The organism is Candidatus Effluviviaceae Genus I sp. (assembly GCA_016867725.1).
In the GTDB taxonomy this organism is placed as follows: domain Bacteria; phylum Joyebacterota; class Joyebacteria; order Joyebacterales; family Joyebacteraceae; genus VGIX01.
Genome location: VGIX01000002.1, coordinates 1 through 113,958, shown reverse-complemented (window position 1 = coordinate 113,958; position 113,958 = coordinate 1). Strand labels below are relative to the sequence as shown.

General features: G+C 70.0%; 110 protein-coding genes, 7 tRNA genes and 1 other RNA gene (1 of these 118 only partly in view). 7 read left to right on the top strand and 111 right to left on the bottom strand.

The window, feature by feature from the left end; translation table 11 throughout:
- Positions 1 to 338: the 5' end (the start) of an L-seryl-tRNA(Sec) selenium transferase gene (locus FJY74_01310; GenBank protein MBM3306950.1), read on the bottom strand. It extends 1,069 nt beyond the left edge of the window; the window shows 338 of its 1,407 coding nt (coding positions 1–338); the start codon lies at positions 336 to 338; its stop codon lies off the left edge, out of view.
- A 429-nt stretch (positions 339 to 767) separates the two neighbouring features.
- On the opposite strand from FJY74_01310, the gene FJY74_01305 reads away from it, so the two are divergent.
- A complete protein-coding gene (locus tag FJY74_01305) occupies positions 768 to 1,994 on the top strand; it encodes a hypothetical protein (GenBank protein ID MBM3306949.1) in 1,227 nt (408 codons plus the stop codon).
- A gap of 143 nt (positions 1,995 to 2,137) precedes the next feature.
- Here the strand turns inward: FJY74_01305 and FJY74_01300 are convergent, their stop codons facing one another.
- The 49 genes from FJY74_01300 to FJY74_01060 form a co-directional block, all read right to left on the bottom strand.
- The gene (locus FJY74_01300; GenBank protein MBM3306948.1) at positions 2,138 to 3,307 is read right to left on the bottom strand and encodes a peptidyl-prolyl cis-trans isomerase; all 1,170 of its coding nucleotides are present in this window, start codon (positions 3,305 to 3,307) and stop codon (positions 2,138 to 2,140) included.
- A gap of 64 nt (positions 3,308 to 3,371) precedes the next feature.
- Positions 3,372 to 3,815, bottom strand: coding sequence for a 50S ribosomal protein L9 (locus tag FJY74_01295; GenBank protein ID MBM3306947.1), 444 nt, complete (start codon positions 3,813 to 3,815; stop codon positions 3,372 to 3,374).
- 27 nt (positions 3,816 to 3,842) lie between these two features.
- Positions 3,843 to 4,100 (bottom strand): 30S ribosomal protein S18, encoded by a 258-nt coding sequence (locus FJY74_01290; GenBank protein MBM3306946.1) that lies wholly within the window; start codon positions 4,098 to 4,100, stop codon positions 3,843 to 3,845.
- 22 nt (positions 4,101 to 4,122) lie between these two features.
- Positions 4,123 to 4,413 carry a 30S ribosomal protein S6 gene (gene rpsF, locus FJY74_01285; GenBank protein MBM3306945.1) on the bottom strand — a complete coding sequence of 97 codons (291 nt, stop codon included), beginning with the start codon at positions 4,411 to 4,413 and terminating at the stop codon, positions 4,123 to 4,125.
- Between the two features lie 106 nt (positions 4,414 to 4,519).
- Positions 4,520 to 5,611, bottom strand: a complete 1,092-nt coding sequence (gene ychF, locus FJY74_01280; protein MBM3306944.1) for a redox-regulated ATPase YchF — start codon at positions 5,609 to 5,611, stop codon at positions 4,520 to 4,522.
- A 34-nt stretch (positions 5,612 to 5,645) separates the two neighbouring features.
- Positions 5,646 to 7,679, bottom strand: a complete 2,034-nt coding sequence (locus FJY74_01275) for a sodium-translocating pyrophosphatase (protein ID MBM3306943.1) — start codon at positions 7,677 to 7,679, stop codon at positions 5,646 to 5,648.
- Positions 7,676 to 8,278, bottom strand: coding sequence for an aminoacyl-tRNA hydrolase (locus FJY74_01270; GenBank protein MBM3306942.1), 603 nt, complete (start codon positions 8,276 to 8,278; stop codon positions 7,676 to 7,678). Before FJY74_01270 ends, FJY74_01275 begins: the two co-directional genes overlap by 4 nt.
- Positions 8,275 to 8,982 carry a 50S ribosomal protein L25 gene (locus FJY74_01265; GenBank protein ID MBM3306941.1) on the bottom strand — a complete coding sequence of 236 codons (708 nt, stop codon included), beginning with the start codon at positions 8,980 to 8,982 and terminating at the stop codon, positions 8,275 to 8,277. The genes FJY74_01270 and FJY74_01265 overlap by 4 nt, the downstream gene beginning before the upstream one ends.
- A 40-nt stretch (positions 8,983 to 9,022) precedes the next feature.
- A complete protein-coding gene (locus tag FJY74_01260) occupies positions 9,023 to 9,955 on the bottom strand; it encodes a ribose-phosphate pyrophosphokinase (GenBank protein ID MBM3306940.1) in 933 nt (310 codons plus the stop codon).
- A gap of 66 nt (positions 9,956 to 10,021) precedes the next feature.
- Positions 10,022 to 10,096, bottom strand: a tRNA-Gln gene (locus tag FJY74_01255).
- A gap of 9 nt (positions 10,097 to 10,105) precedes the next feature.
- The gene (gene spoVG / locus FJY74_01250) at positions 10,106 to 10,435 is read right to left on the bottom strand and encodes a septation regulator SpoVG (GenBank protein MBM3306939.1); all 330 of its coding nucleotides are present in this window, start codon (positions 10,433 to 10,435) and stop codon (positions 10,106 to 10,108) included.
- A 79-nt stretch (positions 10,436 to 10,514) separates the two neighbouring features.
- Positions 10,515 to 11,396, bottom strand: a complete 882-nt coding sequence (ispE, locus tag FJY74_01245) for a 4-(cytidine 5'-diphospho)-2-C-methyl-D-erythritol kinase (protein ID MBM3306938.1) — start codon at positions 11,394 to 11,396, stop codon at positions 10,515 to 10,517.
- A 63-nt stretch (positions 11,397 to 11,459) separates the two neighbouring features.
- Positions 11,460 to 12,347 (bottom strand): decaprenyl-phosphate phosphoribosyltransferase, encoded by an 888-nt coding sequence (locus tag FJY74_01240; GenBank protein ID MBM3306937.1) that lies wholly within the window; start codon positions 12,345 to 12,347, stop codon positions 11,460 to 11,462.
- Positions 12,348 to 12,352: 5 nt separating this feature from the next.
- A complete protein-coding gene (udk, locus tag FJY74_01235) occupies positions 12,353 to 13,000 on the bottom strand; it encodes a uridine kinase (GenBank protein ID MBM3306936.1) in 648 nt (215 codons plus the stop codon).
- A gap of 18 nt (positions 13,001 to 13,018) precedes the next feature.
- Positions 13,019 to 13,612 carry a D-sedoheptulose 7-phosphate isomerase gene (gene gmhA / locus FJY74_01230; protein MBM3306935.1) on the bottom strand — a complete coding sequence of 198 codons (594 nt, stop codon included), beginning with the start codon at positions 13,610 to 13,612 and terminating at the stop codon, positions 13,019 to 13,021.
- Positions 13,599 to 14,426: a dTDP-4-dehydrorhamnose reductase gene (rfbD, locus tag FJY74_01225; GenBank protein ID MBM3306934.1), complete on the bottom strand. Its 828-nt coding sequence runs from the start codon at positions 14,424 to 14,426 to the stop codon at positions 13,599 to 13,601. Before rfbD ends, gmhA begins: the two co-directional genes overlap by 14 nt.
- A 58-nt stretch (positions 14,427 to 14,484) precedes the next feature.
- Complete coding sequence (locus FJY74_01220; GenBank protein MBM3306933.1) at positions 14,485 to 15,549, bottom strand: glucose-1-phosphate thymidylyltransferase; 1,065 nt, start codon at positions 15,547 to 15,549, stop codon at positions 14,485 to 14,487.
- A 4-nt stretch (positions 15,550 to 15,553) separates the two neighbouring features.
- A complete protein-coding gene (locus FJY74_01215) occupies positions 15,554 to 16,315 on the bottom strand; it encodes a geranylgeranylglyceryl/heptaprenylglyceryl phosphate synthase (protein MBM3306932.1) in 762 nt (253 codons plus the stop codon).
- 61 nt (positions 16,316 to 16,376) lie between these two features.
- Positions 16,377 to 19,058 carry an alanine--tRNA ligase gene (gene alaS, locus FJY74_01210; protein ID MBM3306931.1) on the bottom strand — a complete coding sequence of 894 codons (2,682 nt, stop codon included), beginning with the start codon at positions 19,056 to 19,058 and terminating at the stop codon, positions 16,377 to 16,379.
- A complete protein-coding gene (locus FJY74_01205) occupies positions 19,051 to 19,608 on the bottom strand; it encodes a regulatory protein RecX (GenBank protein ID MBM3306930.1) in 558 nt (185 codons plus the stop codon). Before FJY74_01205 ends, alaS begins: the two co-directional genes overlap by 8 nt.
- A gap of 103 nt (positions 19,609 to 19,711) precedes the next feature.
- Positions 19,712 to 20,794, bottom strand: a complete 1,083-nt coding sequence (recA, locus tag FJY74_01200) for a recombinase RecA (GenBank protein ID MBM3306929.1) — start codon at positions 20,792 to 20,794, stop codon at positions 19,712 to 19,714.
- Between the two features lie 24 nt (positions 20,795 to 20,818).
- A complete protein-coding gene (gene thpR / locus FJY74_01195; protein ID MBM3306928.1) occupies positions 20,819 to 21,412 on the bottom strand; it encodes an RNA 2',3'-cyclic phosphodiesterase in 594 nt (197 codons plus the stop codon).
- Positions 21,413 to 21,414: 2 nt separating this feature from the next.
- Positions 21,415 to 22,659 carry a competence/damage-inducible protein A gene (locus FJY74_01190; protein ID MBM3306927.1) on the bottom strand — a complete coding sequence of 415 codons (1,245 nt, stop codon included), beginning with the start codon at positions 22,657 to 22,659 and terminating at the stop codon, positions 21,415 to 21,417.
- 49 nt (positions 22,660 to 22,708) lie between these two features.
- Positions 22,709 to 23,206, bottom strand: a complete 498-nt coding sequence (locus tag FJY74_01185; protein ID MBM3306926.1) for a phosphatidylglycerophosphatase A — start codon at positions 23,204 to 23,206, stop codon at positions 22,709 to 22,711.
- A gap of 132 nt (positions 23,207 to 23,338) precedes the next feature.
- A complete protein-coding gene (locus tag FJY74_01180; GenBank protein MBM3306925.1) occupies positions 23,339 to 24,268 on the bottom strand; it encodes a pyruvate ferredoxin oxidoreductase in 930 nt (309 codons plus the stop codon).
- A gap of 10 nt (positions 24,269 to 24,278) precedes the next feature.
- Positions 24,279 to 25,460 carry a pyruvate ferredoxin oxidoreductase gene (gene porA, locus FJY74_01175; GenBank protein MBM3306924.1) on the bottom strand — a complete coding sequence of 394 codons (1,182 nt, stop codon included), beginning with the start codon at positions 25,458 to 25,460 and terminating at the stop codon, positions 24,279 to 24,281.
- Positions 25,461 to 25,503: 43 nt separating this feature from the next.
- A complete protein-coding gene (locus tag FJY74_01170; GenBank protein ID MBM3306923.1) occupies positions 25,504 to 25,803 on the bottom strand; it encodes a 4Fe-4S binding protein in 300 nt (99 codons plus the stop codon).
- Entirely contained in the window at positions 25,800 to 26,372 is a 573-nt protein-coding gene (locus FJY74_01165; protein MBM3306922.1) for a 2-oxoacid:acceptor oxidoreductase family protein, read from the bottom strand. Before FJY74_01165 ends, FJY74_01170 begins: the two co-directional genes overlap by 4 nt.
- A 125-nt stretch (positions 26,373 to 26,497) precedes the next feature.
- On the bottom strand, positions 26,498 to 27,097 hold the full coding sequence (gene recR / locus FJY74_01160) for a recombination protein RecR (GenBank protein MBM3306921.1): 600 nt from the start codon (positions 27,095 to 27,097) through the stop codon (positions 26,498 to 26,500).
- 33 nt (positions 27,098 to 27,130) lie between these two features.
- Positions 27,131 to 27,439: a YbaB/EbfC family nucleoid-associated protein gene (locus FJY74_01155; protein MBM3306920.1), complete on the bottom strand. Its 309-nt coding sequence runs from the start codon at positions 27,437 to 27,439 to the stop codon at positions 27,131 to 27,133.
- 6 nt (positions 27,440 to 27,445) lie between these two features.
- Positions 27,446 to 29,068 carry a DNA polymerase III subunit gamma/tau gene (gene dnaX, locus FJY74_01150; GenBank protein MBM3306919.1) on the bottom strand — a complete coding sequence of 541 codons (1,623 nt, stop codon included), beginning with the start codon at positions 29,066 to 29,068 and terminating at the stop codon, positions 27,446 to 27,448.
- Between the two features lie 40 nt (positions 29,069 to 29,108).
- Positions 29,109 to 29,374, bottom strand: an RNA gene (ffs, locus tag FJY74_01145) — signal recognition particle sRNA large type.
- Between the two features lie 61 nt (positions 29,375 to 29,435).
- Positions 29,436 to 29,511, bottom strand: a tRNA-Ala gene (locus FJY74_01140).
- A gap of 31 nt (positions 29,512 to 29,542) precedes the next feature.
- Positions 29,543 to 29,633, bottom strand: a tRNA-Ser gene (locus FJY74_01135).
- Positions 29,634 to 29,643: 10 nt separating this feature from the next.
- Positions 29,644 to 29,733: transfer RNA gene (locus FJY74_01130), tRNA-Ser, on the bottom strand.
- 15 nt (positions 29,734 to 29,748) lie between these two features.
- Positions 29,749 to 30,192 (bottom strand): nucleoside deaminase, encoded by a 444-nt coding sequence (locus FJY74_01125; GenBank protein ID MBM3306918.1) that lies wholly within the window; start codon positions 30,190 to 30,192, stop codon positions 29,749 to 29,751.
- A gap of 205 nt (positions 30,193 to 30,397) precedes the next feature.
- A complete protein-coding gene (locus FJY74_01120) occupies positions 30,398 to 31,345 on the bottom strand; it encodes a diguanylate cyclase (GenBank protein ID MBM3306917.1) in 948 nt (315 codons plus the stop codon).
- 52 nt (positions 31,346 to 31,397) lie between these two features.
- A complete protein-coding gene (locus FJY74_01115; GenBank protein MBM3306916.1) occupies positions 31,398 to 33,518 on the bottom strand; it encodes a GAF domain-containing protein in 2,121 nt (706 codons plus the stop codon).
- Positions 33,519 to 33,744: 226 nt separating this feature from the next.
- Positions 33,745 to 35,859 carry an AAA family ATPase gene (locus tag FJY74_01110; GenBank protein ID MBM3306915.1) on the bottom strand — a complete coding sequence of 705 codons (2,115 nt, stop codon included), beginning with the start codon at positions 35,857 to 35,859 and terminating at the stop codon, positions 33,745 to 33,747.
- Positions 35,856 to 36,998 carry a DNA repair exonuclease gene (locus tag FJY74_01105; GenBank protein MBM3306914.1) on the bottom strand — a complete coding sequence of 381 codons (1,143 nt, stop codon included), beginning with the start codon at positions 36,996 to 36,998 and terminating at the stop codon, positions 35,856 to 35,858. The genes FJY74_01110 and FJY74_01105 overlap by 4 nt, the downstream gene beginning before the upstream one ends.
- A gap of 160 nt (positions 36,999 to 37,158) precedes the next feature.
- Positions 37,159 to 38,352 (bottom strand): hypothetical protein, encoded by a 1,194-nt coding sequence (locus FJY74_01100; protein MBM3306913.1) that lies wholly within the window; start codon positions 38,350 to 38,352, stop codon positions 37,159 to 37,161.
- A 271-nt stretch (positions 38,353 to 38,623) separates the two neighbouring features.
- Positions 38,624 to 38,700, bottom strand: a tRNA-Arg gene (locus tag FJY74_01095).
- A gap of 8 nt (positions 38,701 to 38,708) precedes the next feature.
- Positions 38,709 to 38,798 (bottom strand) — tRNA-Ser (locus tag FJY74_01090).
- 33 nt (positions 38,799 to 38,831) lie between these two features.
- Positions 38,832 to 38,920: transfer RNA gene (locus tag FJY74_01085), tRNA-Ser, on the bottom strand.
- Positions 38,921 to 38,982: 62 nt separating this feature from the next.
- A complete protein-coding gene (locus FJY74_01080) occupies positions 38,983 to 39,942 on the bottom strand; it encodes a hypothetical protein (GenBank protein ID MBM3306912.1) in 960 nt (319 codons plus the stop codon).
- Positions 39,943 to 39,993: 51 nt separating this feature from the next.
- On the bottom strand, positions 39,994 to 41,160 hold the full coding sequence (nifS, locus tag FJY74_01075) for a cysteine desulfurase NifS (GenBank protein ID MBM3306911.1): 1,167 nt from the start codon (positions 41,158 to 41,160) through the stop codon (positions 39,994 to 39,996).
- Positions 41,161 to 41,274: 114 nt separating this feature from the next.
- Positions 41,275 to 42,459: a tetratricopeptide repeat protein gene (locus FJY74_01070; protein ID MBM3306910.1), complete on the bottom strand. Its 1,185-nt coding sequence runs from the start codon at positions 42,457 to 42,459 to the stop codon at positions 41,275 to 41,277.
- 74 nt (positions 42,460 to 42,533) lie between these two features.
- Positions 42,534 to 43,175: a tetratricopeptide repeat protein gene (locus tag FJY74_01065; GenBank protein ID MBM3306909.1), complete on the bottom strand. Its 642-nt coding sequence runs from the start codon at positions 43,173 to 43,175 to the stop codon at positions 42,534 to 42,536.
- Positions 43,176 to 43,202: 27 nt separating this feature from the next.
- Entirely contained in the window at positions 43,203 to 43,808 is a 606-nt protein-coding gene (locus FJY74_01060; GenBank protein ID MBM3306908.1) for a peptidylprolyl isomerase, read from the bottom strand.
- Between the two features lie 1,358 nt (positions 43,809 to 45,166).
- Here FJY74_01060 and FJY74_01055 point away from each other — a divergent pair.
- The 3 genes from FJY74_01055 to glnA are packed head-to-tail and all read left to right on the top strand — an operon-like array spanning position 45,167 to position 48,008.
- Positions 45,167 to 46,084, top strand: a complete 918-nt coding sequence (locus FJY74_01055; protein ID MBM3306907.1) for a glycosyltransferase family 2 protein — start codon at positions 45,167 to 45,169, stop codon at positions 46,082 to 46,084.
- Positions 46,085 to 46,115: 31 nt separating this feature from the next.
- Positions 46,116 to 46,490, top strand: a complete 375-nt coding sequence (locus FJY74_01050) for an EamA family transporter (protein MBM3306906.1) — start codon at positions 46,116 to 46,118, stop codon at positions 46,488 to 46,490.
- Positions 46,491 to 46,541: 51 nt separating this feature from the next.
- The gene (gene glnA / locus FJY74_01045) at positions 46,542 to 48,008 is read left to right on the top strand and encodes a type I glutamate--ammonia ligase (GenBank protein ID MBM3306905.1); all 1,467 of its coding nucleotides are present in this window, start codon (positions 46,542 to 46,544) and stop codon (positions 48,006 to 48,008) included.
- Between the two features lie 12 nt (positions 48,009 to 48,020).
- On the opposite strand, the gene asnS is transcribed toward glnA, so the two are convergent.
- The 16 genes from asnS to sprA all read right to left on the bottom strand — a co-directional run bounded on the left by asnS (position 48,021) and on the right by sprA (position 70,543).
- Entirely contained in the window at positions 48,021 to 49,316 is a 1,296-nt protein-coding gene (gene asnS / locus FJY74_01040) for an asparagine--tRNA ligase (GenBank protein MBM3306904.1), read from the bottom strand.
- Between the two features lie 70 nt (positions 49,317 to 49,386).
- On the bottom strand, positions 49,387 to 50,058 hold the full coding sequence (locus FJY74_01035) for a TrkA family potassium uptake protein (protein ID MBM3306903.1): 672 nt from the start codon (positions 50,056 to 50,058) through the stop codon (positions 49,387 to 49,389).
- Positions 50,059 to 50,096: 38 nt separating this feature from the next.
- A complete protein-coding gene (locus FJY74_01030) occupies positions 50,097 to 51,845 on the bottom strand; it encodes a Trk family potassium uptake protein (protein MBM3306902.1) in 1,749 nt (582 codons plus the stop codon).
- 76 nt (positions 51,846 to 51,921) lie between these two features.
- Positions 51,922 to 52,929: a UbiA family prenyltransferase gene (locus FJY74_01025; protein ID MBM3306901.1), complete on the bottom strand. Its 1,008-nt coding sequence runs from the start codon at positions 52,927 to 52,929 to the stop codon at positions 51,922 to 51,924.
- The gene (dut, locus tag FJY74_01020) at positions 52,910 to 53,467 is read right to left on the bottom strand and encodes a dUTP diphosphatase (GenBank protein ID MBM3306900.1); all 558 of its coding nucleotides are present in this window, start codon (positions 53,465 to 53,467) and stop codon (positions 52,910 to 52,912) included. The genes FJY74_01025 and dut overlap by 20 nt, the downstream gene beginning before the upstream one ends.
- Positions 53,468 to 53,470: 3 nt before the next feature.
- Positions 53,471 to 55,693, bottom strand: a complete 2,223-nt coding sequence (locus FJY74_01015) for a polyribonucleotide nucleotidyltransferase (GenBank protein ID MBM3306899.1) — start codon at positions 55,691 to 55,693, stop codon at positions 53,471 to 53,473.
- 93 nt (positions 55,694 to 55,786) lie between these two features.
- Positions 55,787 to 56,056 carry a 30S ribosomal protein S15 gene (gene rpsO, locus FJY74_01010; protein MBM3306898.1) on the bottom strand — a complete coding sequence of 90 codons (270 nt, stop codon included), beginning with the start codon at positions 56,054 to 56,056 and terminating at the stop codon, positions 55,787 to 55,789.
- Between the two features lie 103 nt (positions 56,057 to 56,159).
- A complete protein-coding gene (ribF, locus tag FJY74_01005) occupies positions 56,160 to 57,095 on the bottom strand; it encodes a riboflavin biosynthesis protein RibF (protein MBM3306897.1) in 936 nt (311 codons plus the stop codon).
- A gap of 13 nt (positions 57,096 to 57,108) precedes the next feature.
- Positions 57,109 to 58,017 carry a tRNA pseudouridine(55) synthase TruB gene (gene truB / locus FJY74_01000; protein ID MBM3306896.1) on the bottom strand — a complete coding sequence of 303 codons (909 nt, stop codon included), beginning with the start codon at positions 58,015 to 58,017 and terminating at the stop codon, positions 57,109 to 57,111.
- A 94-nt stretch (positions 58,018 to 58,111) separates the two neighbouring features.
- Entirely contained in the window at positions 58,112 to 58,513 is a 402-nt protein-coding gene (gene rbfA, locus FJY74_00995) for a 30S ribosome-binding factor RbfA (protein MBM3306895.1), read from the bottom strand.
- Between the two features lie 31 nt (positions 58,514 to 58,544).
- The gene (locus tag FJY74_00990; GenBank protein MBM3306894.1) at positions 58,545 to 58,826 is read right to left on the bottom strand and encodes a DUF503 domain-containing protein; all 282 of its coding nucleotides are present in this window, start codon (positions 58,824 to 58,826) and stop codon (positions 58,545 to 58,547) included.
- Between the two features lie 17 nt (positions 58,827 to 58,843).
- A complete protein-coding gene (gene infB / locus FJY74_00985) occupies positions 58,844 to 61,354 on the bottom strand; it encodes a translation initiation factor IF-2 (GenBank protein MBM3306893.1) in 2,511 nt (836 codons plus the stop codon).
- A gap of 43 nt (positions 61,355 to 61,397) precedes the next feature.
- Positions 61,398 to 62,900 carry a transcription termination/antitermination protein NusA gene (nusA, locus tag FJY74_00980; GenBank protein MBM3306892.1) on the bottom strand — a complete coding sequence of 501 codons (1,503 nt, stop codon included), beginning with the start codon at positions 62,898 to 62,900 and terminating at the stop codon, positions 61,398 to 61,400.
- Positions 62,897 to 63,409: a ribosome maturation factor RimP gene (locus tag FJY74_00975; protein MBM3306891.1), complete on the bottom strand. Its 513-nt coding sequence runs from the start codon at positions 63,407 to 63,409 to the stop codon at positions 62,897 to 62,899. Before FJY74_00975 ends, nusA begins: the two co-directional genes overlap by 4 nt.
- Before the next feature lie 136 nt (positions 63,410 to 63,545).
- Positions 63,546 to 64,475 (bottom strand): M28 family peptidase, encoded by a 930-nt coding sequence (locus FJY74_00970; GenBank protein MBM3306890.1) that lies wholly within the window; start codon positions 64,473 to 64,475, stop codon positions 63,546 to 63,548.
- 5 nt (positions 64,476 to 64,480) lie between these two features.
- The gene (gene sprA / locus FJY74_00965) at positions 64,481 to 70,543 is read right to left on the bottom strand and encodes a cell surface protein SprA (GenBank protein ID MBM3306889.1); all 6,063 of its coding nucleotides are present in this window, start codon (positions 70,541 to 70,543) and stop codon (positions 64,481 to 64,483) included.
- Between the two features lie 375 nt (positions 70,544 to 70,918).
- On the opposite strand from sprA, the gene FJY74_00960 reads away from it, so the two are divergent.
- Both FJY74_00960 and lptG read left to right on the top strand, forming a co-directional pair.
- On the top strand, positions 70,919 to 72,277 hold the full coding sequence (locus FJY74_00960) for an LptF/LptG family permease (protein ID MBM3306888.1): 1,359 nt from the start codon (positions 70,919 to 70,921) through the stop codon (positions 72,275 to 72,277).
- Complete coding sequence (gene lptG, locus FJY74_00955) at positions 72,274 to 73,347, top strand: LPS export ABC transporter permease LptG (GenBank protein ID MBM3306887.1); 1,074 nt, start codon at positions 72,274 to 72,276, stop codon at positions 73,345 to 73,347. The genes FJY74_00960 and lptG overlap by 4 nt, the downstream gene beginning before the upstream one ends.
- A gap of 22 nt (positions 73,348 to 73,369) precedes the next feature.
- Here lptG and FJY74_00950 read toward each other — a convergent pair whose 3' ends face one another.
- From FJY74_00950 to rplU, 25 genes are all read right to left on the bottom strand, one after another.
- Positions 73,370 to 74,623, bottom strand: a complete 1,254-nt coding sequence (locus FJY74_00950) for an adenosylhomocysteinase (protein ID MBM3306886.1) — start codon at positions 74,621 to 74,623, stop codon at positions 73,370 to 73,372.
- An 8-nt stretch (positions 74,624 to 74,631) separates the two neighbouring features.
- Positions 74,632 to 75,846, bottom strand: a complete 1,215-nt coding sequence (locus FJY74_00945) for a methionine adenosyltransferase (GenBank protein MBM3306885.1) — start codon at positions 75,844 to 75,846, stop codon at positions 74,632 to 74,634.
- Positions 75,843 to 76,826 (bottom strand): NTP transferase domain-containing protein, encoded by a 984-nt coding sequence (locus FJY74_00940; GenBank protein MBM3306884.1) that lies wholly within the window; start codon positions 76,824 to 76,826, stop codon positions 75,843 to 75,845. The genes FJY74_00945 and FJY74_00940 overlap by 4 nt, the downstream gene beginning before the upstream one ends.
- Entirely contained in the window at positions 76,823 to 77,917 is a 1,095-nt protein-coding gene (locus FJY74_00935) for a bifunctional phosphoglucose/phosphomannose isomerase (GenBank protein MBM3306883.1), read from the bottom strand. Before FJY74_00935 ends, FJY74_00940 begins: the two co-directional genes overlap by 4 nt.
- A complete protein-coding gene (ptsP, locus tag FJY74_00930) occupies positions 77,914 to 79,698 on the bottom strand; it encodes a phosphoenolpyruvate--protein phosphotransferase (GenBank protein ID MBM3306882.1) in 1,785 nt (594 codons plus the stop codon). The genes FJY74_00935 and ptsP overlap by 4 nt, the downstream gene beginning before the upstream one ends.
- A 4-nt stretch (positions 79,699 to 79,702) precedes the next feature.
- On the bottom strand, positions 79,703 to 79,969 hold the full coding sequence (locus tag FJY74_00925; GenBank protein MBM3306881.1) for an HPr family phosphocarrier protein: 267 nt from the start codon (positions 79,967 to 79,969) through the stop codon (positions 79,703 to 79,705).
- A gap of 1 nt (position 79,970) precedes the next feature.
- The gene (locus FJY74_00920; protein ID MBM3306880.1) at positions 79,971 to 80,738 is read right to left on the bottom strand and encodes a PTS mannose/fructose/sorbose transporter family subunit IID; all 768 of its coding nucleotides are present in this window, start codon (positions 80,736 to 80,738) and stop codon (positions 79,971 to 79,973) included.
- 10 nt (positions 80,739 to 80,748) lie between these two features.
- On the bottom strand, positions 80,749 to 81,429 hold the full coding sequence (locus FJY74_00915; GenBank protein ID MBM3306879.1) for a PTS sugar transporter subunit IIC: 681 nt from the start codon (positions 81,427 to 81,429) through the stop codon (positions 80,749 to 80,751).
- Between the two features lie 4 nt (positions 81,430 to 81,433).
- Positions 81,434 to 83,614: a DUF1926 domain-containing protein gene (locus FJY74_00910; protein MBM3306878.1), complete on the bottom strand. Its 2,181-nt coding sequence runs from the start codon at positions 83,612 to 83,614 to the stop codon at positions 81,434 to 81,436.
- Positions 83,607 to 84,131 carry a PTS sugar transporter subunit IIB gene (locus FJY74_00905; GenBank protein ID MBM3306877.1) on the bottom strand — a complete coding sequence of 175 codons (525 nt, stop codon included), beginning with the start codon at positions 84,129 to 84,131 and terminating at the stop codon, positions 83,607 to 83,609. The genes FJY74_00910 and FJY74_00905 overlap by 8 nt, the downstream gene beginning before the upstream one ends.
- A gap of 1 nt (position 84,132) precedes the next feature.
- The gene (locus FJY74_00900) at positions 84,133 to 84,495 is read right to left on the bottom strand and encodes a hypothetical protein (protein MBM3306876.1); all 363 of its coding nucleotides are present in this window, start codon (positions 84,493 to 84,495) and stop codon (positions 84,133 to 84,135) included.
- A gap of 32 nt (positions 84,496 to 84,527) precedes the next feature.
- Entirely contained in the window at positions 84,528 to 85,496 is a 969-nt protein-coding gene (hprK, locus tag FJY74_00895) for an HPr(Ser) kinase/phosphatase (GenBank protein ID MBM3306875.1), read from the bottom strand.
- Positions 85,497 to 85,528: 32 nt separating this feature from the next.
- Positions 85,529 to 86,062 (bottom strand): ribosome-associated translation inhibitor RaiA, encoded by a 534-nt coding sequence (gene raiA, locus FJY74_00890; GenBank protein ID MBM3306874.1) that lies wholly within the window; start codon positions 86,060 to 86,062, stop codon positions 85,529 to 85,531.
- Between the two features lie 22 nt (positions 86,063 to 86,084).
- Positions 86,085 to 86,963: a lipoyl synthase gene (lipA, locus tag FJY74_00885; protein MBM3306873.1), complete on the bottom strand. Its 879-nt coding sequence runs from the start codon at positions 86,961 to 86,963 to the stop codon at positions 86,085 to 86,087.
- Positions 86,964 to 86,982: 19 nt separating this feature from the next.
- A complete protein-coding gene (rpoN, locus tag FJY74_00880) occupies positions 86,983 to 88,458 on the bottom strand; it encodes an RNA polymerase factor sigma-54 (GenBank protein MBM3306872.1) in 1,476 nt (491 codons plus the stop codon).
- A gap of 58 nt (positions 88,459 to 88,516) precedes the next feature.
- The gene (lptB, locus tag FJY74_00875; GenBank protein MBM3306871.1) at positions 88,517 to 89,275 is read right to left on the bottom strand and encodes an LPS export ABC transporter ATP-binding protein; all 759 of its coding nucleotides are present in this window, start codon (positions 89,273 to 89,275) and stop codon (positions 88,517 to 88,519) included.
- A complete protein-coding gene (gene lptC, locus FJY74_00870) occupies positions 89,262 to 89,816 on the bottom strand; it encodes an LPS export ABC transporter periplasmic protein LptC (GenBank protein ID MBM3306870.1) in 555 nt (184 codons plus the stop codon). Before lptC ends, lptB begins: the two co-directional genes overlap by 14 nt.
- A 267-nt stretch (positions 89,817 to 90,083) precedes the next feature.
- Entirely contained in the window at positions 90,084 to 91,046 is a 963-nt protein-coding gene (locus FJY74_00865; GenBank protein MBM3306869.1) for a KpsF/GutQ family sugar-phosphate isomerase, read from the bottom strand.
- A 65-nt stretch (positions 91,047 to 91,111) separates the two neighbouring features.
- The gene (locus tag FJY74_00860; GenBank protein ID MBM3306868.1) at positions 91,112 to 91,651 is read right to left on the bottom strand and encodes an HAD hydrolase family protein; all 540 of its coding nucleotides are present in this window, start codon (positions 91,649 to 91,651) and stop codon (positions 91,112 to 91,114) included.
- Entirely contained in the window at positions 91,648 to 92,490 is an 843-nt protein-coding gene (gene kdsA / locus FJY74_00855) for a 3-deoxy-8-phosphooctulonate synthase (protein ID MBM3306867.1), read from the bottom strand. Before kdsA ends, FJY74_00860 begins: the two co-directional genes overlap by 4 nt.
- A 4-nt stretch (positions 92,491 to 92,494) precedes the next feature.
- On the bottom strand, positions 92,495 to 94,213 hold the full coding sequence (locus FJY74_00850) for a CTP synthase (protein ID MBM3306866.1): 1,719 nt from the start codon (positions 94,211 to 94,213) through the stop codon (positions 92,495 to 92,497).
- The gene (kdsB, locus tag FJY74_00845; GenBank protein MBM3306865.1) at positions 94,114 to 94,887 is read right to left on the bottom strand and encodes a 3-deoxy-manno-octulosonate cytidylyltransferase; all 774 of its coding nucleotides are present in this window, start codon (positions 94,885 to 94,887) and stop codon (positions 94,114 to 94,116) included. Before kdsB ends, FJY74_00850 begins: the two co-directional genes overlap by 100 nt.
- 49 nt (positions 94,888 to 94,936) lie before the next feature.
- On the bottom strand, positions 94,937 to 95,590 hold the full coding sequence (locus FJY74_00840) for an MBL fold metallo-hydrolase (GenBank protein ID MBM3306864.1): 654 nt from the start codon (positions 95,588 to 95,590) through the stop codon (positions 94,937 to 94,939).
- Positions 95,591 to 95,696: 106 nt separating this feature from the next.
- Positions 95,697 to 95,945, bottom strand: a complete 249-nt coding sequence (gene rpmA, locus FJY74_00835; protein ID MBM3306863.1) for a 50S ribosomal protein L27 — start codon at positions 95,943 to 95,945, stop codon at positions 95,697 to 95,699.
- 30 nt (positions 95,946 to 95,975) lie between these two features.
- Entirely contained in the window at positions 95,976 to 96,308 is a 333-nt protein-coding gene (gene rplU / locus FJY74_00830) for a 50S ribosomal protein L21 (GenBank protein MBM3306862.1), read from the bottom strand.
- Positions 96,309 to 96,493: 185 nt separating this feature from the next.
- Here rplU and FJY74_00825 point away from each other — a divergent pair, with 185 nt between their 5' ends.
- Positions 96,494 to 97,381: a DMT family transporter gene (locus FJY74_00825; protein MBM3306861.1), complete on the top strand. Its 888-nt coding sequence runs from the start codon at positions 96,494 to 96,496 to the stop codon at positions 97,379 to 97,381.
- A gap of 68 nt (positions 97,382 to 97,449) precedes the next feature.
- Here FJY74_00825 and FJY74_00820 read toward each other — a convergent pair whose 3' ends face one another.
- From FJY74_00820 to FJY74_00725, 20 genes are all read right to left on the bottom strand, one after another.
- Positions 97,450 to 97,743, bottom strand: a complete 294-nt coding sequence (locus FJY74_00820) for an RNA-binding protein (GenBank protein ID MBM3306860.1) — start codon at positions 97,741 to 97,743, stop codon at positions 97,450 to 97,452.
- 421 nt (positions 97,744 to 98,164) lie between these two features.
- A complete protein-coding gene (locus tag FJY74_00815; GenBank protein MBM3306859.1) occupies positions 98,165 to 101,287 on the bottom strand; it encodes a PAS domain S-box protein in 3,123 nt (1,040 codons plus the stop codon).
- 251 nt (positions 101,288 to 101,538) lie between these two features.
- Positions 101,539 to 102,465, bottom strand: coding sequence for a DUF1028 domain-containing protein (locus FJY74_00810; protein MBM3306858.1), 927 nt, complete (start codon positions 102,463 to 102,465; stop codon positions 101,539 to 101,541).
- A gap of 97 nt (positions 102,466 to 102,562) precedes the next feature.
- Positions 102,563 to 102,886, bottom strand: a complete 324-nt coding sequence (locus FJY74_00805; protein ID MBM3306857.1) for a cupin domain-containing protein — start codon at positions 102,884 to 102,886, stop codon at positions 102,563 to 102,565.
- Positions 102,887 to 102,901: 15 nt separating this feature from the next.
- Complete coding sequence (locus FJY74_00800; GenBank protein ID MBM3306856.1) at positions 102,902 to 104,164, bottom strand: aminoacetone oxidase family FAD-binding enzyme; 1,263 nt, start codon at positions 104,162 to 104,164, stop codon at positions 102,902 to 102,904.
- 17 nt (positions 104,165 to 104,181) lie between these two features.
- Complete coding sequence (locus FJY74_00795; protein MBM3306855.1) at positions 104,182 to 104,691, bottom strand: ferredoxin:glutaredoxin reductase; 510 nt, start codon at positions 104,689 to 104,691, stop codon at positions 104,182 to 104,184.
- Positions 104,688 to 104,978: a glutaredoxin family protein gene (locus FJY74_00790; GenBank protein ID MBM3306854.1), complete on the bottom strand. Its 291-nt coding sequence runs from the start codon at positions 104,976 to 104,978 to the stop codon at positions 104,688 to 104,690. Before FJY74_00790 ends, FJY74_00795 begins: the two co-directional genes overlap by 4 nt.
- Before the next feature lie 40 nt (positions 104,979 to 105,018).
- A complete protein-coding gene (locus FJY74_00785) occupies positions 105,019 to 105,471 on the bottom strand; it encodes a redoxin domain-containing protein (GenBank protein ID MBM3306853.1) in 453 nt (150 codons plus the stop codon).
- Positions 105,472 to 105,535: 64 nt separating this feature from the next.
- Positions 105,536 to 106,312, bottom strand: coding sequence for a class I SAM-dependent methyltransferase (locus tag FJY74_00780; protein MBM3306852.1), 777 nt, complete (start codon positions 106,310 to 106,312; stop codon positions 105,536 to 105,538).
- A 36-nt stretch (positions 106,313 to 106,348) separates the two neighbouring features.
- Entirely contained in the window at positions 106,349 to 106,819 is a 471-nt protein-coding gene (locus FJY74_00775) for a DUF2721 domain-containing protein (protein MBM3306851.1), read from the bottom strand.
- A 95-nt stretch (positions 106,820 to 106,914) separates the two neighbouring features.
- Positions 106,915 to 107,838, bottom strand: a complete 924-nt coding sequence (locus FJY74_00770) for a DMT family transporter (GenBank protein MBM3306850.1) — start codon at positions 107,836 to 107,838, stop codon at positions 106,915 to 106,917.
- A 22-nt stretch (positions 107,839 to 107,860) separates the two neighbouring features.
- Positions 107,861 to 108,754, bottom strand: a complete 894-nt coding sequence (locus tag FJY74_00765; GenBank protein MBM3306849.1) for a class I SAM-dependent methyltransferase — start codon at positions 108,752 to 108,754, stop codon at positions 107,861 to 107,863.
- A 7-nt stretch (positions 108,755 to 108,761) separates the two neighbouring features.
- Positions 108,762 to 109,994, bottom strand: coding sequence for a peptidase T (pepT, locus tag FJY74_00760; GenBank protein ID MBM3306848.1), 1,233 nt, complete (start codon positions 109,992 to 109,994; stop codon positions 108,762 to 108,764).
- Between the two features lie 96 nt (positions 109,995 to 110,090).
- Positions 110,091 to 110,795 (bottom strand): FKBP-type peptidyl-prolyl cis-trans isomerase, encoded by a 705-nt coding sequence (locus FJY74_00755; protein MBM3306847.1) that lies wholly within the window; start codon positions 110,793 to 110,795, stop codon positions 110,091 to 110,093.
- Between the two features lie 152 nt (positions 110,796 to 110,947).
- Positions 110,948 to 111,652 carry an SIMPL domain-containing protein gene (locus tag FJY74_00750; protein MBM3306846.1) on the bottom strand — a complete coding sequence of 235 codons (705 nt, stop codon included), beginning with the start codon at positions 111,650 to 111,652 and terminating at the stop codon, positions 110,948 to 110,950.
- 51 nt (positions 111,653 to 111,703) lie between these two features.
- On the bottom strand, positions 111,704 to 112,639 hold the full coding sequence (locus FJY74_00745; GenBank protein MBM3306845.1) for a cation transporter: 936 nt from the start codon (positions 112,637 to 112,639) through the stop codon (positions 111,704 to 111,706).
- Positions 112,609 to 112,917: an MGMT family protein gene (locus FJY74_00740; GenBank protein ID MBM3306844.1), complete on the bottom strand. Its 309-nt coding sequence runs from the start codon at positions 112,915 to 112,917 to the stop codon at positions 112,609 to 112,611. Before FJY74_00740 ends, FJY74_00745 begins: the two co-directional genes overlap by 31 nt.
- A gap of 13 nt (positions 112,918 to 112,930) precedes the next feature.
- On the bottom strand, positions 112,931 to 113,212 hold the full coding sequence (locus tag FJY74_00735; GenBank protein MBM3306843.1) for a TMEM165/GDT1 family protein: 282 nt from the start codon (positions 113,210 to 113,212) through the stop codon (positions 112,931 to 112,933).
- A 73-nt stretch (positions 113,213 to 113,285) separates the two neighbouring features.
- Complete coding sequence (locus FJY74_00730; protein ID MBM3306842.1) at positions 113,286 to 113,753, bottom strand: hypothetical protein; 468 nt, start codon at positions 113,751 to 113,753, stop codon at positions 113,286 to 113,288.
- 69 nt (positions 113,754 to 113,822) lie between these two features.
- A partial coding sequence (locus tag FJY74_00725) for an arsenic transporter (GenBank protein MBM3306841.1) occupies positions 113,823 to 113,958 on the bottom strand: 136 nt, incomplete at its 5' end.

Below are 113,958 nucleotides of genomic sequence, written 5' to 3'. Positions count from 1 at the left end.
GTTCGGGAGATCGCCTCCAGCGCCGCCCGCGGGAGCGGAGCCCTCCCGAGGTTCGTGTGGATGATCACGCCCGTGGCGTTGATGACGGACACCATCTCCGCGCTGCCGGCCCGCGCTGCCGCGGTCTCAACGGCCGCGATGGCGGCGTTCCGGACCGCTCCGGGGGGCTCCGCGTCCAGGGCGCCGGACATCACGTCTACGCGCAGGCGCTCGATGGCCGCGCGGACCGCCCGGACGAGCATCCGGCGAGGACACCCGGAGGCGGCCCCGCGTTGCTCCAGGTGCTTCACCGCGGCGTCCACCGAGGGAAGGGCACGGAGCAGGTCCTCTCGGTTCATGGGAAGCGTCCCTCGGCCGTCCGTCGGCTGCCGCGCGTACGAGAACCGCCCGGCGGCCTTCGGCACCCGTTGCTTGACAACACTGCAACCCTTGATAATCGGCCGCCGGAGCTTAGCCCGTGCTTCTCGCCTTGGTCAAGGGCTATTGCGGCACTTCTGACCCCCGGCAACGACGTTACACAGTCCACTCAGCACAGGCAGAAGGTCTCCGCAGCCCGCCCGATTGTCCTATTGCCTTGGCACGTCGTTTGCATTACATGACGCGTGAGGGACGGGCTGGGGTTCGCGTCCACGCGCTTCCCCGCGAAGGAGGTGAGCTTCGGGAGACTGCGCCTTCTTGGGTGGCCAGGACCCATCAAACGGTGTTGCCGCACGCCCGCCCGATGGCGCGCTCGTGCGGCCGGCTGAGTGAGGAAGGGGGATCAGACCATGCGCAATCGTTCGCTCATGCTCGCAGTGCTCGTGCTGCTGGTGCTTCCGGGCGTCGTGCTCGGAGCGGCCCGGCGCGAGATCGCTCCCTGGACCGAACGAGTCCGTCCACACGACGGGCGGAGCCCGATCATCATCTTCTACGACGACATGGAGAGCGGCCAGAACGGCTGGACCCATGTCGATAACACGGTTGGCGCCGTGCCGAAGTTCCACCTCGACACGTACTATGCCTACGAGGGCACGTACTCGTGGTGGTGCGGAGAGCTCAACGCCGCGTTCAGCGGCGGCGACGGGTACGGCAACGCCTGGGATCAGATCCTGCGGATCCCCGAGACCGACGTGACCGGGGCCACCTACCCGGTCCTGACCTTCGCCCACCGGCACGACTCCGAGCCGGGGTACGACTACACGTACATCCAGGCCGAGAGCCTGGGCGTGTTCGTGGATCTGGGTCCCGGGCTCGACGGGTCGTCCGGCGGCTGGCAGGACCTCGGCGACTACGGGTATCTGCTTGGCGACTACGACAACCCGGTCAACGCGCGCATCCGCTTCATCTCGGACGGCGCGTGGTCGGACGCCGACGGGCTGTACGACTCCGACGGCGGCGCCTTCATGGTGGACAACGTCCGGATCTTCGACTTCTATTCGAGCACGGACTACTTCTTCGACGACGGCGAGTCGGGCGGCCTGTGCGTGCCGGCGGTTCCCGGCAGCGCGGGCGACTACTGGCACATCATCTCGAGGCGCTGCCCTGCCTGGTCGGACCCGCACTCCTGGTGGTGCGGCGACGATGCCGACACGAGCCTGATCCCGCCGAACCTCAACAACTCGCTCATCAGCCCGCCCGTCTCACTGGCCGGAGTGGCCGTGTGCACGCTCCGCTTCCTGCTTCACGCGGAGGTTCCGACCGTGGACAACGACTGGTGGAAGGAGGAGATCACCACCGACGGCGGCGGCGAGTGGTACACGATAGGGAACTGGTGGGGTGACTTCGGTCAGTGCAGTGGCTGGGCGCTTGCCGGCATCAACGGCCATGACCTCTCGCCCTATCTGCCGGGCACGTTCTTCAAGTTCAGGATCACCTTCTTCACGACGAGCAACGGCTGCGGGCCCGGCGCGGCCGGCGGGGCCGGGATCATGCTCGACGACACCTGGCTTGAGGACTGGACGGACACGCCGGTGCAGAGCATGACCTGGGGTCGTCTGAAGGCGATGTACCGCTAGCGGCGAGGTGCCGTCCGCGCGTCCCGACGCGCGGCGAGACGGACCATGGCGAGCCGTAGCACGCGAGGGGGGGCGGCGCCCGGCGCCGCCCCCCTCTCCTTTGGTGCGCGTCCCTGCGAGACCGTCCCTCCCGTCGGAGCCCGCTACCGCCCCTTGGCGGACTTCCCCGGCTCCTCGAAGGGCGGCGCCTCCTTGCCCATGTTCTCCAGCATCCATCTCGCTGACTCGCCCAGCTCCGAGTTCGGGTAGTTCTGCAGAAGGCGGCGGAACGCGTTCGTCGCCGCTTCGTAGTCGCGGAGCTCCTCGGACTGGATGAACCCGATCATGAACTGGGCGTCGTCGGCGTACTGGCCGTCCGGATACTCCATCACGATCTGCAGATAGGCGTCGAGCCTCTGGGCGACGTCGGTCGTCTGCTGGGCGCGCGTGAAGAGGGCCTCCTCGCTCGGCACAGCGCCCTTGAAGACCTCCTCGTTCACCTTCACCCGGTACTTGGCCTTCAGCTGCTCGAGGATGCTCTCATAGCGCTCACGCGTCTTCGCCGGCTTCAGGTTCTTGGCGATGAGATCCCGAACCTCGTCCAGCGGCTTCCTGCCCGCTTCCTGCTTCTCCTCGATGCGGATGACGTGCCATCCCTTCTCGGAGCGAAGCGGGTCCGTCGTCTCGCCGATCTTCCAGCCGAAGAGCTTCTCGATGAACGCCGCATCCATGCCGATGTCGGGCAGCGCGTCGCCGAGATGCACCGAGCTCATGAGCCCGCCGGCGGCCTTCGTGCGCGCGTCCGTGGACACGGCGCGCGCGACGTCGTCGAAGGTCTCGCCGGCCAGGACACGGCGTCGCGCATCCGCCGCGGCGTCGCGCGTGGCCGCCATGATGTGGCGGAACTTGATCCGCGCGCGCTGGTGGAAGAGCTCGACGTGCTCGTCGTAGTACGCGGCGATGTCCTCCTCGCCTACCTCCGTCTTGCCCTCGATCTCGTTGCGATAGTAGGCCTGGATCATCGAGCGCCGCTTCATGGCCTCCAGCAGCTTGACGGTCTCGGGGTCCTTCTCGTACCCCGCCTGCCGCGCGGCCTGGTACAGCACCTCTTCGTCGACCATGTTGTTCAGAAGTTCGAGGCTTCCCATCGGGCCGGCGAACTGGCGCTGGGCGAAGTCAGGCAGCTCAGAGAGCCGCTCGGCGAGGTCGCTCTGTGTGATGCTGACGCCTCCGACCCTGGCCACCACGGTGTCTTCCGCCTTCTTGCCGCATCCGCCGAGCAGACACGCGACGGCGGTCGCCGCGGCGACAAGGGCATGCCACTTCCGCTGCATAACAACACCTCCCGCGCTTCGGTTCCCGCGCGACGGCGCGGTCCGTCCGTGCCGGCTCTCCGCTTCAGTCCCTGATGACCCACACCCTGATCTCGGCCGCGACATCGGCGAACAGCCGAAGCCGGACCGGATAGACGCCGAGCATCTTGATGGGCTCGTCGAGGGCGACGGTGTGCGGCGCCACCGAAACCCCCTGGTCCTCGAGAGCGGCCGCGATGTCGCGTTCGTGCACGGCCCCGTAGAGCTTGTCGGACTCGTCCGCGTGCGCCCGGATGGTGCACGACATGCCGTTCAGCTTCGCCGCCAGCTCCTCGGCCGCCCTGCGGTCCTTCATCGCGCGGGTCTCTTCGACCCTGATCCTCACTTTGAGCTGCGAGAGGTTCCCGGGCGTCGCCGGCAGCGCCTTGCCCGCTGGGATCAGGAAGTTGCGCCCGAACCCCGGCTTGACGTTGACGACGTCCCCCTGGCGACCGACCCGCGGCACGTCCTGTGTGAGAATGACCTTCATGGCGTTCCCCCTCCCCGGCGCGTCACGCTAGCCGTGCATGTGGTGCTTCCCGACGTACGGGAGGAGCGCTATCTGCCGCGCGCGCTTCACGGCGGCGGCGAGCTGCCTCTGGTGCCTCGCGCACGTGCCTGTCACCCTCCGGGGGATGATCTTCCCCTGCTCCGTCACGAAGCGAAGCAGCCTCTTCTCGTCCTTGTAGTCGATGCGGGCGACCTTGTCCTGGCAGAAGCGGCAGAACTTGCCGTGCCGGTCCTTCCGCTGGAATCCCTCTTCCTGCATTCGCATGGTGCCGACTCCTGTAGGGCGCTCAGTCGCCCAGGCTCACGCACATGAAGCGCACGATGTTCTCGTCCAGTCGGTAGATCTGGGTCAGTCTGGCGATCGACGCGGGCTCCGCATCGAAGGTCAGGAACGCGTAGATGCCGTCCGTGTGGCCAGCGATCTCGTAGGCCAGGCGCCGCCGGCCCCACTTGTCCCACTGCTTGACCGTGCCGCCCTCGCGGGCGACGACCTCCTCGATCCGCGCCTGCTCCTGAGCAAGCCCGGCCTCGTCGAGGCTCGCGTTCAGGATGAACGTCCCCTCGTACGTCCGTGCCATCGTCTCCTCCTCTCGGTCCCTTCTGCGACCCCGTCACGCGGACGGGGTGAGGAGGTCCCGCCGCCCTCACCCGGGCCGGTCGGGACACATCTCCCCACAACCTGCGCTACGCGTGGAAGTGGACAAGCACCACGTCCCCCTCGCGGACGGGGTAGTCCCGTCCCTCGGTGCGCACGTGACCCTTGTCCCGGGCTCCGTGCATCGACCCGCCGTCCAGGAGGTCGGCGAACGACACCACGTCGCCTCTGATGAAACCGTGCTCCATGTCCGAGTGGATCTTCCCGGCCGCCTTCGAGAGACCTGTCCCCTCCGGGATGGTCCACGCCCGGACCTCCGGGCCCTTGATCGTGAAGAACGTCACGAGATGCAGGAGCCGCCGGGCCGCCTTCACGAGGCGGTCGAGCCCGCTCTCGATGAGCCCCAGGCCGGCCGCCATCTCGTCCCGCTCGTTCCGCGGGAGCCGCACGAGCTCCGACTCGGTCTCGGCCGCGATGGCCACGACCTTCCAGTCCGGCTCGCGCGCCGCATCGGAGACCCTCTTCACCCAGGCGCCCTCTCCCGCCCCGATGTCCCCCTCCCCGATGTTCGCGACGTAGAGAACGTCCTTCGCCGTGATGAAGCGGTAGCCCTCGAGGTGCTCGCGATCGTCGTGCCGCAGCTCCGCCTTCCGCAGCTCCGTGCCCGCGCCGAGGGCATCCACGGCCTTCGACAGTGCATCGACGAACGGCTGCGCGGCCTTGTCGCCCCTCGCGGCGTCCTTCCGCCGCTTCTCCACGTTGCGTTCGGCCGTCTCGAGGTCCGCCAGGATGAGCTCCGAACGGACGATGTCGAGATCCCGCTCGGGATCGAGGCCTTCCTCGACGTGGCTCACCGCGGGCGCCTCGAAGCAGCGCACGACGTGCGCCACGGCGCTCACGTCCCGGATGCTCGCCAGGAACTTGTTGCCCAGCCCCTCGCCGCGGCTCGCTCCGCGAACGAGGCCGGCGATGTCCACGAAACGGATCGTCGCCGGCGTCACCTTCTCCGGATGCAGCAGATCGCCGAGCCTCGCCAGCCGGTCGTCTGGCACGGGCACGACGCCCACGTTCGCCTCGACGGTGCAGAACGGGTAATTGCTGCACGGGACCGACGTGCCTGCCAGGGCGTTGAACAGCGTGGACTTCCCGACGTTCGGCAGCCCTATGATCCCAATGTCCAGACTCAATCCGTCCCCCGGGGCTGCGCCGCAGGCCCTAGCGGGCGAAGAGCGGCGCCAGCACGAGCGACACCACAGCCATGAGCTTGATCAGGATGTTGATCGAGGGGCCCACGGTGTCCTTGAGCGGATCGCCCACCGTGTCTCCCACGACGGCCGCCCTGTGCGTTTCGGATCCCTTGCCGCCGAAGTTGCCCTCCTCGATGTACTTCTTCGCGTTGTCCATCGCGCCGCCGGAGTTGGCCATCTGAACGCCCACGAGCACGCCGGTCACGACGGCGCCCGTCAGGAGCCCGGCGAGCGCCTTCTCGCTCAGAAGCCCGACGATCACGGGGATCGCGATGGCCATGATCCCGGGGACCAGCATGCCCTGGATGGCGCCGCGCGTGCTGATGTCGACGCAGAGCGCCGAGTCCGGCATGACCTCTCCCTTGAGAAGCCCGGGGATCTCGCGGAACTGGCGTCTCACCTCGTCGATCATGCGGAAGGCGACCCGCGAGACCGCCGCGAAGAGAAGCGACGAGTAGAGATACGGCAGCATGCCGCCCACCATGAGCCCGGCCACCACCCTGGGGTCGGTCAGATCGACCGACGCGATGCCCGCCGACACCATATAGGCCGACAGGAGCCCGATGGCGGCGAAGGCTGCCGAACCGATCGCGAAGCCCTTCCCGATGGCGGCCGTCGTGTTGCCAACGGCGTCGAGGTTGTCGGTGATCTTCCTCACGGCCGGATCGAGGTTCGCCATCTGCGCGATGCCGCCCGCGTTGTCGGCCACCGGGCCGTACGAGTCCACGGCCACGACGATGCCGGTCGTCGCTAGCATGCCGACGGCGGCCATGGCGATGCCGTATACTCCGGCGAACCCGTGTGAGACGATGACGGCGAGCCCGAGGACCAGCACCGGGATGGCCGTGCTCTGCATTCCGATCGCGGTGCCGCCCGTCACCGTGATGGCGGGCCCCCTCTGCGACGACTCCGCGAGCCTCCTTACGGGCCCGTACCTGGAGGACGTGTAGTACTCGCTCACGAAGCCGACGATCGTGCCGCTCAGGATCCCGGCAAGGATGGCGTAGAACGGGCCCATCTGTCCGTACGTGGTCTCACCGACCGTGAACGGAGTGCCGAGGCCCCGCACGATGAAGTACCCGGCCAGGGCGGTGAGGCCCGCCGCGACATACGTCCCTCCCATGAGCGCCGCTTGCGGGTTCCGCCTGCCGACGGCCTTCACGAAGAGGATACCGATCATGGAGCAGACGATGCCGGCGGAGGCGATGTAGAGCGGGAGCGACACGAGGCTGTCGGACACGGTCGAGGCCACGTTGAGCGTCACCGCGAGCGCCATGCTCGCGATGATGGACTCGACGTACGACTCGAGCAGATCGGCGCCGAGACCCGCCACGTCGCCGACGTTGTCCCCGACGTTGTCCGCGATGACGGCGGGGTTCCGGGGGTCGTCCTCGGGGATGCCGGCCTCCACCTTGCCGACGAGATCGGCCGCCATGTCGGCGCCCTTCGTGAAGAGCCCGCCGCCGGAGCGCGCGAAGAGTGCGACGAAGCTCGCCCCCATCGCGTAGCCGTTCACGATCGTCGGCGCCCTGAAGACCCAGTACACGACGGCGAGGCCCACGAGCGAGAGGCTCGCGACGGTCATGCCCATCACGGACCCCGCTGACATGGCCACGCCCAGTGCGCCGCGCACGCCGTCGTCCGCGGCGGCCTGCGTCGTCCGGGAGTTGGCGCGCGTGGCGATGCTCATCCCGACGTACCCGGCGAGCGCGGAGACGACGGCTCCGAGCACGAAGGCGACCGACGTGGCCCAGCCGAGCCCGAGCGCGTCCCGTCCGGAGAGCACCGGGGCGAGCGCGATGATCAAGGCGACGACGGCCACAAGCGCCGAGACGTAGGTGTACTCGCGCCTGAGGAACGCCCGCGCGCCGTCCTGCACCGCGCGCGAGATGCGCACCATGAGCTCGTTCCCGGGGTTCTTTCTCAGGATCTCGAGCGCAAGCACGCCGACGAACACGAGCCCCACCACGCCTGAGAGAAGAGGGACCAGAACGACGCTCATCGGGCCTCCTCCGCTTCATCGTCTTGCACCGCAGCCTCCCGGCGGTTGTAGATGGACATCGCGACGCTCAATCCCCGGGTCAGCGCAACCGCCATGCACTCGACGGCCCGTGACACCATGTCCAGCACCGTGGTCCACTCGGAGTCGTCGAACGCGCCGAGCACGTGGTTCTCGGCCCCTTCGCCCCCGGAGGGGGCGCCCACGCCCAGGCGAAGACGAGGGAACTCCGTCGTGCCGAGAGCCTGCGCGATCGACCGGAGTCCGCGGTGACCTCCGTCGCGTCCCGCCAGCCGGAGCCTCAGCTGCCCCAGCGGCAGGTCGATGTCGTCGGAGACCACCAGGAGGTCGGACGCAACGGCTCCCGTGGCATCGAGGATGCGGGCGACGGGCCCGCCGCTGTCGTTCATGTAGGACTGCGGGAGCGCGAGTATCACGCGCTCGCCCGCCACCCGCCCGGTCCCGCTCACGAGGTCCCCGGAGGCGACCGCAAGCCCGATCCGATGCGCGCGCGCCAGCTCGGTGACGGCCAGGAACCCAACGTTGTGCCGTGAACCCTGGTACTCCCTTCCCGGGTTCCCAAGACCGACGATCACCCTCACGCGCCCTTGGCCTTCTCTTCCTTCTTCTTCTCCTTCTTGTCCTTCTTCGCGTCGTCCGACTCCGCCTCGGCCTCCGCGCCCTCGCCCTCGGCGGCCTCGCCCTCGCCAGGGGCCTCGGCCGCGGCGGCCGCGGTCGGCTCGCGGAAGAGCGTCGGCTGCAGCACCTCTACGACCGGTCTGTCCTTGTTGTCAAGGAGCTCGACGTTGGGAACCTGGAGGTCGCCCACGTGGATCGAGTGCCTCACCTCCAGCGCCGAGACGTCCACTTCTATGTGCTCCGGGATGTGCCTGGGCAGACACCGCACCTCCAGCTCGCGCATCGTGTGGTCGAGGATGCCGCGCCCCTCCTTCACCGCCAGCGGGTCGCCGACGAGCACGACCGGGATGTGCATGATGACCGGCTTGTTCTCGGAGATCCTCTGGAGATCCACGTGGATGATGCGCCGCGAAAGGGGATCGCGCGCCATCTCCCTGATGACCGCGCGGACGGGTTCCGCCCCATCCACCGACAGCTGGATGATCACGTTCCGCCCGGACGGCGTCGACAACGCGACGCGCAGGTCGTGCGCGTCGATCGCGAGCGTCACCGTCTCCTCCGCCTCACCGTAGAGCACGGCCGGGATCTTCCCTTCCGACCGGACACGCTTCGTTCCCTGCTTGCCCACCGCGGGTCTCAACACGCTGCTGAGTCTCACCGTTGCCATCGCGTTCTCCCGTTGCCGTTCGGTCCAGGGCCGGCGCCGCTCACACGAAGAGCGAGCTCACCGACTTTTCACCGTGGATCCTGTCGATGGCCTCTCCGAGCAGCTCGGCCACCGAAAGCACCTTGATCTTCTTCTCGCTCAGACCCTCGTGGGCCAGCGTGTTCGTGACGACGATCTCCTCGATCGGCGACGCGGCCAGCTGCGCGAGCGCGCCCCCGGCGAACACCGCGTGCGTCGCGCCGGCCGTGATCCGCTTGGCGCCGAGCTTCATGATCGCGTGCGCCGCCTCGATCATGGAGTTGCCCGTGTTGATGATGTCGTCGACCATGACCACGTGCTTACCCGCCACGTCGCCGACGACGTTGATGACCTCGGCGGCGTCGGGCCGCGGCCGCCGCTTGTCGACGAACCCCAGGGTCGCTCCGAGTCGTTTGGCGAACGCTCTGCCCATCTTGATGCTCCCCACGTCGGGGGACATCACGACGAGCCCGGCCGCGGCGTGCTCCTCGAAGTAGCGCAGCAGCACCGGGGCCGCGTAGATGTGGTCGAGCGGAAGGTCGAAGAAGCCCTGGATCTGCGGCGCGTGCAGGTCCATGGTGAGCACCCTGTCGGTGCCCGCCACGGTGATCAGGTTCGCCACGAGCTTCGCCGTGATCGGAACGCGGGGACGGTCCTTCCGGTCCTGGCGGGCGTACCCGAAGTACGGCAGCACGGCGGTGATGCGGCGCGCCGAGGCCCGGCGCAGCGCGTCGACCATGACGAGCAGCTCGAGGAGATTGTCGCCTGGGGGCGCCGTGGGCTGCACGACGAACGCGTCGACGCCCCTCACGTTCTCGAGGATGTTCACCTCGATCTCGCCGTCCCTGAAGCGCCCGACGGCGGCCTCGCCGACCCGGATGCCCAGGTACCTGGCGATCTCGTGCGTGAGAGCCGGATTCGCAGTCCCTGTGAACAGCGCTAGCTGATCGTTCATCCGAGCCTCCGACGCTCTGGTGACCGCCCCCCCGATCCGTTCCTCCTGCGGCGCCGCAGCCTGTTGTGGCTGGGGCGGGAGGATTCGAACCTCCGATGCGGGATTCAAAGTCCCGTGTCTTACCAGCTTGACGACGCCCCAGCGCCCGGGTCAGTCATACGGGTCCTCGGCGTGGACAAGCTGTCCCTCGGCGAGGACACGCGCAAGCCCCCCACCCCGCTCCACGACCTCCAGCTGACGCCTGTACTCCGAGAACACCGCGTCCTCGATCATCTGGCGCGTCTCGTTGTTGATCGGGTGAGCGATGTCCCTGAACTCCCCGTCCTTCCGCCGTCGGCTCGGCATCGCCACGAACAGCCCGGCGTTCCCCTCGATGACCTTGAGCCCTCGTACGACGAAGGCATCGTCGAACGTGATGCTCACGAACGCCTTGAGTCTCTCCTCGCAGCGCAGCGTGAGCCTCACCTCAGTGATCTCCATCGACTCACCGCCCTTTGCCTGGATAAAGGGGTGTCGATCGCGGCAGGCTTCGCTGTCCGCCCCCACGCCGCCGGCGCCGTCAGTGCCACCTCAGAACGCAGGCGGCGCCGACAGCCTGTACGACGTGGACCCTCCTTTCCTCGCCCCCGAGAGAGTCGGCGATGCGCTCCGCGTTCTCTCGGTCGGGGACCATGCCAAACACGGTCGGCCCGCTTCCCGACATGACGGTCCCCATCGCGCCTCTCTCGCGAAGGAGCCCCTCGAGGCGGCCGACCTCCGGACACATCTCAACAACGCCAGTCTGGAGGTCGTTCCGAAGAACCCGCGCGAGGCCCTCGGCGTCCCCCTCCTGGATAGCTGAACACACGAGGCTAATGGACGGCAGGCGCTCTGTCAACCCGATTCTCGCCGCGGCATAGGCGGCTGCGGCGCTGACCTCGGCCGCGGGCGTCGCGAGCACGAACCAGCAACCCGGAGGCGGCGGGAGCGGTTCCAGAAGCTCTCCCCTTCCCCTGCCCCGGGCGGTGCCGCCCTCGATCAGGAACGGCACGTCGGATCCGACCGTGAGGGCGATTCCTCGAAGGGCGTCCGCCGACATGCCCAGACCGTACACCGCGTTCAGCCCGACGATCACGGCGGCGGCGTCCGCGCTCCCGCCTCCCAGTCCCGCCGCGACAGGGATCCTCTTCTCGAGCGTGATCAGTGCGCCGGGGACTCCCGTCGCCGCGAGGAAGGCCTCCGCCGCGCGCCACGCGAGGTTCGTCGGGCCGGCCGGCAGCCGTGTTCCCCCGAGAACCTCGAGCGCGATCGCGCCGCCCTTGTTCGGAGCGATCCGGAGGCTGTCAGCGAGCGACACCGTCTGGAAGACGGTGTCGATCTCGTGGTAACCGTCGGGGCGTCTGGCGATGACCTCGAGGCCGAGGTTGATCTTGCAGCGGGCCTCGATCTCAAGCGACCTCATCGGGGGTTCTCGCGCTCCGCTGTCGCCCACGGGCGGGCAGGATCGTGACGCGGCCTGCGCCGGCTAGCGGAGGTAGATGGTGATCGCGACGGCGACGACCCACAGCAGGATGTTCAGCCCGAGCGGCCGGTCCGACACGAGCGACCTGGCGGGTGCGCCTCCCTGCCCGGCCGCGAGGATCAGGTACATGTAGCGGAGGACCCCGTACACCACGAAGGGGATCGTGTAGACCAGCCGCGCGCTCCCGATCTTCTCCACGGTGCCCGGCCAGATCGTGTAGATGGCGTACGAGACGATGGTGGCCGACCCCGTCGCGGAGATGAGGGCCTCGACGAGGCCCCGCGGGTAGCCCTCCAGCGCCTCGCGATGCGCCCCGGCCCCGGAGCCCAGCGCGACGACCTCGTGCCGTCGCTTCCCGAGGCCGAGGAACAGCGCGAGAAGGAACGTGCACACGAGCAGCCACGGCGAGAGCTCGATGCGCGAGACGTCGCCGACCAGCACCTCCACGCTCCCGACCGCTCGCAGCACGAAGCCGACGGCGATGGCCATGACGTCGAGGATCACGACGCGCCGCAGGACCAGGCTGTACGCCGCGTTGAGCGCGACGTATCCGAGCGCGACGTGGCCGAAGCCGGGGTTCACGGCGTAGGACCAGGCGAGGCCCGCGACGGCGGCGATCAGCGCGGCGAGACCGGCCGCCCGCGGCGACACGGCGCCCGACGCGAGGGGGCGCCGGCGCTTCTCGGGGTGCTCCCTGTCCCTTCGCAGGTCCACCAGATCGTTCATGAGATACGAGGCGCCGGACAGCAGACAGAACGCGAGGAAGCCCTGCACCGACAGGCCAAGGAGAACGGGGTCGGTCAGTCCGCCCGCGAACAGGAGCCCGGCGAAGAGAACGAGGTTCTTCGTCCACTGCTCCGGGCGCATGGCGCGGACGATGGCGGCGAGCATGGCGGTCACACCTCCGCTCTCGGCGTCGTGCCGTTCACCAGGATGTCACGCACCTTGGTCACGATGAGGTCGATTGCGACGATGTTGAGACCGCCCTCCGGGATGATCACGTCGGCGTAGCGCTTGCTCGGCTCGACGAACTGGAGGTGCATGGGCCGGACGGTGCGAAGGTACTGCTCCACGACCTGGTCCATGTTCCGTCCGCGGCGCGTCACGTCGCGCCTGAGCCGCCGGATGAACCGCTCGTCCGCGTCGGTGTCCACGTACAGCTTGATGTCCATGAGCTCCCGGAGAGCGGGCTCCGCCAGGACCAGGATCCCCTCGAGGAGGACGATGCCGGCGGGCCGCACGGTCACCGTCTCGGGCAGACGGCAGTGCGTCTCGAAGTCGTAGACCGGCTTCTCGATCGGGCCCCCGGCGCGCAGCTCCCTGAGGTGCTCGAGGAGCAGCGCGTTGTCGAACGCGTCGGGGTGGTCGTAGTTCAGCCGGGTGCGCTCGGTCGCCGGCAGCGAGGAGCGGTCGACATAGTAGGAGTCGTGGTGGATGATCACCACGCTCTCCTCGGCGAAGTGCTTCCTCACCTCCAGGGCGACCGTCGTCTTCCCTGAGCCTGTGCCTCCACCGATCCCGATGACGATGGGCGAGAGGGGCATCCGTGACCTCCGGGGACCTCAGTCCGCGAACAGCTCGCTCTCGACGAGCTCGCAGATGGCGTGCCCTACGGCGATGTGCGCTTCCTGGATCCGCTGCGTGTCCGACGAAGGCACGAGGATGGCGACGTCGCAGCGCTCCGTCATCGCCCCTCCGTCCTCGCCCGTGAGGCCTATGGTCGACAAGCCCGCGGCGCGGGCGGCCGCGAGCGCGCGCAGCACGCTGCCCGACCTCCCGCTCGTCGAGATCCCGACGAGGACGTCCCCCGGCCGTCCGATCGCCTCGACCTGTCGCGCGAACACCGCGTCGTAGCCGTAGTCGTTGGCGACGGCGGTGAGGACGGACGGATTGACAGTCAGAGCGATCGCCGCGAGTCCGGGACGCTCCTTCCTCAGCCTGCCCGCCAGCTCGGCGGCGATGTGCTGCGCGTCGGCCGCGCTTCCGCCGTTTCCGCACAGCAGCACCTTGCCGCCGGCGCGGAGCGCCTCGAGGATCAGGGTCGCAGCGTCCGCCGTGACGGCGGCGACGGCGCCCGCCGCCGCGGCGAGAGCCTCGGACGACGCCGTCAGGATCTTCTGCGCCGCCGCGGCGGCTGCCGGGTCACCGCGCTTCATCCGCGCACCTCTCTGTGATGTAGTCGCCAAGGGCCTCTTCCCATGACCTCGGGAGCCAGCCGGTCAGGGAGACAAGACGATCGAGCGACAGGACCGAGTACGAGGGCCGCGCCGCCGGGCGCGGCAGCTCCGCCGTCCGGATGGGACGCACATCGACACCCCGGACGCCGGCCGCCGCGAGAATCGCCCGCGCGAACTCGTACCACGAGCAGCTGCCCGAGTTCGTGGCGTGCACGACGCCGGTCGCCCCCGTCGGGATCAGCTCGGCGATGATGACCGAGAGGTCGCGCGCGCTCGTCGGGGGGCCCACCTGGTCGTTCACGATCCGAAGCGGTCCCCCGCGCCTCGCGAGCGTGAGGACCGTCTCGACGAAGTTGCGGCCTCCGCGCCCGTAGAGCCACGCCGTCCGCGCGATGAGGGCCCGGCCGCCGGCCTCGGCCACCTCCCGCTCCCCGGCCAGCTTGGACTCCCCGTACGCGTTGACGGGGCCTGGCGCGTCCTCCTCCCGGTACGGAGCGGCGTTTGCGCCGTCGAACACGTAGTCCGTGCTCACGTGGACGACCGCGGCGCCGACCCCTGCCGCCGCGCGGGCCACGTTCCCCGCGCCTGCGGCGTTGACGGCGAAAGCCCTCTCCCTGTCCTTCTCGGCGCCGTCGACGTCGGTGTACGCCGCGCAGTTCACGACGACGTCCGGTGCCGCGGAGAGGACGGCCGCCCGCGTCGCCTCGGGGTCCGCGATGTCGAAGTCCGCCAGGTCGGCCGCGACGACGTCGGAGGTGGCGGCGAGCGTCCGCACCAGCTCCGACCCGAGCATGCCCGCGGCGCCCGTGACGAGAACGCGCCTCACGGTCTTCCCCCCTGCGGCGCGCGCGTCACGGCACCTCGATGCGGCTGGCGTCCCCCACCATGAAGCGATACGCCTTCGGCATGCTCGCGCACTTCACGATCTCCACGTCCTTGCCGATGAGGCTCCGCTCGATGCGCTGCCTCAGGTTCACGATCCTGCAGTTCTCGAGCACGATGCTGTGCTCGATCTCCGAACTCTCGACGACGACGTCGTGGTAGATCGAGGTGAAGGGCCCGATGTACGAACGCACGATCCTCGAGCGCTGCCCCACGATGAGGGGGCCACGGAGCACGCTGTCCTCCACGACCGCGCCCTCCTCGACCACAACGCTGCCGTCGATCCGCGAGGCCGCGTTCACAAGGCCGCGCACGTCCGGCGCCGCTCCCTCGAGGATCATGCGGTTGGCCTCGAGGATGTCGTCGAGCTTCCCCGTGTCCTTCCACCATCCGGTCACCTCGTGCGCCCGCACGGAGCGCCCCGCGTCCACGAGGCCCTGGATGGCGTCCGTGATCTCGAGCTCGTTGCGCCTGGACGGCTTCAGACGGTCCACGGCGTCGAAGACGGTCGCGTCGAACATGTACACGCCGACGAGCGCGAGGTCGGACCTCGGATGGGCCGGCTTCTCCTCAAGCCGGACGACGCGCTCGCCCGACAGCTCGGCGACGCCGAACTCCTGCGGGTTCCGCACGCGCGCGAGCAGGATCTGCGCGTTCGGGCAAAACCGGCCGAACTCCTCGACGAAGGCGGCGATGCCGCCCTTGATGAGGTTGTCGCCGAGATACATGACGAAGGGCTCGTCGCGAAGGTAGTCGCGGGAGATCTTGACCGCGTGCGCGAGGCCGAGGGGGGCTTCCTGCCTGATGTATGTGACGCGCAGTCCGAACCGCGCCCCGTCGCCCACCGCCGCCTCGATGTCGCGGTGTGTCTCGCCCACCACGATGCCGACGTCGACGATGCCGGCGTCCCGGATGGCCTCGAGGCCGTAGAAGAGAATGGGCTTGTTGGCGATGGGCACGAGCTGCTTGGCGCTCGTGTGCGTGATCGGCCTCAGACGCGTGCCGCGCCCTCCCGAAAGGACCAGTGCTCGGATGTGGCTACCCCTCCTCCCGCAACGTCGCGCCGCCGGCCCGGCGCCCAGCGCCGTGCACCGCGGCCGCGAAGGCCTCCAGCAGCGAGACGTCGCCGGTGCGCTCGATGACGTCTCCCGTGACGACGAGCCTCGCGCCCGCGCGCACGAGCTCCACGGCCGTTTCGGGCGACCGGATGCCTCCGCCGACCATGACCGGGATGTCCACGAAGGACGACACCGCCGCCACGATCTCCGCCGGCACGGGATCGCGGGCTCCGCTCCCGGCGTCGAAGAAGGCGAGGCGCATGCCGAGGTACTGGGCGGCCAGAGCGTGCGCCATCGCGATGTCGGGCTTGGTCCTCGGAAGCGGGCGCGTGCCGCTCATGAACTCCACCGACGTCGTCGAGCCGCTCTCCACGAGGAGGTACGCCGTCGGGATGGGCTCGATCCCCAGTTCGCGGATCGCCGGCGCCGACCGCACGTGCTCGCCGATGAGAAGCTCCGGGTTCCGCCCGCTCACGAGCGACAGGAACAGGATGGCGTCGGCGTCCGGGACCACGAAGCCGGCGTTCCCGGGGAAGATGATCACGGGGATGCCGACGCGACCCTTCACCGCGCGGACGCACTCGGCGACGCGTCCGCGAAGCGACAGGCTTCCGCCCACGAGGACGGCATCGGCTCCCGCGGCCTCCGCGCTCGCGGCGAGGCGCGCGCTGTTCTCCGGAGCGCGGCCGTCGGGATCCAGGAGGACGAGATAGAGCGCGCCCAGCGTCTCGATCCCGCGCATGAGGCGCCCCCACACCGCTCCCCCGCCGGCCATGCAGTCCCTCCGCGGCCCCGCGTCGGGCCTAGCGCCCAAGGAGGCGCTCCACCACCTGGTACACCGACTCCAGCGCCCCGCCGAGCTTCGCCGGGTCGCCGCCGCCGGCCTGCGCGAGCCGGGGCTTGCCCCCGCCTCGCCCGCCCATGAGCGCGGCCGCCTCACGGACCACGTCGCCGGCCGCAAGCCGCTTCGCGTCCGCGAGGTCGTCGCTCACGACCGCGATGACCACGGCGGTCCCGTCGATCTCCGCGCCGAGCACGCCCACGCCGCTCCCCAGAGCGTCGCGGAGGCGGTCCGCCTGCTCGCGAAGCGAAGGGACGTCCGCGGCATCGACGCGGGCCGCGACAACCCGCACCCCCGCCACGTCGCGCGCGCCCCCCGCGATGGACGCCATCCCCTCGCCAGACGCCCGCAGCCGCGCGCGGGCGGCGTCCTTCCTGAGCGACGCGATCTCGGCAATGAGCTCCTCGGCGCGCGCCGCCGCCGCATCCGGTGTCGTCCGCAGGGCCTCGGCGACCCGCTTGCCCGAGGCCGCCAGCAGCCGGGCGCGGCGGACCGCCTCGACCCCGGTGACCGCCTCGATCCTCCGGACGCCGGATGCCACGCTCGTCTCCGAGATGACAGAGAACGAGCCGATCTCGCCGGTTCGCCTGACGTGGGTCCCGCCGCACAGCTCGAGGCTCACACCGCCGACCGACACGCAGCGCACCCGCTCGCCGTACTTCTCGCCGAAGAGGGCCATCGCCCCACGACTCAGCGCGTCGTCGATCGCTGTCTCCTCGGGACGCACCGCCAGGTCGCTCCTGATCCATGCGTTCACCGTGTCCTCAACGAGCGCGGTCTCCGTCTCGGTGAGCGCCGAGAAGTGCGTGAAGTCGAAACGCAGGCGGTCGGGCCCAACCCAGGAGCCCGACTGGTGCACGTGGTCGCCGAGCGTTCGGCGGAGGGCGGCCTGCAGGAGGTGCGTCGCCGTGTGGTTCTTCTCGGTCCTCCGGCGCCTCGCGAGGTCCACCCGGAGGCGCACGGACGCGCCACCGAAGTCAGCCGCGAGGCCTCGCGCGACGTGCACCGCGCGGCCGTCCTCGAGGGAGACGTTCACGACGTCTGCCGCGGCCCCCGCGGCCTCGACGCGCCCCGCGTCCGACACCTGCCCGCCTGCCTCCGCGTAGAACGGCGTGCGCGTCACCACGAACTCCGTGTCCCCCGGCGTCCGCCCCGCCCGAACGGCCACGACCTCGGTCTCCACCGGATCCGACAGCAGCGGCCCCACGGCCTCCTCTGCCTCGGGTCCGACGGACGCGCCGAGGTCCCCGCCGACGAACACCGAGTCGGTTCCCGGACGGCTCGCGCCGCGCCACGCCGCCCGCTCTCCGGCCGCGCCGGCGAACGCCGATGCCCGCCGCGCCCGCTCCTTCTGCGCCTTCATCGCGGCCGCCGCGCCGGCCGTGTCCACGGACAGCCCGCGCTCGCGCGCCATCTCCTCCGTGAGGTCCAGCGGGAACCCGTACGTGTCGTACAGCGCGAACGCCCGCTCGCCGGGGATCGTCGTCGCCCCCGACCCCCTCACCGACTCGGCGATCTCCTCGAACACCGCCGTGCCCTGCGCGATGGTCGCGTCGAACCGCTCCTCCTCCGACTTCAGGACGAGCGCGATGTGCTCACGCTTGGCCGCCAGATGCGGATGGGCGCCCTTCATCGTTTCGACCACGACGCCGCCCACGCGGTACACGAACGGCCCCTTGATCCCGAGCGAGAGCCCGCGGCGCACGGCCCGGCGCACGAGCCGCCTGACCACGTACCCGTGCGCCTCGTTCGACGGCAGGATGCCCTCCGCGATCGCAAACGTCGCGGCGCGCGCGTGGTCGGCGACAACCGCGAGCTCCGTGCCGACCGGGCCGCTCGGGCGCGCGCCGCCCGCGTTCTCGACCTCGTCCCGCACCGCATCGACCACCGGTCGGAGAATGTCGGTCTCAAAGATGCTCCCGACGCCCTGGACCACGGAGGCGAGGCGCTCGAGCCCGCTCCCGGTGTCGATGCCGGGCCGCGCGAGGGGAACGCGCGTCCCGTCCTTCCGCTGGAGGTACTGCGGGAAGACCAGGTTCCAGACCTCGAAGTAGCGCCTGCAGTCGCAGCCGGGCCTGCAGTCCGGGCGGCCGCAGCCGAGCTCGGGCCCCATGTCGTAGTGGATCTCGGAGCAGGGGCCGCACGGTCCGGAATCGCCCGCCGGACCCCAGAAGTTGTCCTTGTCGCCCAGGAGGACGATGCGCTCGGCCGGGAAGCCGACCGCGGTCTTCCACAGCTCCGCGGCGGCCTCGTCGTCGGCGTGCACGGTGACCCAGAGGAGATGCTCCGGAAGCCGCACGACCTCCGTGAGGAACTCCCACGCCCACTCGATGGCTTCGCGCTTGAAGTAGTCGCCGAACGAGAAGTTCCCGAGCATCTCGAAGAACGTGGCGTGGTAGGGCGTGTGACCGACCTCATCGAGGTCCGACAGCCGCAGGCAGCGCTGCACGGAGACCGCCCGCCTGTACGGGGGGCGCTCGGCAAGGTAGTGGGGCTTGAAGGGGACCATGCCGGCCGAGGTGAAGAGGAGCGTCGGGTCGTCCTTCGGGATGAGCGGCGCGCTCGGGACGGTCTCGTGGCCTCGGTCCTTGAAGAACCGGATGAAGGCGTCCCGGAGCTGCGTCGCTGACATGCGGTCACTCATCCCGCTCTCCCATCACCTCGCGGACGACCTCAATGGCCGTCGACCTCGCGAACCCCCGCCGCACGAGCATCGCGAACAGGCGCTCCCGCTCCCGCGCCCCGGCGGCCGACCGGCGGGCCCAGGACCGGGCGGCGCGCAGCGCGAGCGCGCGCTCCGGATGCTCCCCGAACGCCCGGTCCACGACCTCGTCGGCCACGCGCGGCGGGACACCCTTGAGCCGCAGCTCCTGAGACAGGCGGCGTCTGCCCACCGGCCGTCGCCTCATCCGCTCGTCCGCCCACAACTCGGCGAACGCGCGGTCGTCGACGAGCCCGGCCGCTGCGAGTCCATCGATCACCCGGGCGACGACGGCGGCGGCGTGCCCCTTCCGGGTCAGGCGCTGCGCGAGCTCGCTGCGCGTCCTCGCCCGGACCGAGAGAAGACGGAGGGCCGCCTCCCGTGCGCCGACGAGGTCGGACGCCCTTCCCTCCTCGACGGGCTCGCCGCCGCCGAACGTCGCGCCGACCGACAGGCCCATGGTCTCAAGGGCCGACTCCGGCAGCGTGAACACCCGCGCGCCGTCGATGAAGACGGCGACGCGGGGCGGTTCGCCCGGCTCCCGGCGGATCGCGGTGACGCGCCCCTCCCGCGCCCGCCTGCCTCGCGTCAGGGGCTCAGCGCTTCTTGCCCGCGGGCGCGCCCTTCTCCGGCTTCTGTTCACTCTCCGACGGCTCGCTCTTCACGGGGCCGGCCTGAGGCAGACCGAGCGACTTCCTGATGTCCCGGTCGATCCTGGCCGCGACGTCACGCTTCTCCTCGAGAAACGCTCTGGCCTTCTCGCGGCCCTGGCCCACCTGCAGGTCCCCGTACGTGAACCACGTCCCCTTCTGGGCCAGCACGTTCGTCTGCACGCCGAGGTCGAGGAGGTCGCCCTCGAGCGAGATGCCCCTTCCGTAGATGATGTCGAACTCCGCCTGGCGGAACGGCGGGGCCACCTTGTTCTTCACGACCTTGACGCGGGTCCGGTTGCCGACGACCTCTTCCCCGGTCTTGAGAGCGCCGATGCGGCGGATGTCGAGCCGGACGCTCGCGTAGAACTTGAGGGCGTTGCCGCCCGACGTCGTCTCGGGATTGCCGAACATCACGCCGATCTTCATCCTGATCTGGTTCAGGAAGACCACGCACGTCTTCGACCGCGCGATCGACCCGGCGAGCTTCCTGAGCGCCTGCGACATGAGCCGGGCCTGGAGGCCGACGTGCGAGTCGCCCATCTCTCCCTCGATCTCCGCGCGCGGCACGAGGGCCGCGACGGAGTCCACGGCGATCACGTCCACCGCGCCGCTGCGCACCAGCATCTCCGTGATGTCGAGCGCCTGCTCTCCCGTGTCGGGCTGCGAGATCAGGAGCGCGTCCGTGTCCACGCCCAGCGCCCTCGCGTAGCCCGGGTCGAGCGCGTGCTCGGCGTCGATGAACGCGGCGACGCCGCCCAGGCGCTGCGCATTCGCGATGATCGAGAGGCTCAGGGTGGTCTTCCCCGACGCCTCGGGCCCGAACACCTCCACCACCCGCCCGCGCGGCACGCCGCCGATCCCGAGGGCGACGTCCAGCGCCAGGGAGCCAGTCGGGATCGCGTCGATCCCCTTCCCGACGTCGTGCGACCCGAGGGTCATGATCGAGCCCTTGCCGAACTGCTTCTCGATCTGCGACACCGCGAGATCGAGCGCGCGCCTCTTCTCCTTGTCCTTCTCCTGCACCATCGTGTTCCTCCAGGTCAGGGGAGCTCAGCCGTTGTGTTCGGCGCGGCCGTCCGGGCCGGCCGTCGCGAGGGGAAACCGCGCGATCGCCTCGTGGATCGCGCCCGAAGGGGACAGGACGCTTCTCATCAGGAGCACCTCTTCCACCGCGACGGTGTCCTCCGGGCAGCGCAGCGTCGCGAGCGCGCCGGCAAGGTCGCCGGCCGTCCGGGCGTCGCGGACGCGGCCGACCGTGATGTGCGGGCTCCAGCGGCGCTCCTCGCGGGGCACGCCGACGGCGGCCAGCTCGCGCTCGACGTCGCCCTGGAGATCGAAGAGCGCGTCGGAGGGGACGACGCCGATCCAGATGACGCGAGGCCGCTGCGGCGAGGGGAACGCCCCGGCGCCGCGCGCGACGAACGAGAACCGCCGATTGCCCGACGCGGCCCGCCCGACGGCGTCCACCACGTCGGGCAGGTCGGCCTCGTCCACGTCCCCGATGAACTTGAGCGTGAGGTGCAGCGTGGCCCTGCGGGACCAGCTCGCTCGCACCCCGCGCCGCTCCAGGGTCTCTGCGGCCCTCAGTATGCCCGCTTTGAGCTGGGGGGACAACTCCAAAGCCACGAAGGCGCGGACCGCCACCGTCACGTCCCTTCGATGTTGAGGAGTGCGCGCCTGAGAAGCTCGAGCGCGGCCTGCGCCGCCTGCTCGCGGACCGCGTCCCGCCCGCCCGCGAACAGGTGACGCTGCGCGCGCTCGAAGCGCCCCGCCACGGCGATGTGCACGAGGCCCACGGGCTTCTCGGAACTGCCCCCGTCCGGGCCGGCGATGCCGGTCACCGCGAGGCCCACGTCCGCTCCGGCCGCCGCGCACGCTCCCGCCGCCATCTCGCGCGCGGTCTCCTCGGACACCGCGCCGTGGGACGCCAGCGTCTCGGCCCGGACGCCGAGGGCGCGCCGCTTGACGTCGTCGGAGTACGCGATGACGCCGCCGGCGAAGTACGCGGAGCTGCCCGGCACGCGGGTGATCCTCCATCCGATGCGCCCGGCGGTGCAGGACTCCGCGACCGCAAGGCGCAGTCGCGCCATCGAGAGCAGGTAGCCGACGATCTCCTCGAGCGCCTCGGGCCCGCGCGCGTAGACGAACGGGCCCAGGGCCTCGGCGATCCTCTCGGCGGCCTCGTCCGCGGCGCGCCCGGCGTCCTCGGTAGCGCCGATCCTCGAGACGACCTTGAGGTCCACTCCGCTCCGCGAGGGAAGATAGGCGATCTCCGTTCGGGCGATCCTGCGCGCCAGCGGTCCGACGATCTCGGCGACGCGGGACTCGGAAAGCCCGGTCGTTCTGATCAGGCGCTCCTCGGTCAACCTCCGCAGGCCGCGCCCCTCGAGGAACGGGACGACGTAGCCCTCCACCATGGCCCGCATCTCCGTTCCCACGCCGGGCAGCAGGAAGAGGAGTGCCTCTCCGTGTTCGATGAGAAGCCCCGGCGCCGTTCCGTGGCGATTCTCGATGACGCGCGCTCCTTCCGGCACCATCGCCTGCGAGACGTTGATCTCGGGCATGGCGAGGCCGCGCTCCTCGAAGCGCTCCCTCACGCGCGAGAGGGCCCGCTCGTCGAGCGCGAGCCTCCTGCCGCAGACGCGGGCGGCGACCTGCTTCGTCAGGTCGTCGCTCGTCACGCCCAGCCCGCCGGTCGTGACCACGAGGTCCGCCGCCTCGAGCGCCCGCAGCATCGTCGCCTCGATGATCGCGGGGTCGTCGGGAACGAGGATCGAGCGCTCCACGGTCACCCCGACCGCGGCCATCTGCGCGGCGAGGTACGCCGTGTGCTCGTCCCTGCGACTCCCGTCGAGGAGTTCGTTTCCCACCACGATGATCTCTGCCGTCACCGATGTGCTCCCCGGGGTTCGTGGGTGCCGGCGCGCGGCACGTCTCCGCTCACCAGGATCCCGCCGCCATCATGAGGCGGACGAGGACGTTCGCGTAGAGGCCGGCGACGACGTCATCCGCCACGACGCCGAGCCCGCCGGGCAGGCTCTCCACCCGCCTGCCGGGGAACGGCTTCAGGATGTCCGCGATGCGGAACAGGACGAACGCGGCCCCGTACACGGTGAGCGACTTCGGCAGGAAGAGGACCGCTACGAGCATGCCGGCGAACTCGTCCACGACGATCCTCGAGCTGTCGTGGCCGAACGCGCGTTCGGCGGCCGACGCCGCCCAGATGGCCAGGGCGAGGAACGCAAGGACCGAGAGCAGCATGACGAGGAGGCCGACGGGCGCCGCGGCCGGAGCGCCGGTCGGGACAAGGAACCAGAGCAGAGCGGCGAACCCGAGCGCGCCGACGGTCCCCGGGGCCGCGGGCGAGTACCCGAGGAAGAAGCCCGTGGCCAGAAGACGGGCCACCGGGTCCAGGGTCAGGGCGCCGGCTCGCTTCATCCTGCCTCGTCCCAGCCCGCGCGCCGCGACGGCGCGCGGCGTCCGAACGGTCACCGTTGCGACCAGCCACAGGGGAACGCGCAGAAGGCACGGGGGCGGAACGCGCGGCGGAGACTGCCCAGACCGACGCGCCTAGCTCCGCGAGAGCTCCTCTCTCTTGAGAAGCCACTCCCAGTTCCGGTCGACGTCCCTCTGCAGCTCGTCGATGATGTGCCTGTTCTGTTCCTTGAAGAGGTGGCGGAAGCGCCCCTGCTTCTTGAGCCACTCGACGACGGGGATCTTCTCCTTGGGTTTCCGCGTGACGCGCAGCTTCCCGTGTTCGACCTCAAAGAGCGGCCAGAAGCAGGTGTCCACGGCCAGCCGCGCCATCTCCATCGACTCCTCCATCTCGTACCGCCAGCCTCGGGGGCACGGGGCGAGGACGTTCATGAAGGACGGGCCGTCGATCGACAGAGCCTTCTCGACCTTGTCGGAGAGGTCCTTGGGGAATCCCGGGGTCGCCTGCGCGACGTACGGGATGTTGTGGGCGATCATGATCTCGGTGAGGGCCTTGGCGTACTGCTGCTTGCCGGGCACGACCTTGCCCGCCGGCGTCGTGGAGGTCTGCGTGCCCTTGGGCGTGCCGCCTGAGCGCTGGATGCCGGTGTTCATGTACGCCTCGTTGTCGTAGCAGACGTACAGCATGCGGTGCCCGCGCTCCATCGCGCCGGACAGGGACTGCAGTCCGATGTCGTAGGTGCCGCCGTCCCCGCCGAACGCTATGAACCGCATGTCCTTGTCGATCTTCCCCTGTCTCTGGAGCGACCGGTACGCCGCCTCCACCCCGCTGATCGTCGCCGCCGAGTTCTCGAACGCGTTGTGGATGAACGGCGTCCGCCACGCCGTGTAGGGGAAGATCGTCGTGACGACCTCCACGCAGCCCGTCGCGCACCCGCACACCGTGTCGCGCCCAGCCGTCAGGAGGATCTGGCGCATCGCCGTCATCGGAAGACACCCCGCGCAGGCGCGGTGGCCCCCCGACATCAGCTCCTCCCGCTTCGCAAGCTCCTTCAGACCTGGCATGCCCTTCCCCCTATTCCCTGAGCCCCAGGAACCGCACGTTGTCCTTGGGCGTGCCCTTCTTCGCGACCGTCTCGAGGTCGGCGTAGACCTGCTTGACGTGCTCCATCGAGAGGTCCCTGCCGCCGAGGCCGTAGATGTAGTCCACGAGGCCAGGCGTGACGTCGGTTCCGAAGAGGGACGAGCGAACCTCGATGTGGAGAGGCCCGCCGTCGCCGCCGAACGAGACCGAGCGATCGAGGACCGCGACGGCCTTCGCGTGTCGGAGTGCGGCGCTGAGCTCCGCGCCCGGGAACGGCCGGAACGAACGGACCTTGATGAGCCCGACGGGCTTGCCCTGACCTCTGAGCTCGTCCACCACGACCTTCGCCGTCCCGCACGTCGAGCCGAGCGCCACGATGACGAGCTCGGCGCCGTCCATGGAGTACTCCTCGAACAGACCGTAGGCGCGGCCGGAGAGCTTCCCGTACTCCAGGCCGACCTCCCGGATCACGCGCGACACGTGCGACATCGCCTCGATCTGCTGGCGCTTGTGCTCAAAGTAGTAGTCCTGCAGATCGAGCGCGCCGAACGTGATCGGCTTGTCGCTGTCGAGGAGCGGGTTCCTCGGCACGTAGCCGCCGATCCACCCGCGCGCCGCCGCGTCATCGAGGATCTCGAGGACCTCGGCCGTGTGGCTGATGATGAAGCCGTCGAAGGTGACCATCACTGGGAGCAGCACGTCAGGGTGCTCGGCGATCCGGATCGCCTGGAGGATGTTGTCGTACACCTCCTGCGCGCCCTCCGAGAAGATCTGGATCCACCCGCTGTCCCGACACCCCATCGTGTCGCTGTGGTCGCAGTGGATGTTGATGGGCGCGGAGAGCGCCCGGTTGATCACGGGCATGACGATCGGCAGCCGCGTGCCGGCCGCGACGTAGAGGATCTCCCACATGAGCGCGAGCCCGCACGCGGAGGTCGCCGTCATGGCCCTCGCGCCCGCCGCCGCGGCGCCCACGGACGCGCTCATGGCGCTGTGCTCCGACTCCACCAGAACGAACTCGGCCTTCACGTCTCCATCGGCCACGAACTCCGCGAACTTGTGCATGAGTTCGGTCTGGGGCGTGATGGGGAACGCGGCGACCACATCCGGGTCGATCTGCCGCATCGCCTCGGCGCCGGCGTCGTTGCCGGTCATGATGACTCTCTTGCCCACTCCGCCATCTCCCTTCGTCGTCGGGAGGCCCGAGTCCGCGGCCTCAGTCCTTGCCGACCTCGGTCTCGAGCTTCACCTCGATCGCCTTCGGGTCCGTGGGACACTCGAACCAGCAGATCTTGCATCCCTTGCAGTGGTCGTAGTCGATGCCGACCACCTTGCCGTCCTCAAGTCTGATGGAGGAGTCCGGGCAGGCGATCCAGCAACGGAGGCACTGAATGCACGTCTCGGCGTTCCATGTCGGTCGGTACGTCCGCCAGGAGCCCGTCTCATACTCCTGCGCGTTCCCCGCGCGGTCCACGACGCAGCCGTGAGCGAGCTCGCTCCACGCCTTCTCCTTCATTCGGCGCTCACCTCCTCGTGCGCCCGGCGAATGGCGCGGACGTTGCCGTCGAGAACCTCGGGCCTGAAGCCATGCGAGAACTTCTTCCTGATCTGGTCGAGGACCGTGTCCAGGTTGAGAAGGCCCGTCACCCGGACGAGGGCGCCGAGCATGGGCGAGTTCGGGATCGGACGCCCGATCTCGGCGATCGCGATGCCGGTCGCGTCGACCGTGTAGAGCTTCCCCAGCCGGCTTCCGACGCGCTTGCGCACCTCGGCCGGCGGCCGGAGCGTGTTCACGATGAGAGTCCCGTCCTTCGGCATGCCGGCCGTGACGTCCACGGCTCCGAGCAGCGTGTCGTCAAGGACGATCACGATCTGCGGCGAGCTGATGGCGCAGTGCACCCTGACTGGGGAGTCACTGATCCGAGTGAAGCCCCTCATCGGGGCTCCCATGCGCTCCGGACCGTAGTCCGGGAACCCCTGGCTGTACTTCCCCTCCATGGCGGCCGCCTCGGCGAGCAGGAGCGATGCCGTCTTCGCCCCCTGGCCGCCTCGCGCGTGCCACCGGATCTCCATCATCTGCGACATGAACCCCCTCCTTAGGAGAGGCGCAGAGGCGCGCCGCCCGCAAGCAAACCATCGTGAGAAGATAGCATCGGGAGACGGGAGGGTCAAGGGGCAAGGCCGGGGCGGGCGGGGCCCGTGCGCAGGCGTCAGACGTCCCGTCGCTCGTCGAGCGCGGCGCCCAGCGTGAGCTCGTCGGCCAGGTCCAGGTCGCCGCCGACGGGGAGTCCGCTCGCGATCCGCGTCACGCGGACACCGAGGTTCGCGAGGAGCCTGGCGGCGTACAGAGAGGTCGCCTCTCCCTCGGACGTCGGGTTGAGCGCGAGGATGACCTCCTTCACGTCGCCCGACCTCGCGCGGTCGACAAGCGATGTCAGGCGTATGTCCTCGGGCCCGACGCCGTCGAGCGGCGACAGGAGCCCGCCGAGGACGTGGTAGCGCCCCCGGAATCGCCCCGTGCGCTCGAGGGCGAGCACATCGCTCGCCCGCTCGACGACGCACAGCACGCCGCCGTCACGGCGAGCGTCGCGGCAGATCGCGCACGGGTCGTCCTCGGTCAGCGAACCGCAGGCCGAGCACGGGCGCGTGTTCGCTCGCGCCGCCACGATCGCCCGCGCGAGTTCCGCGCACTCCGGTTCCGAGGAGCCGACGAGTCTGAGGGCGATGCGCGTCGCGGACTTCCTCCCGATGCCGGGAAGTCCGGAGAGCAGCTGCACGAGGCGTTCGAGCGATGGGGGGAATGCCGTCATGGCTGCGCGTTCCCTCGCTGCGCGGGCCCGGCGTCACAGCCCCGGCAATCCGGCCGTGCCGAGCTTGCCCATCTCGCGGGCGATCAGGTCGTCGCACCGCTGCTTCGCGTCGCGGAACGCGGAGAGGAGGAGGTCCTCCAGCATGGCCGCGTCCCCTCCCTCCAGGACGCTCGGCTCGATGCTGACGCTCCGGACGTCCTTGTGGCCGTTCATGACGACGCGCACGGCCCCGCCGCCGGCGGTCCCCTCGACCGTCATCGTCTCGAGGGCCTTCCGGGCTTCCTCGAGGCGCTTCTCGAGCTTCTGCGCCTCCTTGAGGATCCTCCCCAGGTCCGGGGCCATGAAGCGTCACTCCTCCGCGCGCGTGTCAGTGATCTCGCCGTCGAACATCTCCAGCACCTTGCGCACCATCGGGTCCTCGCCATCGCCCGCCTCGCGCCTCTGCGGCGCGGCGGCGGGCGCGGGCACTGCCCTGGCGGCCTCCGCGAACGTGAGGCTGAGCTTCACGGGCTTGCCGTAGACGTCGCCCGCGGCCTGCTCGAGAAGCGTCATGTTGGCCCGGTCCTGAAGCTGCTGCCGATGGAAGTTCGACCCGTTCGGAATGAGCACGCCGAGCCGCCCGTCCGTCAGCGGCGAGGCCACGGCTTCGGTGAGAAACGCGCCGAGCGCGGGCTTGCGTGCCTTCACGCGCTCGACCACGAGCGCCCACTGCTCGCCTCGGGCGGCCGGACGGCCCGCCGCCGCTGCCGTTCCACCGCGTCCCTGGGACGGACCGGCGCTCCCTGCGCCCGCGTCGCCTGACGCCGGAGTTCCTCCTGGGGGCGTGGCGCCTCCCGCGTGCCCCGAACCTCCCGAGGCCGCGGCAAGCGCGCGGACGATCTCCTCGATCTCCACCGTTCTCGGCAGCCGCGCCATGCGCGCCAGGGCGAGCTCGACCATGAGGGACGGCTGGGTGGTCCAGCGCGCCTGCGCCTGCGTCTCGGCCGCGATCCTGAGAAGCCTCACGAGCTGGTCCTCGGTGAGGGCGCGCGCGGGCGTCTCCGGACCGTCTCCGACATCCGGCGCACCCGGCTCGCCGGTCGCCGTCCTCACGAGGAGATCGCGCAGGTGCTCCACGAGGCCGTCGATGAGGTCCCTCGGGTCGAAGCCGGCGTCCAACGCGGATGTGAACGCCCCGAGGGCCGCCCTCGTGTCGCGAGCCGCGATCGCGTCGGAGAGCGACCGGAAGACCTCGACGCGCGGGATCCCCAGAATGGCCGCCACGTCGTCCGCGCCCACGTCGCCCGATCCGGTCGCGAGCAGCTGGTCGAACAGGCTCTCCGCGTCGCGCATGCTCCCGTCGGCCCGGGCCGCAAGCAGCCTGACCGCACCGTCGCTCACGCGGACGCCCTCGGCCTGTGCGATGTGCCTGAGGCGGGCCTCCATGTCCGCGGCGCTCACGCGGTGGAAGTCGAACCGTTGACAGCGCGAGGTGATCGTGTCGGGGATCTTCGACGGCTCAGTCGTCGCGAGCACGAAGACCACGTGCGGCGGCGGCTCCTCGATCGTCTTGAGGAGCGCGTTGAACGCCTCGCGCGTGAGCATGTGCGCTTCGTCGATGATGTACACCTTCTTGCGGCCGGAGAGCGGCGCGTACTGCACGGTCTCTCGGATGCCCCGCGCGTCCTCGATCTTCCGGTTCGACGCGCCGTCGATCTCGATCACGTCGAGGCTCTTGCCCGATGCGATCTCGCGGCACGAGTCGCAGGCGAGACACGGCTCGTCGGTGGGGCCCTTCTCGCAGTTGAGCGCCTTGGCGAGGACCCTCGCGATCGTGGTCTTGCCCACGCCCCGGGGTCCTGTGAACAGGTAGGCGTGCCCGATCCTGTCGGTGCGCACGGCGGCCGACAGGGTCGTGACGACGTGTCGCTGCCCCACGACCTGCGAGAAGGTCTCAGGGCGCCACTTCCTCGCCAGCACGAGATACGACATGGCTTCGGGATACCCCGTGTTCGTGAAGGAGCATCTGCCGGCACGCGCCCGACTCGACCCCCGTCTCCGGTGCGGTCACGGCCAGTTGGCTCCGGCCAAGCGCCCCCGCGGCACATCGAGGGATCGGCTTACGGCTGCTGCCTTCCGGCCCTGACCGGGTTCGCCGGACTCGATTGCGCGGGACCTGGCCTTCATCGCCACTTCTCCGCGCCCGCGGCCGGAGGCGACAGGGCCTCGGTTGGGTGTTCGACCCCGCTGAAGCGGCTTGCGGGTCACAGGGCACCGCTAGCTCCCCGTCTAGCGTGCCGGCTCACATGGGTTCACCGTCAGCGGGGCCCGCTCCGGACATGAGCGGGCCCCGAAGGGTTGGTGGAGATGAGCGGGATCGAACCGCCGACCTCTGCCTTGCGAAGGCAGCGCTCTCCCAGCTGAGCTACATCCCCACAGGTCCTTGGTCCTACAGAGTCGACTGGATGGCGGAGAGGGAGGGATTCGAACCCTCGGTACGTTCATCACGTACACGCGATTTCCAGTCGCGCACCTTAGACCACTCAGTCACCTCTCCGGGTCTCGACTGGCGGTGGGGGTGGGATTCGAACCCACGGTACCCAGAGGGTACAACGGTTTTCGAGACCGCCACGATCGACCAACTCCGTCACCCCACCTGTCCCCCGGCGACGCTACGTTCTGCCCCGGGCCCGAAGAGCCTCGAAGAACGCCGCGAGCAGCGCCGAGGCCTGCTCGGCCATCACTCCCGACGACACGGCGACCCGGTGGTTGAGTCTCGGATCGTCGGCGATGTTGCCCAGCGACCCGCAGTAGCCCGCCCTGGGATCCGCGCACGCGTACACGAGTCGCGCCACCCGCGCCTGCACGATGGCCCCCGCGCACATCGGGCACGGCTCCATCGTAGCGTAGAGCGTCGCCCCAGTCAAGCGCGGTACCTCGACGGCCCTGCACGCCGCGCCGAGAGCGATGATCTCCGCGTGAGCGGTGGGGTCGCGCGTCGCCTCGACCTGGTTGTGCCCGCGGCCGAGGACCCTCCCCCCAAGCACCACCACGGCGCCCACAGGAACCTCGCCCTCGTCGAGGGCCATTCGGGCCTCGTCGAGGGCGACCGCCATGAACGCGCTGTCCCGCCTGTCGAGCGCCGTCGTCACGGGCCTCCCCCACCGCAGCGCGGAACACGCTACCAGAGGGGGGGCGTCGTGTCAACGACTCGGGCCGCTCCCGCCTCGTCCCTCACGACAGCAGACGAGCGCGCCCCCGGCGGAACGCTCCGCCGAGAGCGCGCTCGTCGACCCCGCGCGCCCGGTCGACCGCGGGACCCTAGTTCACGCTCTCACCGCCGTAGAGCACGACCGCGTTCTTCCCGGCGGTCTTCGCCTGGTACAGCGCGCGGTCGGCGTGCGTCAGGAGATCGTCCTGGCTCTGCGCATGCGAGGGAAACGTCGCGACGCCGATGCTGATCGTGAGACGGCCGCCGGGCATGATGTCCTCGCCCTCGAACTCCGAGGACTCGATGATGCTCCGGATGCGCTCGCCCATCCGAAGCGCGGCGTCGGCAGCGACCTCGGGTACGATGATGGCGAACTCCTCGCCTCCGTATCGCGCCACGTAGTCGCAGTTCCGCGACGAGTGCCGGAGCAGGTAGGCCAGTCTGCGCAGCGCCGCATCGCCCGCCGGGTGTCCGTGCGCGTCGTTGTACGTCTTGAAGTCGTCGATGTCGATCATGAGCAGGCTGACGACGCGGTTGTATCGCGCCGCCCGTCCGACCTCCGTCTCGAGAAGCTGGTGGAAGAACCTGTGGTTGTAGAGGTCGGTCAGCCCGTCCTTCCGGGAGAGCTCCTTGTAGAACTCCCCTTCCGCGGCCTTCCGCTTGAGCTCGCGCTCGGCCAGCGCATTGGACACGATGATCCTGATCTGGTCGATGTTGAACGGCTTGGTGATGTAGTCGCGCGCGCCCAGCTTCATGGATTCGACGGCCGTGTCCATGGACGCATAGCCGGTCATCACAATGACGTCGACGTCGTACGGCAGCTTCTTGGCGGCGGCGACCACGCCGAGCCCGTCCAGCTCCGGCATCACGATGTCCGTCACGACCACATCGTACTGTGACGCGGACATCTTCTCGACGGCCTCGCGGCCGGAGCAGGCAAGCTCGATGGCATAGCCGTCGTCCCCGAGCACCTCCCTGAGGAACTCGCGCATGATCTCCTCGTCGTCCACGATCAGGACGCGAGGAGGGGGTGTCTTCTCCCCCTCCGGCCTGCCCACCAGCTCTCCCGGCGCCAGCACGTGTTTCCCCCGATCGGCTGCGGCCCTCGCCTCAGGCCCTCGGGCCGGCCGTGTTCACGGGCAGACGCACCGTGAAGGCCGCTCCGCGACCCTTGTCGCTCTCCACGTCGATCTCGCCGCCGTGCTCGCGCACGATGCCATAGCTCACCGACAGCCCGAGCCCGGCGCCTTCCTTGTCTGCGCGGGTCGTGTAGAACGGTTCGAACACCCGCATCAGATCACCGTTCGTGATGCCGTCGCCGGTGTCTTCGAACCTGACGGCAACCTGCCCCGCGCCGCTCCCGCTCTCCGTCTTCCATGTCCGAACCGTGAGCCTGCCGCCGCTCGCCATGGCGTTGCGGGCGTTCAGGACGATGTTGGCGAACACCTGCTGAAGGCCCTGTGGGTCGCCCACGATGCACGGGAGCGCGCGATCGAGTTCGACGTCGACCTCAATGCCCCGCATGGCCAGCTGCCGCTCGGTGCACTCCAGTGTGCTCTCCACGATCTCGTTGACATCCAGGGTCGCCGTGCCCGACCTCGCCCCTCGCGAGAACGTGAGCAGGTTCTCCACGATGCGCTTGCAGCGCTGGGCCTCCCGCTCGATGTGTCGCATGTGCGTCGCGATGTGCCGCGCCTCGTCGGCCGACAGCCCCTGGTCCTGACGCTCCATCACGCGCTCGAGGTCGTACTGCGAGTAGCCGAGAATGCCGGCGAGCGGGTTGTTCAGCTCGTGCGCGATGCCCGCCGCCAGTTCCCCCACCGCGGCGAGACGACCCGACTGCACGACCTTCTCCTGGATGTCCTGAAGCTCCTTCGTCCGCTCCTCGACGCGCCGCTCGAGGTCGTCGTTGAGCTCCTCGAGCGAGGCGAGCGCCCTGTCGAGCTCGCGCGTGCGTTCCTCGACCCTCGTTTCGAGCGTCCTGTTCCACCGTTCGAGATCGGCGCGCGACTCCTCGAGCCTCTCGTAGAGACGAACGTTGTCGACCACTCGGGCCACCTGATTGCCGAGAGCGCTCAGGAGCTCCGCATCCTGCTGCGAGAGCGACCTGCGCCCGCTTCCGAGGACGGACAGCACGCCGATCAGCTTCTCCCCCCTCATCAGGGGCACTCCGAGCCACGTTCCCGTCGCCGGGCGGCTCTCCGGAGAACGCAGCCACTCCTCAGGGCAGTGAGCCGCCGGATCCGCGGTGACGAGCGGCAGACGGTGTCTCATGACCCAGGCCTCCGCCGCGGAGGGGCAGTGCGGTCCCCCGGCTGGCGCGGCGTCGTCCGGCGTCGCGAACGACTCGACCTGGCCCGTGGTCTCGTGGAGCAGCGAGAGCGCGACCGTCCGCGCTCCGAGCAGCTGAGCCGCGTACCCGCGCAGCGTCGTCGCCACGTCGGGAAGATGCCTGGCTTCGGACAGCGCGCGCGCCGCCGCGTTGAGCACTTTGAGCTCGCCGACGCGCTTCAGCAGCGCCTCGCGCGCATCCCACAGCGCCTTGCCGGCCGCGCTCGATACCATGAGCACGATGGCGAGCAGCGGGAAGGTCGCGGGCTCGCCGGGCGTGTACGAGGCGATGAGCAGGAGCGCGAGCGGGAGCATCGCCAGTTCGATGATCACGCCGCGGCCGGCGATCCACCGCGCGTACTCCCACAGCGGGTTCCGGACGGTGACAGAGGCGATGGCGCGCATCGTAGAAGCCACGGCGCCGAACGTGACGAACATGACGAAACAGCGGGCCGCGTCCAGCAGGGTCATGCTCGTGGGCACGAGCCTTCCTCCGATCGCCCGGTACGCGAGTCCCGCCGCCGCGGCGGCGATGACCTGCGCGCCCGTGTCGGCCAGCGCCGATCGCAGGTTCCTGCGGAAGACAAGCGTGTTGAGGATCACGGTCGTGGCGGCGACGACCCACACTGCCACCGATGTCCCGAAGAGCGCCAGCGACGCGACGAACACGGCCGCGCTGAACGAGACGAAGGAGCCGCGGCCGATGGGGAACGCGAAGAGGCCGGTTCCGAGCCCCAGCGCGGTCATGATCCCGACGGCTCCCCAGTCGAGCCGCGTGATCCCCGTCGTCGCGATGGCGAGCATCGTGAGCCCGACCGCCGCGGCCAACCACCACGACCGGCCCGGAATGTCGTTCCCGGTCATGCAGTTGCCGCCCACCGTCACCCTGGTCTCGTGCATGATGCAGTTCGGCGTGGCGAACTCCGAGCCGTCCCCGGACGCCTGTCCGGGGGACTGGCGGCGCCTCGCCCCTCCATGGTGTGCCCCATCAGCGTTCTAGCCATCGGTCGCTCAGGGCACTGTGAAATGCAAGTCCCATGCCACGGGAGCGGTCCGGCCGGCCTTGGGGGGGGCGTATCTGGTGAGAAGTGAGCGGTCGCTCAGTCGGTCGCCGAGGCTCGGACCGTCAGAGCGCCGGAAGGAGCACGACCTGGTCGGCGGCCTCACGTCCCCGATCCTCGCACGAGAAGAGGATCACCTGACGTTCCTTCGCGATCTCGCGCAGCAGGGAGAGGCCGGCGGCGCGACGCTCGGGGTCGCAGTTGACGAGCGCGTCGTCCAGGACGAAGGGCGCGCCCTCAGCCGTAGAGAGGAACTCAAGGAGCGCGTAGCGGATGGCCAGGTACAGCTGATCGGCGGTCCCGGCGGAGAGGTCGCCGGCGCCCAGCGTCGCGGGCCCCGCGGAGCGGCGCTCCGGGTTCGTGACGCTCACGTCGAGGTCATGCCCGACTCGGGCGGCCTCGTAGCGGTCCAGCGTGACGCGCCCGAGCACGCGGCTCACCAGGGGCTCGAGGGCGGAGGCGGCCTCCTTGTTCGTGCTCGCGATGGCGCTTGCCAGAGCCTCGCGCGCGATGGTGAGCACGCGCAGTCTGCGGTCGAGCCGCTCGATCTCCCGCTCGACGTCTTCGAACTTCGCCTCGAGGTCCGGGATGGTCTCGCCCGCCTCGGCCTGCTCGAGCTGGCCCTCGAGCCGCGGGATCGACTCGCGGAGCGCCTTGAGCCTCTCGGTTCTCTGCTCGCGTTCGGCGCGGAGCTTCGCGTACTCCGAGGGCGCGAGCGGTCCTCCCGTCGGAGCGGTCCCTGCGCCACCCTCAAGCTCCTGCTTCTGGCGCGACAACGAGGCCGCCTCCCTCTGGAGCATCTCCTCCACCGCGTCGTGGTCCTGTCCACCGCAGATCTCAGCGAGCATGGCGTTCCAGACCTCGGCGCTGTGCCGGTCGCGCTCCTGCGCTCCCGCCGCGCGCTCGAAGTCCGCGTAGCTTGAGCACCCGACTTTGGAGAGCGCTGTCGCCAGCAGCGCCTCGCGCTTTTCTCGCTCGAACGTGGCCCTGTCGAACTCCCGCGCGAACGCCCACATCCGGAGCGCCCGTCGCGACAGGAGAAGGCCGACGAGCGTCGCCGCGAGGCCCGCGGCGGCCATGGGGACGCGAAGCCTGAGATCGCCGCCGAACACCGCCGCGAGGAAGAGCACGATGCCGGTCACGATGGCCGACCCTGCCCCGACCCCCGCGCGGCCGCCCACCGAGCCCAGTCGACCCGACGGCGCCCTGTCGCTCAGGTCCGCCAGTCGCCGCTCGGCGGCGTCCAGATCGGCCTTCGCAGCCCGTGCAAGCCGCTCATACTCGTTCGATCCCGCCGGAATCCGGTCCCAGACGGCCGCGAGGTCCGCCTTGAGCTTGCGGATCCTGCCGATCTTCGCTTCCTTCTCATCGAGCGCCTTCCGGACACGCTCGAGCGTCGAGAGGTCGTCCTGCCGCTTCTCCTCGTGCTTGAGCGCTACGTCGATCTGAGACAGGTGCCGCTCGTTGTCCTCGAGCTCCTCGCGCAGCCTGTTCAGCTCGTTGCGCGAGCGGAGGTTGTCGGCCCAGCCTGCCTCGTGCTTCGCGCGTTCCTTGGCCAGCCGGTGCCGCTCCTCGCGGAGGGCCTGGAGGGGGCCGGGGACCTTCGCCGGGCGCTCGAGGCCCACCTTGATGCGCGCGACCTCCCCGTCGATCCGCTCGAGGACGCGCGCCGCGTCGACGGCGCCGCTCGAGCTCGTCATCTTCCGTTCGATCATCGGCACGAGCTCGCTCCGCCGCGCCGACCCGGCCCGTCCCTCGAGCGCGGCGAGCTCACCCTGTCGCACTGCCGCGACGGACTCGAACGCGTCCCTCGTCGCGAACCCGATCATCTCGCGCACGCGGCGGTCCACCTCGCCGCGATCGCTGATGCGACGGTCGTCGCCGGCCTGCGTGAGCTCCACGCGCCCCGCGCCGAAGTCCTTGATCAGGCGCCAGCTCTCGGTCCCGTGATCGAAGTCGAACTCGAGCCTCACCGCACCGGACGCGCCCCACCGCTCAAGGTCCTTCACCGCGCGCGCCTTGGATGCGACATCGCCGAAGAGCGCCGTGCCGATGGCGTCAACCACCGTGCTCTTCCCCGACTCGTTGGGCCCGACGATGAGGTTGAGCCGTGGATCGAGGACGATCTCGTGGTCGGAGAACCTCTTGAAGTTCACGAGCCTGATGCGGCGGATCCTCACGCGATCACGTCCTTCCCCTGGAGCAGCGCCACGCCCAGCTTGAGGGCGTCCTCCAGCTCCTGCCGCTCCTCCTCGCTCTTTGCGGACTCGAGCTGCTCGCTCAGGATGCGCGCGAAGCGGCCGATGACGAACCGCTCCGGGAGGTCCCGCAAGCAGGCTTCGTCGCTCGCGACCCGGAACGCGCGCTGTCGCAGGGCCACGTGGAAGTAGTCCGAGGAGAGTTCCTCGACGAGCTCGGCCTCATCGAACCCCGAGCCGAGATCCAGAAGACCCGTGAGGTCAAGGCGGACGATCGTGTCGGCGCCCGGCGGCACGGCCCTGCGGACGCGGGTCGCCACCTCCGCGGCGTCCGGGGCCGCGGTGACGTCGACCTCCGCCTCGACGACCGAGCGCGTGCCGAGTCGCAGCCTCGACGTCGTGACGCCCGTCTCATCGAGCACGACGAGCGCGGCGTGCCCGGATCCGACCTGATCGACCGCGATCGTCTCGGGCGCGCCCGGATAGACCGCCGGCGCCGTGGTTCCCTCGATCTCGCGCCACGAGTGCCAGTGGCCGAGCGCGACATAGGACCACTCCATCGAGGAGAGGTCCGCAAGAGCGATCGGATGGTCCTCGGCCGCGCCCGGAACGACCTCGACGGTTCCGTGTGCGACGGCGACGTTCCACCGGCTGTCGTCCCGGGGCCGCAGCCGCGCGAGCTGCCGCTCCGAGGAGCGGTTCGAGCGCGGCGGGTTGCCGTGGACGGCCATGCCGGACTTCCTGAGCACGACACACGACCGCCCGTCCAGCCCGAGGACGTGCACGTGCGGCAGGCGCCTGAACTCGCGCTCGTAGCTCCCGTAGACGGACCCCAGGCTCAGGAAGTCGTGCGATCCGGGGAGGATCACGACCTCCGTGGCGGACGCGGTGCCCAGCCTGTCGAGTTCCTTAAGAACGAAGCGCACGACCGACGCCGGCGGGCTGTTCGAGTCAAAGAGGTCGCCGGCAACGATGAGGCAATCCGCCCGCTCCGACAGGGTCCGGTCGACGACGGCCGTCCACGCCTTCCTCAGCGCGTCGCGCTGTTCGGCGGCCCTGCGGCCCAGCCATCCGAGCGGCGCGCCGAGGTGAACGTCCGACGTGTGGATGATCCTGATCACGCGTCTTCCTCCGGCGTCTGCGGCCGACCGCGCGCGCCGTCCTGCGCCACGAGCGAGACGCATCGGCGCGGGCATCTCATGATGCCCGCGCCGGCCTCACGGCGCGCTGCGACGTTTCCCGCCGTGCGCCAAGCGACCCCGCCGCCGAAACCGGCTCGCCCTACTCCTCCAGCCACTGGATGATCAGCTCCCATTCCGCGTTGTCCATGCCCGGGGTGATCCCATGGAACTCGGGATCCGGGAAGTCGATGGGGCGGTCGATCGCGATCTCATCCGGCTGGGGCCACGAGTGCGCCGGGAAGTAGTTCCTGAGATCGGCGATGGGATCGTTGAAGAGCGCATCGAAGCTGATGAGCACGTCGATGTCCGGCCCTCCGTCTCCCGAGGGGTTGAACACAAGCCCGCTGACCAGCGCGTCTTCGATGGCGTCGGCGATGTCCCGGATCTCCTCGACGGCCCCGCCGCCGAACATGTCGTCCAGCGGCACGTAGCCGTCGGTTTCCGTGAAGACATCGTCGCTCTGATCGTCGGTCTCCGCCTCGAGCGCGTCGCACGCCGCTCTCAGGTGCGCGGCCAGCGCGAGGAGTTCGTCATACGCTGTCGCCATGGCCGCGGGTCGTCTCAGCGTCAGGAAGTCGGCGTCCGACTCGATCAGGTACTGCGGTGTCTGCCCGTCGTCGATGTCGATGTTGTACGACACGGCGACGCTGCACCCGGCCTGCAGCGCGTCCACCACCGTGTGCAGGAAGTAGGCGTCGGTCGCGTCCACCTCGGCGAGAACGTCCTGTCCCAGGGAGTCCTCACCGACACGGACCCAGATTGCGCAGTTCATGTCTTCGAATCTCGTGAGGCGCTGGTCCGCGTACGTGAGAGCGGGAAGCACCTGCAGCTCGATGTAGTTCTGGAGCTGGGAGAAGTGGAAGTCCTGCCTGCCGCCGTCCGAGAACCGCTGGTAGAGACCTCGGAGGTCCGGCTTCCTCGCATACCAGAGGATGCCGGAAGCGCGGGACGCCCTGGGGCCCTCGGGGAAGAGCGTGTCGAGGATGTCGCCAAGCTCCGGATTCGAGACGACCATGAGAAGCCGCGTCGCCGCCGCCATGAGGTTGGCGCCGCAGTGGTTCGGGTTCTGCGCAAGCGCGTCATCGAAGCGCTCGTGTGCCTCGGATACGTCCGCCCCCCAGTTCCAGGGTTCCTGGTCCATGTCCGCGCCGCTCAGCGCGCTCTCGAGCGACCCCATGCCCTCGTCGTAGAGCTGGTCGGCCGACTTGCCGCCGCCATCCCCCGAACAGCCGGAGAACAGCACGCACGCGCCGACGGTCAGCGCGACGAGCACCGTCAGTCTGCACGTCTTCATCCCGCCACTCCTTCGGAGAGCTCCCCACCGGGAGAGCAGGCTCCACGCCGGCGGCATCGGTCGGTCAGCGGGCGGCCGTCCGGGGCCCGCGTGACGCCCAGGCCTTGAGACCGGACGCCACTGTGACACGGTCGTGCGGATGCTCAATGCATAACTCGTGCCGGTCCGCAAGAGGCGGGACAGCGAATCCACGATCAGACCCCGCGTTGCGGCCCGCACGACCCACAAAGGACGAGGGCTCCCCGCCGGCAGACAGGGAGCCCTCATCATGTGGTACGCCCAGGAGGAGTCGAACCCCCAGCCTTCTGGTCCGTAGCCAGACGCTCTATCCAGTTGAGCTATGGGCGCTTGAACGGTGGCGGAGAGGGAGGGATTCGAACCCTCGGTACACTTGCGCGTACAACTGCTTAGCAGGCAGCTCCCTTCGGCCTCTCGGGCACCTCTCCGCGGGCTCACGGCCTGCCATCGCTTGCTTCCTCTGGCGGAGGGCGAGGGACTCGAACCCCCACGGGCTCGAAAGCCCAGCGGTTTTCAAGACCGCCGCCTTACCAGTTAGGTCTAGCCCTCCCGCGGAGCGCAGTATAGCAGCGCCGCTGAGAGCTGTCAAACGGCAATCCACCCGGCGCTCGCTCACGCCCACGACGAGCCCGTGCGCGACCGCCCCCGTGGCGCGCGCTCGGCCTCCTCGGCGGCGAGCTCGCGAAGTCTCGCGCGTGCCCGCCTCGCCCGCCGGACGGCGCCCAGCACGAGCGCCACCGCGCCGAGCAGCATGGCCGCGCTCACGCTCTGCAGAAGGACCGTCCACCCGAAGGTCCGCCGGACGTGCCCGCCGACCTCGACATCGAACTGCCCCGGCGCGCGCCCCGCCACGCGGAGAAGGGCGGTCTCGAAGTCGGGCGCCGAGGCCACGGCGCGGACGAGCTGCGGTCCGCCCGCAAGGCCGCTCTCACGCAGGAGATACTGCACGGCCTCGTAGCTCATCGCGTACGCGAGCCTGGCGTCACGGTCGCTCTCGGGGAATCCCGCGTCGAGCGACGAGAGCGGAATGAGCCTGCCCGCCACGGCCGCCGCGGCAAGCGCGCGGCGGTCGCCGTCCCACTCCCCCGCCAGCGCCATTGCGATCCCCTCGTCGAACCAGCGGGGGACGCTCATGTGCTGAAGCTCTCTCCCGACGACCACGTGCGCGAGCTCGTGCACCACGACCTTCTCGATCTGCAGAGGATACGAGACGATGCGCGGGCTCTTCATGACGACCAGCGAGCGGCCGGCATCCGCCCACGCCACGCCCCAGTCCGGAGGCCACCCTCCCTCGAGACCCGCGAACTCCTCCTCGCTCGCCGCGATCACGATCCTGACCGCTCCGCGCTCACGGCTGTCCAACTCGGTCCACATGCGCTCGAGAGACGGCGCGGCGAGCTCGAGAAGGCGGCCGGCGGCCGCGCGATCGGCCTCTCGGAAGAGCACCGTCACGGGGCCGCGCGACGCGGACTCCCAGCCCTGAGCTCCGCCCTGCAGCGCCCAGGCTCCCGCCGCAACGAAGAGGAGCGCCGCGTGAGCGACAAGAACGAAGCGCGAGGCGCGCGAGACCATGCGGAGTCTCCTCAGCTCGGGGCTCCCGCCCCAAGACGCTCGCGGCGGCGGTCAGCGCGGCGGCGCCAGCGGCGAGATGGACCGCAGACGGGCGATGATCGAAGGCAGGACGTCGAGAAGCAGGTCGACATCGGTGTCCGTGTTCTGCCGCCCGAGACTGAAGCGCACGGAGCCCTGGGCGCAGTTGGGTTCCACGCCCATCGCAGTGAGCACGTGCGACGGCGCCGTCGACTCGGTCGTGCAGGCGGACCCCGTCGACGCCGCGATGCCCGCGAGATCGAGCTCCAGCACGACGCTCTCGCCCTCGACGTAGCGGAAGGAGACGTTCAGGGTGCCGGGGAGTCTGAGGTCGGCCCTGCCGTTCGGCACGGCGTCCGGGATGCGCTCGACGATGTGGCGCTCCATGCGCCCCACGAGACCCGCGAGCCTCCTCCGCTCGGTGTCCATCTCGTCCAGGCACAGACGCAGCGCCGCGCCCAGCCCCACGATGCCGGGTACGTTCTCCGTGCCCGCGCGCGCGCCGCGCTCGTGGCCTCCGCCGTGAGAGAGGGGATCGATGACCGTGCCCGGCCGAACGTACAGCGCGCCGACGCCCTTCGGACCGTAGAGCTTGTGCCCGGACAGAGACAGCAGGTCCACGCCCAGTTCGTCGACCGAGACCGGCACCTTCCCCACAGCCTGCACGGCATCCGTGTGGAACGGTATGCCTCGCGCCCGGGCGATCCGCCCGATCTCCGCGATCGGCTCGATCGTCCCCACCTCGTTGTTCGCGAACATGACGCTGATGAGCGCCGTGTCCTCCTCGCACGCACGCTCGACATCATCGGGGTTCACCCAACCGTGTCGGTCCACGGGCAGGTAGGTGACGCGCGTGCCGAACCGTCGCTCGAGGTACTCGCACGAGGAGAGCACAGCGTGATGTTCGATCCGCGTCGTGATGACGTGGGCCGAGCCTGCGCCACGGGCGAAGACGACGCCCTTGATCGCGAGGTTGTCCGACTCCGTGCCTCCGCTCGTGAAGACGACGGCTTCGGCCCCACAGCCGAGAGCCCGCGCCACGGGCGCTCGGGCCGCGTCGACCGCCGCCCTCGCCGCCTGCGCCGGACCGTAGGGACTCGATGGGTTGCCGTACTGCTCCGAGAAGAACGGCCGCATCGCTTCCAGGACGCGCGCGTCCACCGCGGTCGTGGCGTTGTTGTCCATGTACACGCGCTTCAACGTCGACTCCCCCGGAGGGTCATGAAGCGGCGGCCGGCCGCAGGCGGCCGGCCGCATCTCGCTGTGCTCGCAACCGGCCCGGCAGGTCTGCCCTCCGCCCGCCGTCCCCGATCGTCACTCGCCCTTGTCCCAGATGCCGCGGAGCTTGCGCTGCTCGGCGATCTCGATGAGCGTGTTCTGCCGCTCGATCTCCTTCAGCGCGAATGCCCTCCACTCCGGGTCGCGTACCGCCTTCTCGAGCTGCTCGATCGCCGCCTGATACTGCCCCTGCTTCTCGAGCGCCTTGGCCCAGGGGATGTACGGCGCGCCGCTCCCCGGCATGACCGACGCCATTCGCCGCGCCGTGGCGATCGCCTGGTCGTACTGACCGCCTTCGTTGTACGCGTCCGCGAGGGCGCTCAGATACGTTGCGTCCCCCGGGTTGCGCTGCACGATGGCCTCGTACTGCTGCACGGCCTTCCCGTAGTCGCCCATGCTCCTGTACGCCGTGGCGAGATTCGCTCGAGCCGCGAGATCGTCCGGGCTCTTCTGGAGCACCGCCAGGAACAGGTTCTCCGCCCGCGCGTACACCCCGACCTTCATGTAGCAGTAGCCGAGCGTGGACAGGACGTACTGGCTCGCGGAGCCGCGCTCATGGACGCGCTCGAAGGCCGCGATGGCCTGGTCGTACAGCTCGGCTCTGTAGCAGATCTGCGCCAGCGCCTGCGCAGGCCTCGTGTCGCTCGGCGCAAGCTCGATCGCCCTCCGGTACGCGTTGAGGGCCGCGAGGTCCATCTGCATCTTCTCGTACACGTAGCCGAGATTCAGGAAGACGTCCTGGTCGTCCGGCGACATCCTCGCCGCCTCTACGTACTCGTTCACCGACTCCTGGTACTTGCCGACGACGGAGTACGCGTATGCGAGGGAGGTCCTGGTGTAGGCGTCGTTCGGCGCGGCGCTCCGCGCCTGCTCGTAGAGCCCGAGCGCCTTGTCGAATTCCTGGGTCTCCACGAGGTAGATGTGGGCCAGCCCGTGGTACGCCTCGACGAGCTTCGGGTCGAGACTCAGCGCGCGCTCGTAGTTCTCGATCGCCTTGCCGATCTCTCGCACGCGGTAGAACTCGGCAGCGTTCGCCGCCGCCCTCTGCGCCTCGGTGAGCTGGGTCGGCGGCGCCGCGGTCCCGGTGCCGCCCCCGATGGTCGTGACGGTCGGCGTTGTGACGTCGTCTCCGGACGGTATAGGCGCCATGCAGCCGGACAGCAGCGCTGCCGCCACGAGCGCCCCTGCGAGCGCCGCTCTCCGCCTCAGGATGGTCCTCATGGGTTCCTCGCTCCTGTTCTTGCGTCAGGCCGACGGTCGAGACCCGCCCGCTGGCGTGCCCCGCCGGTGCGCCGTCAGCGGCCTCCGGCGCGGAACTCCTCGATCATGCGGATGTTGTCGGCTGAGGTCCGGGCCACCGGGCTTCCCGGCGCGAGCTCGACGACCTTGCCCCACTCCCTGATCGCCTCGTCGAAGATCTGGGCGTCCGCGAACGCGACGCCCAGGTTGAAGTGCGCCTCCACGCACCCGGGATCGAGCGCGAGCGCTTCGAGGTACATCTCCACGGCCTCCGTGTAGCGCTGGAGCCAGTAGTACGTGCTCCCCAGGTTCGTGTAGACCATCGGGTTGGCCGGGTCGATCGAACGCGCCTTCTGAAGCTCCAGGAGCGCCTGCGCGGCGCTGCCCTGGTCGACGTACACCGACGCGAGATTGAGCCGCGCGCCCACGTGCAGCGAGTCGAGCCCGACCGCCGAGCGGTACTCCTCGACCGCCTTGTCCAGGAGCCCGGTCTCGTAGTAGAGGTTGCCCAGCTCGATCCTCAGGCTCACGTCGTCGGGCCGCGCCGCTGCCTCGGCAGCAAGGCGCTCAATCGACGCGGCAACCTGCTCCGCGCCTCCCGGCGCGTCCTGCGCGCGCGCCCCGTGCGGCACGACGGACACCACAAGCACTGCCGCCAGCACGACGCCGGCCACGGTCGCGAGCTTCCCATCGCCCATCGCGCTCACTCCTCCTGCGGCCGGCGACTACGGTGCGGGGACCGTCGTCACGCGCAACTTCACGATCTTGTCGGGCTCCGTGACGGTACCGTTCTTCTGCCGGTCGCCCTTCTTGATCGCGTCCACGACGTCCATGCCCTCGATGACCTGTCCGAAGGCCGTGTACTGCCCGTCGAGGTTGGGCGATGCGGCGAACATGATGAAGAACTGGCTGCCGGCGGAGTCGGGCTCCGAGGACCGCGCCATGGATACCACGCCGCGGACATGCTTGAGCCTCGCGTCGAACTCCGCCGGGATCGTGTAGCCCGGTCCGCCGTATCCGCCCTTGTGCTCGACGTCGCCCGTCTGGGCCATGAAGCCGTCGATCACCCTGTGAAAGCCCACGCCGTCGTATCGTCCGGCGTTCGCAAGCGAGACGAAGTTGACGACCGTGTTCGGCGCCTTGTCCTCCCAGAGCTCGATCCTGATGACGCCCTTCGCCGTCTCGAGCGTGGCGATCTTCCGTCCGGGGACGAGGTAGGCGACCTCTCTGGTCTTCCTCGCGCCGTTCTCGATGTACGTCAGCGTTGCCGTCGGTCCGGCGGGCGCCTCTTCGACCGCTTCGGTCGCGCCAGGGTCGATCGCCTCGGTCATGGACGCCGCCTCCTCGCTCGCCGCGCTCTGCGCGGCGGTCTCGCCCTTCTCGGACGGCGTCCCGCTGCAACCCGCCGCCACCGCCGTCAGAAGCACGGCGCATGTCACCACGACAGGCAACCACCTCATCCACGAACCCATGGTGCCCTCCACGCTCACGATTCCATGCGACCTTCGGCCGCGTTGCGATTTCGGTTCTTCAATGTACTCGGCGCGCCGGCGCAGTGTCAAGGCGGTTTTCCCCCTGCGCCGCGCGGGCGACGCGAGCGCTCCCGCGTTCGCTTGACAGCCGGTCGCGCTGACCGCTAGACTACGAGCATGCTGAGGTCCATGGGGTGTGGAACCGTCCGCGCACGGGTTCCAGCAGTGCTCCTGGGGATCGTCGCGCTCGCCGTGCTCGTGCGGGTCGCCTTCGTGCTGACGCTCGAGGATGATCTGTACTGGCCGGACCCGCACTACTACGACGAGATCGCCTGGCGAATCGTGTCCGGGGAGCGTGCGGGGGATGCGGTCCTGAGGGGCCCGCTTCAGGCCTTCGTGATGGTGGTGCCCTACGCTCTGGCAGGACACTCGTACAGGGCGGCCTACCTGTTCCAGGCGCTCCTCGGCGGGCTCATTCCGTACCTCGTCTTCCTGATCGCCCGACGCCTGCGCGGGTCCAAGGTCGGCCTTGTCGCCGCGACGATAGCCTGTCTTTACCCGTACTACGTCTACAACGCCGGCGCTCTCTACGACACACAGACGACGACCATCCTGCTGCTCCTCGTCGTGTATCTTGCCCTCGTCTCGCGCGAGGCGCCGAGGCTTCCCGTGAGCGCGGCGCAGGGGTGCGCTCTAGGGCTCCTTGCGCTCAGTCGCTCCATCGCCGTCACGCTCGTGCCTGTCGCGGTGCTCTGGACCTTCCGGGGTGAGCGGCGCGCGCTCCACGCAGCTCTCGTGCTGGCCCTTGCCGTGGCAACCGTCCTTCCGTGGACCGTCCGCAATCACATGGTCACCGGCGAGTTCATCCCCATCTCCGTCGGAGGGGGGCGGGAGTTCCTCTACGGTAACAGCCCCGACGCGACGGCGACCTCGCAGTCGAGGGTTGGCATCCCGGAGGACCTCCGAGGTCTCCCGCGGGAGATCGGGTACGCCGGAGCCGATCGCATGTACCTCGCCCGCGGTCTCGAGTACGTGAAACAGGATCCGGCAAGAGCCGTCCGGCTGTACTTCGCCAAACTGGCCAACCTCTACCGGTTCTACCCCACTCCCCAGACGCAGAACCGCTTCACAACCGACCGCAGCGCGTGGATCTCGATCTTGTCGTACGGTCCCATGTTCCTGCTTGGGCTGGTCGGCATCGTGCTCGAGAGGCGGCGATGGAACCGCTACGCGCCGCTGCTCGCGACCCTCGTGACCTTCACGCTCGTGTACCCGGTGTTCACGACGAACGTACGCTACCGCCTGCCGCTCGACGGGCTTCTCATGGTGTTCTGCGCGGTGGCGCTCGCCCGGATCGCATCGCGCGTCAGTCCCAGGGCGGCGCGGTGGTTCTCCCTGCCTGGGGGGGCCGAGAATGCGTTTGGAGGAGGTGTCGGGTGCGCGCGAACCTGAGTGTCATCGTCCCCACGTTCAACGAGGTTCGGACCATCGGGGCGATCGTGGACCGCGTGCTGGCAAGCCCCGTCGTGTCGGAGGTTGTCATCGTGGATGACGGCTCGACCGACGGAACCAGAAGTGTGCTGGAGACGCTTGGGAAGCGGCAGAGAGTCAAGGTGGTGTGGCACGATCGCAACCGAGGGAAGGGCGCAGCGATTCGGACCGGCGTTGAGCACGTCGCCGGCGAGCTCACCATCATCCAGGACGCGGACCTGGAGTACGACCCGAACGACTACGAGCTCATCGTGCGCCAGTTCGAGGATCCTGCGGTTGCGGTCGTGTACGGATCGAGGCGACTGCTCAAGACCAACCCCATCTCGTCGCCGAGCTTCTTCCTGGGGGGCGTGACGCTCACCTGGATCACGAACATCCTCTTCGGCACGGCTCTCACCGACGAGCCCACGTGCTACAAGGCGTTCCGAACCAGCCTGCTCAGGAGCCTGCCTCTCCGATGCACGGGATTCGAGTTCTGCCCGGAGGTCACTGCGCTGGTGGCCGCCCGCGGCATTCGCATCCGGGAGGTTCCGATCCGCTACTACCCGAGGAAGACCTCCGAGGGCAAGAAGATACGCGCGAAGCACTGGTTCGAGGCCGTGGCGACGCTGCTCAGGCTGAGGTTCAGGCGCGTTGCTTCGTGATGCGCGCCCGGGCGAACGACGGGGGAAGAGCATGACGCACATCTGGATACTGGCCGTGAGCATCCTGCTTAACGTCTGCGGTCAGGTCTCGATCAAGCAGTCGCTTCTCAGCTACCAGGCACGTGCCGGGCGAGAGGCGTACTTCGGGCTCTCGACGGCAGTGCCCATGCTCACCGCGCCGCTCACGCTCCTGGGGCTGGTGCTGTACGCGGTGAGCGCCGTCTTCTGGATCTCGGCCCTGTCCAGGGTACAGCTCAGCTACGCGTACCCCCTGCTGGGCGTCGGCTACGTGCTGGTCGCGGTCGCGTCGTGGCACCTCTGGGGCGAGAGCATGGGCCTCCAGAGGATCCTCGGGACCATTGTCGTTGCTGTGGGTGTCTATCTCGTCGGAACGAGCGGCTCATAGACGCCGGCGCGCACGTGCCCGGCGGATGGGCACCACCCCACGGGAGACACCATGAAGAGCCTTCGCGATCTCACAGAGCAGCTCAGGAAGACGGCAGGCGACGCGGAGTTCGTCGCCGCGCTCGCGGCGTCGGGGACCGACGCGCTCGACGTGCGGTTCGCCGACTTGCCGGGACGGTGGCACCACGTGACGGTGCCGGTGACCCGCGTGGACGAGTCGCTCTTCGCCTCGGGGGTGGGTTTCGACGGCTCGAGCGTGTCGGGGTTCAAGCGCGTGGAGCGCGGCGACATGGTGCTCATCCCCGATCGCCTCACGGCGCAGGCCGAGGAATGGGACGGCCGCATCATCGTGGCCGTGTTGTCCTCAGCCGCGGAGGCACAGCTCAAGACCCCCTTCCCCCTCGACCCCAGGCTCACGGCGCTTCGGGCCGAGCGCGCCCTCGCCGAGTCCGGGCACGCGGACATGAGCCTCTGGGCCCCGGAGCTCGAGTTCTACGCGTTCTCCTCCGTCGCGTACGACGAGCGCAGGAACGGCTCGTTCTTCTCCGTGCGGTCCGACGAGGCCGGGTGGTCGGACCCCGACTCGGAGTCCGACGGGCTCGGCTACAGGATCCGCGCCGGCGGCGGTTACCACGCGTCCCCGCCGTGCGACCGCTTCTTCGAGTTCCGCAACGAGGTCGCCGCGCGGCTGCAGGACGCCGGCATCCCGGTCAAGTACCATCACCACGAGAACGGCGCGCCCGGACAGCTCGAGGTCGAGCTCATCGGCGAGCCGCTCGTGCCGGCCGCCGACCACGTCATGCTCGGCAAGCACATCGTCCGGAACACGGCGGCGGAGTGGGGTCTGGCAGCGACCTTCATGCCTCGCCCTCTCCTTGCCGAGGCGGGCAGCGGGCTGCACGTGCACGTCAAGCTCATGCGGGCCGGAGCGCCGGTGTTCCACGGCGAGGGCCGCTACGCCGGGCTCTCCGAGAGCGCTCTGCACTTCGTGGGCGGCATCCTCTCCCACGGCCGAGCCCTTTCGGCCATCGTGAGTCCGAGCACGAACTCCTATCGCCGGCTCCGGCCTGGATACGAAGCTCCGACGAACCTCTTCTTCTCCGAGGGCAACCGAAGCGCCGCCATCCGCGTTCCCCGCTACGCGACGCGCCCGGAGGCGAAGACGATCGAGTACCGGCCGCCGGACGCGACCGCCAATCCGTATCTCATGATGGCGGCGCTGCTCGCGGCTGGGCTCGACGGACTCGACCGGCGCGTGGACCCGACCGCGCACGGGTTCGGTCCTTTCGACCGGAACGTCCACGAGCTCCCTCGGAAGGAGAGAAACCGGATCGTCCCCCTCCCGGCGACGATCGAGGAGGCGCTCGACGCGCTCGAGCGCGACGCGGACTTCCTCACGACGCGGGGGATCTTCGCCGACGAGTTCGCCGCAACGTGGATCGAGCTCAAGCGCGAGGAGATCGAGACGATCGCATCGCACCCGCACCCGGGCGAGTACGGGCTCTATTTCGACTGCTGACGCCGCGACCCTCTACGGCCGCAGCCGGTACAGCATCCTCGGGAACGGGATGGCCTCGCGGCAGTGCTCCAGCCCACAGATCCACGCCACCGTCCGCTCCACGCCCAGACCGAAGCCGGCGTGCGGCACGGAGCCGTACCGCCTGAGGTCGAGGTACCACTCGTAGTCGGCGCGCGGAAGCCCCTCCTCCTCGATGCGCGCTTCGAGCGTGGCGAGGTCGCTCATCCGCTGCCCGCCGCCGACGATCTCGCCGTAGCCCTCGGGCGCCAGCATGTCAACGGACAGCGACAGCTCCGCGTTCTCGGGATCGACCTCCATGTAGAAGGGCTTGATGCAGCGCGGGTAGCGATGCACGAGCACGGGCCGGTCGAACTGCTTCGAGAGGAGCGTCTCGTGCTCCGCCCCGAGGTCTCTGCCCCACTCGATGTCGAGGCCTCCCTTCCGGATGCGTTCGACCGCCTCCGAGTACGCGATGCGCGGGAAGGGCGGCTCCACGCCTCGAAGCTGCGCCGGGTCGCGCCCGAGGATCGCGAGCTCGCGCCCGCGCGTTCGAAGCACCTCCGCGACGACCTCGGACACCAGCTCCTCCTCGATCTCCATGATGTCGTCGAGGTCCGCGTACGCCACCTCCGGCTCCACCTGCCAGAACTCGATGAGGTGTCGCCTCGTCTTGCTCTTCTCCGCGCGGAACGACGGCCCGAAGCAGTACACGCGGCCGAACGCCATGGCCGTCGCCTCGTTGTACAGCTGGCCGCTCTGAGAGAGGTACGCGCTCTCGTCGAAGTACTTCGTTTCGAAGAGCGTCGAGGTGCCCTCGCACGCGGCGGGGGTGAGCAGCGGCGAGTCCATCTGGACGTATCCGCGGGAGTCGAGGTAGTTCCTGATGGCGCGCACGACCGTCGCGCGGACGCGGAGCACGGCGAACTGACCGGATGACCTGATCCACAGGTGGCGGTGGTCCATGAGGAAGGCCGGTCCGTGCTCCTTTCTGCCGATGGGGTACTCCTCGGCCACCTGGACGACGTCCGCCGCGCGAACGGAGAGCTCGAATCCCCCCGGCGCCCGCTGATCGGCCCGCACCGCGCCGGTCACCCGCAGCGAGGACTCCACCGTGAGACGGCCGAGCGCCTCGAACGTCTCCTCCCCCACCTCCGCCCTGCTCGCGACGCACTGCAGAAACCCCGTCCCGTCGCGGAACTCGAGGAACATCACCTTCCCGCTCGATCGCCTTCCGACGAGCCACCCTTCGAGCGTGACCTCAGTTCCCTCGTGCTTCCCGATGGTCTCGATGGTGCAACGCTGCTTCATGGATGCTCCCCGCGGTGTTCGCTCTGTCGCGTCGGGCAATCCGCCGACCGGATGTCCGACCGGCCCGAGCTCAATCGTCACTCCTCGCCGCGAATCTCTCGATGGCGTCCTCCGGCCCGTCCACGAGAAGGACGTCCCCCTTCTCGAGGGTCGCCTTCGGATCGGGCAGCTGCGACAGCGACTCCGGCACGTCGCTCGCCTTGATGACCGAGATCACGTTGAGGCCGTAGCGCTGTCGGAAGCTCAGCGACGCGAGCGTCTTGCCCCACATGCTCTCCGTCGTCTCGATCCTGCCGAGGCTCATGCCGGGCGACAGCTCGACGATCTCCGTGAGCGAGGGGCTCATCACCTGCTGCGCCAGCCGGCGGGCCACCCACTCCTCGACCAGGATCACCTGGTCCGCCTTCACGAGCTTGAGGATCCTCGCCTCGTCCTCGGTGACCGCCCGCGAGATCACCCTCGGCACGCCCAGCTCCTTGAGGAGCGCCGTCGTCAGGACCGCCGCCTGGAAGTTCTCCCCGATCGCCACGATCGCCGCGTCCACCCGGTTCACGCCCTGCGCCGCGAGGGCTTCCCTGTCCGTGGAGTCCAGTCGCACGGCGACAGCGACCTCCTCGGCGATGGACTGGACCAGCCGCTGGTTCATGTCCACGGCGATCACCTCGGCGCCGCGCTCGGCGAGTTCTCTGGCCACCGTCCGGCCAAGGAGCCCCAGCCCGATGACCGCGTATCGCTTCCCCATACAGGACCTCCCAGACGCGACCAAGCGGCCGCGCCGAGCTAGCTGACCAGCACCGTCTCCTCGGGGTAATCGTAGGACTGGCGCGCCTCGCGCTGCCCGACCGCAAGGGCGAGCGTGAGCGGGCCGATGCGCCCGATGAGCATCACGAGCGCAAGAACGACCTTCGACCCAGGCGACAGGAGCGGCGTCATCCCCGTGGAGAGGCCGACGGTGCCGAAGGCCGACACCACCTCGAACAACGCGTCCGACAGCGCTCCGCCCTCGGACGCCAGCAGGAAGAACGTGCCGCCCGTGACGATCAGGATCGCCGCCGCCACGACCACCAGCGCCTGGTTGACCACCGTGTCGGGAATGCGACGGCGCATGATCTCCACGCGGTTCTTGCCCCGGAAGAGCGCGCTGATCGTGGCGAACACCACGCCGGTCGTCGACGTCTTGACGCCGCCGGCCGTCCCTCCGGGCGAGCCGCCGATGAACATGAGCGCGGTCAGCAGGAAGAGCGTGGGCAGCGACAGGTAGGCCGTCCGCACCGTGTTGAAGCCCGCCGTTCTCGCGGTGACGGATCCGAAGTACGAGGACAGCACCTGCTGTCCCAGCGACTTCCCGGCGAGCGCTCCGTTCCGCTCAAGGAAGAAGAACCCGACCGTTCCGACCGCGAGGAGGACCCCCGTTACGAGGAGCACGAGCCGCGCGTGAACACCCCACCTCGAGCGGCACCGGGACGGGTGTTCCGCGAGCACGCGGTAGCCGAGCGCGTTCATCATGACCGGGAAGCCCAGCCCGCCGAGCACGATGAGCGTCGTCACCGTGAGCAGCACGGGCACGTTGCCGACGTAGCGCTCGAGGCTCGTTGAGTGCAGAGAGAAGCCGGCATTGCAGAAGGCCGAGATGGAGTGGAAGACCGACGTCCACAGCGCCGCCCTCGGGCTTCCGAACTCCCCGCGCGTGGAAACGAACAGGAGCACGGCGCCGACGGCCTCGAGGAGGACCGTGAGGCCGATCACCGTCCCGAGAGTGCGCCCCATCCGCCCCAGCCCCTCGTAGCTGAGCGCGCCCCGCGCCGCCAGGCTCTCGCGCAGCCCCAGCGTCCGTCTCATGGCGACGGCGAAGAACGTAGCGAACGTGATGAGCCCCAGGCCTCCGATCTGGATGAGCGTGAGCAGGATGGCCTGTCCGAACCGCGTGAACTCCGTTCCCGTGTCGACCACCACGAGCCCGGTCACGCAGATGGCCGAGGTCGCGCTGAAGACCGCGTCGAGGGGCGCGATGCCCCGGACCGTCGCCTTCGGCGTCGAGAGAAGCAGCGCCCCGACGGCGATGAGGAGCAGGAACGACAGCATGACGGTCCTCGCCGGGCGGACCCTCATCGACGCGATCCTGCGATTCGCCGCGACCGCCTGACCGACGATGAGGAGCAGGAGGTAGACCTGAAGGACGACGATGTAGCCCTTCGTCAGCGAGAAGACGCCCTGCTCCTCCAGCACGGCCGGCATCCACTCGGTGCCGATGAGGCGCCGGACGAGGGCCAGCTGCGACACGACGAGCGCCGCGATGGCCAGCGCCGGCCACCGCAGCTTCACGTGGAAGAACTTCTTCCTGGAGAGCGCGAACCTCAAGAGGGCGTCGGCGATGAACACGCCGACCACGGCGAGGTCGACGGCATGGAGAGCCTCCCGCGCCGCCGGGCTCAGGTAGAACCCGTACTCCAGCAGCAGGGAGATCGCCGCAACCGCGGCGACGACGAACATCAACCGAGATAGCCAGGTGAGCAGCCTGTCTCTGTCCATCCTGGTCCCTTGCCCCGAACGTCTCCGCACGCGGTGTCCGTTGCCGCGAGAGCATAGGAAGCCGGCGCCGGACGTGTCAACGCCAAAGCCGCCCGAGCGCGTGGCCGCCGCTGCCTCCGCGCGGGCCGGGCCCCGGGTAGGAGACGTCGAACCGCCGACGGTAGTACGCGCGGGAGGCCAGCGCTGCGGCGACCAGCAGCGCGAGCGGATACGCGGAGCGCGCGACCATCGCCACGGCGAACGCCGCGACCGCGACTTGGTTCGCCGCCACGCGGTCGCGGCGCGCGCCCGTGCGGTGGGCGCGCACGAGAAGCGGGGTCGAGAGCAGCGCGCCCGCCGCCCCGGGCACGTCGTGCGCCGCGACCCCGACGGCCGCCGCGACCGTCACGAGCGCGAGCGCGAGCGCGCTGGCCCCGCGCTCTCCCAGAGCGACGGCCGTCGTCCGCAGCGAGGACGCGCCGTCGCCCTCCCGGTCCGGGATCGTCGTGGAGGCGATGATGCCCGCAACGGCGACGGCGTAGCAGAGGGCGGGACGGGCGACCTCGATGCCGAGCGGCCGCGCCACGGACCAGCCCGCCGCCGTCGCAAGCGCCCCGAAGCCGATCCCGTTCCAGATGAGATCGAGCGGGAACTTCGCCTTGGCGTGGACGGGCGGGAGCGAGTACGTGACGCCGAGAAGCATGCTCAGCGCCGCGGCGACCCTGAACGACCACGGGAGCCACAGCGACACGACCGCCGCGAGCGCCCACAGCGCCCCGAGCTCAATCCAGACGTGCGAGAGGGGCACAAGCCCGTCGGAGACCAGGAAGAGCTTCCTGTTCGCCCGGTCGCTCTGACGGTCGCTGACCTGGTTGAGGAGGTACCCGCCCGCAAGCGCGGCGGAAAGAGCGAGGAAGCCGAGGAGCGCGCCTGGCGTCAGGTCGAACGGGGAAGCGCCTCGCGGTCCCGCAGGCGTCATGGCCCGCGCCAGCCCGAAGCCCCCGAAGTAGAAGACCCACAGGGGAACGAGCGCCGCAGGCCGCGCAAGGAAGATGTGGTCCAGCGCCCGGGCGGCCCAGGCGGGCTCAGCGCGCTCTGCGGGCATGTCTCTTCGCCCCGTCACGGCTCGGGCCGCTTCGGCCGCGACCGGTGTGTCCGAACCCGCCGGCATCCCTCGCGGTAGCCTCAAGCCCGGCGCGTTCGACCCATGACGCGCGAACGACCGGCACGATCACCAGCTGTGCGATCCGGTCGCCCCGCTCGACGGCGAAGGGCCGATCTCCGATGTTGGCCAGGATGACGCCGACCTCGCCGCGGTAATCCGCGTCCACGGTCCCAGGTCCGTTCGCCACGATGACGCCGTGCCTGAGCGCCAGCCCGCTCCGGGCGCGCACCTGGCCCTCGTAGCCGCTCGGGACAGCCACGGCGAGACCGGTCGGTATGAGTCGGATCGTGCCCGGCCTGATGGTCACCCGCCGGGGCACCGCGGCGCAGAGGTCCGCGCCCGACGCCCCGGGGGTCATGTACTGCGGGACTGGGATGTCCGCGGCGTGTCCGAGTCTCGCGACCGGCACCCGCACACGCCGGCGCGCCACGTCCCTCGGCCGGGGCGCCTTGGCGCGTTCGGATCGGCGCGCGGCCATCGGCTAGTGCCGCCGGCCGCCGCCCGGTCGCCGCGGCCTCTGGCCGTCGCGGCCGTGCGGCCGCCCACCCGAGCTTCCGCCCTCTCGACCCGAGCCTCCGCCCTGGTCGCCTCGGCTCCGATGCGGCTCCGCGCCGGGCGGCAGCTCCTTCGGTACCGGGAGCAGCGCCCTGCGGGAGAGCCGGACCTTGCCGTTGTCGTCGATGCCGACGACCTTCACGCGCACGGTCTCCCCGAGCTTGAGGACGTCCTCGACCGCGCGAACGCGGTGATGCTCGAGCTCCGAGATGTGGACCAGGCCGTCGCGGCCGGGGAGGAACTCCACGAACGCCCCGAAGTCCGTGATGCTCCTGACCGCGCCCTCGTACTCCTCGCCCACGACCGGGTCCTTCGTCATGAGCTCGATCGTCTGCCTCGCGTCGAACACGCCGTCGTCGGACGGACCGGAGATCTTGACGATGCCCTCGTCGTCGATGTCGATCGTGGTCCCGGTGCGCTCCTGCAGCTTGCGGATCACGCGGCCGCCTGGGCCGATGACCTCACCGATCTTGTCCTGCGGCACCCTGATCATCACGATGCGGGGCGCGTACGTCGAGAGATTCGGCCGCGCCGACGCGAGCGACGAGTCCATCGCATCGAGGATGTGGAGTCTCGCGCGTCGCGCGTTCGTCAGCGCCTCGCTGAGCAGGGCCGCGGGGATGGCGCCGATCTTCGAGTCCAGCTGGAACGCCGTGATCCCCTGCCGCGTTCCCGCGACCTTGAAGTCCATGTCGCCCAGATGGTCCTCGAGCCCCAGAATGTCCGTCAGCGTGACCCAGCGGTCGCCGTCCTTCACGAGTCCCATCGCCACGCCCGCGACGGCCGTCTTGATCGGCACGCCGGCGTCCATGAGCGCGAGCGATCCCGCGCACACCGTCGCCATGCTCGACGAACCGTTGGACTCGAGGATGTCCGACACGAGACGGATCGTGTAGGGGAACACCTCCTCGGGCGGGATGACCGCCTGGAGCGCGCGCTCCGCCAGCGCTCCATGGCCGATCTCCCTTCTCCCCGGGCTCCGGATCGGCTTGACCTCGCCGACCGAGAACGGGGGGAAGTTGTAGTGGAGCATGTAGCTCTTCCAGGACTCGCCCTCGAGCGCGTCGACCTTCTGCTCGTCGCTGCTCGAGCCGAGCGTCGTCACGGCCAGCGCCTGCGTCTCGCCTCGCGTGAAGATCGCCGACCCGTGGGCCCGTGGCAGCACGCCGGTCTCGATGGTGATCGCCCTGACGTCGTCCGGCCCGCGCCCGTCGGCCCGCCGCCGCTCGTCGAGGATGAGCCTGCGAACCTCCTCCTTCTCGATCGCGGCCAGCGCCGCGACGATCTCCCCCGCCTGTTCCGGCGTCGCCGCGTCGGCTCCGGCGAGCGCCTCGTCCCGTATCGCGTCCAGGGCCGCTCCTCGCTCGAGCTTCCCTGCGATTCTCACGGACGCACGCACGCGCTCGCGCAGACCCTCCACGAGCTCCTTCACGGCCCCGCCGGGCCCGGGCAGACCGGGCAGATCGAAACGGGAGACGCTGCCCTCCGGAACCAGTCTTCGGACGAGTCCGATCACGTTCCTGATCTCGCCGCCGGCGATCTCGAGCGCCCGCTGCATCTCCTCTTCCGAGATCTCGCTTGCGCCGCCCTCGACCATCACGACCGCGTCCTCGGTGCCCGCGACAACGAGGTTCAGTCGGCTGCCTTCGAGCTCCGCGAAGGTCGGGTTCACGATGAAGCGGCCCTCCACGAGGCCGATCCGCACCGCACCCAGCGGGCCGTCGAAGGGCACCCCCGAGAGCTCGAGCGCCGCGCCCGCCGCGATCATCCCCAGCGTGTCGGAGTCGTTGTCCCCGTCGGCCGAGAGCACGTTGACGATGATCTGCACCTCGCGCCGGAGGTGCTGCGGCAGAAGCGATCTGATCGGGCGGTCAATGAGCCTCGAGCTCAGGACTTCCTTCGTCTGCGGCCTGCCCTCACGCTTGAAGAAGCCGCCCGGGATCTTCCCGGCGGCGTAGAACTTCTCCCTGTACTCCACCGACAGGGGCAGGAAGTCCCTGTTCGTGTCCGTCCTCGTGTAGGCCGCCGTCGCCAGGACCATCGTGTCGGCGTACCGGATCAGCACCGACCCCGGGGCCTGCTTGGCAAGTCTGCCGGTCTCCATGCTGAGCCGTCGTCCGGCCCACTCCATCTCAACCTGTCTGTGCATCCATTCCTCCATGGCGCCCGGGTTCTCAGAAGAAAGCCCTCCCGGTTGCTCGCGGGAGGGCCAGCAAGACCGCGCGCCGCACTGTGCCAGGCGCTATCTGCGCAATCCCAGTTCCTTCAACACCTGCTTGTAGCCGTCGGGCTTCTGGTCCTTCAGGTAGTTCAGCAGCCGACGCCTCTTGCCCACCATCTTGAGCAGACCGAGCCTCGAGTGATTGTCCTTCTTGTGAAGCTCGAAGTGCTTGGAGAGGGTCTCGATGCGCTCGGTCAGAAGCGCGATCTGAACCTCCGCCGAGCCCGTGTCACCGGCGTGCGTCTCGAAACGCTTGACGATCTCCTTCTTCTTTTCCTTCGTGAGCGACACTGTCCGATTCCTCCGTTCGCCGCGCGCACGCTCGATGCGCATTCCGAATGTGGCGAAGCTAGCACAGGCCCCGTGGCCTGTCAAAGGCAAAAACGGCGCCGGCTCAGGAGGTCCCGGCCGAACCTGCCGGGGCCTTCAGGTTCTCAGCGACGTCTCTCGCGATCTGGTTCGCCAGCTCCTCGGCGCTCCGGAAGGCCCTGTCTTCACGGACGAAGGCCAGCACCTCCACCTCGAGTTCACCTCCATAGGGCAGGCCGTCCCAGCCGGGCACGTGCACCTCGATGCGCCGCTCTCCGGTTCCGAGCGTCGGCCTCCGCCCCACGTACAGGAGCGCGCCCGCCCGCCGCTCGTCGCGCACGCGCGCGCGGTACACCCCGTCGTGAGGGACCAGCTTCTCGCACGGCGGCTCGAGGTTCGCCGTCGGGAAGCCCAGGGCCGACCCGACGCCCTCCCCCCGCGCCACACGGCCCTTCAGTCGGTACGGGCGGCCCAGCATCGCCGCGGCCTCCTCCGGGCGCTTCGTCCAGAGCGCGTCCCGGACCCTCGAGCTCGAGATCGGAACCCCGTCGCGGCGGACCGCCGCCACGACCTCAAGGGTGCACCCCATCTCTCCGGTGATCGCGGTCAACCCGGCGACGTCGCAGGCCCGGCCGCTCCCCATCCGAAAGTCGTACCCGAGCACGAGGTGCGCCAACCGCCCGCGCGAGAGCGCCGACAGGAAGTCGCGCCCCGACATCGCCGCCACGGACGCGTCGAACGGGTGCACCACCATCGCGTCGAGCTCCGCCTCTGCCACCAGGCCGGCCTTCTCCTCAGACGGGGTGAGGACGAACGCCGCACCCGGCGCGCCGACCACGGTGAGCGGGTGCGGCTCGAAGGTCACGAGGACGGCCGGCGTCCCGCGCCGCCGCGCCGCCGAGAGGAGCTCCGCCGCCACAGCCGCGTGCCCCAGGTGGAAGCCGTCGAAGTTGCCGACGGTGGCCGAGAGCGCTCCCGGCACGACGGCGTTCAGCTCCTCGAACGACCGGACCACTCGCATGCGGAGCGCCCCCTCAGACCTCCTCGAACACGCGGATCGGGTGGATCGCAGCATCCCCCGGCCCACCGTGCGGCGCGGCGTCCACGCGCCCGACGGCAAGCAGCTCCGCGCCGTTGCGCGTGACGCGGACGTGGCCCCCGGGCGCCGCCTGGACCCTCTCCGGCGACACCCGGATGCTCCCTCCGGTCGCGAGCAGCGCGGCCTCGTTGCCGTCGACCGTCAGCGAGGGCAGGTCTGCCAGCGCGTCGAACATGGAGCATCCAAAGACCGCCACGTCCCTTCCCAGGGCCTCGACGTCTCCCAGCGCCAGCGCGGCGTCCATCGTGAACCGCCCGATCCGGCGCCGCTCGAGCTCCCCAAGACACGCGCCGCAGCCGAGAACCTCGCCCACGTCGGCCGCAAGCGTCCGCACGTACGTGCCCTTCGAGCACACGACCTCGAACTCAACGTCCGGAGGATCGAACGCAAGAAGCCCCAGACGTCTCACGAGCACCGACCGCGGCGCCCGCTCGACGGTGATGCCCTTGCGGGCGAGCGCGTAGAGCGGCGTCCCCTGGTGCTTGAGCGCCGAGACCATCGGCGGGACCTGCTGGATGTGCCCGGTGAACCCCTCGAAGGCCCGCTCCACGCGCTCGCGGGTCACCCCGTCGCATGGGCGCTCCTCGAGCACGCGGCCCGTCAGGTCCTGCGTGTCCGTGATCCGACCGAGCAGCATGTGCCCGCGGTACTCCTTCTCGGCATCGGCCAGGAACTGCGCGAGCCGTGTCGCGCGGCCAACGAGCACGAGGAGAAGACCCGTGGCCGAGGGGTCGAGCGTTCCGGCGTGTCCCACCCTGCGCTCCCGCGACGAGCGCCTGATCCGCTCCACGACGTCGTGCGACGTCAGCCCCGGCGGCTTCCTGATCACCAGCACGCGGTCCACCCGGCCTCCGATGCGCGCGCAAGGCGGCGCCGCGCGGCGGACGATCGCCCGCGGCGAGACGACGCGCAGAGAACGCCCGGCGCCGCCCCCCCCGTCACGCGGCCCCGCGCTCCGAGCCCCCGTCCGGGGCGTCCGAGCTTCGATCGCGCTCTTCCTCGTGGATCTGCTTAAGGACTCCGTCGATGCGCAGGTAGTTCTCTGCGGACTCGTCGAGCCCGAACGTGATCTCCGGCGCGACCCTGAGATCGAGGCAGCGGGCGAGGTGGCCTCGGATGAACCTGCGGGCCTGTCGCAGCACCTTCAGCGCGAGGTCCTTCTCGGTCGAACTCCCTAGCACGCTCACGAAGATCTTCGCGTAGCGCAGGTCCTCGGAGACATCCACGCGGGTCACCGTGACCATCATGGCCAGTCGCGGATCTCTCATCCTCCGGGAGAGGACGTCACCCATCTCCCGTTGGATCGCCTCGGCGGCGCGCAGGGCTCGCTTCCGGTCCATGACCCGCTCCGCACTGTGGTCCCGCGCCGCGCTACGCCAGGCGCTGCTCGCGCTCGATGACCTCGACCCGCGGATCGGACTCCACCAGCCTCGCGACGCCCGCGAGGACCTCGTCGACGACGCGGCCGTCGGCCGCAACAGCCGCGATGCCGATCGCCGCGCTCTGCCAGAGGTCCTGCTCGCCCACCTCGGCGACCGAGACGTTGAAGCGCGATCTGATCCTGTCCTTCAGGCTCCGCACGACGCTCCGGCGGGCCTTGAGCGAGTTGCTCTGCCCGATGAAGAGGCGCAGTCTCAACGCACCCACGACCATCGGGAGATCCCTCGCAGCTAGCGCCCGGACGCCGCGCTCAGCTTCCGAGCGACCTCCTCGATGTCGTAGGTCTCGATGAGGTCGTTCGCCTGCACGTCGCCGAGGCCCTCCATGCCGATGCCGCACTCGAAGCCGGTCTGCACCTCGCGCGCATCATCCTTGAAGCGCCTGAGCGAGTCGATCGTCCCCTCGTACACCACCATCTCGTCACGGATCACGCGCGCTCGGGACCCGCGCTTCACCGATCCCGAGAGGACGTAGCAGCCGGCCACGAGCCCTCTGTTCGGGATGCGGAAGACCTCGCGCACCTCCGCCCTGCCGACCGGAACCTCGCGACGCTCCGGCTCCAGGAGGCCCTCCATCGCCGCGCGGATGTCCTCGACCACCTCGTAGATCACCTTGTAGAGCCTGATCTCCACGCGCTCGCGCTTCGCGAGTTCCCTCACCCGCGGCGCTGCGCTGATGTGGAACCCGACGATGATCGCGTTGGACGCCGCGGCCAGCAGCACGTCCGTCTCGGTGACGGCGCCGACCGCCTTGCGGATGACGACGACCTTGACCTCGGGCGTCGACAGCTTCTCGAGCGCGTCCGCGAGCGCCCCCACCGAGCCGTCCACGTCGCCCTTGATGATGATCCCCAGCTCCTTGACGGCGCCGACGGCGATCTGCTTGTGGAGGTCCTCCAGCGTCACCCGATGCTCGAATCGCGTCTGCCGCTCCCACTGCTGCTGGCGGCGCTTCGCGCTGATGTCGCGGGCAAGGCGCTCGTCCGAGACGACCGCCAGCACGTCGCCGGCCTGCGGGACGCCCGTGAGACCGGACACCCGGACGGGCGTCGACGGGCCCGCCGTTTCCAGGGAGACGCCGCGGTCGCTGTACAGCGCCCGCACCTTGCCGTCGGCCAGCCCGACGACGAACGGGTCGCCCACCCTGAGCGTGCCCGCCTCGATGAGAACGGTCGTGACGACGCCCCGCCCCCTCTCCTTCTCCACCTCGATGACGACGCCTCGCGCCGGGCCATCTGGCGTGGACCGAAGCTCGAGGAGCTCCGACTGCAGCACGACCATGTCCAGGAGCTTGTCCACTCCGAGTCCGCTCTTCGCCGACGTCTCGACCGCCACCGTGCCACCGCCCCACTCCTCCACCGTGAGCCCCGCGTTGGCGAGCTCGGTCTTGACCTTGTCGGGATTCGCCGCCGGGAGGTCGATCTTGTTGACGGCCACGATCACGGGGACGCCCGCGGCCTTCGCGTGGTCGATCGCCTCGAGCGTCTGGGGCATCACCCCCTCCGTGGCGGCGACGACGAGCACGACGACGTCGGTGACCTGCGCGCCCCTCGCGCGCATGGCGGTGAAGGCCTCATGACCCGGCGTGTCGAGGAACGTGATGCCCTTTCCGCCGTGCGAGACCTCGTACGCGCCGATGTGCTGCGTGATGCCGCCGGCCTCGCCCGCCACGACGTTCGTCCGCCGGATGTAGTCGAGGAGCAGCGTCTTGCCGTGATCCACGTGTCCCATCACCGCCACCACGGGCGCGCGCGGCACCAGCTCCGCCGCCACGACCGCCTTCTCGAGCGCGTCCTCGAGGATGTCCTCGCCGTACTCGTGGATGAACTCGACGTCCGCGTCGAACTCGTCGGCGAGCAGGAGGATCGTGTCTTCGTCCAGCCTCTGGTTGATCGTGACGAGAAGCCCCAGGTCCATGCACTTCTTGATGACGTCGTTCGCCGGAACACCGAGCCGCTCAGCGAACTCCGCGACCGAGGAGAACTCTGGGATCGGGATCCTCTCCTCCACGGTCCCCTCGACGTCCTCTCCCTCGTCGCGATCCCTCCTGTGCCTTCGCCTCCCTCTCTGGTCCAGCGTCCCGGCGAGCGTCCGTCGCACCGTGTCCTCGACGCTCTTCTGGTCGATCCGCGGTCTTCTGCGGCGCTTCTTCTTCGCGAGGGCCTCGGCCGCTTCGCGCGCCGCCAGCGTCGCCCTCAGGGCGTCCGCTCCCACGGGCCCCGGTCCGGCCGGGGGGGGAGGCTCCACCGAGCGTTGCGCCCCCTTCCTCTTCTCGGGCGCCGCCGGCTGCGCGGCCGCCCCCTCACGGGGCGCGGCCGCCGGTCGTTCGATCCGCTTCACGACCGGGATGCCGCCGACCGGGAGCACCGGCTTGACGTACCTGGGAACGACCGGTGTGGGTGCAGACTTCGCCGTGGCCGTCGGGGTCCGTGCGGGAGGGGGCTCATGGGCAGGAGGCTCCTTGGCTCCTCCGGGGGGCGGGGCCGGAGCCGTCGCACGCGCCGCGCCCGAAGCCGGGGCCGCCGCCTTCTCCTTCACCGCCCGCTTGAGCTTCTTGGCGTACTCCCGCTTCAGCGCTTCCTTTTCCTTCTCGAACTCGGCCCGGGCCCTCTCGATCTCGTCGTCCTCGATCGTGTTCATGTGGCTCGCCGCGTCAACGCCGAGCTTCTTGAGCATGCCGACGAGGGCCTCGCTCGAGATGCGGAACTCCTTGGCCACCTGATAGATGCGCTTCTTCGTCACCCGCAACCTCCATCGCTCGACCCGAACGGGCGCTCGGCGTGCGCTACCGCTCCTCAGGCTGGGCTTCGCCCTCCGTCGCGGCGGCTTCGCCCTGCTCCACTGCGCCTTCGTCGCTGGCGTCGGCGGGCGCAGCGTCGTCGCCCTCCTCCGCGCCCTCCTCGGGCTCTTCCCCTTCGGCGTCCGCCTCGCCCGGCTCCGACGGCTCCGCGTCGTAGCGCGGCTCCTGAGCCTCAGCGCGGCGCATCGCCTCAGCGCGGGCACGCTCCTCCATCTCGCGGAGCATCTCCTGCTTCTCCTCCTCGAGAACCTCGAGGACCGCGGCGACCGAAATGGATATCTTCTCCGCGGTCTTCTCGCCGACACCCGGCACCTTGAGGAGGTCCTCGGTCGTCACGCCGTCCAGGTCCCTGACGTAACGATAGCCCGCCACGGCGAGCGCCGCCGCCAACTTGGGGCCCACGCCGGGCAGCTCTCCAACGCCGACGCGCTGCGCGAGGCCGATCTCGAGGTCCCTGGCATGCTCCGTCTCGCCGACGATGTCGATCTTCCACCCGGTCAGCTTCGCGGCCAGTCGAGCGTTCTGCCCGCCCTTGCCGATCGCGAGAGAGAGCTGGTCGTCCGGCACGATCACGCGCACGGAGTGCTCCGCGTCGTTGAGGATGGCCTTCGAGACCTTGGCCGGGTTGAGGGCCCTCGACACGAGCACGGACGGGTCGGAGCTCCACGGCACGATGTCGATCTTCTCTCCGGAGAGCTCGCGGACGATCGTCTGGATCCGGGAGCCCTTGACGCCGACGCACGCGCCGACCGGATCGACGCGCTCGTCGTGCGACGCAACGGCGACCTTGGAGCGGCCGCCGGCCTCCCGCGCGATCGCCATGATCTCGACGACCGAGTCGTAGATCTCGGGCACCTCCATCCGGAAGAGCTTCTTGAGGAAGTTGGGCTGCGTTCGCGACAGGATGATCTGGGGCCCCTTGGTCGTCTTCTCCACGGACAGGAGGTAGGCGCGCACCCTGTCTCCCTGGCGGTATCGCTCCCGACGGATCTGCTCCCTCGCCGGCAGCAGCGCCTCGGTCCGCCCAAGGTTCACGACGATCCCGCCTCGCTCGATCTGCTGCACGTCACCGGTCACGATCTCGCCGATCCGGTCCTGGTACTCGTCGTAGATCTGCTCGCGCTCCGCCTCGCGGACGCGCTGCACGACGATCTGCTTGGCGGCCTGCACGGCGTTGCGCCCGAACTCGTCGAAGGGCACCTCGACCCTGACGGTGTCCCCCACCGTGGCGCTCGGATCGATCTCGCGCGCTTCGTCGAGCTCGATTTCCATGACGTCGTCGTCCGTCTCTTCCACGACGGCCTTCTTGAGGTAGACCCCCAGCGTGTCGTGTTTGTCGTCGACGACCACCTCGACACCGGCCTCGAGCCCGTACTTCTTCCGCGCAGCCGAGAGAAGCCCGGCCTCGAGCGCCTCCATGAGAAGCGCCTGGTCCAGCTGCTTCTCCCTCGCCATCCTCCTCAGAGCCTCCAGGACACCCGTGTTCATGAACCGCACCCTCGTGATGGAGCGTCCCGAACCGCTTCGGGACGCGGTTTCTCCTCGCCGACGAGCCTTGCGCGGGAAATGCCGCCGAGCGGCACGACGACGTCCTCGGCCTCCCCGCGCGGCCTCACGCGCACGCCGTCGGGGCCCACGCCGACGATCGTCCCCTGGACGACGGACCTGCCGCCCACAGGCTCGCGCAAGACCATGCGGACCTCCCGCCCGGCGAAGTGCAGGTACTCCCGCTCGGTCCGAAGCTCCCTGTCGGTTCCCGGCGAGCTTACCTCCAGGGCGTACCGCTCGTCGATGCCCGACGCCCCGTCGAGCACGTAGCCGAGCTCGCGGCTCACCGCCGCGCAGTCCTCGATCCCGATGCCACGGGGGTGGTCGATGATGAACCGCAGCACCCGCCGGCCGTGCTCGGGCCGGTCCTCGACGGCGACGAGGCAGTACCCCATGCCCTCGACGGTGCCGCGGGCAAGCTCGAAGAGCCTCTCCTCGTCCTTGGCCATGGCTCTCCCCCCCGGGGCCCAATACCGAGAAAGTGGGCTCCCGCCCACTTCCCGACGACCAAGCTAGCACGAGGGCCGGTTTCCGGCAAGGGCAAAGTTGGGAGGACGCATGGCCCCCTGCGGGCCCGCTCAGAGGCTAGTGGGTCAGCCGGACCAGCACGCGCCCGACCTCGGTGAGGCTGCGCGGGCTGCACTTGTCCGGCGTATCCGCGAGAGTGTGCCAGAACTCGTACTCCGCATCGATGACGAGCACGGCCGGGAGCCCGGCCCTGAGGAGCGGGATGTGGTCGTCGAACATGGCCCGCCCCCGCCGGTCCTCGAAGGCGAGGGAGCCGGCCCGCCGCGCCGCAGCCCAGACGGTCGCCACCGCCTCGGGAGCGCCGGCCAGAGAGTTGGGCTCCACGGGAATGGAGAGGTCCGCGTCGCCGACCATGTCTACGACGACCGCGAGGCGCGGGCAGTAGTCGCCGAGGCGGGCCGCGTAGTGCGTCGACCCGAGGCACCACCCCGCAAGCCCGCCGGCCCCTCCGCCGTCCTCCCCGTCGAAGAACACCAGATCGACGCCGACCTTCGGCGGCCGTTCGCTCATGAGCGTCGCGAGCTCCAGCAACACGGCCGTTCCGGAGGCGCCGTCGTTCGCCCCGGGGATCGGCGTTCCCCGCCGCGCGGGGTCCGGGTCGAGGTCTGCCACCGGCCGCGTGTCCCAGTGCGTCGCGAACAGGACCCGTTCCCGGGCCGCCGGTCTGAACGACGCGATGACGTTCGCGAAACCCACCTCACGCCCGCGGGAGACGGCGGTGAACCGCTGGACCGCCACCTCGTCGGCGAGCCCCTCGAGCGTCTCGATGAGCCAGCGCTCCGCCTCAGCGTGGCCGGCGCTGCCCGGCGCGCGCGGCCCCATCGCGCACTGGCGCTCCAGGAAGCGGAACGCGCGCTCCCCGTCGAACTGCGGCCGCCCGCACCCCGTCAGCGTGGCCGCCCACGCCGCCGCGAGCGCGACGGCGACCAGACGGCCGCCGCGCCTTCGGCGCGCGCAACGCCGCCGGGTCTCGCGTGCTCGGGTCATCCGCATCAGAACTTGAACTCGGCCGTCAGGTGCACCCCTATGGTCCTCCGCGTCTGATCGCGCTTCTCGTCGCGGCTCTGAGAGAAGGTGATCTGAAGCCCCCCGGACACGCTCCTGGAGAAGCTGTAGGTCGCGTCCCCGGCGATCGAGAAGTCCTTGACCGAGGAGGTCGGGGCCGCCAGCACGAGCCCGGCCTCATCCATGGCCGTCCGCGACACCCTCGCCGACGTCTTGAGCGTGAGCGAGCAGTCCAGATTGCTCTGGAACTTCAGCTTCTCCCCGAAGAACGGCAGCCTGAGACCCTGCGGCGCGGAGAACCGGTACTTGAGGGCGAGGCTTGTGGAGCTCGCCTCGTCCTCGGTGACGGACCCGACTCCGCGCAGGCTGTAGTTCCTCGAGCGCCTGCGCTCCCACGACAGGTTCCCCGAAAGCCCGTTCTTGAACGTGGTCTCGATCGAGACGAGCGGCGCAAGGGCGAGCCCATCGCCTCTCGTCGTCGGCTCGTTTTCGGGCCCCGAGTACGATGACTTGAACTCGACGCCGCTGCGCGCGCGAACGGTCGTGAACACCGTCTTGAGCGGACCGATCCTCTCGATGCCCCCCCACGACAGCGTCGCCTTGCGGGTCTGGGTCACACCCTCGGTCGCCGACAGGAGGTTCACCGAGTCGGCAACGGTGTTCCTGTACCATCGCCCGGTCACGGAACGCTTGTAGTCGGCCTTGAGACGGATGTCCTGCGTGAGCTTCGCCCCGGTCCCCAGGTCGAGAGACCGCTCCTCGGTGCGGTCATCCGCTCCCTCGCCGGGCAAGAGGCCCAGGCGATACTGCCACCCGGGCACTCGGTCCGGCGGCACGCGGTCGAATCGCGAGCTCCACCGCACCGTGTGCCTGCCCTCGATGGCGTCCATGTTGCGCACGAACGCCAGCACGGGGTCGAGGAGTCTCCGCAGATCGGGCCCCGCTTCCTCTTCCTGCCTCTGCTCAGGAGTCGGCTGCTCCGGAGCCGGCTCTTCCGGAGGGGTCTCCTCGTCCGGTCGCTCCTCGCCTTCGGGCCTCGGAGGGCCGCCCCGCTCCCCGCGGCCGGCCGCCTCCCTTCCCGGCTCCGGGCGGGGCGGGTGAGGCGCGCCGACGCCGAAGATCTTCTTCAGGTCGAAGCTGGCCGAGATCTGCTGGGTCGTCTGCGCGCGCAGGTCGTGGACCCCCCACGGGTCTCCCGCGCGCTGGACCTCCGGTCCGTGGTTGTCGGTGTACGTGGAGCTGAAGCTGTATTGAGGTGAAAGCCAGGCGCCGAACTTCGGGTTGAAGCTCAGGCTGTTGCTGTACTGCCGCTGCGTCTCCGTCCCGATGTTCACGCCCGCCCACGGCCGGCTCTGCAGGGCAAGATCGCGCCGCGCGGTCACGGAATGCGACGTGGAGAGGTTGTCGAGCAGCTGGAAGTCAACGCCCGCGTCCGCGTCGAGCTTCTTGTCGTGCGTGTCGGCTCTGAGCGTCTGCGACCCCGAGCGCGTGACGTCATAGCTCAGACTCCTGGACACCTGCGACTCGACGCCGAAGCGGAAGCTCGTGGGCTTGAGGAAGAGCTTCGTGCTCCGATAGAGCGTCATCCCCGTCCGCTCAGGCGAGTACCGGTAGGCCAACCGTCCGCGAAGTGCCCCCGTCGTGTCGATCCGCGTCGGAGCCCGGCGCTCGGTGGCGGCCGCCGAGGCACGGAGCGACAGACCGTCCATGAGGAGATGAGTCCAGAAGTCCGGCGACTGCCGCTTCCTGGAGAAGGACACGGCGACGCTGCGCTCCGCGCTCTCCGTGCGCTCGCGGTCGCTGTCCTCCGCGCCCAACACGATGTCGGACCCGGTCGAGAAGCGCGGACGGGACACCGAACGCCTCCACACGACGTTGACCGGCACCGCGATGCCGAGTGCGCTCACGAAGCGGTCCGCGTTCACCGTACCGGTGACGTTGTAGCTCGCGTTGTCCTGCCCGCTCCCCCTCGTCTGCTTGATCGAATGGAAGTCGCGATCCACGAAGCGGGCGTCGACGTTGAGCTCGGCGAGATCCGCCATCCTCACGTTGACCGTCGCGCGCTCCGCGAAGCCGATCTCCTTGCGGACGTTCGTGAGCCTGATGTCGTCCACCCAGATCTCGCCCGACACGTCCCTGCTCAGCGAGTCGGCCCACGCGTTCCGCACCCCCACCATGAGCCTGCGCACCCTGGACAGCGACGGCCACCCCACCCGCCTGAACGTCTCGCGCTTCACCGAGGTCGTGTCTCCAAGGACCTCAGCCGCGTCCGCCGTGTCGAACGGAGGGAGCTTGAGATCGCTGAAGGAGGTCAGCGGCACGATCAGGCTGTTCGAGAGCGAGCCGAACCGCTGCCGCCACCCCGGGCTCACCTCGAAGCTGTACTCGTAGTAGTTGACCGTGTCGGCGCCGATGCGGACGAAGAACACCGATCCCGGGTCGATCCCCGCGCTCCCGTGGACGAACAGCTCAAGGGACTCGTACCCCGTGTAGTCATCGTCGGAGTAGTACACCTTCCGCGCGGCGCCGCTGAAGCCGGACTCGATGTTCTCGTAGAGGAGAACGAGCGACTGCTCGCGCTCGGGGATCCCGGTCTCCTCGTTGATCTCGACGGCGAACGGCGGGTAGTAGTCCGCGTTCTCCTTGGTGTTCTTCGCGGTGACCCGGAAGCTCATGTTCCCCATCTGGGCTTCGGGAACGACCGCACCCGTCGAGTCCCGGATGCCGTCGGCCTCCCACTGGCTTCCCACGATGTCCATGGAACCGATCATGAGCGGGAGGCCGCCCTGCCTGAGCCCGGTGAGCCACACGCGCGCCGACTTCACCGCAACCCAGTCGGCCATCCCGTTCACCGGGACGGCCCTGTCCAGCGGCACCCGGTAGAGCCGCCAGTGGTTGCCGCTCACGAGGTCGCCGTTGTCCTGCACTACGTACGTGGGATCCGACAGGTCGATCTCGATCTCCCAGTACCTGCTCTCGGTGTCCAGGTACCAGTTCCCGTTCAGGTCCTCGGTGTCCAGCCGCTCGTTCCGCTCCGTCCCGTTGATCTTCGAGTAGTCGCTGGTTCCGTACGTGTACTCGTAGTCGTCATCGCCGTCGTCCCCGGGCACGTTCTGCCCGTCCACGCCGACGACGCGGTCGAGCCCCGTGTCCTCGCTCGCGTCGAAGCCGTTCTGGTCCACGTCCTCCGAGTCCAGAGTGCCGTTCGGCGCGAGGAGCGGATAGAAGTCCTCGCTCACCGTCCCCAGGTCGATGAGGAGCTTCCCCTCGCGGTACCCGTTGTCGTGCACCCACACCTCGATGAACTCGTCGCGCGAGTAGTCCATCCCCGTCTTGGAGAGAAGGCGCATGAGGCCGGCCCACGAGGACGACGGGGCCGCGGCGTCGTAGTCGATCTCGAGGACCGTGCGGATGTCGTTGGCCTCCTGTCCCGTGAGCTCCGGGTGCAGGTCTCCCTCGCGCACCTTGCGGTCGGGGTTGTACCAGCTGATGCGCATGCGGTCTTCGGCGGCGACGCCGGTCGCGGCGGGAACGCTCGCCCACGTCCACAGCCGCCTGGTCACGCCGAGCATGTTGACGTTCTTCACGCCCTCCATGTCGTCGATCGTGACGAACCCCTTGGTGTTGGGGTCCGGCACGCACACGGCGGCCTCGGCCGAGACCGTCACCTTCGACGGCGCGTCCGTGCTCACGAGCGGGACGGCGTCCGCGATCCGCGTGAGGACGCCGGGCGCGAACGTCGCCGTCAGGTTGACGTCTCCGAGCACCGTCCTCGACGGCTCCTCGCCCAGCCGCGGCCGGTCCTCGGGCGCACCCTTGCTCTGGTACATCCACGTCGTGCCCAGCTTGACGTTCTCGCTCCAGTTGTACAAGCCGCGCACGCCCAGCAGGGTCTTCTCTCCGCCGATCCCGAACGGCTGGTAGTCGAAGTCGACCGTGACCCTCGCGTCGGGTTGCTTCGCCTCCTCGGATAGCAGCGTGAGCTGGCCCGCCGGGTAGTAGATGGTGTAGTCGACGCCGCGGGTGAGCGCCACGCCGTTGAGCCTGACCACCTCGCTGTTCTCGATGATGTTCATCTGCCCGAGGTAGAAGGTCGTGCGCGGGCGGTCGTACTTCACGACGAGGAAGTAGACGTCGTCGCCCGGCAGGAAGACCTCCCGCGAGTAGACGGCGCAGTTCTTCGGGTCGAGTTCGTCCGCCGTGTAGATGGGATCCGGCCCGCCGCCCGGAGCGTAGTAGAAGTCCGTCGCGTCATACTCGGGACAGAAGGGTGTGAAGTGGGGGAAGAAGAGATGCCCTTTCTCGAAGTCGATCCACTCGCGGTCAACGACGCCGTCGGGGTCGCCGCCTCCGCCCGGGCCGTGCGTGTCGAGCCCCAGGATCCGCACGTACGGAACGCCGTCCTGGTTGTCGAGGATCTCCCCCGACGGCGTGCGCTTCCGGATCTCGAGCGCGAACCCGTCCTCGGGGATGTTGGTCGCGCCCAGGTCGTAGACGTTCTTGAGCTCGTGGAGCCTCACCGGCTCCCACGGCGTGCCGGCGACGCGGTCGTCCTTCTTGATGAGCTTGATCCTGAGCGTGTCGCCGTCGTGTCCCCCGACGGCGCCTCCGTCCAGCCTGACGTACGACACGGCGAGCACGTGGTTCGCGTTGACCGGGCTCAGGAACTCGAGGATGCCGCTTCCGTAGTCCACGAGGTAGTCCTGCAGCTCGACGAGCTCGTCGAACATGCCTCGCTGGCTCGGTCCGGTCGGCGGCGGGACGGAGCCTGCCGGCGCCGTCAGATAGGCGCGGCCCGGCGACGCGCCGGTGGTCAGGTCGTTGGCGCCGTTGCGGTCGTCCACGTAGACGCGGACGCTGCGCAGACCCACGTTCGCGTACTTGAGCACGTCGGAGTCGATGGCGTAGTACGTTCTGGCCTTGTAGGCGATGTCCTTGATCGTCAGCGAGTCGGCCTCGGAGGTCCCCGCGAAGCTGGCGCCGGCGGACTTGCCCTCCGCCTTGCTCGCAATGCCCACGACGTCGAGCTTGCCCAGCTTCGCGGTCATCTTCGCTCCGAAGAGACCCTCCTGGGACCCGCTGTAGCTCACGAACTCGGCGCCGGGCAGGGAGAGGTTCACCTCCCCGAGCTCGATCGTCTGAAGGACCTCGTCCTCCTCGCCCTCGTACCGCACGCGGATCTGGTTCGCCTTGCCCGTGCCGTAGGACGTCCCACCGCTCCTGTGGTCAACGTAGACGTGGATCTTGTCTCCGATGGTGCCTTCGAGGTTCACGGTGAGCTGCTGCTGCATGTCGAGCTGCGGCCACTTCGAGGGAGGCCCCGACTCCTGGTCGAGCGCGTCAACGAGGTAGCTCGTCCTGCCGCCGAACGTGATGCGTTCGCTTCCGCGGACCTTGAGATTGGCGCCCGCGCCGATCGCGCGAACGATGGGCTCGGGCAACGGCATGGGGATGTCGATGTCGAGAAGGCCGCGCGACGACCTGGCGGACTGCTCCTTGAGCTTCCGGGTGACCGTGGACCCCCACGCGTCCCGCGCGCTCACGCCGCGGATCGCCCTCTCGTACTCCGGCAGCGGCGCCGCGTAGCTCGTGAACGACGCGGCGGTTCCGGCGCGGGTGACGATGGCCGCGCGCCCTGCGAGGTCAACGGCGAGGCGCCGCTCGAACGGAGCGCCCGAAGGGGCCGCCGAGGGAAGCGCCGTCCAGCCGGGGGAAAGCCCTCGTCGGATCGAAGCCGGTCCCACCGACCACGGTCTGAAGAACTGGAAAGGCACCTTGACGGGGACTCCCCTGCCCGCCCAGGGCCGCATCTCGGGCCGGACGGAGGTCTCCACCGGCTCGGCAGGCGCCTCGCTCACCGTGTCCGGAGCCGCTGGAAGGAAGGGACCCTGGTCAAGCTCTTGAGGCAGGAGGAAGAGGCTATCCACCGCAGCCGTCTGGGCTGCCGGGAGCTCCGGATCAGCGGCCTCGCCGTGCGCCGTCACGCGCGGCGGCGCAAGGGCGGCCGACAGCGCGAGCAGCACCAGCGTCACGGCGCGCCTGAGTCCCATGTGTCTGCTCCGTCTCCGTGGGCACCCAGGAGGACCCGGCGGGCCATGAAGAGGACCGCGGCCGGAGTGGCAGGAACGATCGGTTTCGCGCCGCCGCGCCACACGACGGCCGCGTGGACCCGTACCGTCGGGCTCGCCCGACCCGCACAGGTGGGCGCGCCGTCCGCTCGCGCGCGCGCGACGGTGCACTCTATCAGGGCATCCGGCGTGTGTCAAGACGAGCGCCGACGAGCCTGTTGCGGTCGTCGCGGCCGAGTGGTAGAAGTTGTGGTCGCCGGGCGCGTCGGCGGGGTCACGCGGAGAGCGATCTGCGGCGCCCGATGCTCCACTGCGGTCGCGAGCGACTCCACCCTTGTTCCAGGCAGGGCCTGCGACGTGACCATTCTCACGCGATACGTGCTGCGCTCGCACATCGCCCCCGCCGCCGCGGGGCTTGCCATCTTCTACTTCGTTCTCTCCATGGACTTCATCGTGGACTACCTTCAGCTCTTCATCGGAAGGGGCGTGCCGGGGCCGGCCGTCCTCGAGGCCTTCGGGCTCTCCCTCGCCTGGATGACCGTCCTCGCCGTGCCCATGGCCGTCATGGTCGCCGTCCTGACCACCTTCGGTCGCCTGGCGCAGGACAACGAGATCACGGCCGCCAAGGCCAGCGGCGTGCACGTCCTGACGCTCATGACGCCCGTGCTCGTTGCCGCGACGCTGGTCGCCGTGGGGCTCTTCCACTTCGGGAACCACGCGCTTCCTGAGGCCAATCACAGGCTCAAGTCGCTCCTCGTGAGCATCCACCGGATGCGGCCGCTGGCCACCATCCAGCCGGGCGTGCTGACGGAGCTTCCGGCGGGCTACACGATCATCGTCGACAGGGCCGATCCACGAACCTCCGAGATCTTCCGCGCCAGGATGTACAGGCTCGAGGGCGGAGAACCCGTACAGATCATCGTCGCCGCCCGCGGGCGCGTTGTTTCCTCCGCGGACAGCGACGTGCTGACTCTGGAGCTGTGGGACGGCGAGATCCACAACGTCGATCGCGAGGATCCGACGAGGTACAACCGACTGGTATTCGCGAAGCACGTGATCAACGTGGAGGGCGCCAGCGCCGAACTCGTCAGAGGCGAAGAGGCCCGCCGCGGAGATCGAGAGCTCTCTCTCGCCGAGCTGCGCGAGAGGATCGTGACGCACCAGAAGGACCTCGATGCGGCGCGCACGCGAGCCGTCTTCTCACTGGAGACGTACGTCGGCTCGCTTCTCGATGCGGCCGACGCGGGAGGCACGCAGCGGGCGCGCGTGGACATCGAGCGACAGCGCGCGCAGGCCACGCGTGCCGCCCAGGCGGCGCTCAGGGCCGTGCAGAGCGAAATGGGCAAGGCGCGCAAGCTCGAGGTGGAGTGTCACAAGAAGCTGTCCGTCCCCGTCGCGTGCATCGTGTTCGTGCTTCTCGGCGCCCCCATCGGCATCCGCGCGCGACGCGGCGGCGTCGGCATCGGCGCAGGCATCGGCATCCTCTTCTTCCTCATCTACTACCTGTTCCTCATCGGAGGCGAGCAGTTGGGCGATCGGGGGCTCGTGAGCCCCTTCTGGGCCATGTGGGCGCCGAACGTGCTCTTCGGCGGGCTCGGCGTGTTCCTGACGCTCTTCACGGTGCTGGAGTGGAGGATCCGCCTGGTCGGCAACGTCCTCGACTTCGTCCTCAGAGTTCCCACGGGGGCCCGCCGCGGCGCCGGGAGCGCCGCATGACCACGCTCGACGGCTACATCCTGCGCCGCACCCTCGTGCCGCTGGCGCTCGTGTTCGCCGCGTTCGTCGGCATCTTCGTCCTCGTGGACCTCTTCGACCACGCACACACGTTCATAGACAACAACACGCCGCCGACGGTGGTTCTTCTCTACTACGTCTACTTCGCGCCCTACATCATGGTCCTCACGGCGCCCGTCGCCATGCTGCTCGCGACGCTCCTCGCGTTCGGGGCGCTCACGCGCTCCAACGAGCTCACGGCAATGAAGGGCTCCGGCCTGTCGCTCTACCGGGCCTTCCTTCCCGTGGTCGTGCTCGCCGCGACGCTCTCAGCGCTCAGCCTGTTGGTGGCCGAGACGGTCGTGCCCATCGCGACGAGACAGCGGATCGAGATCCACGAGAACCACATCAGGAAGCGCCCGTCGAGCGCCTTCCGATCGGACGTGATCTACATGTGGCCCGACGGCTCGACGCTGCTCGCGAAGCGGTTCGACCTGAGGAGGGGACTGCTCGAAGAGGTGACGGTCCAGCAGTTCGACACGGACCTCCGCCCGTGCGCGCGCTTCGACGCAGCCTCCGGCACGTGGGAGGACGGGCGCTGGGTCCTCCGCGACGTCCGGCTCAGGCGCTTCAGCGCCGAGGCGGAGTCGACGGCGGTGTTCGGGGCGCTCGTTCTCCCCGCGGACGGCCCGGCGCCGCGCGACCTCTCGACGAGGCAACTCAAGCCGGAAGAGCTTGGCTACGCGGATCTCAAGGCGCACATCGAGAGGCTCCGGGTCAGCGGAGTGCACCCCGGCGACCTCCCGGTGCAGCTCGCTCTCAAGCTCTCGTTCCCTTTCGTCACGCTCATCATGACGCTTCTGGGCGCCCCCATGGCCGCGGGCGCCCGCCGCGGAGGCTTCGCGCTGGCCTTCGCAGCCGCGCTGGCCATCTCGTTCGTGTACTACGGAGTTCTTCAGGTGGGCAACGTCCTCGGCCGCGAGGGGATGCTTCCCCCCGCTCTCGGCGCGTGGCTGGCCAACATCCTCTTCGCGGGCATCGGCGTGGCGATCCTCGTCAAGACCCCGAAGTAGCGCCCCCGCCCGTCCGGCGTCCCTACGTCCCGATCCTCCAGGACGCGAGGTACTCCGCCTGCTCCGGCGTGAGCGCGTCGATCGAGATGCCCATGGCGGCCAGCTTGAGCTTTGCCACCGCGCCGTCGATCTCCTCGGGCACCTCGTAGACCCCCGGCGTCAGACGGCGCTTGAGCGTCGCGAGGTACTCGCAGCAGAGCGCCTGGTTCGCGAAGCTCATGTCCATCACGGTGGCGGGGTGCCCCTCGGCGCAGGCGAGGTTGACCAGCCGTCCGTCGCCCAGCAGGTTCAGGCGCCTGCCGCCGACGACGAAGGTCTCGACACCCGGCCGCGGCGAGACGACCCGTTCCGCCATCGCCCGGAGCGCGTCCTTGTCCACCTCGACGTCGAAGTGCCCGGAGTTCGCGATGACGGCGCCGTCCTTCATCCTCTCGAAGTGACGCGCCGTGAGCACCCTGATGTCGCCGGTCACGGTCACGAAGACGTCGCCGAGCGGGGCCGCGTCGTCCATCGGCATCACCCGGAACCCGTCCATGACCGCCTCGATCGCCTTGAGCGGATCCACCTCGGTCACGACGACCTGCGCGCCGAGCCCGCGCGCCCGATGCGCGAGCCCTCGCCCGCACCATCCGTACCCGGCGACGACGAACGTGGCGCCCGCCAGGAGCGCGTTCGTGGATCGGAGGATGCCGTCGATCGTGCTCTGGCCGGTGCCGTAGCGATTGTCGAACATGTGCTTCGTCTTCGCGTCGTTGACGGCGATCACCGGGACCCTGAGCGCCCCGTCCTTCGCCATCGCCCTGAGGCGGATCACGCCTGTCGTCGTCTCCTCGAGGCTTCCCAGGAGGTCGCCCCCGACGTCCGCCCTCTCCTCGTGCACGGTCGAGACGAGATCGGCGCCGTCGTCGAGCGTGATGCTCGGGCCGGCCGCCAGGACCGACCGGATGTGCGCGTAGTAGCGGTCGTGGTCCTCGCCGCGCACGGCGTAGACCGCGACACGCTGGTCCTCGGCGAGATGCGCGGCGACGTCGTCCTGCGTCGAGAGCGGGTTCGACGCGCAGAGCGAGACGCGAGCCCCGCCGGCGACGAGGGTCGTGACGAGGTTCGCCGTCTCGGTCGTCACGTGGAGGCACGCGCCGATGACCCGCCCCTCGAGCGGCCGCTCGCGCGCGAAGCGCTCGGCGATGCTCCTCAGGACGGGCATGCTCTGCGCCGCCCACTCCGTGCGGTCCCTGCCCGCCCGCGCCAGGCCTGCGTCGGCTATGTCGTGTGGCATGGTCTCTCCTATCCCCTCCTGAGCTCGTCGACCATGTCGAGTCGCTCCCACGTGAAGTCCGGCTCCTCGCGCCCGAAGTGGCCGTAGGCCGCCGTCCGGCGGTAGATGGGTCGACGGAGATCGAGCCGCCTGATGATCTCGAGCGGCCTCAGATCGAAGCGCTTCCTCACGAGCGCGACGAGGTCCGCGTCGCTCACCGCTCCCGTCCCGTGGCCGTCGATCATGATCGAGACGGGCTCCGCCACGCCGATGGCGTACGCCAGCTCGATCGTGCAGCGCCGGGCAAGCCCCGCCGCAACGATGTTCTTCGCCACGTGGCGCGCCGCGTAGCACGCTGACCTGTCGACCTTCGTCGGGTCCTTTCCGGAGAACGCTCCGCCCCCGTGGCTCGCGTAGCCGCCGTACGTGTCCACGATGATCTTCCTTCCGGTAAGGCCCGTGTCGGCGGCCGGGCCGCCCTTCTCGAAGCGGCCTGTCGGGTTGACGTGGAGGATGAAGCCGCCCTCGACGAGCTCCCTCGGCAACACGGGATCGACCACGTGGGCGCGGACGTCGTCGACCATCTGCGTCATCGTGACGTCGGGGCTGTGATGCGCCGACACGACGACCGTGTCGACCCGCACCGGCCTGCCGTCCTCGTACTCCACGGTGACCTGCGTCTTGCCGTCGGGCCTCAGGTAGCCGAGAACCCCGTCCTTCCGCACCTTCGCGAGACGGCGCGCCAGGAGATGCGCGAGGTGAATCGGCAGCGGCATGTACTCCTTCGTCTCGTCCGTCGCGTAGCCGATCATCATGCCCTGGTCGCCGGCGCCGCCCTCCTTGACCCCGTGCTGCAGCTCGCCGCTCCCGCCCTTCCAGATGTCGGGCGACTGCTCGCCGATCGCCGTGATCACGGCGCACGTCTCCCAGTCGAAGCCGCACCTGGGATCCGTGTAGCCGATGTCGCGGATCGTGTCGCGCACGATGGTCGGAATGTCCGCGTACGCCGACGTCGAGATCTCGCCGGCGATGAAGGCGAGACCGGTCGTCACCAGCACCTCGCACGCCACCCTGCCCACCGGGTCCTGCCCCAGGATCGCGTCAAGCACGGCGTCGGACACCTGGTCCGCGACCTTGTCCGGGTGTCCCTCCGTCACCGACTCGGATGTGAAGAGGTGTCGCTCCAACGTACCCTCCGTTCCGGCGGCCGCGGCCCGCGCGGATCTCCGCGCGGCGTCCGTCATCCGCCTATCTCGATCTCCGACGAATCGCCCACGTTCAGTCTCTGGAAGTAACCCCTCACGACGGCGTGCTCGCCGATGAGCGAACGGTCGAGAAGGCTGCCCTCCACCTTCGCCTCGGCGTTGAGGATGCTGTCGCGCACGATGGAGTCCCGGATGACGGCGCCTGCCGCGATGGACGCGTAGGGACCGACGACCGACCGCTCGATGACGGCCGTCGGGTCGATCGAGACCGGCGGTATGACGATCGACCCGGGGATGGTCACGCTGTTCGCCGCCGAGCGGGCCAGCAGGAACCTGTTGGTCTCAAGGAGCGTCTCGGGGCGTCCGCAGTCGTGCCACCCGCCGACGGGGAACGTCTTCATCTCCTCGCCTCGCTCGAGCATCATCTTGAGAGCGTCGGTCAGCTGATACTCCCCCTTGGTCCGGATGTCCTTCTCCACCAGGTCGCTCAGGCACTCGAAGAGGAGCGCGGTGTTGGCGATGTGGTAGAGGCCGACGATGGCCAGGTTGCTCGGCGGCACGTCCGGCTTCTCGACGAGGCTCACGACGCGGTCGCCGTCCACCTCGACGACGCCGAAGAGCTGCGGGTTCGCGACCTCCTTGACGCCGATGCGCGTGACGCTCCCGCCGGTCAGACCGTGGAAGTCGGCCGTCACGACCGTGTCGCCGAGAACGATGAGCGTCGGGCCGTCGTCCGCGCAGTGCCGCGTGAGCCAGATCGCGTGCCCGATGCCCCGCGTCTCCTCCTGATGCACGTAGCACGGCGTGAGATTCGGATAGGCCGCGGCCATGTAGTCCCGCACGCGCTCCCCCATCGCGCCCGTCACCAGGACGACCTCGCGCACGCCCAGCGGCACGATCTCGTCCAGGATGTGCCCCAGAATGGGCTTGCCGGCGACCCGGACCAGGGCCTTGGGCATCGTGTGCGTGTGGGGCCGCAGCCTCGTGCCCATGCCGGCGACAGGGATGATGACCTTCATGAGATCCTCCCGGAGCTGGGCTCCGCAGGGGCTTCGCCGAGAGCGCTCTTGAGTCGGCCGATGGGCTCAACGGGCGTCGGGTCCACGCCCCCCAGCGCGGCCAGGTACACGCTGACGAAGTCGCCCAGCGAGACGAGCGACATCAGCCTGCCCAGCGCCGTCGCGCCCGCCGCGGTGACAACGCGCGCGGCCGCGCCCGCGGCCTCGACCTCGCGCCGCGTGAAGTCCGCCCGAAGCGCGTTCCGCGGGTGGTCGCCGGGGTCCCCCAGAAACACGACGCGCGCCGAGCCGCACAGCGGCCGCTCGCCGCTCCAGCCGACGATCTCGTTGTGGTTCATCTCGGGGATCTCGGCGCGGTGCGCGACGACCTTCGAGTTCTCCGCGAGCTGGCCGCACCACCGGCTCGCCGCGGCCGCCGTCCGCGGCGTGGTGCCGTAGATCACCGGCAGGCCCCCGCAAAGCCACCCCGCGATCTCCTTCGCGGGGTTCCTCGCGGCCGGCGCCGCCGCCCCGTGCGCGGCGACCGAGCGGCGGCAGACGGCCACCGCGTCGGCGACGTCCTCGCCGGGGTCAGGCGAGAGCCCCAGACGCGCGAGCGAAACGAGCAACGGAACGAGGCCGTACCCGAGCGCCGCCCTCGGCGGCAGGCCCCCCGGGATCGCGATGACGTCGTGGCCGTCGTCCGCCGCGCGGGCGGCGAGCTCGCCCCCCGTGGTCACGCAGAGGACGCGAGCCCCGCGCGCGTGCGCGTCACGGTACGCGGCCAGCGTCTCCTCGGTGTTCCCGGAGTAGCTCGCGGCGACGACGACCGTGTCGGCGCCGACGAAGGCCGGCATCTCGTAGTTCCTCACGACGATCATCGGGACCGAGATCGAGCCCGCCAGGTGCGCGGCCGCGATCTCGCCGCCGATGGCCGAGCCGCCCATGCCGGCGACAACGACCGCGCGCGCCCCGCGTCCCGACAGCGTGAGCGTCGCCCTCCGGCCGATCTCCAGAGCCCGCTCGAGCTGCTCGGGGAACCCCTCGAGATGGCCGAGCATGCCGCTCGGGTCGCCCGCACGCAGGGCGCCCGTGTCATCGAGGTTCATCATGGGATCATCTCCGTGGCGCTCAGTTCCGGGAACTGCTTCTTCACGACGCCCTCGAGATAGCGGCGCACGTCGGCCCCCGTTCGGAGCCGCAGCACCCGCGAGGCCACCTTCCTCGCGAAGGCGTAGCTCGTCGACCGCACGAGGCTCTTGATCTCCGGCAGCATCACGGGGCTGGTCGAAAGCTGGTCCAACCCCAGCCCGAGAAGCACCAGGAGCGCCAGGGGGTCCCCCGCCATCTCCCCGCACAGACCGACCCACTTCCGGTGTCTCTTGGCCGAGCGGATCGTCTGCGCGATGAGCTGCAGCACCGCGGGGTGGTACTGGTCGTACAGGTAGGCGACGCGGTCGTTGCCGCGGTCCACGGCGAGCGAGTACTGGATGAGGTCGTTCGACCCGATGCTCATGAAGTCGACCTCGCTCGCCAGGGAGTCCGCGATCGTCGCTGCGGCCGGCGTTTCCACCATGATCCCGACGGCCATGTTCGGGTCGAACGCCTCGCCGCGCACCTGGAGCTCCTCGCGCGCCGCCGCGAGCACCTGCTTCGCGTCGCGGACCTCGTGAAGCGACGACACCATCGGGAACATCACGCGGACGGTCCCCCGGGCGCTCGCCCGGAGGATCGCCCGGAGCTGCGTCATGAACAGGTCCGTGTGCGACAAGCTGTAGCGGATCCCGCGCCAGCCGAGGAAGGGGTTCGCCTCGCGCTCGCCGCTTCCGGGCGGCGCGAGCTTGTCGCCGCCCACGTCGAGCGTCCTCACGACGACCGGCGACGGCGCCACCGCCGCCGCCACGGACGCGTAGGCCTCGAACTGGTCCTCCTCCGACGGCAGGTGCCCCGGTTCCAGGAAGAGGTACTCCGATCTGAAGAGGCCGATGCCCGCGGCGCCGTGCGCGATCGCCGAGTGGACCTCCTCAGGCACCTCGATGTTCGCCTGAAGCTCGAGCGTCCGTCCGTCCCGGGTGATCGCCGGGTAGTCCTTGAGGGAGAGCAGCTGCCGCTCGAACTCCTCGTGCTGGCGCTTGCGCTCGCGGTAGTGGTCGAACACGGCGTCGTCGTACTCGTAGACGAGAAGGCCCTGCATGCCGTCGAGGATCGCCACCTCGCCCTGCCGCACGGCCTGCGTCGCGTTCCGCAGCCCCACGACCGCGGGGATCTCCATCGAACGCGCCATGATGGCCGCGTGGGACGTCCTGCCTCCCGCCTCGGTCGCAAAGCCGATCACGCGCTCGCGCCGCATCGCGGCCGTGTGCGTCACGCCGAGGTCGTGCGCGACGATCAGCACGTCCTCCTCAAGCTCCGAGAGCGAAGCGGCGCTCCGTCCGAGGAGCCGCATGAGGAGGCGCCGCTCGATGTCCTTGATGTCGTAGACGCGGTCACGCAGGTACTCGTCCCGCGTCCTCTCCATCGCGCCCGTGACCTGGCCGATGGTCTGCGTGAGCGCGACCGCAGCGGAGGCCCGCTGCTCACGGATCCTCCGCAGCGTCCCGTCGACGACCATGGCGTCGTCCAGGATCATGAGATGCGCGTCGAAGATCCGGGCGCGCGTCTCTCCAAGGTCCTCGGCCAGCCCGTCCCGGAGGTGCGCGATCTCGCCCCTCGTCTCCTCGAGAGCGGTCGTGAACTTCCGCACCTCGTCCTCGATCCGCTCGGGCGGCACCGCGACGTCGTCCACGCGCGGGCGCTCGGTGTCGAGCACGAAGACCCGCCCGATGGCGATGCCGGGAGACGCCGGGATGCCCTCGAGGAACCTGCAACGACCGATGCGCGAAGGGTCGATCAACGGCTCACTCCTCCGGTCGCTCCGACGACAGGAAGGCCGACAGCGCCTCGGCGGCAGCCGCCTCGTCGGGCCCCTTGACGCGCAGCGTGACGGTGCTCCCGCACTCGGCGGCCAGCATCATGACACCCATGATGCTCTTGCCGTCCACCGTCATGTCGCCCTTCGAGAGCTGGACATCCGAGTCGAACCGGCCTGCGAGCTTCACGAACTCCGCGGCAGGCCGCGCATGGAGACCGTGCTTGCCGGCCAGAACCACATCACGCTCGATCACGCTATCCTCCCAACACGCCTGCGGCGGCCAGCGCCGTCCCGACGACCACGACCGCGATCGCCACCGCCGAGAGCGGGACCCGCAGCCGGAGCGCGACGAGCCCCGCCGCGCACGCGAGCCCGGCCGCGACGACACCCCGCGGCCCGGCGGCGGCGCGTGCGACGGCGAGCGCGGCCACGAACCCGGCGGCGAACGCGCACGCGGCCCGCAGCGCGGCGACGGTCCGCCTTACGCCCGGCCCGAGGACCTCCCTGGCCGCCGCCGGCCCGCGCGCCGCGCCCGCGAGCACCCCGCGAACGCGCACCAGAAGGTGCGGCGCGTTGTACAGGACGAGCGGGACGGCGGCCGCCCAGGGCTTCCCCGCAAGCAGGGCCACGACGCCAAGGAACCCCCCGAGCGGCCTCAACGCCGCCCAGAAGAGGGCGTCGCCGGCCATGCCCAGCGGTCCCGAAAGGGCCCGCTTCGTAGCCTCCGCTTCGTGTTCGGAACGCCCCGAACACCCGAGCTCGGCGGCCGCCGCCGCGCCGAGCACGTACGAGGCCAGAACCGGGTTCGTGTTGAAGAACCCCAGGTGCCTCTCGAGGAACGCCTTCGCTGCGGCGCCATCCGCGCGCTTCTCCCCGAGCACCGGGAGCATGGCATAGCAGAAGCCCACGCTCTGCATCGTTCGCCTGTTCCAGACCGACTGCAGCAGGAACGAGCGCGCGATGACCGCGGCCGCGAGTCCGCTTCTGAGGCCTTCCGCACCGCGAGTGCTCTCCGGCGTCACGTTCGGCACCTCACGAGAGGACCGCTGCCATGGCCCCCGCCGCGAGCCCCGCGGCGAGAAGCCACCGCTCGAGCCGACAGCGGGCCGCCGCGACGGCGACGGACACGGCCAGCGGAGCGGCCCAGAAGAGGGGCGAGACCCCTGCGCGCGCCGGGAGCGACCCAAGCGGCCCGGCCGCCGCCGCCAGCGCGAGGGCGGCGGCGAGCGCAAGCGCGCCCGATGTCGCGAACCGCGCGGCCAGCCCCACCGCCACAGCCGATGTCACGCCCCGCGCATCACCGTGCGCCGCGCGTGTCTCCGCACGGCGGGCCAGACCGTCATTCCGGTCCCTGAGCCAGCCGGTCGCCCGTTGCCCGACCATCCCCGCCACAAGCGCGACGAAGAGCCCTGCGGCCGTCGCCGTGGCGGCCGGCACGCCCGCCCGGGCCAGGAGGATAGCGCCGCCTGCGCCGCCCACCGCGGCGGGCGCGGCGTCCGGGAACGGGGCCGCGCCGACGGGGAGCGCGCCCGCCCACACCAGCTGGAGCGCTCCCCCGATGACCGCGCCGGTCCCGGCGTCTCCCAGCGCGGCGCCCGCGAGCGTCCCCGCCACGAGCGGCTCGGACACCATCACCTGGAGGGCCGCCGTCGTGTCCAGACCGAGGGCGCCCCCGAGCAGGGCGATCGCGCCGACCGACGAGGCGTTCGTCATGCCGTCAGGCTCCCTCCGGCGACACGCCGAGTGCGATCTCCACCTCCGACGCCGCGCCGGGCCTGAGCGACATCGGCCAGCACGCGAGGACCGTGACGCCCTGGTGCACGCGCTCGAAGCCGCCCTCCGACTGGGAGACCGTCTCGAGCGGCGACAGCCGGAAGAGCGCAGCAGGCGTTGCCGTGAGCGTGAGAGCGTGCGACGACAGCCGATCGACGATCCGGATGGGGCCTCTCGCCGCGAGCACGATCGGCTCGGCGAGGCTCTTCCGCTCGCCGTCGGCCTCTTCCAGGAACACGTAGTCCGGATGCCCCGTGAGGAACGCCAGATTCCACTCCGACACGAACGCCGCCTCGATGGGCCCTTCGGCCGACACCCCGTGCGTCACGCGGACCCGGCGGTCCGGCTCGAGCCACACGGCCTTCGCGATCTTCACCGGCGTCGCGCCCTGCGCCTGCTCCACGGTGCCGCACGCGGTCATCACCGCCCCGACGGCCCCGTCGGTCCGCGCGAGCTCGAAGCGGTAGCGGGTGCCCGCGAGCGAGCCGATGTCGTCCTGCTCCGGGTCGAGATCCGCCGCCCCGCAGAGGTCCACGGGCACGAACCTGTCCACCGCCGACCGGCGCGGCCGCGCGTCGGGCGCGGCGAGCCGCGCGAGGCCCTTCTCCTTGGCTCGGACGGCGTCGTGGATGTTCGCGACGCCCTGAGCCGGCGTGTCGTCCGCCCGGGCGAGGAGGTCGTGGTAGGCCTCCTCGTAACGCGACATGGTCCCGAGGACGTTCGCCTCGCTCCCGCGGGCGTCGATCTCGAAGATCGCTCCTCCCTTCGCGGGAGCGACGTAGACGTTCGCCCAGTGCGACTCGAGCAGCACCTCCTCGTCGCCGTCAAGGTCGTGGTCCGTCGCCTCCGCCGCGTCCCACCGCGTGCCGCGAGCCCTGTCCACGACGTTCTCGGCCCTGATGAGATGGCGGTACACGGCCGCCCGCAGATGCGGAAGGTAGAGCCCGCCGAAGATCCCGTGCCAGTACGCGCAGTTGCACTGCCCGCGCCAGAGCTCTCGCCTCGCGGCGTCGATCTCCTCGGCGCCGACGGCCGGACGCCGCTCCGACGGGTCGGGAGTCGCTCCGGCGCCGCCCCGCGAGCGCTCGAGCGCCCTCGCCGCGGCCGAGACCTTCCCGCTCACGCGCATCATCTTCCGGACCATGCGGTTCGACTCGTCGTACTTGGCGATGAACCCCTTCCAGGTGCCCCCGCTCAGGAACGGTCCCCACTCGTCGAGAGCGCCCTGCTCCCCGACCTTCCTGAGAAGCCGCTCGTAGCTTCGCCTGGCGGGCGTCGGCAGCGCCCACTCCATCATCTCGGGGTACGAGGCCGCGGGCAGATAGACCCTCCCGCGCGGCGGCTCGCGGTCGACGAACTCCGCGAGGGTCGCCGTCGTGAGCCACGACGCGTTCCTTTCGAGCGCCGTGAAGAAGGCCTCGAGCCATCCGTCGCCGTAGACGTGCTCGCGGGTTCCCGGCCACACGCCGAACTTCTCGCCGTCGTCCCCGAAGAGCGCCATGAGACCGCCGCCGCGCTCCCCGAGCGAGCGCAGGACCGCCAGTGTCTCATCGGGCGGCCCGAACGGAATGGCGTATCGCAGCCTCTTGCTGATGGGAAGGAGCGTAAGCGGCGCCCCCTCGTCTTCGGTGACGAAGCTCCCGGTGAGCTCGTCGTCGGAGAGCCCGGCGAGTCGGAACTCGTAGTCGTCCAGGGGCACGTACTCCACGCCCGCGCCGGCGATGACCCTCGCGAGCCCGGGCTCCCACACGCGCTCCGCCAGCCACATGCCCCGCGGTCGCGCGCCGAAGGTCCGCTCCGCGTAGTCGCTCATCATCGCGACCTGGCCGAGGGCGTCCCGTTCCGGGATCGCCGACAGGATCGGCTCGTAGAATCCCCCCGTCAGCACCTCGACCTGCCCCCGGGCGACGAGCGCGCGGACGCGATCGAGGTACTCCGGCGCCCGCTCCTCGTACCACTCGAGCAGCGGCCCCGTGTTGTGAAGCGCGAGCTTGACCGCCGGGTGCCGTTCCAGCGTCTCGAGAAACGGCAGATAGGCGTCGCGGTACGCCCGTTCGAAGACGTCCGGGAGATTCCCCACCGGCTGGTGGTTGTGGATGCAGAGGATGAGCGTGACGCTATGCACCGGTGCGCTGGTCCTCCCGCGGCCCCGGGTCCGGCTCCGCGATCAGCAGGGCGAGATCGACCTGCCCGGACTGCGGAACGTCCTGAGCGAAGAGGGACGTGCCTCGTCCGACGATCGCCCTCATCGCGCGGATGTCGCCGTCGTCCACGTAGACGTACGGAAGGAGCTCCCGCTTCCCCGGCGCGAAGTGCATCCCGCCGACGTTCGCGGCCGGCACCGGGACTCCCTGCTCGATGAGCCTCAGAAGATCGGTCGGCGACTCGACGATGAGGATCATGCGCTCCCCGTCCCACCGCCCGTCGGCCATCGCCGCCGCGAGCGCGTCCACGGCCACCACGCTGACGGCGGCGCCGAGCGTGTCGAACCCCGCGTAGAGGTCGCGTCGCCACGGCGTCCCGGCGACCTCGTCGTTCGCCAGCACGATCCGGTCCGGCTCGAGCCACGTCCCCCAGGCGACGGTCACCTGTCCGTGGATCAGCCGGTCGTCGATGCGCACGAGTTCCAGCGTTGGAGGCACGTCACGACACGCGGACCGAGTCCCGGCCGCGCTCCCCGATCAGGCCCACCAGCTCGTCGACGCTGTGCCGGTCCCTCTTCACGAAGAACTCCAGGAGCATCATGAGGTTCACGCCGCTCACGACCCTGAGGCCGGGGCGCGCGACGGCCAGCTCCTGGCAGGCGTGGTGGCAGCTCCCGCCAGGCATGTCGCTGAGAACGACGACGTCGTGCGACCGTCCGAGGTCGTCCACCGCCCGGCTGACGGCTGCCAGCAGTTCCTTGAGCCCGAGCCCCGCGTTCGACACGGTGACCCAGCCGCTCTGCTTCCCGAGAATGCCCTGCACCGCCTCGACGAGGCACTCGGCGACCCTGGCATGGGCCACGAGGACACACCCTATCTTGCGGCGCTGTCCGTTCACTCGTCGTCGCTCCGGTCCGCCTCGTCGGGCATCGCCTGCCGATCGGCGAGGTCTCTCAGTCGCGCGCCGAACTCGCGGGCCGTGTGGACCCCGCCCAGTCGCAGCAGGTGGTCGAGGGCGATGACCTCGGAGATCACCGTGATGTTCTTGCCCGGCACGAGCGGCAGGACGACCTGCGGGATCTTCACGCCCAGGATCTCCGTGGCGTCCTGGTCGAAGCCCAAACGGTCGTAGTCCTCCACGTCCGACCACGTCGTCAGCTTGACCTCGACCTCGACGCGCTTGCGCTGCCTGGTCGCGCGGACCCCGAACATCGCGCGCAGGTCGATGATCCCCACGCCGCGGATCTCCATGTGGTGCCGGAGCAACTCGCTGCACGAGCCGACGAGGTAGCCCTGCGGCGTCCGCACGATCTTCACGAGGTCGTCCGCGACGAGGCGATGCCCGTTGGCGACCAGGTCCAGCGCGCACTCGCTCTTGCCGATGCCGCTCTTCCCCGTGAAGAGAAGACCGACCCCGTACACATCCACGAGCGTGCCGTGGATGGCGACGGACGGCGCGAGCACCTCGGCGATGTAGGACCCGATGTCGACGGCCACCCTCGCCGCGTGGGCGCCGCTCGAGTAGACGGGGACCCCTCTCTCGCGCGCGGCGCTGACGAGCTCTGGCGGGACCGGACGCCCGTCCGCCACGACGATCAGGGGCACCGTCGACACGCAGAGCCTCCTGAACGCTGCGGCCCGCTGATCCGGATCGAGCGACTCCACGTACTCGAGCTCAAGGTCCCCGAGCACCTGGATCCTGTCCGCCGCGAACCGCCGCTCGAACCCGGCGAGCAGGAGCCCGGGGCTGAACGTGCCCCGGTGCGTGATCTCGGCCCCCCACTCGACTCCCTCGGTCACGAGGCTGAGATCGAGCGCGCTCCTCAGGTGCCGGATGATCTCCGCGGTGTTCGGACCCTCCACGACAGTCTCTCCCCCGGCGAGCAGCCCGCCCGTCACGCGCCTTCCGAGCCCCCGGGCTCCACGAGCCCGTAGTGCCCGTCGTCCCGACGGTAGAGCACGTTCACCTTCCCGGTCTCCGAGTTCAGGAAGACGAGGAAGCCGACGCTCGCGGCGCTCAGCTCGGCCACGGCGGCCTCCGGCGTCATCGGCTCGGCCGCCAGCGTCTCGGGGACGATCCCGACGCCGCTCGGGGGCGCGCCCGCGAGCTCCTCGGCGACGTCGCTCGTCGGCACCCCGTGCTTGTGGTCGCGCACGCGCGCCTTGTGCCGCCTCACCTGACGCTGGACCTTCTCCAGCGCGTTGTCGAACGCGCTCCGAACGTCATCGCCGTCCTGCTCGCTCGAGATGGTCGCCCTCGAGGCGTGCACGGTCAGGGCCGCGACCTTCCTGTGGCCTTCCGCCGACAGCACGACGTTCGCCTCGTCAACGCGGTCGAAGTACCGGCTCAGGCCTCGCGTCTTCTCCTCGACGTACGCCCTGAGCGCGTCGTCCACCTCAACGTGCCGGGATGTCACCCTGATCCTCATGCGGTCTCCTTGTTGCTGCGCGTCAGCGCGCGACCGTCGCCAGGCCGGCCCCGCGCGTGCGCCCCGCGACGCGGTCGGCCTCGTACGAGCTTCTGACGAACGGGCCCGCGACCACCCGGGCGAATCCCCTCGCCTCCGCGACCGCCCGAAGCTCGTCGAACTCCTCGGGCGGCACATACCTCGCGACGGGCAGGTGCTCCGGCGACGGGCGAAGGTACTGCCCCATGCACACCACGGTCACACCGGCCGCCCGCAGATCGTCGAGCACGCCCTCGATCTCGTCCCGCGTCTCCCCGAGCCCCAGCATGAGCGCCGACTTGACGTGGCCGGACCGCCCGGACGCCGCAGCCTGCGACAGGACCGCGAGCGACCGTCGGTAGTCCGCCCCTGGACGCGCCGACGCGTAGAGCCTCGGCGCGGTTTCCACGTTGTGCCCGAACACGTCGGGCCGCGACGCGAGCACCGTCTCGACGGCGTTCGCGTCGCCCAGGAAGTCCGGCACCAGGACCTCGACGCCTGCCGACGGCGCGGCGGAGCGCACCGCACCCACGGTCGCGGCGAAGTGCCCCGCGCCGCCGTCCGTCAGGTCGTCGCGCGTCACGGAGGTGACGACCGCGTGAGCCAGGCCGAGCGCGCGAACGCACCGGGCGACACGGGCCGGCTCGTCGGCGTCGGGCGGCGCCGGCCGGCCGTGCTCCACGGCGCAGAACGCGCAGTCGCGCGTGCACCGGTCGCCCAGGAGCATGAAGGTCGCCGTGCCGCGGCTCAGGCAGTCCACCCGGTTCGGACACAACGCCTCGTCGCAGACGGTGTTGAGCCCGAACGACGCGAGCGCGTCGCGGACCCTCCGCGACCGCGCGGGGTGCGGCCTCGGCTTCCGCAGCCATGGGGGGAGCCTCACGCCGTCCGCCACGAGGACGCTAGATCTCCTTCCTGAAGCCGGCCCGGCCGATGCCCATCTGGTCCCGGTACTTCGCCACGGCGCGCCGCGAGATGTGGAACCCCATGCGGCGCAGCTCGTCGGCGATCTTCTGGTCCGACAGCGGCTTCTTCGCGTCCTCCTTGCCGATGATGTCCCGGATCGCGCTTCGCACCGCCTCCGAAGCGACCTCCTGCCCGTCGGACGTCGGCACCGCGCTCCAGAAGAAGTACTTGAGCTCGAACGTGCCGCGCGGCGTCTGGACGTACTTCCCCCTCGTGACCCTGCTCACTGTGGACTCGTGCATGCCCACGTCGTCGGCCACCTGCTGGAGCGTGAGAGGCCTCAGCGCGGCCTCCCCCTTGTCGAAGAACGCCTTCTGCGCGCGAACGATGCTCTCCATGACCTTGACCATGGTGCGCCTGCGGTTCTCCACGCTCTTGACGACCCAGCGGGCCTCCTTGAGCTTCCGGCCGATGAAGTCCCGCTCCTCGGCGCTCGGGCCCGAGGAGAGCATCGTGCGATAGGTGGCGCTGATCCTGACGCGCGGCACGTCCTGGTCGTTGAGCAGCACGAGGTACCTGCCATCGACGTCCTCCACCAGGAGGTCCGGCATGATGTACCCGGCGTCCTCATGCGCCGGATCGGTCCGCGGCTTGAGGTCGAGGTGTCGGATCTCCGTGATCGCGTTGCGGACCTCGTCCATGGAGACGCCGAGCTTCCGTCTGGCCTGGTCCGCCTTCCTCGCCGCGAGCTCCTCGAAGCACTCGGAGACGAGGCGCGCCGCGACGCTGTCGCCCAGGCCCTTCCGCTGGAGCTGAAGGAGCAAGCACTCGCGAAGCCCCCTCGCCGCGATCCCCGGCGGGTCGAGCGCCTGCACCACGGCCAGCGCGCGTTCCACGAGCTCGATGTCGACGCCGAGCGTCTCCGCGATGGACGCCAGGTCGTCGTACAGGAACCCGTTCCCGTCGAGCTCGTCGATGATGTACTCGGCAACGCGGAGGACGTCGCCGTCGGAGCACTCCATGTGAAGCTGATGCTTGAGGGACTCACCGAACGTCGCCACGGCCACGGGGACGCGCTCGTACTGGTCGTCCTCGTCCCGCTCGAGGTTCTGGCTGCACGCGTGGAGGTACACGTCGTCGAGGTAGTCGTCCCAGTCCATGTCGTCGGCGGGAGCGCTCTCCTGCACTGCCGGCTCGGGGGCCGCGGGCGCCGGCGGCTCCTGAGTGGGCGGCGCCGCGGGCTCGGAGCTCGTTCCGTCCTGCGCGCGCTCCGCGTCCTGCGCCTCCTTCTCGGCCTCGGCTTCTTCCTCCTCCTCGCCGCGCTCCAGAAGCGGGTTCTCGTCGAGCTGCTGCTTCAGGAACTGCTCGAGCTCGAGTGTCGACACCTGCAGGATCTTCAGGGCCATCTGAAGCCGCGGTGTCATGACGAGCTGCTGGTGCTGCCTCAGCTCCTGCCTGGGCTTCATGTCCACGCTGTCGTCTCCCGCTGAAGGCCGGAACCGGGGCACGCCTGCCTTGCGTCAACACCCGTCACAGCTGGAACTTCTCGCCGAGGTACAGCTTCCGCGCCTCGGGGTTCGTCGCGAGCTCCTGCGCGCTTCCCGACAGCAGGATCTCCCCCTCGTAGATGATGTACGCGCGGTCGGTCACCGAGAGCGTCTCGCGCACGCTGTGATCCGTGATGAGCATCCCGATGCCCTTGGACCTGAGCCTGCGGATGATGGCCTGGATGTCCTGGACCACGATCGGGTCGATGCCCACGAACGGCTCGTCGAGCAGCAGGAACGCAGGGTCGGTCACGAGCGCCCGCGTGATCTCGACGCGTCGCCGCTCGCCCCCCGAGAGCGTCGCGGCGCCGTGGTGCTCAAGCCCCTTGATGTCCAGCTCGCCGAGAAGCGCGTCCAGGCGCTCGCGCCGTTCGGCGCGCGAGAGCGCGAGCGTCTCCAGCACCGCCATGATGTTCTGGCCCACGGTGAGGCCGCGGAACACCGAGGACTCCTGCGACAGGTAGCCGACGCCCATCCTCGCCCGGCGGTACATCGGGGTCCGCGTGATCTCGCGCTCGTCGAGGAAGACCGCCCCCTCGTCCGGCGGCAGCAGCCCCACGATCATGTGGAAGGTCGTCGTCTTCCCGGCCCCGTTCGGACCGAGGAGCCCGACGACCTCGCCGCGGCGCAGCTCGAGGTCAACGTGGTTGACCACGGTCCTGCGCCCGTACCTCTTGACGAGGCCGCGCGCGCTCAGCGTCTCCGCGCCCGCGTCTCCGCCCGTCCGGTCACCGGTCCTCAACGAGCTCGCCCTCGGGGGTGCGCACGTACGCCTTGAAGTCCTTCACCTTCAGGTTCCTGAGGTCGGGGTCGGCCTCCATGCCGCTGCCGGTCATCACGTCGTTGCCCTTCGTCACCCGAACCGGGCGGTCGGACCTGATCTTCCCCGTCCTCTCGTCCCAGGCCAGCCTGTCCGTCGTGAGGACGGTCCCGTCCGCCGCCGTGACCACCACGCTGCCGTTGACCTCGATCGCGTTCGTGCGGCGCATGATGACGCCGGTCGCCGCCGTCAGCGTGGACCGAAGCTCCGCCTCGCTCCCGTAGAAGTCGACCCGGACGCCGCTGGCGTCGACGCGGTCCGACGCCTCGAACACGAGCGCCTCGCGCGCCTTGAGGACCCAGACCTTCCTTCCCTCCTGGGTCTGCGTCAGGGTGAAGCCCTGGATCTCCTGGTCCGGCATCGCCGCCGGGCGCTCCCGTCCCGTGGGTTCGCTGTGCTGACACGCCGCCGCAAGGAACGCGAGCACGAGCGATGCGCCGAGCGCCATCCTGCGCAAGACCATCGGCCGTTGTCCTCCGCCGCCGGGCCGCCCGCCGGCCGGCCGAGCGCCAATATACCCGCCGGGGCGGCGCGCCTCAAGGAGGCGGTCCGTGAGCCGGCGCAAGCGAGCAAGAGCCGTACCAAGCGCGCCCTGGCAGGCGCCCAGGGACCGGCGTTCCATCCCCTCAGCCCTTCGTGCCTCCGGAGAGCGGTCCGTCCGGACGCCGACAGGATACCAGAGCGGTACCCTCCGGTCAACCGGGCCTGGGCTCGCGCCGGCGGGACGGGATCAGCGAACGGCCTTCAGGCAGTCGTGGATGTGAATGACGCCGTCGGGGGCGCCGCTGTCGGAGAGCACGACAAGGGAAGTGATGGGGGTGGCGGCCAGGGTCTCCATCCGCTCGAGCGCCGTCGCCACGAGTTCCTCGCCGCGGATCGTCTTGGGGGACCTCGTCATCACGTCGCCCACGCGCGTGTCGAGGATGTCCGCTCGCTGCATCAGGATGCGCTTGAGATCGCCGTCCGTGATGATCCCGACGAGCACTCCCTCGCCGTCGACGACCGTCGTCAGACCGAGGCGCTTGTTCACGATCTCGCACAGGGCGTCCTTCATGAGGGCGTCCTCTCGCACCGCGGGGAGCTCGTCGCCCGAGTGCATGACGTCCCGCACGCGGAGCAGCAGCCGCTTCCCGAGCACGCCGCCGGGGTGGTACAGGGCGAAGGTGCTGCGGTCGATCCGCTTCTCCTCGAGCACGGCGACCGCGAGCGCGTCCCCGAGCGCGAGCGCGGCGGTCGTGCTGGCCGTGGGCACGAGGTCCATGGGGCAGGCCTCGCGCTCCACGCGCGCGTCCAACGCCACGTGCGCCTGCCGGGCCAGCGCGGAGTCGGGGGCGCCGGTGATCGCCACGATGGTCGCGCCGAGCGCCCGGACCGCGGGCAGGATCCTCAGAAGCTCGTCGCCCTCCCCGCTCTTCGACACGACGAGGACGACGTCTCCGGAGCCCACCATCCCGAGGTCGCCGTGCGCGGCATCGCCCGGGTGGAGGAACACCGCAGGCGTGCCCGTGCTCGCGAACGTCGCCGCGATCTTCCGCGCGACGACGCCCGACTTGCCCATGCCCGAGACCACGACCGTCCCGCGCGACGCGACGATGACCCGCACCGCGCGCGCGAACGGCAGGCCGAGCCGGGCGGAAAGCGCGCGCACGGCGTCCGCCTCCGCCTCGAGCACCCCCCTGCCGATGCGCAGGATGCCCTCGTCCGTGAGCCCGCGGGTCTCGGGACTCTGGTCCGTATGCCGCTCCAGGATGTGTCTCCCTACTCGCGCGCCGCCGCCAGATAGCCGCGGTACGCGTCCGTCCAGTCGCCCCGCGCCCTGAGGATGGCCTCTATGGTCTCGCGCGCGGCGCCGCAGCCGCCGGCGGCATCCGTCACGCGGTCCGCCGCCGCAAGGAGGTCCGCGCAGGCGTCCGCGACGGCCACGCCGAGGCCGACCTCAGCGACCGGCTCCAGATCCACCACATCGTCGCCGACGTAGGCGATCTCATCGAGCGTGATGCCCCTCGCGGCCGCCATCTCGCGCACGACGGGGAGCTTGCGCTCCTTGCCCTGTCGCACCTCCCGCACGCCGAGCATCTCGGCCCGCCGCATCACGATCTCCGACGAGCGCGCCGACAGGAAGGCGACCTCGATACCGGCGAACTGCGCGACCTTGATGCCGACGCCGTCCTTCACGGAGAACGCCTTGATCTCCTCGCCGGCCCGCCCGAGGATGAGCCGGCCGTCCGTGAGCACGCCGTCCACGTCGAGCACGAGCAGCTTGATCCCGAGCGCGAGCGCCCGTTCGACAGGCCTCATGCTCCGAGCCCCTTCCCCTGCCGCACGGCCTTCGCCACGGCCACGGCGCCCTCGAGGACGCCCGGGAGCTCCGAGAGCGGGACCATCGACAGCGCGTCGGACAGGGCGCTCGACGGATCCGGGTGGGTCTCGACGAAGAGCGCGTCGCAGCCCGCGGCGCACGCGGCCCTCGCCAGCAGAGGCACGAACTCGGGCGAACCGCCCGACGTTCCGCCCGCGGATCCCGGCCGCTGCACGCTGTGCGTGGCGTCGAAGACCACGGGGCATCCGAACCCCCGCATGGTCCCGATCGAGCGCATGTCGACGACGAGGTCGTGATAGCCGAACGACGCGCCGCGCTCCGTGAGCATCACGCGGTGGCTCCCAGCGGCGGCGGCCTTGGCCACGATGTGCCGCATGTCCTCCGGCGCCATGAACTGCCCCTTCTTGATGTTCAGGGGAAGCCCCGTCGCGCACGCGGCCTCGAGCAGGCGCGTCTGGCGGCACAGGAAGGCCGGGATCTGCAGCGCGTCCAGCACCCGCGCGGCGTGGCCGACCTCCTCCCGCTCGTGCACATCCGAGATCACGGGCACGCCGAACTCCCGCTTCACGCGCTCGAGGATCCTCAGACCCTCCTCCAGGCCCGGACCCGCGAACGCGCCGGGAGACATGCGATTGTCCTTCAGGTAGGACGACTTGAAGACGAGCGGGACGCCGAGGTCCGCCGCGATCCGCACGAGCGCCTCCGCGACGCCGAGCGTGAGCTCCTCGCTCTCGATCGCGCAGGGCCCGGCGATGAGCGCCAGGCCCCTCCCCGCTCCGACCTCCACGTCGCCGATGCGAACGGTGCGCTGCGGCATCTCGTCAACGCTCCCGGGCCAGCGCGGCCCGCACGAACTCCCGGAAGAGCGGGTGCGCGCGCCCCGGCCTCGACAGGAACTCGGGGTGGAACTGACACGCGACGAACCACGGGTGCCCGGCGATCTCCACGATCTCGACGAGCCCGGTCGCCGGGTTGATCCCCGACGCCACCAGTCCCTTGGACTCGAAGGTCTCGCGGTACCGGCCGTTGTACTCGTAGCGATGCCGGTGCCGCTCCCTCACCGCGTCGGCGCCGTATGCCGCGCGGGCCTTCGACCGCGGCTCCAGACGGCACTCGTAGGCGCCGAGACGCATCGTGCCGCCCATGTTGATGACCTTCTTCTGCTCGGGCATGAGGTCGATCACGGGATCCGGGGTCTCCGCGTCGAACTCCGCCGAATTCGCGCGCGCAAGCCCGCACACGTTCCGCGCGAACTCGATGACCGCGCACTCCATGCCGAGGCAGATCCCCAGATACGGGACGCCGTTTCGCCGCGCGTAGCCGGCCGCCAGGGCCTTGCCCTCGATCCCGCGAACTCCGAAGCCTCCCGGAACGAGGATGCCGCTGCAGCCCGCGAGCAGCTCGTCCCCGCTTCCCCTCTTCTCGATCTCCTCGGCGTCCACCCAGGCCAGATGGACGCGCGCATCGTTCTCGGCCCCGGCGTGCACGAACGCCTCGATGATGCTCTTGTACGCGTCCTTGAGCCCCGTGTACTTGCCGCAGACGGCGATCGTCACCTCGCGCGACGGGCTCGTGACGCGCGAAACAAGGCGCTCGAGCGGCGCGAGGTCCGCGGCGCGAGCGTCAACGCGGAGCTTCCTCAGCACGAGCTCGTCCAGCCCGTCCGCGTGGAACCGCAGCGGCACCTCGTAGATCGACGCCACGTCCACCGCGTCGATGACGGCCTCGACCTCCACGTTGCAGAAGAGCGCGATCTTCCGTTTCAGATCGGCGTCCAGCGACCGCTCGGCGCGGCACAGCAGGATGTCCGGTTGGATGCCGATGTCGCGCAGCGCCCGCACGCTGTGCTGGGTCGGTTTCGTCTTGAGCTCCCCGGCGCTCCTGATGAAGGGCACGAGCGTCAGGTGGATGAAGAGGGTGTTCTCGACGCCCAGCTCGAGACGCATCTGCCTGATGGCCTCGAGGAACGGCAGACTCTCGATGTCGCCGACCGTGCCGCCGATCTCCGCGATCACCGCGTCCGTGTCGGGGCCGCGCGACAGCGACGTGATCCTCGCCTTGATCTCGTTGGTTACGTGAGGGATGACCTGGACGGTTCCGCCGAGATACGTGCCCTTGCGCTCGTGCGCGATGACCGCCTCGTACACCTGTCCCGCCGTCACGTTGTTGTCGCGCGACAGCGCGCGGTCGAGGAACCGCTCGTAGTGGCCCAGGTCGAGATCGGTCTCGGCGCCGTCGTCCGTGACGAAGACCTCTCCGTGCTGGAACGGGCTCATCGTGCCGGGGTCCACATTGAGGTACGGGTCGCACTTCTGGAGCGTGACTCCGAGCCCGCGGTTCTTCAGCAGATAGCCGAGCGACGCGGACGCGATGCCCTTCCCCAGGGCGGACACCACGCCCCCGGTGACGAAGATGTACTTCGTTGCGGCGCTGCGTTCGTTCACCCGTCCTCCCCTGGGCCCTCTCCGGGCCGTGGCCCCTCCGAGGCCAGCGCCCGCACGGCCTCGTCGAGGTCCCGTTCCCTGTCCACGCCGGCGCATCCGCTGTCCGACAGCACGACCCCGATCGACATCCCGTCTTCCAGAGCACGCAGCTGCTCGAGCGACTCCAGCCGCTCAAGATCGCTCTGCGGAAGCGCCGCGAAGCGCTCCAAGGCCGCGCGGCGGAAGCAGTATATGCCCACGTGGTGGAAGTACCAAGGTGTTCCGGAGGCGTCCCGCGAGGCTGGTATCCCGGCACGGGAGAAGTAGAGGGCCCTCCCGCGACCGTCGGTGACGACCTTGACCACGTCCCTGCTTGCGTAGCCCGCAGGGTCCTCCGATCGGAACGCAAGCGTCGTCATGTCCAGATCCGGCGCGCTCACGAGACGACCGATCACGCGATCGATGTCGGACGGGTGAATGCGCGGCTGGTCCGCCTGGAGGTTCACCACGAGATCGCCGGGGAGGTCCTTCGCGGCGGCCGCCACACGGTCGCTCCCGGTCGGGCAGGGCACGTCAACGCGCACGACGCGGCCGCCGAAGCGCGCGACGGCCCGCTCGACCTCGGGGCTGTCCGTGGCCACGACCACCGCGCCCACGAGCGATGCGGCCGACGCCCGCTCGTACGCGTGCCGGACGAGGGGTTTGCCGGCAAGCTCCGCCAGCACTTTGCCTGGGAACCGGCTCGATCCAAGCCGGGCGGGGACCACGCAGAGCGCCAGCGATCGCGCCACGCCGCCACCTCGCGCAAGACCTCGGGCGCCGGCGGCGCCCGAGATGGGATCAGCAGTAGTCGAGCACGACGACCTTGGTCTCGCCGGCCGTGTCCTCGGACCGGACCTCCAGGGATCGGCGCCCCGGGCGCTCGACCCGACCCATGAGCTTCAGGAAGTCGTCCACCGGACGGATCGGAAAGCCGAGCACGTCGGTCTTGTAGTGCATCGGGATCACGACCCGCGCCCCGAGGCGCTCGACGACGCGCTTCGCATCCTCCGGGCCGATCGTGAAGTGGCCCCCGACCGGAGCGAGCAGCACGTCCACGCGCCCGACCGCCTTCGCCTCGTCCGCGGACAGCTGATGACCGAGATCCCCGAGATGCGCGACCCGCAGCCCGTCCGCCTCGATGACGAACATCGTGTTCGCCCCCCGCTCGCGCCCTCTGCTGTCGTCGTGGTACGACGGCACGCCGCGCACGGTCACGCCGCGCACCGTGCGCTCGCCCGCTTCGCGCACGATCTCGGGTCCCCCCGTCACGCAGCCGACGGCGTTGTGGTCGGCATGCTCGTGGCTCACGGTCACGATGTCCGCGCGCTCGCAGATCGGCTCGTATCCCACCGCTCCCTCATACGAACCGGCCTCGAAGGGATCCGTGATCACCCTGGTCCCGTCGGCGGTCTCGATGAGAAAGGACGCGTGCCCGAGCCACGTGATCCTCATGCATCACCCCCAGGTCCCAGTCTGCGCCGCAGGCGCCGACGCCCAAAGAGAAAGAGGTGCCTCAGGGGAAGCCTCGTCCCGCCGCTGCACCTCTTCCCAGACGAGCCTACACGACGCTGACGCGCTTCCGGTCCCGTCCCCATCGCTCGAACTTGACCTGCCCGTCCTTCAGCGCGAAGAGGGTGTCGTCGCCTCCGCGGCCGACGTTCCGACCCGGGTAGATCTTCGTTCCGCGCTGCTTGAGGATGATCGTGCCCGCGCGCACGGCCTCACCGCCGTAGCGCTTCACGCCGAGCCGCTGCGAGTGGGAGTCGCGACCGTTTCGTGAACTTCCAACGCCCTTCTTGTGTGCCACCGCGAACCTCCGAGAGACGGGCCATCCGCCCTAGACGGAGATGTCCCTGATGCGAACCTCCGTGAACCCCTGGCGGTGCCCCTTCTTGACCTGGTAGCCCTTCTTCCGCTTCTTCTTGAACACGAGGACCTTCCCGCCCAGCCCGTGCGCCACGACCTCCGCAAGCACCCGAGCGTTCTCCACGAGAGGCGTCCCGACCGTGAGCGTTCCCCCCCGCGACACCGCCAGCACCTCCCCGAGCTCCACGGTTCCGCCGACGTCCGCGTTGACGCGGGGCACGCGGACCGTCTCACCCGCCGACACCCGGTACTGGAGACCTCCTGTCCTCACAATCGCGTATTCCACAGCGTCCTCCTCGAGCATCTCATGTCGGCCCCGTCCGGGCCTTCTGGTACGAACTTGCATCCTACGGCGTGTGGCGGGACGTGTCAAGCCGGAATCTGAGTGGACAGGGCGCAGGCTCGCTGTTATCCTCCCTCGCCGTCACCCATTCAGGACAGACACGCGCAGCCCGCAGCGTCTCGCGGGCCGCCGCGGAGAGGTCTCACGTGGCGTCCCACGCAGGCGAGCTCCTCTCGGTGCTCGCGGCCCTCATCTGGGCGTTCTCGGTCGTCCTCTTCAGGATCAGCGGAAGGGGCTTCTCCCCGCTGTCGCTGAACGTCTTCAAGAACTCGATCGCGACGGCCCTCCTCGCCATCACCCTCGCGCCCTCCGCGCGTGCGACCCTCCCCGAGGCGCCGCTTCGCGACTACGCGCTCCTCGCGCTCAGCGGGATCGTGGGCATCACGCTGGCCGATACGATCTTCTTCAAGAGCCTCAACCTCGTGGGCGCCGGCCTCTCGCAGGTCATAGGGTGTTGCTACAGCCCCCTCGTGGTCCTTCTGTCCGCCGCGTTCCTCGCCGAGCGGCTGTCGATAGGCGATCTCATCGGAGCGGCCCTCATCCTCTCCGGGGTGCTGCTGTCCGCGGGCCACGAGCCTCCGCCCGGCGTGACGAGGGCCGACATCCGCCGGGGAACGCTCCTCGGAGCTCTGGCGTTCGCCCTCATGGCCCTCGGTGTCGTCATCGCCAAGCCGGTGCTCGACCGCTCGCCCGTGCTCTGGTCTTCGACCGTGCGCATGGCCGCCGGCGTGGGCGCCCTCCTGCTCGTCGTCGCCGCTTCCCCGAGCAGACGCTACGTGTGGCATGCCTTTCGGCCGTCACCCGCGTGGAAGGTCGCCGTCCCGGCGTCCGTCCTCGGAGCCTACCTCGCGATGATCGTGTGGATCGCCGGCATCAAGTACACGCTCGCGTCCACGGCATCCATCCTCAACCAGACGAGCGCCGTCTTCGTCCTGCCGGTCGCGGCTCTCGTCCTCAAGGAGCGCATCACGCTCCGCAAGCTCGCCGCAGTGGCGCTCGCCCTCGGGGGCGTCGCGACGGTGACCCTCTGCTGACGGCCCCGTGAAACGCAACGCCGCGGCACGAATGCCGCGGCGCCGCGTGTCTCCCGACGATCCGAAACCTACCAGCTGCGCCTCGAGTCCCTGTCGCGGCCCCCTCCGGCGCCGCGCCCCTCGCGCTCTCTCGCCTCGTTCACGCGGAGCGTACGGCCTCCGAAGTCCTGACCGTCCAGGGCGCTGATGGCAGCGTCCGCTTCCTTGTCGTCCATCTGGACGAAGCCGAAGCCCCTGGGCCGTCCCGTGTCGCGGTCGTTGATCACGTTCACGGAGTGCACGGTGCCGAACCGCGTGAACAGGTCCCGGATCTCGTTCTCGGATGCAGTGTAGGGCAGATTGCCCACGTAGATCTTCTTCAACCTTACTCCCTCCGGCCGCGCCAATCTGGCGGGCACAAGCGATTCACCGACGTCACGTTCGCCGACTCCTCTTCGATGCCAGCGCTCCGGTCTAACGTCCGTCCGGGGGCGCCTCCCCAAGCTCCTCCTCCGACGCGCGGTTAGAGCACACAAGGCCGGCAACGGCGCACCTACTCGATCAGGTCGATAGCGCCTCCTCGCGGCCCTCTCGAACCCGCGAACGGGTCGGTTGCCCCCAACGCGGGGCTGCAACCCGGATGGTACGATACGGGGAGCGACGCTCGGGAGAGACGACCCCGGCGTCCGTCACGGAAAGAGGATTGCTGCAGCGATACGGCACGCAGATGTCCAAAAAGGGAACCAGATCCGACTCGCCCACAGTATCGCAGACGCCGCCTCTCAGGTCAAGGCCTTTTCTGTCTCAGCAGCGGCCGACGCCGTCGCCCGCCGCCCCACCCTCTCGCGCACCGACCACCGCCTCGCCCACCCGTTGAATCAGCGTGCTGTACAGGTACGGCTTCTGAACGAACCCCGCGACGTCCTCGCCGGCGAAGCGCTGCGCCACCTCCTCCTCGCTGTACCCGCTCGAGATGACCACCCGAACATCCGGGCGGAGGCTCCGGAGCTCTCTGAAGGTCTCCTCACCGCCCTTCCTCGGCATCGTCAGGTCGAGCAGCACGCAGCCGATCTCGTCCTTCCTATCGCTGAACATCGTCACCGCCTCGTCGCCGTCCGACGCGCGGAGCACCGTGAAGCCCGCCTGCTCCAGCATGCGTCCGGCGACATCACGCACTGCCTGCTCGTCGTCGACCAGCAGGACCGTCCCCCCGACTGGCGCGTCCGCGCGCGCCGCGGCCTGCGCGGCAGGGCGCTGAACGGCCCGCTCACCCCGGGGCAACAGGACGCGGAAGGTGGTCCCGACGCCGATCTGGCTCGCGACTTCGACCGCGCCGCGGTGCCCTCTGATGATCCCGAGCGCCGCGGCGAGCCCGAGGCCGCGCCCCGTGAACTTCGTCGTGAAGAACGGATCGAAGATCCTCTGGATCGTCCCCTCGTCCATCCCGCACCCGGAGTCCTCGACCTCCAGATACACGTACTCCCCGTCGGGCAGCTCGTCGTCCAGGTAGGTCTCGCCGAGACACGCCCGGTCGCAGTACTTCACGCCCGTGCGCACGCGGATGACGCCGTCCTTGTCTCCCAGCGCGTCCGAGGCGTTGGTCAGCAGGTTCATGATCACCTGCCGGATCTGCGTCGTGTCCGCCACGACCGGAGGGATGTTGTCGCACAGCTCGTACACGAGCGTGGCCCGCTTCGAGATCGACACCTCAAGCAGGCCCCCCATCTCCCCGACGACGTCATTGAGGTTGATGGTCTCGATGAGGAAGCTCCCCCTTCCCGAATAGGCCAGCATCTGCCGCGACAGGTCGGCCGCCCGCTCCGCCGTCTTCTTGATCTCCCGGACCGAGTGAAGAGCTGACGACTCCGGCGGCAACGTGAGAAGCGCAAGGTCGGCGTTGCCGAGAATGCCCGTCAGCAGGTTGTTGAAGTCGTGCGCGATCCCGCCCGCGAGCACCCCGAGGCTCTCGAGCTTCTGCGCGTGCTGCACCTGCGCCTCGAGCTTCTGCCGCTCGTCCTCGTTCCACTTGCGCTCGATACCCACGGCGATGTTCTCCGCCACGAAGCTCAGGAGCTCAAGGTCCTTGGCGGAATACAGCGTCGCGTCTCCGTAGCTCTGCACGACCACGACGCCGATGACCTTCTGCGACGTCCTGAGCGGGACGCCCAGCCACAGCGGCGACGGCCGCCCGATGAGTTCCACTTCGCCGGCCCCCTCCAGCTCCTGGTGCTTCGCCTCATCGATCAGGATCGGCTTGCCGGTCCGCCTGACGTAGTCGGTCAGGCTCTTCTTGAGGGCCTGCGGCGGCGGGATCGTGAACTCCTCGCGGTACTCGTCCACAAGGTACGGGAACGAGTACGTGTCGCTCCCTTCGTCGTACAGCGCCACGTAGAAGTTCGTCGTGTCGATGAGCCGGCCGAGCTGGTAGTGGATGGCCTCCAGGAGCTCGGCGAGCCCGCCCGAGGAGTGCACGGCCTGGGAGATCTGGAACAGGACAGACTGCACCTTGTCCGCCTGCCGTCGCGCCGTGATGTCGCGCATGTGCTTGATCACCGCGACGACGTTGTTCTCGTCGTCCCTGAGGGGGAATGCTGAGATCTCCATCCAGCGCGACGCGCCGGAGGCTCCGGGGTACGGCATGACCTCGGTCCGCCTGTCGCCGGACTGCGCGGCCCGCGTGCACGGGCACCAGGGACACGGCGCGTCCCTGTCCACGAACACCTCGTAGCACTTGCGGCCGACCAGCGGCCCCCTGGCGCCGTACAGCTCCTCGACCCACGAGTTGACCCTGAGGATGTTGTGATCGCAGTCGAGCACCGTGATCCCGTCGCGGATGCTGTCGAACACGCTCTGCAGGAACCGGCGGTTTTCGCGAACCCCAAGCTCCGCCCGCTTCGCCGCGATGGCGCCACTGATGCGCGCCGCGATGCCCTCGAGCGCGTTCCGCGCGTCCTCCGGCACGGACTCGGCGTCGTGGGAACCCATGTTCATGCAGCCGAGCACCCGGCCTTCGTGGAGGATCGGGACGACGGCCAGTGCCCTCAGTCCCTCGCTCTCGTTCTTCGTGTCGTCGGGCGCGGTGACCGTCTCGTAGCGCCCGTACACCGGCTCCCCGCCGAGCACGACCTGCGTCTCCGGGGCGTCGGGCCCGTACCGCCCTGCGGCGGTCGTGAAGCCCTCGGACAGGCCGAAATGCCGAGCGAGCTCGAGCGACCCGGTGTCCTCGTTGAGCAGGTAGATGCCGCCGGCGTCCAGCCCCGACACGACCCGCGCCGCTTCGAGACACAGGTCGAGCCCCTGCGCGAGGCTCATGGGTCCGCTCAGCGCCCTGAAGAGCTCGCTTTCCGTCCTGACGATCTCCTCGCCGCGCCGCCTCTCGGTGATGTCCGTGGCGAAGTACAGGACGCCGGGTCTGCCCTGCCACGATATCACGACGCCGCTCAGTTCGACCCACAGCGTGGCACCGCCGGCGTCGAGGAACCGCATCGTCCGCGGATCGGCCACGGCCTCACCGATGAGCCGCCTGCGGAGCCTGCCAAGCGCTTCGTCTCTGTCGTCGGGATGCACGAGCTCCGCGAACGCCATGCCCTGCAGGGACTCGCGCGTGTGCCCCAGCACCGTCGAGGCCACGCGGTTGGCGAAGGCGATGTGGCCTTCCTGGATGACGACCACCGCCTCGTTGGCGTTCTCGACGACGAGCCGGTACTTCTCCTCGGACTCACGGAGCGCCTGCTCCGTGCGCGCGTGCTCGTCGAGCTGCCGGCGGAGCTGATCCGCCTTCTGCTGTACGCGCCGCCGCAAGGACGCTGATGCGGTGATCGAGACCAAGAGCACGCCCAGCAGAGCGAGCACCAGGACATGCGGCGGGAAGCGCTCGGCCAGCCCCTGGCCGATGTGCGTGAGGACTGAGGAAGGTGTCTGCGGCACGGATCCCCCCCGGTCGCGCGAAGCCCCGGGCCCACGGACTGAACCGGCCCCGCGGACCCCCGACGGCTGCACCCTGTTGCAATCCAGCGGCCAAAACGCCGCGCGGGCGTCGGCCATCGCCGCCCGCCCGCGCAGTCATAACTAGCATGTACGCCGCATGTTAGGCCCCGGCCCAGCCACCGGCCGTCGACGGCGGGGCCCCGCCCCCCCCAGTTCAGCTTCGCGGCATCGCTCCCTGCAACGCGCGGCCTCTACCTCGTGAGCTCGAGGAACCCGGGGTCCTCGCGGAGCGGCTCGAAGTCCGGGTCCTCCAGGGCACGCGACTTGAGCGACGGGTCCAGCTCCACGGCCCGCGCGAGCTCCTCAAGAGCCGCGCCGCGCAGTCCCCCCCGCGAGTAGTAGCACGCAAGGTGGTACCGCGGCTCACCCAGCTCCGGGTTCATCGCCACGGCCTCGCGCCCTCTCGCGAAGGCCTCTTCCCACGCGCCCTCGTCGCACAGCCGGTACCCCTCGTAGATGAGCGCCTGCTCCTCCCACACGTTGAAGATGCGGCGCAGCTCCGCGATCGGGTCGGCATGGTCATCGACGCGAAGATCGCAGTAGCGGTCGTTGTACCCGCCGTAGCCGCCCTTCTCCCGTACGATGAGCATCGCCGCCGACTGCATGCCCCGCGAGTCCCCGCCGGCTTCCTGCCCGGCCTCGAGCGCCCGCATCATGCGCTCGCCCAGAACGCCCTCCGTCGCGCGAAACGCGTCCGCCATGGCCTTGACCGTCGCCTCGCTCACGAGGATGTTGCCCTGTGCGGAGAACCCGGGGCCGGACTCGTGGCCGGCCCACGCCATGCACCTGGCGCCCGTGTACGCGGCGGACGCCCCAAGCGCATCCACCACGCCGACCTGGCGCTGCGCCGCTGCTTCGTCGCTCTCGAGGAGCCGCGCGATCACGTCCTCGACCGGCACGCCCTGCTCGAGGAGCGCAAGCCCGCGCGGGCCGAAGGTCGTGTTGCCGAACGCCTGGGAGGCGATCGCCCCGACGCCGGCCTTCGCCCACGGCACGACCGACCCGACGGCGAAGAACTTCGACTGCACCGCCACGCCGAGGTCGCCGGTGGCCGCGTCGTAACCGACGATGGAGTACGTCGCGACGGGCTCCGCCGCCTCCGCTGACGCCGCGCCCATCGCGAGCGCGACGATGGCGACGCACCACGCGCGCCCGGCCCGGCTGAGCCCGCCGACCATGACCTGTCTCACGTCGCCCTCCTTGCCCGCCCGACCTTCACGAGCGGATCATGATGAGCAGCATCTTGAAGCGCTCGGGCGCCTTGAGCGCATGGGGATCGTCGGCGGGCATCACGATTATCTGCCCGGCGCTGACCCGATGCGATGTGCCCGAGATGACGATGTCCGCCACCCCCTCGAGCACGATCACCATCGCGTCGAACGGGGCGGTGTGCTCGCTGAGCCCCTGCCCCCGATCGAACGCGAACAGCGTGACCGTGCCGGTCTTCTTCTCGAGAAGGGTCCGGCTCACGACCGAACCCGCCTGGTACTCGATGAGGCCCGCGAGGCCCTCTCCGCCGCGCCGTCCCGCGCTCTCCATCCGTTTCCCCCTCTCCTAGCGCCCGGGCGCCGTGGGCTTCGCCACGGGGCCCGCGCACACCGAGCGGCCCGCCAGCCACCCGCTCGCGAACGCCCACTGAAGGTTGAATCCCCCGCACGGGCCGTCGACGTCAAGCACCTCGCCGGCGAAGCGCAGCCCCGGCGTCGTCCTGCTCTCGAGCGTCTCCGGGTCCACGCCCGAAAGCGCCACGCCGCCGCGCGTCACCACCGCGTTCTCGAAGCCTCCGGTCCCGACCGCCGTGAGTCGCAGACCGCTCAGCGCGTCCGCCAGCCCGTCCTTGACCGCGCGGGGCAGCACGGGCGCACAAAGCCCTTCCGCCCCTGCGCGCGAGCAGACCGCTCTGGCGAGCGACCTCGGGAGGCTCTCGGACAGCAGGCCGGCCACGGAGCGCCGCTCGCCGGCGGCCCGCCACCCGTCCAGTCTCGCGACCCAGGACGCGCGGTCGGCCGAGGCGTCCAGCGACACGCGCAGCGGCACCTCCGCCCGCGAGGCAAGCAGCTCCGCCACCGCCCCCGAGACGTCGAGCACGGCCTGTCCGCTGATGCCCTCGTGCGTGAACAGGAGGTTGCCCTCGGCGGCCGCGCGCCTGCGCGGCACGTCCACGGTGACGCGCGCCCGCGCCACGGCCACGCCCGCGCAGCCACGCGGCCACCGCTCCTTCGTTCTCAACCCGACGAGCGCCGGCACGGGCTCCCTGATCCTGTGCCCCGCCGCCCGTGCGAGCGCGTAGCCGTCGCCGGTGCCCCCGAGGCGCGGGTAGCCGAGCCCGCCGGTCGCGACGATCACGACGCCGCAGGGGATGCGGCGGCCGTCCACGACCACGCCCTCCAGGCGCCGCTCAGGGAGGCACAGCGTCTCGACGGCGGCGTTCCGACGAACCACGACGCCCAGCCGTCCGCACTCGCCCACCAGCGCCGTGAGAACGTCGCCGGACCGGCCGCTCGAGGGATACACGCGGAACCCGTCGGGGCTCTCCGTGCTCACGCCGCGTTCGAGGAAGAACCCGCGCAGGGCGTGTCCGTCAAGCGCCCTGAGCGCAGGGAGCGCGAAACGACCGTCGCGCCCGAGGCGCTCTACGAACTCCTCGGGCGGAAGCGTGTTGGTCAGGTTGCAGCGACCGCCGCCCGAGGCCAGGAGCTTCCGCCCGGGCTTCGGAAGCCGCTCGCACACGAGAACGCGGGCGCCCCCGCCGGCGGCCCCGACCGCGGCCATGAGCCCGGCGGGCCCGCCCCCGATGACGACAACGTCAGGCCCCATGTCGATGTGTTCCGGCGCTAGACGTACCGCTCGAACCTGTCCGCGGCGGCCTTGCAGATCGGGCAGACCTCCGGCGGACCGTCGCGCGCGCACAGGTAGCCGCACACGCGGCAGCGCCAGACCGGGAGCGCCCGCCCCTGCGCGATGCCCCCCGCTGCCGCGGGTCGCTTGGCCGCGGCGCCGCCCGGCGGCCGCCTCTCGGGGACGGCCGCGAGCGCGCGCTCCCCCTTGAGCACGGCGGCCGACACGTACAGGCCGCAGAAGCACGAGCCCCACTCGGTCAGGTCCGCGTCGCGGTAGTCGCACGGGCAGATGATGTCCCTGTCCCTCCCCCGCTCCCCTGCCGCGAGCCTGCACGGACACGACCGGTATCCGAAACGCCCCTCGTTGACGAGGAGTCCCCTGACGATCCTCTCCGTCTTCGCGGCGTCCGGGTTGAGGTGATACCCCGAGCGCTCCGCGTCCCGCGAGAGCCGCTCGCGCGCGGACCGTGTTGTCTCCGACGAGACGTCCCCGTCCCGGCTCACAGGCCAAGCACCTCCTCGAGGCGCTCGGGCCTGTACCCGACGACCGCATCGGAACCGTTCACCACGACGAGCGGGAAGATCATCCCCTCGTTCCACTTCTTCACGTCCTCCACCGCCGCCGCCAGCTCATCCCCGTCCAGCAGGTCCACGTACGCGTAGTCGAAGTCCACGCCGCGCTCGACGAGGAACTTCCGCGCGTCCTCGCACCATCCGCAGGTGGACAGCCCGTAGAGCATGACGCGATGATCGCGCTTCGTTCCGTCCACGTGCCCCTTCACGTTGCCCATTCGACTCCCCCCGATCACGATCGGCGCCGCCCACTGACCCTCACGCTCTCTCCAGCGCAGCGAGGATCTCCTGCACGTCCGGCTGTTCCTTGATCGGGTAGATCCTGCTCCACGCGACGGCGCCCGCGGCGTCCACGATGAACACCGCCCGCTCGCTGAACCCGTTCCTCTCTCTGAAGATCCCGTACGCTATCGCGACGCCGCCGTGCGGCCAGAAGTCCGCCAGGATCGACGTCTCGGAGACGCCGATGGCCTTGGCCCACGCCGTCTTGCACGGCACGCTGTCCACGCTCAGCCCGAGCGCCACCGCGCCCCGCTTCTCGAACTCCGCCCTGTTCGCCTCGAGGTCCTGCATCTGCTGTGTGCAGACGGACGTCCACGCCAGCGGATGAAACGCCAGCACGACCTTCTTCCCCGAGAACTCCGCGAGCGACACGCTCCTCTCGTGCTGGTCCTGGAGCGCGAACTCCGGCGCCCTGGTCCCCTTCGCGATCCCCTTCGTGTCCACGGTGTCCCCTCCTTCGTCCTCTGAATGCGCACGCCCCGGCAGCTCCGGGTCAGCGCCGCCTCAGCAACGCCACGTTGTCGAAGCTCACCCTTCGGAGCCGTCGCGGGCTCAGCCGCTCGAACCACCCCACGAACTCGAAGCTCCCTTCGCGCTCGACCAGCAGTCTGAACTCCTCAGGGAACACGAGCACTGTCACGAGCCTGTCCGTGAGCGTCGCCCGCTCGCCCCGGTCGTCCACCTCCATCGTGAGGGTCTCCTCGACCTTCTGGGCCAGGGCGTCGACCACCCGCACGCTGTAGCGCGTCCGCACCTCGACGTCCCCGCGCTTCATCGTCCACAGCTGTTCGCCCTCAACGCCCGCGCCGCCCACGGCGGCCCAGTCCAGTTTCAGGTTTTCGATGAGATAGAGCCCTCCGCGTTTCACGGCCGCCGCAACTGACCCGAGGTGGTTCAGAACCTCCTTGTGGTTGCGGAGATGGGCCACCGTGCCCATCATCGTGAAGGCGAAGTCGACCTTCGTCGCAAGCCGGAACGAACGCATGTCCGCCCGGACGGTCTCGATGGCCACGCCGTCCCGCCGGGCGGCCTTTCTCACGTGCGCGAGCATCCTCGCCGAGCGGTCCAGACCGACGGCGCGATACCCGCGCCGCGCCAGTTCCCGCAGCTGGAGCGCCGGACCGCACCCGATGTCGAGGAACGCCCGGGGTTCGACGCGCGCATGGCGCCGCGCGTGAGCGAGAAAGAGGTCGGCCTGGCGCGCCGGGTCGACGAACCCGAACGCGATCTCGTAGTACAGCGGTTCAGCGTAGGCCCGCCCGCGTCTCACGGCCGGCTGCCTTCCTCCCGCTCATCCGGGGTCCCGTCAGAACGGCCGACCGTGCAGCCCCCCGACCACGTTCCCCACCTCGTGCTTGAGCGCCGCGAGCGACAGCGTCACGTCGTGCACGAAGAGGGCGAGTGAAGCCACGAGCGCGGACAGCCCCACGCCCCACAGCCAGAGGACGAGCACGTAGAGCCGCGCGTGGAGCGCGTAGATCGCGAAGAGGCAGAAGACGATCATGCCCGTGCAGAGCACGCTCACCGACGCGAGCGTGATGGAGGCCTGCAGGAGTCTCGACCGCTTGTAGATGATGCGAATCTGCAGCGTGATGTTCTCCGCCTGCAGCGGCGTCGCGGTGTCCATCTCGTTCGAGAGCTCCCGGATCGTGTCGATCGTGCGCGCGAGCCGGTTCGTCATGGACAGGAGGAGGAGCCCGACGCCGGAGATGAGGGCGACCGGTGAGATGGACAGCTGCAGCACCCTCGTCAGTTCGTCGATGCCGATCAGGTGCACTGCGAACACCCCCTTGCGATGTGCGTCTTGCCGCGCGCCCCGCGCCTCCGGGGCGCCTTCACGCCGCGCCAGCATACCGGGCGCCCGCGGCTCCTTCAACCCCCCACGTGGTCGCCGCCCGTCGTTCCCCCGTCGCCCTCGCCGCGGCGGAGCCTGCTCGCCCCCTGCACGACGAGCCCGCCCACGATCAGGACCAGCCCCGCGACCGTGCTCGGCCTGATGGTCTCGCCCACGACGAGCCGGATGAGAAGGAGCGACAGGAAGGGCGACAGGAACACGAGATTGCCTATCCTCGCGGCGCTCGTCGAGAGCCTGAGCGCGCTCAGCCAGAGCACGAAGGCCACGCTCATCTCGACGACACCCACGTACGCCGCGCCGAGAAGCGCTCCCGGCGCGGCGACGCGAAGCGTCGAGACCGAGGCGCACCAGAGGAGCGCGAGCGGCGTGCCGAAGAGGAAGCTCAGGAAGAGCGTGGACACGGGGTCGCGCCGGTCGAGCGTGCTCCAGACCCAGTAGCTCGCCCAGATGAAGGCGCTGCCCAGGGCGAGCGCGACGCCGCCCGCGGAGCCGCCGCCGCCGTTCGCGCGCCCCAGCGACACGACGACCACGCCGAGGTAGGCGATCACGCACGCCGCCGCGTCCCGGGCCGACAGCCGCTGTCGCAGCACCGGCACGGAGAGCACGGCCAGCACCACGGCCCACGTGTAGTTGAGCGGCTGCGCCACCTGCGCCGGCAGGAGGTCGTACGCGCGAAACAGAACGAGGTAGTACAGGAAGGGGTTGAGGAACCCGCGGGCGGCCGACCTCGCGAGCTCCGGTCCCGACGGACGGAGAGCCTCCCGGAGCTTCCCGCGGGCGGCGAGGGTCCCTCCGAGCACGAGCAGTGAGGTCAGGCTCGCGTAGAAGAGGAGCTGCGCGGGGTCGAGGCCCCGGAGCGCCACCTTGAACGCGGACGCGACGGTGGACCACAGCGCCACGGCGGAGACACCGAGGGCATAGGCCCGGACCTGTCGCGCCACGGCCATCGCAGCGCCCTCCGCGTCAGCGCTTCCGCGCGACCACGCACCAGCTCCGCGTCAGGAGGAGCTCCCGCGGATACGCGGAGAGCTCGGAGGCGATCTCCGGCGTGAGGAACCTCTCGCCCTCCGTCCCGGGCGGATCGTGGTTGACGTCCCGACCCTCGAAGACCTCGACGTCGAGCGCCGCGCCGAGCGCGTCGCGGTACTCCTCGGGTCGCATCCTGTTGAGGTATGCGAAGGGCGGGCTGCGGTTCTCGCGAAGATGGTCCCAGGGCGCGACGCGCCGAGACGGCTTCTCGTCCGGGTACGCCCAGTCGGGGCAGTGTCCCCCCGAGAGCGAGTAGAAGTTGTGCACGATCGCGTGGAAGAGCCCGCCCGGAGCGAGCAGCCGCGCGACCTCGCGCGCGAAGTCGCGGACGTCGGCCACGTGCTCGAGCACGGCGTTCGACGCGATCAGATCGAACGATGCGTCCGGCAGCGGGTACGTCCCCGCCTGCGCGTCGGCGACGACGAACCGCAGCTCGCGGGAGAACCGCCTGAGCGGTCGCCCCGCCTCCCGCTCGAGGGTGCCATAGTACCGCCGCGAGAAGAGCATGCGCCGCGCCGCGGTCTTGAGCGCCTGCTTCGGGCCGCCGCGCCTCAGCGTCCGCGCGAGCGCGACCGGCAGCGGCTCCGGCTTCACGTACGCAGCGTCGAGCGCGGTCACGGAAGCCCCGTCGGCCACGCACTGCAGCGCGAACGCGAAGACCGGCCCGCAGCCGAGGTCCAGCACGCGCCTGCCCGAAAGCTCCCGGAGCCCCGCCCGCGCCAGGTCCGCCCGGCACTTCGCGTACACGTTGTGGACGTCGTGCCAGGCGAACCGTTCCGTCCAGCGCCGATGGTACGCGAGAAGCTCGACCGCCTCACGAAGCGCCATCGCGCGCTCACCCCCGCTCGCCGCCCCACAGGCGGGCAAGCTCGACAAGGACGTTCACGGCCTGTTCCATCTCCTCGAGACACGCGTACTCGAGCGGCGAGTGGAAGTTGTGCATCCCCGCCGAGAGGTTCGGCGTCGGAAGCCCCATCGCGGACATCCTCGAACCGTCGGTGCCGCCGCGGATCGCCTTGAACGACGGCGTCCCGCCGGCGCGCCTCACGGCCTCGGCGGCGAGTTCCACGACGCGCGGGGCCCTCGTGAGCGCGTCGGCCATGTTGCGGTACTGCTCCACCACGGCGACGTCGATCTCCGCCCGGGGATGCTCCGCGACGAGCTGCGCGGCGATCCCGCGAAGGAGGTCCGCCTGCCGCTTGAGCTCCCCGGAGTCGAAGCTCCGGAGGAGGATCTTGATCGCCGTCTCGCCAACCCCGCCTTCCACCGTGTACGGGTGCAGGAAGCCCTCGCGGCCCGCGGTCGTCTCCGGCGCCATGCTGTGCCACGGCATCCTGCGGGCGAACTCCGCGGCGAGGCGGACGGCGTTGACCATCCGCCCCGTCGCAAGCCCCGGGTGGATGTTCCGCCCCTTGACCGTCACCGTGGCCAGGTCGGCGGAGAAGGTCTCGTTCTCGATGAGCCCCGCGCCCTCGCCGTCGAGCGTGTACGCGCCCACCGCCCCGACCTTCGTCACGTCCAGCTTGTCCGTGCCGCGCCCCGCCTCCTCGTCGCAGGTGAAGACGATGCGAAGCGGCCCGTGAGCGATGCCGCGGTCCGCCATGAGCCTGTCCACGGCCGTCATGATCACCGCGACGCCCGCCTTGTCGTCGGCGCCGAGCAGGGTGGTTCCGTCCGACGTGATGAGGGTCTTCCCGCGAAGCTCCGCCAGCCCACCCGCCTCGGCGACCCGGATGACCTTCGTCGGGTCGCCCGGAAGCGCGATGTCCCCGCCGTCGTAGCGCTCGTGCACGACCGGCTTCACTCCCGCGCCCGGCGCCTCGGGCGAGGTGTCCATGTGCGCGGCCCACGCCGTCACGGGCGCGCCCGGCGTCGTGGCGGGGACCGTTCCCATGACGATCCCGTGCTCGTCCTGCGACGCGTCGGCCACCCCGAGCGCCGCGAGCTCGCCCGCGAGCATCCTGCCCAGCTCGAGCTGCCCTGGCGAACTCGGGATGCTCCCGGAGTCCTCGCGCGCCGTCGTGTCCACCTGCACGTACCTCAGGAAGCGTCCGAGAAGAGAACTCATCGCGGTTCCTCCGACGACGCAAGGAAGACGAGGGCACCTCGGAAGCGCCGAGATGCCCTCGCAGGCTGCCACACGGCCGCGCGGACCGTCACGCGGCTACTTCTCGATGCTCAGGAGCTCCACCTCGAAGATGAGCGCCGAGTTCGGACCGATCCTCCCGCCCGCGCCGCGCTCGCCGTACGCGAGGTCGGGCGGCAGGAAGATGCGGTACTTGCTGCCCACCGGCATAAGCTGCAGCGCCTCGGTCCACCCGGGGATCACGGCGTCGAGCTGGAACTGCGCCGGCTGGCCCTGCGCGTACGAGCTGTCGAACTCCGTGCCGTCGATGAGGGTCCCGCGGTAGTGCACCGACACGCGGTCGGTCGCCTTCGGCTTCGCGCCGCCGCCCTGCGTCAGCACCTCGTACTGCAGCCCGCTCGCCGTCGTGACGATGCCGTCCTTGGCCTTGTTCGCCTCGAGGAACGCCCGGCCTGCATCGAGGTTCGTCGCCGCCGCCTCGTCCCTCTTCTTGAGCTCGGCGTCGCGCGCCTTCTGCGAGAACTCCTGCATGACGGTCATGACCTCCTCGGAGGTCATGAGCGGCTTGCCTCCCTCGAGCGTGTCGCGGAGGCCCTGCACGAACGCGGCAACGTCGATCGGCATGTTCGTCGCCTTGAGCGATGCGCCCACGTTCAGACCGATCGCGTAGCTTGAGCGCTCGTCGAACGTGCTGAGCTGCTTCTTCGGCGCGATGCCCTTGCCGCACGACGTCAGAGCCAGCGCCACCGCGAGGACCGCCACGACCACCAGCACCCTTCTCATGTTCGCTCCCTCTTGTGAGCTTCGCCGGCCCCGCGCGCGTGCCGCGTCATGAGGGCCGGCTTCGTTGACCGTGCATCGAACGGAGATGATAGCCCTTTCCGGGCGGTTTTCCAAGCCCTGTCCCGCGCCCCCCCGCGGGGCCGCAACGAGGCCTATCTGAGGGCGAAGGCCGCCCGCACGGTCACCGTCGCGTCCTTCTCCCGCGTGGACGTGCTGAAGATCCCGTAGTCGGAGACCTCGGAGGAGTACGGCTCCGTGAACTGGAAGACGCCCGACCTCGCGGCCAGCATCCTCCCGAGGCGACGCTCGGCGCTCCTCGCCATCTCCTCGGCGCGGGCCATCGCGTCGCGCGTCGCCGCCGCGAGGAGCGTCTGCTTCACCGCGGCCAGGTCCGACACGTAGAACTCCAGGTCCGAGCCCTGGAGCAGGACGCCTCCGCCGATGAGCGCCGCCGGGTTCGTCGCCAGCGACTCGACCCTGTCCAGCTCCTTCGAGGTGACCGTGATGCTCTGGCCGGCCGTGTAGCCGGGCACCGTGCCATCGGGAGCGTAGTTCCTGAAGATGGAGATGGGATGAACCGTGATGTCCGCCGCCGCGATGCCCGCCGCCGTCAGCGCGTCGGTCACGGCGCGCGCGTCGGCCGCCATGCGCCCGTAGCCGTCGGCGACGGCCGAGGGCGACAGCGACCTGGCCAGCGAGATCCTCCACTTCACGATGTCCGAGGACACGCGCTGCGTCGCCACCCCCACGACCGCGATGGACTCGTCGTCCGACCGCGCGCCGTAGAAGAACGCTCCGAGCACCGTGGCCCCAACGACCAGCGCGAGCGCCAGCACCAACGCGTCGAACCTCTTCATGTGCACCTCCCGGCCGCCCACGCGCGGCCATCCGTGGACTGCAGCCGCCGCCTAGATCACGTGCGGCGACTCGAGCCTGCACGCGTGCGTGCCGTCGCGCCGCTCCCACTGCACCGTCGCGTGCGCGATCCCGAACCGCGACTCGAGGTCTTCACAGATGCGCGCGAGGAGCGCGTCGTCGCCCGTCGGGTCGGGCTTGACCAGGTGCGCCGTGAGCGCCGTGTGCGTCGTGCTCGTCCCCCAGATGTGGAGGTCGTGCACGGCCAGAACGCCCGGGAGGCCGTGGAGATACGCCTCCACCGCGTCCCGGTCGATCCCCCGTGGCACGGCGTCGAGCGCGAGATCGAGCGCCTCCCTGAGCACGCCCCACGTTCCGACGCCGATGGCCGCCACGACCACGAGCCCGACGGCCGGGTCGATCCACGGCAGCCCCGTGGCGCGGATCATGAGACCCGCGACCACGACGCCGGCCGACACGCCCGCGTCGGCGAGCATGTGGACGAACGCGGCGCGCGCGTTCAGGTCGGACTTCCTCTGCCTCAGGAACAGGAGCGCCGTGCCCGTGTTGACGACGATCCCTGCGGCCGCGGCCCACATCACCACCGTGCCTGAGACCGGCTCGGGGCTCCCGAGCCTCCGGAGCGCCTCCCAGGCGATCGCGCCTGCTGCGCCGGCGAGCAGCACCGCGTTCAGCAGCGACGCGAGGATCGTCGTCCGACCCAGCCCGTAGGTCCGCCGCGCCGTCGGGGCGCGCCGCGCGAGCCGGAACGCGCCCCAGGCCAGAAGGAGCCCCAGCACGTCGCTCAGGTTGTGTCCCGCGTCCGCAAGGAGCGCGAGGGACCCCGAGACGAGACCCAGCCCCGCCTCGACGACGACGAACGCGGCGTTCACCGACAGGCCGAGGACGAACGCCCGCTCGCGGCCCCACCCGTCGTCGAGGTGCGCGTGCCCGTGGCTCACGTCCTTCTCCTCCTCGGCCCGGCCCAGAGATGCGTCTCGAGGTCCACGCGTCCGCCGTCGTCGAACGCCACGCCCTCCCGCTCGAGGAGCGCGCGCTGAACCTCGCCCCCCTCACCGCGAAGGCTGATCCGGCCTGCGGCGTTGATGACCCGGTGCCACGGCACGCCGCTTCCGGCGGGCACCGCCGCCATCGCGTATCCCACCATCCGCGGCGTGCAACGCCCGGCGACGGCCGCGACCTGTCCGTAGGTCGCCACGCGGCCGGCCGGGATCAGCCGCACGACGGCGTGGATCCGCTCGTGCAGGCCCTCCCCACCCTCATGCCGAGACGGCTTGCGCAATGGTCCAGAGCCCGATGCACACGAACCCCACGCCGGCAACCCACGACAGCACCTTCGGGCTCACGTGCTGGCAGACGAACGCGCCGGCCAGCACCGCGACGGCGGAGGCCACGACGAGCGCGCCCGCGGACGCCGCGAAGACGAGGAGCTTCGGGCTGTCCTTGTTCGAGGCGAACATCAGCGTGGCGAGCTGTGTCTTGTCCCCCAGCTCGGCGACGAGCACCGAGGCGAACACGACTGCGAACGTCCTGAGCCCCATGGGTTCCTCTCCGCACGCACGCGGCGATCAACGCGGCGGCTCCCCGCGCGCTGCGGCGCACGGTCGGCCACCGTCAGCTCTCGGCCCACTTCCTGAGCTCCACCTTGATCTTCTGCTCGACCTTCCGTCCGATGTCTGCCCACTCGTCGTCCTGCGCCGCGCCCTCGGCCCAGCCCTTGATGGCGCGCCGGACGTGCGCCTCCACCCTGCGGGAGATCTCCTCCATCTCGCGCTCGGCGAGCTTCCTGCGTCTCGCGCGCGCCCAGCCGCGCGGCTTCAGGATGCCGCCCAGGCCGGCGATGGCGCCCAGCACGAAGCCAAGGTCGTACAGGTGGCCGGAGTTGCGGATCTCGTAGATCTGCACCCGCTCGGTGAACAGGCTCACGATGAACGTCACGCAGACGATCAGGCCATGCCACAACCCGGCCCAGAACCCAGCGTCGCCCGTCGTGAACCGGTCCGAGCCGGGCGCGCACCCCGTCGCGACCAGCGCGACGACCGCGAGCGCCCCGCAGACCAGGACACCCCTGCGCTGCAACATCTCACCCTCCTCGACGCGGTCTCGGTCTCGCTCCCGCTCCCGCGTCACGCCTCACACGAAGAGCCTCCGCTACCGCCAGAACACCCACAGGAACGCGTAGGCCATCACCACGCCCGCCAGGGTGAACGGCAGCCCCAGTCTCGCGAACTCGCCGAAGGACACGTGGTATCCCTCGCGCTTCGCGATGCCGCACGCCACGATGTTC

Bases quoted from the DNA above. Each gene is read 5' to 3' on its own strand.
- FJY74_01305 (MBM3306949.1), top strand. From the start codon at position 768: ATGCGCAATCGTTCGCTCATGCTCGCAGTGCTCGTGCTGCTGGTGCTT.
- FJY74_01300 (MBM3306948.1), bottom strand. From the start codon at position 3,307: ATGCAGCGGAAGTGGCATGCCCTTGTCGCCGCGGCGACCGCCGTCGCG.
- FJY74_01295 (MBM3306947.1), bottom strand. From the start codon at position 3,815: ATGAAGGTCATTCTCACACAGGACGTGCCGCGGGTCGGTCGCCAGGGG.
- FJY74_01290 (MBM3306946.1), bottom strand. From the start codon at position 4,100: ATGCGAATGCAGGAAGAGGGATTCCAGCGGAAGGACCGGCACGGCAAG.
- rpsF (MBM3306945.1), bottom strand. From the start codon at position 4,413: ATGGCACGGACGTACGAGGGGACGTTCATCCTGAACGCGAGCCTCGAC.
- FJY74_01275 (MBM3306943.1), bottom strand. From the start codon at position 7,679: ATGAGCGTCGTTCTGGTCCCTCTTCTCTCAGGCGTGGTGGGGCTCGTG.
- FJY74_01265 (MBM3306941.1), bottom strand. From the start codon at position 8,982: ATGGCAACGGTGAGACTCAGCAGCGTGTTGAGACCCGCGGTGGGCAAG.
- FJY74_01260 (MBM3306940.1), bottom strand. From the start codon at position 9,955: ATGAACGATCAGCTAGCGCTGTTCACAGGGACTGCGAATCCGGCTCTC.
- spoVG (MBM3306939.1), bottom strand. From the start codon at position 10,435: ATGGAGATCACTGAGGTGAGGCTCACGCTGCGCTGCGAGGAGAGACTC.
- ispE (MBM3306938.1), bottom strand. From the start codon at position 11,396: ATGAGGTCGCTTGAGATCGAGGCCCGCTGCAAGATCAACCTCGGCCTC.
- FJY74_01240 (MBM3306937.1), bottom strand. From the start codon at position 12,347: ATGCTCGCCGCCATCGTCCGCGCCATGCGCCCGGAGCAGTGGACGAAG.
- udk (MBM3306936.1), bottom strand. From the start codon at position 13,000: ATGCCCCTCTCGCCCATCGTCATCGGGATCGGTGGAGGCACAGGCTCA.
- gmhA (MBM3306935.1), bottom strand. From the start codon at position 13,612: ATGAAGCGCGGTGACCCGGCAGCCGCCGCGGCGGCGCAGAAGATCCTG.
- rfbD (MBM3306934.1), bottom strand. From the start codon at position 14,426: ATGCTCGGGTCGGAGCTGGTGCGGACGCTCGCCGCCACCTCCGACGTC.
- FJY74_01215 (MBM3306932.1), bottom strand. From the start codon at position 16,315: ATGCGCGGGATCGAGACGCTGGGCGCGCTCTATCTCGTCCTCCTGGAT.
- alaS (MBM3306931.1), bottom strand. From the start codon at position 19,058: ATGAGTGACCGCATGTCAGCGACGCAGCTCCGGGACGCCTTCATCCGG.
- recA (MBM3306929.1), bottom strand. From the start codon at position 20,794: ATGGTGCAGGAGAAGGACAAGGAGAAGAGGCGCGCGCTCGATCTCGCG.
- FJY74_01185 (MBM3306926.1), bottom strand. From the start codon at position 23,206: ATGAAGCGAGCCGGCGCCCTGACCCTGGACCCGGTGGCCCGTCTTCTG.
- FJY74_01180 (MBM3306925.1), bottom strand. From the start codon at position 24,268: ATGCCAGGTCTGAAGGAGCTTGCGAAGCGGGAGGAGCTGATGTCGGGG.
- FJY74_01170 (MBM3306923.1), bottom strand. From the start codon at position 25,803: ATGAAGGAGAAGGCGTGGAGCGAGCTCGCTCACGGCTGCGTCGTGGAC.
- FJY74_01165 (MBM3306922.1), bottom strand. From the start codon at position 26,372: ATGTCGCAGATGATGGAGATCCGGTGGCACGCGCGAGGCGGCCAGGGG.
- recR (MBM3306921.1), bottom strand. From the start codon at position 27,097: ATGACGGCATTCCCCCCATCGCTCGAACGCCTCGTGCAGCTGCTCTCC.
- FJY74_01155 (MBM3306920.1), bottom strand. From the start codon at position 27,439: ATGGCCCCGGACCTGGGGAGGATCCTCAAGGAGGCGCAGAAGCTCGAG.
- dnaX (MBM3306919.1), bottom strand. From the start codon at position 29,068: ATGTCGTATCTCGTGCTGGCGAGGAAGTGGCGCCCTGAGACCTTCTCG.
- FJY74_01125 (MBM3306918.1), bottom strand. From the start codon at position 30,192: ATGGCGGTCGCCCTCGACGAGGCCCGAATGGCCCTCGACGAGGGCGAG.
- FJY74_01115 (MBM3306916.1), bottom strand. From the start codon at position 33,518: ATGCACGAGACCAGGGTGACGGTGGGCGGCAACTGCATGACCGGGAAC.
- FJY74_01100 (MBM3306913.1), bottom strand. From the start codon at position 38,352: ATGAAGACGTGCAGACTGACGGTGCTCGTCGCGCTGACCGTCGGCGCG.
- FJY74_01080 (MBM3306912.1), bottom strand. From the start codon at position 39,942: ATGGTCTCGCGCGCCTCGCGCTTCGTTCTTGTCGCTCACGCGGCGCTC.
- FJY74_01070 (MBM3306910.1), bottom strand. From the start codon at position 42,459: ATGAGGACCATCCTGAGGCGGAGAGCGGCGCTCGCAGGGGCGCTCGTG.
- FJY74_01065 (MBM3306909.1), bottom strand. From the start codon at position 43,175: ATGGGCGATGGGAAGCTCGCGACCGTGGCCGGCGTCGTGCTGGCGGCA.
- FJY74_01060 (MBM3306908.1), bottom strand. From the start codon at position 43,808: ATGACCGAGGCGATCGACCCTGGCGCGACCGAAGCGGTCGAAGAGGCG.
- FJY74_01055 (MBM3306907.1), top strand. From the start codon at position 45,167: ATGGAACCGCTACGCGCCGCTGCTCGCGACCCTCGTGACCTTCACGCT.
- FJY74_01050 (MBM3306906.1), top strand. From the start codon at position 46,116: ATGACGCACATCTGGATACTGGCCGTGAGCATCCTGCTTAACGTCTGC.
- glnA (MBM3306905.1), top strand. From the start codon at position 46,542: ATGAAGAGCCTTCGCGATCTCACAGAGCAGCTCAGGAAGACGGCAGGC.
- asnS (MBM3306904.1), bottom strand. From the start codon at position 49,316: ATGAAGCAGCGTTGCACCATCGAGACCATCGGGAAGCACGAGGGAACT.
- FJY74_01035 (MBM3306903.1), bottom strand. From the start codon at position 50,058: ATGGGGAAGCGATACGCGGTCATCGGGCTGGGGCTCCTTGGCCGGACG.
- FJY74_01030 (MBM3306902.1), bottom strand. From the start codon at position 51,845: ATGGACAGAGACAGGCTGCTCACCTGGCTATCTCGGTTGATGTTCGTC.
- FJY74_01025 (MBM3306901.1), bottom strand. From the start codon at position 52,929: ATGCCCGCAGAGCGCGCTGAGCCCGCCTGGGCCGCCCGGGCGCTGGAC.
- dut (MBM3306900.1), bottom strand. From the start codon at position 53,467: ATGGCCGCGCGCCGATCCGAACGCGCCAAGGCGCCCCGGCCGAGGGAC.
- FJY74_01015 (MBM3306899.1), bottom strand. From the start codon at position 55,693: ATGCACAGACAGGTTGAGATGGAGTGGGCCGGACGACGGCTCAGCATG.
- ribF (MBM3306897.1), bottom strand. From the start codon at position 57,095: ATGCGAGTGGTCCGGTCGTTCGAGGAGCTGAACGCCGTCGTGCCGGGA.
- rbfA (MBM3306895.1), bottom strand. From the start codon at position 58,513: ATGGACCGGAAGCGAGCCCTGCGCGCCGCCGAGGCGATCCAACGGGAG.
- FJY74_00990 (MBM3306894.1), bottom strand. From the start codon at position 58,826: ATGGTCGTGGGTGCGTTGAGACTGCGCCTCTTCATCGGGCAGAGCAAC.
- nusA (MBM3306892.1), bottom strand. From the start codon at position 62,900: ATGAACACGGGTGTCCTGGAGGCTCTGAGGAGGATGGCGAGGGAGAAG.
- FJY74_00975 (MBM3306891.1), bottom strand. From the start codon at position 63,409: ATGGCCAAGGACGAGGAGAGGCTCTTCGAGCTTGCCCGCGGCACCGTC.
- FJY74_00970 (MBM3306890.1), bottom strand. From the start codon at position 64,475: ATGACCCGAGCACGCGAGACCCGGCGGCGTTGCGCGCGCCGAAGGCGC.
- sprA (MBM3306889.1), bottom strand. From the start codon at position 70,543: ATGGGACTCAGGCGCGCCGTGACGCTGGTGCTGCTCGCGCTGTCGGCC.
- lptG (MBM3306887.1), top strand. From the start codon at position 72,274: ATGACCACGCTCGACGGCTACATCCTGCGCCGCACCCTCGTGCCGCTG.
- FJY74_00950 (MBM3306886.1), bottom strand. From the start codon at position 74,623: ATGCCACACGACATAGCCGACGCAGGCCTGGCGCGGGCGGGCAGGGAC.
- FJY74_00945 (MBM3306885.1), bottom strand. From the start codon at position 75,846: ATGACGGACGCCGCGCGGAGATCCGCGCGGGCCGCGGCCGCCGGAACG.
- FJY74_00940 (MBM3306884.1), bottom strand. From the start codon at position 76,826: ATGAAGGTCATCATCCCTGTCGCCGGCATGGGCACGAGGCTGCGGCCC.
- FJY74_00935 (MBM3306883.1), bottom strand. From the start codon at position 77,917: ATGATGAACCTCGATGACACGGGCGCCCTGCGTGCGGGCGACCCGAGC.
- FJY74_00915 (MBM3306879.1), bottom strand. From the start codon at position 81,429: ATGACGAACGCCTCGTCGGTCGGCGCGATCGCCCTGCTCGGGGGCGCC.
- raiA (MBM3306874.1), bottom strand. From the start codon at position 86,062: ATGAGGATCAGGGTGACATCCCGGCACGTTGAGGTGGACGACGCGCTC.
- lptC (MBM3306870.1), bottom strand. From the start codon at position 89,816: ATGGTCTTGCGCAGGATGGCGCTCGGCGCATCGCTCGTGCTCGCGTTC.
- FJY74_00860 (MBM3306868.1), bottom strand. From the start codon at position 91,651: ATGAGGCCTGTCGAACGGGCGCTCGCGCTCGGGATCAAGCTGCTCGTG.
- kdsA (MBM3306867.1), bottom strand. From the start codon at position 92,490: ATGCCGCAGCGCACCGTTCGCATCGGCGACGTGGAGGTCGGAGCGGGG.
- FJY74_00850 (MBM3306866.1), bottom strand. From the start codon at position 94,213: ATGCGCCGGCGTGGACAGGGAACGGGACCTCGACGAGGCCGTGCGGGC.
- FJY74_00840 (MBM3306864.1), bottom strand. From the start codon at position 95,590: ATGAGGATCACGTGGCTCGGGCACGCGTCCTTTCTCATCGAGACCGCC.
- rplU (MBM3306862.1), bottom strand. From the start codon at position 96,308: ATGCTCGAGGAGGACGCTGTGGAATACGCGATTGTGAGGACAGGAGGT.
- FJY74_00810 (MBM3306858.1), bottom strand. From the start codon at position 102,465: ATGGGCGCGGCGTCAGCGGAGGCGGCGGAGCCCGTCGCGACGTACTCC.
- FJY74_00805 (MBM3306857.1), bottom strand. From the start codon at position 102,886: ATGGAGAGCGCGGGACGGCGCGGCGGAGAGGGCCTCGCGGGCCTCATC.
- FJY74_00800 (MBM3306856.1), bottom strand. From the start codon at position 104,164: ATGGGGCCTGACGTTGTCGTCATCGGGGGCGGGCCCGCCGGGCTCATG.
- FJY74_00790 (MBM3306854.1), bottom strand. From the start codon at position 104,978: ATGGGCAACGTGAAGGGGCACGTGGACGGAACGAAGCGCGATCATCGC.
- FJY74_00765 (MBM3306849.1), bottom strand. From the start codon at position 108,754: ATGGCGCTTCGTGAGGCGGTCGAGCTTCTCGCGTACCATCGGCGCTGG.
- pepT (MBM3306848.1), bottom strand. From the start codon at position 109,994: ATGAGTTCTCTTCTCGGACGCTTCCTGAGGTACGTGCAGGTGGACACG.
- FJY74_00755 (MBM3306847.1), bottom strand. From the start codon at position 110,795: ATGAGAAGGGTGCTGGTGGTCGTGGCGGTCCTCGCGGTGGCGCTGGCT.
- FJY74_00750 (MBM3306846.1), bottom strand. From the start codon at position 111,652: ATGAAGAGGTTCGACGCGTTGGTGCTGGCGCTCGCGCTGGTCGTTGGG.
- FJY74_00735 (MBM3306843.1), bottom strand. From the start codon at position 113,212: ATGGGGCTCAGGACGTTCGCAGTCGTGTTCGCCTCGGTGCTCGTCGCC.
- FJY74_00730 (MBM3306842.1), bottom strand. From the start codon at position 113,753: ATGTTGCAGCGCAGGGGTGTCCTGGTCTGCGGGGCGCTCGCGGTCGTC.